Raw genomic sequence first — 115,343 nt, 5'->3', positions numbered from 1 at the left:
TGCTGCTCGCAGCGCCACTGCTGACCTCCTGCGGCACGCCGCACGCAGGTGCCGCGGCCGTCGTGGACGGCCGGCAGATCACCGTGGAGACGGTCCAGGCGAAGGTCGCCGCGGTGCGCGCCGCGCAGGAGAAGACCCCGCAGGCCGCCCAGCTCATCGAGGCCAGCAGCGACCTCCAGCGCAACGTCGTGCACCGGCTGGTGCAGAACGAGGTGATCGAGAAGGCGGCGCAGAACGTGGGCGTCTCCGTCACCCGCAACGAGCTCCAGGAAGCCCGCGGGGACACCGAGAAGCAGGCGGGCGGCAAGGCGGCGCTGGAGGCCCAGCTGCTGCAGACCTACGCGATGGTGCCCGCCGACATCGACGAGAGCATCCGTACCGACCTGCTGATGCAGAAGGTCGCCGCCCACTACGGCGCCGACGTGCAGACCCCCGAGGGCCAGACGGCGCTGATCAAGGTGCTGCGCGACACGTCGAAGAAGCTGAACATCGACGTCAACCCGCGCTACGGGAAATGGAACTCCGACAAGCTCGACCTGGACGCCACCAAGGACCCGTGGCTGACCGAGGTGAGCCGCCGCGCCGCCCAGGCCTGATGCACCGGAACCGGGGCCGGGTCCGACCTCGGACCCGGCCCCGGCGCCGTTGCGCGGCGAGGTAGTTTCGTCGGGTGGACCACTCCGATGACTCCGCCCGTCCGGGCCGCCTGGTACTGCTGACCACCACCCACCGGGTCGCCCCCGGCCTGCTCTCCTGGCCCGCCTGGGAGCTGCTGCGCGCCGCCGACCTGGTCCTCTGCCCCGACCCCGGGCACCCGCAGCTGCCGTACCTGCGCGAGGCCGGGGTCGCCGTCGAGGCGTCCGCGCCCACCGGGCGGGAGCTGGTCGACCTCACCGAGGGCGGCCGCACCGTGGTCTACCTGGCCGGCGGCGAGGGCGACCGCGGCGTCACCGACGAGCTCGCCCGGCTCGGCGGCTCCGGCCGGGTCCGCATGCCGGACCTGGAGCTGCTGCCCGGGTCCTACGACCTGCCGGGTGCGCGGCTGCTCGACCTGGTGCAGGTGATGGACCGGATCCGCCGCGAGTGCCCCTGGAGCAGCGTCCGTACCACGCAGGAACTGGTGAAGTACGGCATCGAGGAGGTCTACGAGCTCGCCGAGGCCGCCGAGGAGGGCGACCGGGAGGCCCTGCGCGAGGAACTCGGCGACGTGCTGCTGCAGGTCGTCTTCCACGCGCGGATCGCCCAGGACGACCCGGAGGAGCCGTTCTCGATCGACGACGTCGCCGCCACCATCGTGGAGAAGCTGATCCACCGGCACCCGCACGTCTTCGGCGACGAGGTCGCCGAGACGCCGGAGGACGTCCGCGAGCACTGGCTGCGCACGAAGGCGGAGGAGAAGCGGCGCGGCTCGGTCACCGAGGGCATCCCCCTCGGCCAGCCCGCGCTCGCGCTCGCCGCCAAGCTCGGCTCCCGGGCCCGCCAGGCGGGCCTGTCCGTGGCCGCACCCGGCCAGGACGCCGCCGACACCGGTGAGCGCCTGCTGGCGCTCGCGCTCGCCGCCCAGGAGGCCGGCATCGACCCTGAGTCCGCCCTGCGCGCCGCCGCGCGCCGCTACCGGGACGCGATCCTGGAGGCCGAGAAGGCGGAGGCCGAGAAGCAGGGCTGACCCTCCGTTCCGGGTCATCCCCGCCGTCCCGAGTGAGTTGGGACAGAGCGGGTAAATGGGTCATATGATGCGAGCACTGGAACAGATCCAGCTGGCCGTGCCGCACGACTACATCGTCGGCATCGCGCCGCTGGTAGTGGGCATTTTCCTGGTCGGGATCCTCGTCGGCGCGGTGTCGATCGGGATGTGGGCCCGGGGCAAGGAACCGCCCCCCGAGCAGAAACCGCAGCCCCGTGGCGGGGCGTGGCACACCCGCCAGGAGTACGGCCGGGAGACCCCGGCCGACCACGGCCCCGGCCACCAGGACGGTGAGCGGCACACGCTCACCGAATGGCGGGAGCCGGACGAATGGCCGCAGGACGGCGTCCGGCGCCTCCCGCACTCCCTGAAGGGCTTCGGCAACTGGGGCTCCCACGGCGTGCCCGGCCCCGAGGGCGCCACCCGCGGCCCCGCGGGCACCCGCAGCCCCGAAGGCGGCACCCGCAGTCCCGCGGGCACCGCGGGCGGGTCCCCGGGCGGCGCTCCCAGGGGCGCACCGACCCGTTCCGGGCCGGGACAGGAGGAAGGCGGCAAGGAGGAGCACTGAGCCGCGGGCACCGGGCCCGGCCGCGGCCGCTCTAGGCTGGCGGCCATGCGCATCGACGTAGGGCACGCGTGGCCGCGCGACGAGGCGGCGGCCCGGGCCCTGCAGGACCGGCTCCGTCCGCTGGCGGACCACCGCGGGCCCGGCCCGCAGCGACCGCGGTACGTGGCCGGACTGGACGTCGCCTACGGCGGCGGTCACGGTGTCGAGGGCGACACCGTCGCCGCCGCCGTCGTCGTGCTCGACACCGCGACGCTGGCCCCCGTCGAGCAGGTCACGGCGACCGCCCGGGCCACGTTCCCGTACGTCCCCGGGCTCTTCGCCTTCCGCGAGCTGCCCGTGCTGATCGACGCGCTGGAGAAGCTCTCCGTCACGCCCGACCTGCTGCTCTGCGACGGCCAGGGGCTGGCGCACCCGCGGCGCTTCGGGCTCGCCTGCCACTTGGGCGTGGTCACCGGCCTGCCGGCGGCGGGGGTGGCGAAGACGCCCTTCGTCGGCACCTGGGACCCCGCCGTGCTCGGCGACGCCCGGGGATCGACCGCACCGCTGGTGGAGGCGGGGGAGACGGTGGGCCGGGTGCTGCGGACCCAGGCCGGGGTGAAGCCGGTCTACGTCTCGACCGGCCACGGCGTCGACCTGGACACCGCCTGCCGTCATGTGCTCGCCCTGGCCCCCTCCTACCGCCTCCCGGAGACGACCAGGCTCGCCGACCGGCTCAGCCGCGACCGGCTAACGTCATGGGGTGCATGAGAGCGTGACCCCCGACCCCGGCATCCCGGCCGCCCCCGAGCTGTTCACCTGGCAGTTCGCGACCGATCCGTACCCCGCGTACGCGTGGCTGCGCGAGCACTCCCCGGTGCACCGCACGACCCTGCCCAGCGGGGTGGAGGCCTGGCTGGTCACCCGGTACGCGGACGCCAAGCAGGCGCTCGCCGACGCACGGCTCAGCAAGAACCCCGTCCACCACTCCGAACGCGCCCACGCCAAGGGCAAGGTGGGCATCCCGGGCGAGCGCAGCGCCGACCTGATGACGCACCTGCTCAACATCGATCCGCCCGACCACACCCGGCTGCGGCGGCTGGTCTCCAAGGCCTTCACCCCGCGCCGGGTGGCGGAGTTCGCGCCGCGGGTGCAGGAGCTGACCGACCGCCTGATCGACGGTTTCGCCGCCAAGGGCGAGGCGGATCTCATCCATGAGTTCGCGTTCCCGCTGCCGATCTACGCGATCTGCGACCTGCTGGGCGTCCCCGCCGAGGACCAGGACGACTTCCGCGACTGGGCGGGCATGATGATCCGGCACGGCGGCGGGCCGCGCGGGGGAGTGGCCCGCTCGGTGAAGAAGATGCGGGCCTACCTGCTGGAACTGATCCACCGCAAGCGCTCGGAGCTCGGCGACGACCTGATCTCCGGACTGATCCGGGCGAGCGACCACGGTGAGCACCTCACCGAGAACGAGGCCGCCGCGATGGCCTTCATCCTGCTCTTCGCGGGCTTCGAGACGACCGTCAACCTCATCGGCAACGGCACCTACACCCTGCTGCGCCACCCCGAGCAGCGGCGGCGGCTCCAGGACTCCCTCGCCCGTGGCGAGCGCGAGCCGCTCGCCACCGCCGTCGAGGAACTGCTGCGCTACGACGGGCCGGTGGAGCTGGCGACCTGGCGGTTCGCGACCGAACCCCTCACCGTCGGCGGGCAGTCCGTCGCCACCGGCGATCCGGTGCTGGTCGTCCTGGCGGCAGCCGACCGCGATCCGGAGCGCTTCGCCGACCCGGACACCCTGGACCTGTCGCGCCGCGACAACCAGCACCTGGGGTACGGCCACGGCATCCACTACTGCCTGGGCGCCCCCCTCGCGCGGCTGGAGGCGCAGTCCGCCCTGGCGACGCTCCTGACCCGGCTGCCGGACCTGCGACTGGCCGCCGAGCCGGCCGACCTGAGGTGGCGCGGCGGCCTGATCATGCGGGGCCTGCGGACCCTGCCGGTCGCCTTCTCACCGGAACGTGACTGACAGGACGTCAGAACGTGATCTTCGCGTGATCCGTGAGACACCGACTTGTGATGCATGGGCCAAGACCACTACCGTCGGGCGCCATCGCAGTATTCGAATGTGAAAGGCGATGCCGCAATGCTGAAGTCCGGGAACGGCCGACACCGCAAGCCGCGTCAGGCCCCGACCGCCATGGTCGCGGTGGCGGCGACCGGGGCGGGCCTCACGCTCCCCCTCTTCGCAGCGAGCGGCGCCAGCGCCGCCGACGCCAACAGCACCTGGAACGCTGTCGCCATGTGCGAGAGCGGCGGTCTGTGGAGCTCCAACACCGGAAACGGGTTCTTCGGCGGCCTGCAGATCACCGAGGAGACCTGGGAGCAGTACGGCGGCGCCCAGTACGCCGAGCGCCCGGACCTCGCCAGCCGCAACGAGCAGATATCCGTGGCCGAGAAGATGCTCGCTGAGCTCGGCCCGGACGCGTGGTCCGGCTGCGCCGACTCCTCCGGCCTCACCGACGCCCTCGACGGCCTGCTGCACGGCGGCCAGGACCAGGACGGCCAGGGAACGGGCGACTCCACCGGCTCCGGCGACCAGGACACCGACGGGGACGGCGCCACCTCCGGCGACGACAGCACGGGCACCACCTCCCCGGGCACCGACGAGGACACCACCGCCACCCCGGACGCCGACGCGACCGAGGGCCCCGACGCCTCCGCGACCGCCTCCGCCGACGACAAGGGCGAGGGCAAGGGCACCGGCAAGCACCGCAAGCCGGAGGCCGGCACCGCCACCGACGGCACCGGGAACACCACGGGTTCGACCGGTACCCGCAGCGGCGACCCCGCCGGCCTGCCGGCCCACTTCGTGGAGGGGGAGGCCGCCTGGGGCGTCGTCCCGCTCACCACCGACACGCGCGCGGAGACCAAGCAGGCCGACACCGGCCGGGACAGCGGCACCAGCGCCAAGACCACCACCGGCAGCCGCTACCTGGTGCAGGAGGGCGACTCGCTCTGCGAGATCGCGGTGGAGCAGCACGTCGGCGGCGGCTGGCGCGGCCTGTACGACGCGAACCGCGACGTCATCGGCGACGACCCGAACGTGATCAGCCCCGGCTCGTACCTGGACCTCGGCCGCTGAGGCCCCCGTGCGCCGCCGGGCCGGGAGTCCACCCCCGCCCGGCGGACACCGGCTGACATCGGGCTGAACTTTCTCCTCCGTTCCGCGCACGGGCGCGTCCATCCCCCGAGCGTGCCCGGCCGGGGCTTTTCGGGTCGGTTAGGCTCATGCCGAAACGAAGAGACATCCAGAAGGAGACCCACGTGCCGTCCATCGACGTCGTCGTAGCCCGGGAAATCCTCGACTCGCGAGGCAACCCCACCGTCGAGGTCGAGGTCGGCCTCGACGACGGCAGCACGGGCCGTGCAGCCGTCCCCTCCGGTGCGTCCACCGGTGCGTTCGAGGCCCTCGAGCTCCGCGACGGTGACAAGAGCCGTTACCAGGGCAAGGGCGTGGAGAAGGCCGTGCTGGCCGTCATCGAGCAGATCGGCCCGGAGCTGGTCGGCTACGACGCGACCGAGCAGCGGCTGATCGACCAGGCGATGTTCGACCTGGACGCCACCCCGGACAAGTCCTCCCTCGGCGCCAACGCCATCCTCGGTGTCTCGCTGGCCGTGGCCCACGCGGCCTCCGAGGCCTCCGACCTGCCGCTCTTCCGCTACCTGGGCGGCCCGAACGCCCACGTGCTGCCGGTCCCGATGATGAACATCCTGAACGGCGGCTCGCACGCCGACTCCAACGTGGACATCCAGGAGTTCATGATCGCGCCCGTGGGTGCGGAGTCCTTCTCCGAGGCCCTGCGCTGGGGCGCCGAGGTCTACCACACCCTCAAGGCGGTCCTGAAGGAGCGCGGCCTGTCCACCGGCCTCGGCGACGAGGGCGGCTTCGCGCCGAACCTGCCGAGCAACCGCGACGCCCTCGACCTGATCGTCGAGGCCATCAAGAAGGCCGGCTACCAGCCCGGCCAGGACATCGCGCTCGCGCTCGACGTGGCCGCCTCCGAGTTCTACAAGGACGGCAGCTACTCCTTCGAGGGCAAGTCCCTGTCGGCGGCCGAGATGACCGCGTACTACGCCGAGCTGGTCGCGGCGTACCCGCTGGTCTCCATCGAGGACCCGCTGAACGAGGAGGACTGGGAGGGCTGGAAGACCATCACCGAGGAGCTCGGTGACAAGGTCCAGCTGGTCGGCGACGACCTGTTCGTCACCAACCCCGAGCGTCTGCAGCGCGGCATCGACAGCGACACCGCCAACGCGCTCCTGGTCAAGGTCAACCAGATCGGCTCGCTGACCGAGACCCTCGACGCGGTCGAGCTGGCCCAGCGCAACGGCTACAAGTGCATGATGTCGCACCGCTCCGGCGAGACCGAGGACGTCACCATCGCCGACCTCGCCGTCGCCACCAACTGCGGCCAGATCAAGACCGGCGCCCCCGCGCGCAGCGAGCGCGTCGCCAAGTACAACCAGCTGCTGCGCATCGAGGAGATCCTCGACGACGCCGCGGTGTACGCCGGCCGTTCCGCGTTCCCCCGCTTCAAGGGCTGACCCCGTCCGGTGCCGCCCGCCGCGTCCGCGGCGGGCGGCACCGTGCGCCAGCAAGGGCCACCCGAACCCCACCGGAGGTGCACGTGCCGGATCGCTTCTCCACCGCGACACGCATCCGTGCCCTCGGGGCACAGGCGCAGGCCCGCGTCTATCGCGCGGCCGGCCGCCCGCGGCCGGTGCTGCCCCGTGGCCGCAACCGGCTGACCGGCCGGGCCGCGCTGCTGGCGCTGGTCGTCTGCGCCCTGGTCGTCGCCCTCGCCTACCCCATGCGCCAGTACGTGGCGCAGCGCTCGCAGATCGCCGACCAGCGCAAGCAGGCCGAGCAGGCGCGCAAGCGGGTGGACGAGCTGCGGGAGGAGAAGGCCCGCTGGCAGGACCCGGAGTACGTCAAGGCGCAGGCCCGGGCCCGGCTGCACTACGTACTGCCGGGCGAGACGGCGTATACGGTGGTGGAGCCCACCGGGGCCGCGGCTCCCGAGGACTCCGGCGCCCGCCGCAGCGACAGCGCGGCCCGCCGCCCCTGGTACGCGAACCTGTGGGACGGCGTCGACCACGCGGACGCCGCCGCCACCGCAGCACATCGTTGACGCAAGCCCCTGAGAGAGACACGCCCAGGCATGGAAAAGCCCCCGCCGCAGACCGAGCACGCCCCGCCCACCGAGGCGGACATCGCCGCCTTCAAGGAGCAGCTCGGCCGCCCGCCGCGCGGCCTGCGGGCCATCGCGCACCGCTGCCCCTGCGGCAACCCCGACGTGGTGGAGACGGCGCCGCGCCTGGAGGACGGGACGCCGTTCCCGACGCTGTACTACCTGACCTGCCCGCGCGCCGCCTCGGCGATCGGCACCCTAGAGGCCGAGGGCGTCATGAAGGAGATGACGGCCCGCCTCGCGCAGGACGAGGAGCTGGCCGCCGCCTACCGCGCCGCGCACGAGGACTACATCGCCCGCCGGGACGCCATCGAGGTCCTGCAGGGCTTCCCCAGCGCCGGCGGCATGCCGGACCGGGTGAAGTGCCTGCACGTCCTGGTGGGCCACTCCCTCGCGGCCGGCCCCGGGGTGAACCCGCTGGGCGACGAGACGATCGCGATGCTGCCCGAGTGGTGGCGCAAGGGCCCGTGCGTGAGCCCGTGCGGCACCGCCGGGCAGGAGGAGGGCGAGGACCGGTGACCCGGGTGGCCGCCATCGACTGCGGTACCAACTCCATCCGCCTGCTCGTCGCGGACGCGGACCCCGCGACCGGTGAGATCAAGGACCTGGACCGCCGGATGACCATCGTCCGGCTCGGCCAGGACGTGGACCGCACCGGCCGGCTCGCCCCCGAGGCCCTGGAGCGCACCTTCGCGGCCTGCCGCGAGTACGCGGGCGTGATCGAGGAACTGGGGGCGCGCAAGGTCCGGTTCGTGGCCACCTCCGCCTCCCGTGACGCCTCCAACCGGGACGACTTCGTGCGCGGCGTGGTGGACATCCTCGGCGTGGAGCCCGAGGTGATCACCGGCGACCAGGAGGCGGAGTTCTCCTTCACCGGCGCCACCAAGGAACTGACCGGACGTACGGACCTGGAACGGCCCTTCCTGGTCGTGGACATCGGCGGCGGCTCCACCGAGTTCGTCGTCGGCGACCGCCACGTCACGGCCGCGCGTTCGGTCGACGTCGGCTGCGTGCGGATGACCGAGCGCCACCTGGTCCGCGACGGCGTGGTCACCGATCCGCCCACCGCCGGGCAGATCGCCGCCATGACGCGGGACATCGACGCCGCCCTCGACCTCGCCGAGCGGACCGTCCCGCTGCGCGAGGCCCGCACCCTCGTCGGCCTGGCCGGGTCCGTCACCACGGTCGCCGCGATCGCGCTGGACCTGCCCGAGTACGACTGGGCCGCCATCCACCACTCCCGCGTCCCGGTCGGGACGGTGCGGGAGATCAGCGCACGCCTGCTGTCCGCCACGCACGCCGAACGCGCCGCGATCCCGGTGATGCACCCGGGACGGGTCGACGTGATCGGCGCGGGTGCCCTGGTGCTGCTGCGGATCATGGAGCGTACGGGCGCCCGGGAGGTCGTGGTCTCGGAACACGACATCCTCGACGGGATCGCCTGGAGCATCGCCTGAGCAGGGTCTTTTCCAACTGAGCGGGCTCTCGGGGCGGGCGTGACACGCCCGCCCCACAAAGTTCGTGAATTTCTTCACATGAAAGTTCCCGCCGGACGGCCCAACTTTCCGGGGCCGGGACCCCGCGAGCCCTCCAAAACCCTTGGGGCGCCCGTGTTTCGGGGGTGTTGCGGGACGGTGGCGGGGCGCCCCCGGATGCCGATCGCCGCTGGTCGGACGGGGCGCTCAACGCCCGCGCCACCCACCGGGTTCCCCCTGGGTGCTGTGGCCCTGGTCACGAAGCGGCGCAGTGTAGCAGAGGGCACCGCAAACCTTGTGAAGGGGCTCACGAGGTACCCCCTGGGGCGTGGTGAATACTCGAAGCATGAGCACCACGGAGCGTCCCAGGATCCTCGTAGTAGGCGGAGGGTACGTCGGCCTGTACGCGGCGCGGCGCATCCTCAAGAAGATGCGTTACGCGGAAGCGACGGTGACCGTCGTCGACCCGCGCTCGTATATGACGTACCAGCCGTTCCTGCCGGAGGCCGCCGCCGGCAGCATCTCCCCCCGCCACGTCGTGGTGCCGCTGCGCCGCGTGCTCCCCAAGGCGGAGGTCCTCACCGGCCGGGTCACCACCATCGACCAGGACCGCAAGGTCGCGGTCGTCGAGCCGCTCGTGGGCGAGACCTACGAACTGCCCTTCGACTACCTGGTGGTCGCGCTCGGCGCCGTCTCCCGCACCTTCCCGATCCCCGGCCTCGCCGAGCACGGCATCGGCATGAAGGGCGTCGAGGAGGCCATCGGCCTGCGCAACCACGTGCTGGAGCAGCTCGACAAGGCCGACTCCACCAACGACGAGGACGTCCGCCGCAAGGCGCTCACCTTCGTCTTCGTGGGCGGCGGCTTCGCCGGCGCCGAGACGATCGGCGAGGTCGAGGACATGGCCCGCGACGCGGCCAAGTACTACACCAACGTCAAGCGCGAGGACATGCGCTTCATCCTCGTCGACGCCGCCGACAAGATCCTCCCCGAGGTCGGCCCGGAGCTGGGCACCTGGGGCCTGGAGCACCTGCGCGAGCGTGGCATCGAGGTCTACCTCGGCACCTCCATGAGCTCCTGCGTCGACAAGCACGTGGTGCTCGCCAACGGCCTGGAGGTCGACGCCTCCACCATCGTGTGGACCGCGGGCGTCAAGCCCAACCCGGCGCTCGCCAGGTACGGCCTCCCGCTCGGCCCGCGCGGCCACGTGGACACCGCCCCGACGCTTCAGGTCCAGGGCACCGACTACATCTGGTCCGCCGGTGACAACGCCCAGGTCCCCGACCTGGCCTCCGGCCCCGGCGCCTGGTGCCCGCCGAACGCCCAGCACGCGCTGCGCCAGGCCAAGGTGCTCGGCGACAACGTGGTGTCCGGCATGCGGGGCTTCCCGCAGAAGGAGTACAAGCACGCCAACAAGGGCGCGGTGGCCGGCCTCGGCCTGCACAAGGGTGTCGCCCTGATCCGCTTCGGCAAGCTCAAGCTGAAGTTCAAGGGCCGCCTGGCCTGGTACATGCACCGTGGCTACCACGGCATGGCGGTCCCGACCTTCAACCGCAAGATCCGGGTCCTCGCGGACTGGACGCTGGCGATGTTCCTCAAGCGCGAGGTCGTCTCGCTCGGCGCCATCGAGAACCCGCGCGAGGAGTTCTACGAGGCCGCCAGGCCGGTCCCGGCCGCGGCGGCGGTCGCCGCCGAGGCCACCAAGGCCAAGGCCTGAGCAGGTAACGGTCCGGCCGAAGGGCGTCCGCCATCCGTGGGGCGGGCGCCCTTCGCCGTGCCCGTGTCCCTGGCCCCGGGGCACAGGACATGAGATGGGTAGAGGTAAAGAAGCGGTAGTGCGGGAATGTCGGTGTATCCCGCATCCGTTTCCCAGCCCAGTGGACCCGTCTTCATGGAGGCACGGAGGTACCCGCCATGGCCGATGCGGCCGGACGACTGACCGCTCTCGCCGAGCAGGCGCTCGGCGTTCCCCTCCCGCTGCGCATCCGCGCGTGGGACGGCAGCGAGACCGGACCGCCCGACGCCCCGACGCTGGTCGTGCGGCACCGCAGGGCGTTGCGCCGGCTGCTGTGGAAGCCCGGCGAGCTCGGCCTGGTCCGCGCCTGGGTGGCCGGTGAACTCGACGTCGAGGGCGACCTGTACGAGGCGCTGGACCGGCTCTCGGGGCTCGTCTGGGATCGCCCCACCGAGGACGACGGGGCGTCACCGCGCCGTCTGCTCGGTCTCGCGCGCGACCCCGAGACCTACCGGCTGGCCCGGGAGGCCCTCGCCCTCGCCGGACCCGGACTGCCGCCGCCCCCGCCGCCGGAGGAGGTACGCCGGCGCTCCGGGGTGCTGCACAGCCCGGTCCGCGACCGGCAGGCGATCAGCCATCACTACGACGTCGGCAACGACTTCTACGGGCTGGTGCTCGGCCCGTCCATGGTCTACTCGTGCGCCTACTGGGAGGGGCCCGACGCGACCCTGGAGGACGCCCAGCGGGCCAAGCTCGACCTCATCTGCCGCAAGCTGGAACTGCGGCCCGGGCAGCGGCTGCTGGACGTCGGCTGCGGCTGGGGCTCCATGGTGATGCACGCCGTCGAGCACTACGGCGTCCACGCCACCGGCGTCACGCTCTCCACCGAGCAGGCCTCCTCCGCGCGCAAGCGGGTCGCCGACGCCGGCCTCGCCGACCGGATCGACATCCGCGTGCAGGACTACCGGGCGGTCGACGACGGGCCGTACGACGCCATCTCCTCGATCGGCATGGCCGAGCACGTGGGCCGCGAGCGCTACCGGCAGTACGCCGGGGTGCTGTACGGGCTGCTGCGGCCCGGCGGGCGGCTGCTCAACCACCAGATCGGCCGCCGCCCCTGGACCGACGAAGAGGCCTACCACGTCGACGAGTTCATCGACCGGTACGTCTTCCCCGACGGAGAGCTGGCCCCGCTCGGCTCCACCGTCTCGCGGCTGGAGGAGGCCGGACTCGAGGTACGGGACGTGGAGGCGATCCGCGAGCACTACGCCCTGACCCTGCGGCAGTGGGTCGCCAACCTGGAGGCGCACTGGCCGGAGGCCGTCCGCCTCGCCGGAGCCGGCCGCGCCCGTGTCTGGCGGCTGTACATGGCGGCCTCCGCGCTCTCCTTCGAGCAGAACCGCATCGGCGTCAACCAGGTGCTCGCCGTCCGCCCGACCAAGGACGGCGGCTCCGGGATGCCCCGCACCCGGGCCGACTGGCTGGGCCCGGGCCGGCAGGACTGACATGCCGAGGGGCGGAGGCCGTCGTGGCCTCCGCCCCTCGGGCGCCTCCCGCCGTCCCGCTACTCGGCCTTGATGGCCTCCAGCATGTTCAGCCTGGACGCCCGCCGGGCCGGCCACAGCGCGGCCAGGACGCCCACCAGGGCGGCCATCGCCAGGAACACCCCGATCCTGTCCCAGGGCAGCGTCATCGCGTAGCTCGGCAGCTGTGGCTTGATCAGCCCGCCGACGGCCCAGGCGAGGAACACCCCGAGCCCGAGGCCCAGTACCGCGCCGAACAGCGAGATCACCAGGGACTCCAGCCGGATCATCCGCTTGACCGCGGTACGGTCCAGGCCGATCGCGCGCAGCATGCCGATCTCGTGCTTGCGCTCGAAGACCGACATCGCCAGCGTGTTGATCACACCCAGCACTGCGACCAGCACGGCCATCGCGAGCAGCCCGTAGAGGATGTTCAGCATCAGGTCGATCGTGGAACTGAGCTCGCGGGAGATGGCCGCCTTGTCCTGGACCTTGATCACCGGGTTCTCGCCGAGCGCCTTCACCAGCGCGTCCTGGTTGGCCTCTTCGGCACCGCCGGCCATCCTCACCAGCACCCGCATGTCCCCTGCTTCGGGGGTGTGCGGGGTGACCGTGGCGTTGTCCATGATCACGCCGTTGATGAGGTCGCCGCCCTCGTAGACGCCGCCGATCGTCAACCGCCCCTTGGTGCCGTCGTCGTAGCGCACCGGCAGGCTCTGCCCGGTGTGCCAGCCGCGCCGCTCGGCGGTGTCGGAGTCCACGACCATGGAGTCGCCGTGCACCGAGGCCAGGGAGCCGTGGGTGAAGTCCAGGGTAAGCAGCCGCCCGATCTGCGGCGCGTCGACGCCGCTGACCCACTCGTCCTCGCCGCCCAGTTCGGTGTGCGCGTCGCGCACCGCGCTGGAGTCGCTGACGCCGTCGATGCCGGCGACCCGCTCGGCCACCTCGGGCGAGAGGTTCCGGCCGGTGGCCATCGTGATCTGGTAGTCGGCCTTCAGGTGGGCGGCGGCCATTTCGTCCACGGTGGTCTTGACCGAGATGGCCACCACCGTGAGGGCGGTGATCAAGGTGAGACCGATCATCAGGGCCGACGCGGTCGCGGCGGTGCGCCGCGGGTTGCGCACCGAGTTCTGCCGGGCGAGCTTGCCCGTGACCCCGAAGGGGCGCAGCAGCGGCGCGGCCGCGGCGACCACCGGCCGGGACAGCAGCGGCGTGAGGACGAAGACGCCGATCAGCAGCAGCCCTGCGCCGCCGCCCAGGACCATGTTGCCGTTGTCCTTCATCCCCGAGCCGGCCAGCACCAGGACCACACCGGCCGCCGACAGCAGCGCGCCGAGGGTGTTGCGCAGGAGCAGGCCCTTGACGGTGGCCGGTGCGTGCACGCTGCTCATCGCCGCGACCGGCGGGATCTTGGCGGCCCGGCGGGCCGGCAGCCATGCGGCGAGCATGGTGACGCCCACACCGACGGCGAGCGCAGCCCCGGCCGTGCCGGGCTGTACGGACAGGGCGCCCTCGGGCAGTTCCGCGCCCGCCGAGCCGAGCACCGCCCGCATGACGGCCGCGATGCCGATGCCCAGCAGGAACCCGGTGGCACCGGCCACCACGCCCACCACGAGGGCCTCGGCCAGCACCGACCGCGTCACCTGCCGACGGCTGGCGCCGACCGCGCGCAGCAGCGCGAGTTCCTTGGTGCGCTGGGCGACGAGCATGGTGAAGGTGTTGGCGATGATGAAGATGCCGACGAAGAGCGCGATGCCGGCGAAGCTGAGCAGGGTGGTGTTGAAGGTGCTGAGGTCGGAGGCGATCTGCCGGGCCTCGTCGTCGGCCAGTTTCTGCCCGGTGGTCGCGGTGGCGTCCTTGGCGTAGCGCGGCAGCAGCTTTTCGATCTCGGCCCTGAGCGTGGCCTGCGCGGTGCCCGGCGCCGCCTTGACGTCGATCTCCTCGTACGTGCCCGGCTTGCCGAAGAGCTTCTGGGCCGTGGCCGTGTCGAAGAGCACCAGGCTGCCGCCCGCGGCGACGTTGCCGTCGTCGGTGGAGAAGACGCCGGTCACCTTCTGCCGCATCACCGGGCCGTCGATGGACATCCGGACGGTGTCGCCGACGGCGTAGCCCGTCCGCTCCGCGGTCTTGGAGTCCAGCGCGATCTCGGAGGAGGTCCGCGGGGCGCGTCCCTCGCGTATCGGATAGCGGTCCGCACCGGCGTAGTTGCCGCCGCGGGTGGACCAGCCGTCGCCGACCAGCCGGCCGTCCTTGCCGGCGACCGCGGTGAAGCCGGTGACGGTCGCGGTGGTGGACGCGGTGCCGGGCAGCCGGCCGATCTCGTCCACCAGCCGCTGGGGGAGCGGATGGTCGACGTCCCCGTAGGTGACGGCGACCGAGACGTCGGAGTAGCTCCTCGCGGAGGCCTTGCGGAGGGCATTGCCGATGGTGTCGGTGAACACCAGGGTGCCGGAGACGAAGGCGACGCCGAGCATCACGGCGAGCACGGTCATCAGCAGTCTGGCCTTGTGCGCCAGCACATTGCGCAGGGCGGTACGGAACATGTCAGGGCTTGTCTCTCGGTCGTGGCTCGTGGTCGGCGGCGCGGATCAGCTGGTACGGCCCTTGGCGTCGAAGCGCTTCATGCGCTCCAGCACCGTGTCCGCGGTCGGGCCGTGCAGCTCGTCGACGATCCGCCCGTCGGCGAGGAAGACCACGCGGTCGGCGTAGGAGGCGGCGACCGGGTCGTGGGTGACCATGACGACCGTCTGGCCGAGCTCCTTCACGGAGTTGCGGAGGAAGCCGAGGATCTCCGCGCCGGAACGGGAGTCGAGGTTGCCGGTCGGCTCGTCGGCGAAGATGATCTCGGGCCGGCTGGCCAGTGCCCGGGCGACGGCGACCCGCTGCTGCTGTCCGCCGGACAGCTGGGACGGCCGGTGCGACAGCCGCCCGGACAGTCCGACCGTCTCGACGACCCGGTCCAGCCACTGCTTGTCGGTCCTGCGGCCGGCGATGTCCATCGGGAGCGTGATGTTCTCCGCGGCGGTGAGCGTCGGCAGCAGGTTGAACGCCTGGAAGACGAAGCCGATCTTGTCCCGGCGGAGCTTGGTGAGCTGCTTGTCCTTCAGCGAGGACAGCTCGGTGTCGCCGATCCGCGCCGAGCCGGACGAGACGGTGTCCAGGCCCGCCATGCAGTGCATCAGCGTGGACTTGCCCGAGCCCGAGGGCCCCATGATCGCGGTGTACTCGCCGGCTCGGAACTCGACCGTCACCGCGTCGAGCGCGACGACCCGGGTCTCGCCCTCCCCGTAGACCTTGCTGAGGTCGGTGGCGCGGGCGGCCGTGGCCGTGGCGGTGGGGTGTGCGGTGGTGGTGGTCACGGCACGCTGCTCCTGTCGGGACGGGGGAGTCGATCGGACCCCTCCATCGTCCCGACGGGAGACGTCGCCGGGATCCGTCCACATCGTGGTTCTGCAGGCAGTCCCGAGAGGTACGCGCGGACCCTCGCGTCCTACTTGGGGATGACGGGGACCCCGACATCCCGCCCCCGGGTGGAAGCGATTTCGCGTCATATGCAGCGGGTGCGGTCCGCCGCCCGGACCGCCCCGGGCCTGTGCTTTCCTCCGGACGGCACATATCTGATGGCCCGTCAGTCAGCCTTAAAATCAGACAACATGACGAATCCTGGGCCCTGTTCCACCCGCCCCGCCGGATAGGCTCGTACTGCGCTCTCGTACCGCCACGCCCGGATGGTGGAATGCAGACACGGCGAGCTTAAACCTCGCTGCCCCTTGCGGGCGTACCGGTTCGAATCCGGTTCCGGGCACTCACTTCCTCACCGGCGTGGCACCACCGCCACGTTCTCAGCCCTGTTCCCGTTCCACCGGGAGCCACAGTTCGGCCTCCGCCTCGGTCCCGTCCGCGGACGGACGGGCGCGCAGGATCTCGGGGCCGGGGCGGCTGCGGTACGGGTTGGAGGGGAACCACTGGGTGAACACGTCCCGCCACAGCTCCTGGATGGCCTGCGGCGCCGGCCCTGAGGTGGTGAAGACCGCCCAGGTGCCCGCAGGCACGGGGAGGACCGTGGTGCCGTCGGGCGCGGCCGCCGACGTGATCACCCCCTGGTGGTAGTCGAGAAAGGTGCCTTCGGCGCGGCTCGGGTCCAGTTCGTCGCAGACCGCGACGACCCCTCGCGGTTCCTGGTCCGACAGCTCCTCCAGACGTGCCACGAGCCGCGGGTCGATCCCGCGGACGAAATCGACGATCGCCTGGTTCGGCCCCGAGTGCACCAGGGGGACCCGGGCCTTGAGGCCGACGACCCTGAAGTCCGGCCTGTCCACGACGCGGTAACGCATGCTGCTGCTCCCTTCGACGGTGAGGCGGAAGGCCAACCGGGGCTGGGAGACCAGCGCGGCGCCGGTGCGCCGGGCCTCGCCCGGCCCGACCCCGTGCACGGCGCGGAACGCCCGGGCGAAGGCCTCGCCCGATCCGTACCCGTAGCGCACCGCGACCTCCAGCAGCGTCGCGGGCCCCGCGAGCACCTCCGCGCCGGCGACGGTCAGCCGGCGGCGCCGTACGTACTCCGAGAGCGGCATGCCCGCGAGCGCGGAGAACATCCGGCGCAGGTGGTACTCCGAGGTGCCCGCGACGCGTGCCAGCGCGGCCACGTCGACCTGCCCGTCGAGATGGCGCTCGACGTGCTCCAGGGCCTGGTTGAGACGTTCCAGCACTCCCGTTCCCCTTCCTCTTCCACGACCCACGCTAGGCGTCGGGCACCCCGCCGGACCCGACATCCCGTGCCCGGTCGGGTCGGGTGGCCGCGACGTCCGCCGCCGCACGGGCGAACGCGCGGACCCGGGCCGTGGTGTTGCCGTGCCGCCACACCAGGCCGCGCTCGATGGGCGGTGCGTCGTGGAGGGGGACGTAGGCGAGGTCCGGCCGGGGGTAGTAGCGGCGGGCGTGCTCCCCGACGGGGAGGACGCCCCGGCCCAGCGCCACCAGGGTGAGCATCTCGGAGAACGACCCGCCGGCCGGCCCCTTCGGGACCGTACGGCCCGACGGGGTGCGCTCCGGGGTGCGGTCCCGCTTGAACGCCACCGAGGTCACCTCCGGGTACTGCACCACGGGGTGGTCCGCGAGCACCTCGAGCGACACCGACTCCCGGCCGGCCGCCGGGTGCCCCGCGGCCACCGCGAGCACCCGGCGCTCCCTGAGCAGCACCGGTCCGCGGACCATCCCGTCGAAGGGGAAGGAGGCGAGGAGCACGTCGACGGAACCGTCCAGCAGGCTCGCCCGGGAGGTGGCCAGCTGGACCTCGCGCACGTCCACCCGGCAGTCGGGGTGGCGCTCGGAGAACAGGCGGACCACCCTCAGCAGCGTGGGCGCCGTGCCCTCGCCGAGGAAGGCCACGCGCAGCGCGCCGGTGATGCCGCGGCCGGCGTCGGCGGCCCTGCGCAGCGCTTCCTCCAGCCCGGCGACGAGGGGGAGCAGATCGTCCGCGAGCCGCCTGCCGACCGGGGTGATCCGGACGCTGCGGCTGTTCCGTTCGAAGAGCGGGCAGCCGATGGTGCGTTCCAGCTTGCCCACCACCTGGCTGACCCGCCCGGTGGTGACGCCCAGGCGCTCGGCGGTCCGGCCGAAGTGCAGCTCCTCGGCGAGGGTGAGGAAGGCCTCGATCTCCACCCGCTCCAGCACGCTTCCCCCTCGGCGTTGAGTTCCGCTCAACGATCGTACGGCGATCATGCCTTGATGACGGCGGCCCCCCGGCGGATCGTGGAGGACGTCCACGGCACACCACCCCTGGAGGAGACATGACCGTGCTGCGCGTGAAGGCCTTCGACCACCTGGTCCTCAACGTCGCCGACGTCGAGCGGTCCCTGGCCTTCTACACCGGACCGCTCGGCCTGGAACCGGTGCGCGTCGACGAATGGCGCGCGGGGAAGGCCCCGTTCCCGTCGGTGCGGGTCACCCGGGAGACCATCATCGACCTGGTCGCCGGGCCCCGCGGCGAGTCCAACGTCGACCACATCTGCCTCACCGTCGAACCGCTGGACTGGGAAGAGGTCGTCGCGTCCGGGGTGTTCACGGTGCTGGAGGCCAACGTGCGGCGGTTCGGCGCGCGCGGCTCCGCCCTGTCGACCTACGTCGAGGACCCGGACGGCAACACGGTCGAACTGCGCTGGTACCCACAGGACGCGCAGGACTGAGCGCAGTTCCGGGCGCCGCCTTCGGCGCCCGGCCCGGTTGCTACAGTGCGCCCGTGTCCGACTCCTCGCGTGAATCCCTGTCCGGCGCCGGCTGGGAGAGCCAGCAGCCCGGCGCCTACCGGGAGTTGATGCCGGCCCGGGTGGTCAACCTGTCGTGGCTGGACCCGGTGACCCTGTGGAAGGCCCGCAACGGCCCGCTCGCCTCGCTGTTCGGCGACCCGACCGGCCGGGACCGGCAGCGCTGGGTGAACGGCCAACTGGAGCGAGGGGCGTCCGGTGCGGACCTGGTGATCGAGCGGGACGACCCCGACACCTTCTCCTTCCTCCTCCTCGGCGACACCGGCGAGGGCGACGACCCGCAGTACGCCGTCGTCCCCGGGATGCTCAAGGCGGGCGCCGGCACGCGCTACGCCGTGATCTGCAGCGACGTCCTCTACCCCGTCGGCAGCGCCAACGAGTACGACACGAAGTTCTTCCGGCCCTACCGGGACTACGACGCCCCCGTCTACGCCATCCCCGGGAACCACGACTGGTACGACGGGCTCAACGGCTTCATGCGGGTGTTCTGCCGCGCCCCCGCCCTGCCGCCCGCGCCGCGCCCCCGCCGGTTGACCCGGGCCTGGTGGCGCAGCCTGCTGTGGGCGAAGCCCGACGTGCCGGACGACGCCCGGCTCGACGAGGCCCGCCGGATGCGCTCAGCGCCCTCGCAGGCGGCCTCCCAGCCCGGCCCGTACTGGGCGATCGACTCGGGGCCGATACGGATCATAGGCATCGACACCGGGCTGCTCGGCGACATCGACAGGGAGCAGGGCGAGTGGCTGCGCCAGGTCTCCCTGGGGCCCCGCCCCAAGATCCTCGTCACCGGTTCCCCGATCTACGTGGACGGCGAGCACCACCCCTGCGCCATCGAGGGCGGCGGCACGGTCGACGAGGTCGTCCGCGACCCGGAGCACAACTTCGTCGCCGTGATCGGCGGGGACATCCACAACTACCAGCGCTACCCGGTGGACGTGGACGGCCGGAGGATCGAATACGTCGTCTCCGGCGGCGGGGGCGCCTTCATGCACGCCACCCACACGATCCCCCGGGTGGAGGTCGGCGGCGTCACCGAGGACCGCTTCCGCTGCTACCCGATGCGCGGCGACTCCCTCGCCTTCTACAGCCGGCTCTACGGCCGCCGGCTCCACCTGCGCCGCCTGTTCGACCTGACCCCGGACGAGGCGTCCGCGGTCCTCGCCCGGCGTCTCGGCATCCCGGCCACCCGGGCCACCGGCGCCCGCGTGACCTGGCGGACCCGCTTCGTCGCCGGCGTCCTGGGTGCTCCGCCCCGGCCGGACCGCAGGCGCCGGCTGCGCCTGCCCGTCCGCCGGGTGCTCACCCGTCTGCTCTCCCCGGGCTCGGCGACGTACAGCCCGCCGTTCTTCAAGAGCTTCCTGCGGCTGGACGTCAGCCCGGCCGCCGTCCGCGTGCGGTGCTTCGCCGCCACCGGCCTGCTGGCGCACGAACTGGACCCGCCGGTCGAGGACGACTTCACCGTCCCCTTGCCGTGGACGAACGGTATGTGAACGGCGCGCCCGTTCCCCCGGCCCTCCCCGCTGCGCGCATCACGATGCCCTGCGACGGCGGTGATCTGCACGAACGCGCCGGATGCGGCCGTGCGGGGCGGCCCGCGCGTGAGGCTGCCGCGACCACCTGTACGGACAAGTCCGGGCCTAGGCTTTTACCGTCACCTGAAGGTTCCGTCGCGTTCTGGACATCTGCGCTTAGTCAACCTTCCCCCTAAGGCTCCTAAGTTCACAGCCAAGCAATGGCAAGCAGTGAGCAACGGAGGTCGTTGTGTCCGAGGGTGTACGCAGGGCCCGGCGGTACGCCGCGCCCGTGGCGGCTGCGGCCGCCGCCGCGGTCGTGACCATGGTGGTCAGCCCGACGCTGGGTGCGTCGGCCACGGCCCCGCAGACCGCAAGCAAGGGCAAGGCCCCGGCTGCGAAGAACGTCATCTTCATCAACGGCGACGGCATGGGTGCCGCCGCCCGGCAGGCCGCGCGCCTGCACCTGACCGGTCTGAACGGTCAGCTCGCGATGGACAAGCTCCCCTACTCGGGTCAGCTGACCACCGAGCCGGACGACCCGAAGGCCGTCGTCACCGACTCCGCCGCGGCCGCGACCGCGTGGGCGACCGGTGAGAAGACCTACAACGGCGCGATCAGCGTCGACGTGGACGGCAACCCGCTGGCCACCCTGGGCCAGCAGGCCAAGGCCGCCGGCAAGGCCACCGGCCTGGTCACGACAGCGCAGGTCACCGACGCGTCGCCGGCCGCCTTCTTCTCCAGCACGGCCAACCGGTCGGCGCAGGACGAGATCGCGCGCCAGTACATCGAGGTCAGCAAGCCCGACGTCATCCTGGGCGGTGGCGAGGACTGGTGGCTGCCCGCGGGCAGCCCCGGCGCCTTCCAGGACAAGCCCGCCGAGGACACGTCCGAGGCGAGCAAGGGCACCAAGGGTGACCTGATCACGAAGGCCAAGAAGGCCGGCTATTCCTACGTCTCCAGCGCGGACCAGCTCAGCCGCGCCAAGGGCGGCAAGCTCCTCGGTCTCTTCGCCAACGAGGAGATGTTCCAGCAGCGTCCCGAGGGCCAGGGCGACGTGTACAACCCGGTGGTCGGCCTGTCCACCATGACCAGCAAGGCCCTCAGCACGCTGGACAAGAACAAGAAGGGCTTCTTCCTCATGGTCGAGGAGGAGGGCGTGGACGAGTTCGCGCACTCCAACAACGGCACCCGCGTCCTGCAGTCCATGCAGGAGCTGGAGAAGGCCGTCGCGGTGGCCCGCGCCTACGTGGCCACCCACCCCGACACCCTGCTGGTCGTCACCGGTGACCACGAGACCGGCGGCCTGGCCGTGGAGGAGGCCGACTCCGCCGACGAGTCCGGCGACGGCATCTCCGCCGAGGACGGTCCGTTCAGCATCCGCGGCAGCGACAAGTCGTTCTACATCGACTGGACCACCTCCGGTCACACCGGTGTGGACGTCCCCGTCACCGCGGCCGGCCCGCTCGCGAACCGCTTCACCGGCAAGCACGCCAACACCTACGTGCACGACGTGCTGAGCGAGATCCTGGCGACGCGTCGCTGAGCGAGGATCCACTTCCGGCGGTGTGGCGCCGCGGGGACGGGGAAAGGCGTGGTGGCAGGCATGGTGAGCGGGCCGCAAAAGATCCTCCTTGAGGCGTAGGCGACCCGCTTTGCCATACCATTACTCTTGGTGCGGAGCCGTATCGCGCGGCCATGGAGGAGTGACAGATGAGGAGCAGCAACCCGGTCTTCTCGCGGCGTGGGTTCTCCCGCGGGGAGGGCTACGCGGGCTTCGGCGGTCAGCCGCAGACGCAGGGCGTCCCCCAGACGGGCGGCAACCCCTACGCGGGCACGAACCCGTACGCGGGCAGCAACCCCTACGACACCACGTACCAGGCCCCGCCGGGCGCCCCCGTGCAGACCGGCCGGATGACGATGGACGACGTCGTCATGCGCACCGCCATGACCCTGGGCACCGTGGTGCTCGGCGCGCTCGTGGCGTGGTTCGTGCTGCCGGTCTCGGAGAAGAGCTACGGCCTGGCGATCGGCGCCTCGCTCGTGGCCCTGGTCCTGGGCCTGATCCAGTCGTTCAAGCGTGAGGCCTCGCCCGCGCTGATCCTCGGCTACGCGGTCTTCGAGGGTGTCTTCCTCGGCATCTGGAGCAAGATCCTCAACTTCATGTGGCCGGGCATCCCGCTGCAGGCCGTGCTGGGGACCATGGCGGTCTTCGTCGGCATGCTGGTGGCGTACCGCACCCGCCTCATCCGGGTCACCGCCCGCTACGCCCGCATCGGCATGGCGATCGCCATCGGCTTCGTCATCCTGACGTTCGTCAACCTGATCGCCGCGATGATCGGCGGCGGTGACGGCCTCGGCCTGCGCAGCGGTGGGCTCGGCATCGTGGTCGGCATCATCGGGATCGCGCTGGGCGCGTTCTTCCTGTCGCTGGACTTCAAGCAGATCGAGGACGGCATCCAGTACGGCGCTCCGCGCCAGGAGTCCTGGCTGGCGGCCTTCGGGCTCACGCTCTCCCTGGTCTGGATCTACCTGGAGATGCTGCGGCTGATCGCGATCCTGCGCGGCGACGACTGAGTGCGCTGACCCGCGAGGGACATTCAACGGGCCCCGGAGGCAATGCCTTTCGGGGCCCGTTCGCATGTGCGGGAGGGGAGGCGCGTCAGCCGAACCTCCGCGCGGCCCGCCTCAGGTCGTATTCGTGGACGATGGCCTTGGCGTGTCCGTAGGACAGGTCGTGCTCGCTGCGGAGCCAGCTGACTTTCTCCTCGAAGCGGAGGAAAGCGGGCCCGTCGTCGACCGTGCGAAGCCATTCGCCGATCTCGCGGCCGGTGCAGTGGGGGATGTGGGAGAGCAGGTTCCGGTGGGTCTCTTCCGAGAAGGTCTGTGACATCGGCGCCTCCGGTATGCGTTCCGGTCACCCCACCGTGCCTGAGCCGTCGACCGTTGGCAACAGTGCAACGCACTCGGTTGTGTGTACGCACCGGTAGGCTCGCGCCGTGCTGGACTGTACGACGCTCCGCGACGCCGCCGGACTCCTGGCGGCGCGTTACCGCTCCCTGCCGCAGAGCCGGCTCCGTGGCGAGGTGGCCCGGGCGGGCCTGGAACTCGCCCGTGAACTGGCCGCCCTGGCACAGCGGATCGAGTTCCCCGGGCGGGAACCGGTGCCGGTGCCGGACGAGGGGGTCTTCGTGATCGGCGACCAGATCTCCGTGGCCGCCCACGACCTGGCCGCCGCCCTGGAACCGCATCCGGAACTGGCGCACGTACGCGACGCGGCCGTGTCCCGGATCGGGGACACGGCCGCGCGGTGCGGTCTGTAGGACGGGCAGGACGGGCTACAGCGAGGCGACCACCCGGTCGGCGAGCACGTAGACGGACTCCTCGCCGTAGGTGAAGGTCAGCGCGTAGCCGCCCGCGACGGCGGAGCCGCCCAGCAGTATCGGGGACTCGCCCTGGTCCAGGGCGTCGCAGAGGCGGTCGGCGGTGTCCCGGTCGCCCGGGGTCATGCAGAGCGTGGTGCCGTCGGCGAAGACGTACACGTCGAGCGTGCCGAGCGGGCCGGGACGGACGTCGGCGAGCGGCATCCGCAGGTCCGCGAGTTCGGACAGGCGCTCGGCGGTCTGCTCCTGGTTGGCCACGACCGGTGCCGGGACGCCGAAGTCGGGGTCGGAGGGGTGCCGGAAGGGCGCCGGGCCACCGGGCTCCAGGCCCGCGAGGTCGGCCTGGCGGGGCAGGAACGGGCCGTACGGCAGCACCTCGTAGTCGGTGCCGGCGGCGCCCGGAACCGGGCCGGCCCCCTGGCCGCCGAAGAGCTGGGCGTCGAGCTGCGGGTCCACGAGGGCCTCGCCGGACTCGCCCGTCCCGTAGCCGAGGGGGGCTTCCTGAGCGGCCCAGAAGGCACGTGCCTCGGCCAGTTCGCGCTCCCGCTCGTCGGCGAGCGCGTCGGCGACGGCGGTGCGGATGGCCTCGGCGTCCGGAGTGGTGCGTGCGGCGGGAACCCCGGCCGCCCGCCCGGCACGGGCCTCGGCCAGGTCCGCGCGCAGGGCCGCGACGTCACGACGTACGCCGCGTGTGGCGAACAGCGCGGCGGAGCCGGCGGCCACGGCGGTTGCCGCGCCCGCCAGCAGGACGAGGAACATGGCGCTCACTGGCGTACTCCCGACTGTGCTTTCCCGAGCCTGGCCCCCTGTACACCACCACTCTGCACCGGAATCCATGGCCTCTGCAGTGCGGAACGTCACGAAATGGGAGGGTCCAAAGTCTCGCCCCGTACCAGTGGCACGCCTCTGACCTGCCTAAACGACCGCCCCCGGGATTAGGTCACATCCAGGGGGCGGTTCGATTGCGACTTGTGTCTCGAACGTTCGTCCGAGGGTTCGGGAAGGGCCGGCGGGGCCCGTTACGACAGGCGCTCGATGACCATGGCCATGCCCTGGCCGCCGCCGACGCACATGGTCTCCAGGCCGAACTGCTTGTCGTGCCACTGGAGCGAGTTGATCAGCGTGGTGGTGATGCGGGCGCCCGTCATGCCGAAGGGGTGACCGACGGCGATCGCGCCGCCGTTGACGTTGAGCCGGTCGATGTCGACGCCCAGGTCCCGGTAGGAGGGGATGACCTGCGCCGCGAAGGCCTCGTTGATCTCGACCAGGTCGATGTCGTCGATGGTCAGCCCGGCACGCTTCAGTGCCTGGCGGGACGCCTCGACCGGGCCGTGGCCCATGATCTCGGGGGAGAGGCCGGAGACGCCGGTGGAGACCACCCGGGCGAGCGGGGTGATGCCGAGCTCGCGCGCCTTGGTGTCGCTCATGACGACCAGCGCCGCGGCGCCGTCGTTCAGCGGGCAGCAGTTGCCGGCGGTCACGGTGCCGTCGGGGCGGAAGACCGGCTTCAGACCCTGCACGGCCTCCAGGGTGACCCCGGCGCGCGGGCCGTCGTCCTTGGCGACGACCGTGCCGTCGGGCAGCGTCACCGGGGTGATCTCGCGCTCCCAGAAGCCGTTCTTGATGGCCTCTTCGGCCAGGTTCTGCGAGCGGACGCCGAACTCGTCCTGGTCGGCGCGGGTGACGCCCTTGAGGGCCGCCAGGTTCTCGGCGGTCTGGCCCATCGCGATGTACGCGTCAGGGACCAGCCCGTCCTCGCGCGGATCGTGCCATTCCCCGCCGCCCTGCGCGGCGCGGGCCGCGGTGCGGGCCTCGGCCTCGGCGAAGAGCGGGTTGTGGGTGCCGGGCATGCCGTCGGAGCTGCCGTTGACGAAGCGGGACACGGTCTCGACGCCGGCGGAGATGAAGACGTCGCCCTCGCCCGCCTTGATGGCGTGCAGCGCCATCCGGGTCGTCTGCAGCGACGAGGAGCAATAACGCGTGACCGTGCAGCCCGGGAGGTGGTCCATGCCCATCTGCACGGCCACGATCCGGCCCAGGTTGTGACCCTGCTCGCCGCCGGGCAGGCCGCAGCCCAGCATCAGGTCGTCGATCTCGTGCGGGTCGAGCTGCGGCACCTTGGCGAGGGCCGCCTGGATGATCGTGGCGGTCAGGTCGTCGGGGCGCAGGTCCTTCAGGGACCCCTTGACGGCCCGGCCGATGGGGGAGCGGGCGGCAGAGACGATCACGGCTTCGGGCATCGCGACTCCTCGACGAGGCGGCGGGGTACGGCTGGGACTCTCTGGGAAGTTACCTGTACGTAGCGGAGGGAGTCACGGCCTGGGGGCTGTGACGCGGACCTCTTTCTGAGCGCTTGCTTAGTCCATGATGGCGCATCCTCGTGGCGAACGCGCCCCCCGTGCGATGCTGACGTGGTGAATCCGGACGACCTGGTACGGCTGCGGCGCGCCCGTGACGCGATGGACCGTGACTACGCGGAGCCCCTCGACGTCCCCGCACTGGCCCGCGCGGCGCTGATGTCCCCCGGCCACTTCTCGCGCAGTTTCCGGGCCGCGTTCGGCGAGTCCCCGTACAGCTACCTCATGACGCGCCGGATCGAGCGCGCCAAGGCCCTGCTGCGGCGCGGCGACCTCACGGTCACGGAGGTCTGCTTCGCGGTCGGCTGCACCTCGCTCGGCTCCTTCAGCTCGCGCTTCACCGAACTCGTGGGCGAGACCCCGAGCGCCTACCGCGCGCGCGACCACGGGCCGGGCGCGCCGATCCCGGCGTGCATCGCGAAGCGGTACACCAGGCCGGTCAGGAACAAGGAAGCGAAGACCGCGCCGCGGGCCTAGCGTGGTCCGCATGGACATCACGCTGTCACAGTGCTTCATCGCCGTCGACGACCACGACAAGGCGCTGCCCTTCTACCGCGACGTCCTCGGACTGGAGGTCCGCAACGACGTCGGCTTCGAGGGCATGCGCTGGGTGACGGTCGGCTCGCCCGACCAGCCGGGCGTGGAGATCGTGCTCGAACCGCCCCTGGCGGACCCGGGCGCCTCCGACGCGGACAAGCAGGCCATGAGCGAGCTGCTGGCCAAGGGCATGCTGCGCGGGGTCATCTTCGCCACCGGTGACGTCGACGCCACCTTCGAGCGCATCCGCGACGCGGGCGGCGAGGTGCTCCAGGAGCCCATGGACCAGCCCTACGGCGTCCGTGACTGCGCCTTCCGCGACCCCTCCGGCAACCTGCTCCGCTTCAACCAGCGCAAGGCCGGCTGACGCCGGTTCCGGGCGTCATGGCCGTTGGGGCGGACGGCGGCGGGTGAAGGCGCGGGGTTGCCGTGCGGCGCGCAACGCCGCCCCGGGGGCCGCACCGCGCGGGGGTCGACCCCCTGCGGCAAGCGGTGGGCGGCATCCGCGACGGGTGCCCTCGCGGGTGGATGGGAGACAGCTCCCGCCGCAGGCGCAGCGGACCCGCGGACGGCGGTGGCGGGTTGCCGTGCGGCGCGTCCCGCCGCCCGAAGGGCCGCACCGCGCGGGGGCGGCCCCTGCGCCTTCCGCAGCCACGGCGGCGGTCCGCGGCGGGGCCTGGTGGTCCGGAGTTCGGGCGGTGGGTGGGAGACAGCCCCCCGCCGCAGGCGCAGCGGTCCCGCGGACGGCGGTGGCGGGTTGCCGTGTGGCGCGTACCGCCGCCGGAAGGGCCGCACCGCGCGGGGGTGGCCCCTGTGGCTTCCGCAGCCACGGCGGCGGTCCGCGACGGGGCCTGGTGGTCCGGAGTTCGGGCGGGTGGGTGGGAGACAGCCCCCCGCCGCAGGCGCAGCGGTCCCGCGGACGGCGGTGGCGGGTTGCCGTGCGGCGCGTACCGCCGCCCGAAGGGCCGCACCGCGCGGGGGTGGCCCCTGCGCCTTCTGCGGACGGCGGCGGTCCGCGACGGGGCCTGGTGGTCCGGAGTTCGGGCGGGTGGGTGGGAGACAGCCCCCCGCCGCAGGCGCAGCGGACCCGCGGGCGGCGGCGGGTACCGCCGCCCGGAGGGCCCGCAACCTGCCGGAGGCGCTAGTTCTGGGCGGCCTCGGCCGCCGCCGTGGCGGCGGGTTCCGTCGCGTCGGGGAGGCGGCGACGGCGGCGGCGCTTGAGGAGGGCCCAGCGGCCGCGGGGGCCGGAGACCGTGCCGGCGGCCGCGGTGACCTCGGTGCCGGCCTCGCCCGCGGCTTCCGCGGCGGCCTGGGCCACCGGGAGGAAGCCCTCGCCGCGCCGGGCGTCGGGGCGCTCGTCCTCCTCGGGCCACAGCCCGACCGCGGAGCACAGCGTCGGCAGCATCGCCATGGCCGCGGTCGCGTAACCCTCGGCCGACGGGTGGTAGTTGTCCGGGCCGAACATCTCGCGGGGGCGGGACTCGAACTCGGGCCCGAGCAGGTCGCCCAGTGACACGGTGCGGCCGCCGAGGCCGACCACCGCGATGGTCTGCGCGGCCGCGAGCTGACGGCTCAGCCGCCGCGCGATCCAGCGCAGCGGCTGGTAGACTGGCTCGATCGTGCCCAGGTCGGGGCAGGTCCCGACGATCACCTCGCAGCCGGCCTCGCGCAGCCGCCGCACCGCGTCGGACAGCATCCGCACCGAGACGGCCAGCGGCATCCGCCGGGTCACGTCGTTCGCCCCGATCATGATCACGCACAGATCGGGCGCGGTACCGAGAGCGGGCCCCAGCAGAAGATCGACCTGGCGGGCCAGGTCGTCGGACTGTGCGCCGGGATTGGCCACGTTGACCAGCCGTACCGGCCGTTCCGCCACCGCCGCCACCCCGGAGGCCAGCAATGCGCCGGGGGTCTGGCTCGCCCGGTGCACCCCCTGCCCCGCCGCCGTGGAGTCGCCCACGAGGGCCAGCACGATCGGCCGCTCGTCGGTGCTCAGCGCGAAGGCGGCGCCGTAGACGCCGTCCGCGCGGGGCGGGACGGCGTCGGAGCCGCCCACGGTCCTGCGGGCGAGCGCGGCCTCGGTCAGCACCAGGCCGACCGCGGCGCCGCCCAGCAGCCCGATGCCGCCACCTCCGTACGCGGCGGCCGTCGCGATCCGCCGCGCCACCCTTGCCCTGGACAACGTCCACCTCCCGCGCCGGGTGTGCGGACCCTCGTGGCCCGACCCGTACAACGATTTGTTGCCCCGTCCGGTGCCCGCCGCAACCGCTGGGCGGCCCCGACTCAGGTCAGTCGCTGCTGCGCGACGAACCAGGCGAGCTGGGTGCGGTTGGCGGTTCCGGTGGACTCCATCAGGGACCGGATCCTGCGCTGCAGCGTGCGCAGGGATATCCCCAGCTGGGAAGCGATCGCCTTGTCGGGCAGCCCGGACATCAGCAGCGAGAGCAGCTGCTCGTCGAGCTCGGGGGAGCCGGGGAACTCCGGGTCCTCCTCCGTCTCGCCGAGCGAGGGCATGCGCAGCGGCGTGCCGCGCAGCCAGCGGTCCTCGAAGAGCTCCAGCAGCGCGTCGACCAGCACCGAGGGGTGGAGCAGCAGCAGGCCGGCGGAGGAGACCACGGACCGGTCGCGGCCGCCGGACAGCGGCAGCAGCGCCCGCTCGGCGTCGACGATCATCAGCTTCATCGGCACGGTCGGCGCCGCCCGGGCCAGCTCGCCCGGCTCGACGAAGCCCGGCATGTCGGCCGCCCCGGGGTACACCAGGGCCGTCGTCTCGTACAGGGAGCGGTACTCGACCCCGGCGGTCAGCCGCTCCTTCTGCACGACGTTGCCCGCCGCGGCGACGTACGGCGGCCGCACGAAGGTCAGCACCTCCTTGCGGGCCTCGCGCTGCAGCTGCTCGATCATGTGCTGCTGTTCCGTCTCGCCGTGGATCACCTCGGCGATCCCGCCCGGCATCACCGGCTCGGCCGGCCGGGACGGGCGCACGGCGGCGAGGGCCGTGAGCCGTTCCCGCACGGAGGCGAGGCCGGACTCCACGGCGGCCAGGCCGCTGAGGGCGGCGGCGTAGTCGGCGTTGCCCGTGCCCGCTTCGGTGGTGTCCGGGTGTTCCTGGTCAGGCATTGCCCACCCCCCGGTTGTATAAGCCCGGTGTCGTAACAGCGACGTGTCGTGATCGCGCCACGGTGTGACTCTACAACCGGACCTTCCGGGGCGTACGTAACACCAATGTGAAGCGTGCGACGCCCGGTGCCGGCGTGGGCGACCCCCCACCGGAAAACCGCTTACCCTGGCCTCACAATCACGGAGAACCCGGAGACAATGGTGCAGTTCCACGACTCGATGATCAGTCTCGTCGGCAACACCCCGCTGGTGAGGCTCAACAGCGTGACGGCAGGAATCCAGGCGACCGTCCTGGCCAAGGTCGAGTACTTCAACCCCGGCGGTTCGGTCAAGGACCGCATCGCGCTGCGGATGATCGAGGCCGCGGAGAAGAGCGGCGAACTCAAGCCCGGCGGCACGATCGTGGAGCCCACCTCGGGCAACACGGGCGTCGGCCTGGCGATCGTGGCCCAGCAGAAGGGCTACCACTGCATCTTCGTCTGCCCCGACAAGGTCTCCGCGGACAAGATCAACGTCATGCGGGCCTACGGCGCCGAGGTCGTGGTCTGCCCCACCGCCGTGGACCCCGAGCACCCGGACTCGTACTACAACGTCTCCGACCGGCTGGTGCGCGAGACCCCGAACGCCTGGAAGCCGGACCAGTACAGCAACCCCAACAACCCGGCCTCGCACTACCACTCCACCGGCCCGGAGCTGTGGGAGCAGACCGAGGGGAAGATCACGCACTTCGTGGCGGGCGTCGGCACCGGCGGCACCATCTCCGGCACCGGCCGCTACCTGAAGGACGCCTCGGACGGCAGGGTGAAGGTCATCGGCGCGGACCCGGAGGGCTCCGTCTACAGCGGCGGCTCCGGCCGGCCGTACCTCGTCGAGGGCGTCGGTGAGGACTTCTGGCCCACCGCCTACGACCGCACCGTCGCGGACGAGATCGTCGCGGTCTCGGACAAGGACTCCTTCCAGATGACCCGCCGCCTCGCCAAGGAGGAGGGCCTGCTCGTCGGCGGCTCCTGCGGCATGGCGGTCGTCGCGGCGCTGCGCGTGGCCGAGCGGCTCGGCCCGGACGACGTCGTGGTCGTCCTGCTGCCGGACTCCGGCCGCGGCTACCTCTCGAAGATCTTCAACGACGAGTGGATGGCCGACTACGGCTTCCTGGAGGAGGGCACCGGCCAGGCCCGCGTCTCCGACGTGCTGGATCGCAAGGACGGCGGCATCCCGCAGCTGGTGCACATGCACCCCGAGGAGACGGTCGGCCAGGCCATCGAGGTGCTGCGCGAGTACGGCGTCTCGCAGATGCCGATCGTGAAGCCGGGCGCCGGGCACCCCGACGTCATGGCCGCCGAGGTCATCGGCTCGGTCGTGGAGCGGGAACTGCTCGACGCGCTGTTCACCAAGCGCGCCACCCTGGACGACCCGCTGGAGCGGCACATGAGCGCGCCGCTGCCGCAGGTGGGCTCCGGCGAGCCGGTCGGCGACCTGATGGCCGTGCTGGGCTCCGCCGACGCGGCGATCGTGCTGGTCGAGGGCAAGCCGACAGGTGTGGTCAGCCGCCAGGACCTGCTCGCCTTCCTCGCCGAGGAGGCCAAGTAACGGCACCCGGGGACGTCCCCGGGACGTCCCACGGAGGTCCGCCACGGGTTCGCGGAAGTGGTACACCCACGTCACGTGGCCGCAGCACGCGCTTAACACGGGTCCGGCACATTGGTGGATGTCGGCGGACGGCACACCGGTCGCCCGGCCGACACCACGGATGTGGCGCCAAGGACCTCCGGAGCGGCTCCCGGACCTCCATGGTGACCCCAGGACGTGTGGCCCGGCCCTGATCCGGCCCACGTCCCTCGCGGGGACCGCCGTCGTCCCGCCCCCCGGGTGACCGGGGGTGCGGCGGTTCCCGCGCAATCTGTGGAAGAGCGGTCCGCGTCCCCGCGCGGGCCGCTCTTCTGGTTGAGTGGCCGCCGTGATCAGCGCACAGACGTTCGCAGCCGTCGAGGAGTCCATACGCACCGTGGCCGACGAGGAGGCGCTCGCCCGCTTCGGCCGCCTCGCCGAGGGCGACGTCGACGAGAAGAAGGGCCCGCTGGACCTCGTCACGGTCGCCGACCGCCGGGTCGAGGAACGCCTCACCCGTACGCTCACCCGCCTGCTGCCGGGCTCCGCCGTCATCGGCGAGGAGGCCGTGCACGCCGACCCCGCGCTGCTCGGGGCACTGCTGGGCGAGGCTCCGGTCTGGATCGTCGACCCGGTCGACGGCACCTCCAACTTCGTCCGCGGCGACTCCTCGTTCGTCACCCAGGTCGCCCTGGCCGCGCGCGGTGAGCTGCTCGCCTCCTGGACGTACCGGCCCGTCGACGGGGTCCTCGCCACCGCCCGGCGCGGCGAGGGCGCGCACCTGGGCGGCCGTCCGCTGCGGCTGGGCACCGGCGGCGCCCAGGACGCGGACGAGGTGCTCCTGGTGGCCGGCGCCCGGCCCGCGCACCTCACCGCCGACCAGCACCGGAGGCTGTACGAGTTGGGGGCCGCGCACGGCGTCAAGCCCTGGGCGAGCGGCTCCGCCGGCTGCGACTACCTCGACGTCGCGCTCGGGCGGCTCGACGCGGCCACGTACGCCTACGACAACCCCTGGGACCACTCCGCCGGCGTCCTGCTGGTCGCCGAGGCGGGCGGAACGGTGCTGGGCGCGGACGGGCTGCCGTTCCGCATGGCCGCCGGGCCGCTGCCCTTCGCCGCGGCACGCGACGAGACCGCGGCCCGCCGCGTCGTGGCACTGCTCACGGCGTAGCGCGGGAAGGCGGCGGCGCGGCGGCCCCCCCGGGGCCCGCCGTCGAAGGGCCTTCTCCCCGGCGCGGCGCCGGCTGCGGTCGCGGAGTCGGGCACCGGCCTGTCGGGCGATGCGTCCCCGACTCGTGCGGCGCCCCGCCGCGGACGCGTTCCGGCCCGCGCGGGGGCCGCCCGCCGCCTCAGGGCCGTCAGTCCTCCCAGGCGTCCGGGTCCTTGCCGCGGCGCGGCGCGCTGCCCCGCTCGTTGAACAGCCACCCCAGCGAATGGGCGGCGTTGACGGCGACGATGCCGACCCAGGCGACGAGGAGCCCGGGCAGGTCGCCCTTGTCGGCCGCGATGGCGGACAGCGGGATCGCCATGATCAAGGAGAACGCCCCGAAGCCGTAGCGGGCGCCGAAACGGCCGCCCCCATGGCCGCGCGCCTCCGGCCCGACCCGGCGCCCGGCACGGGCGAACGCCGTCTGGTGCTCGGCCAGTTCGCGGCGTACCCGCCGCTCGACCTGGGAGTCGATGCGCCGGTCCATCTTCTCCAGGAAGGAGTCGATGAGGGCCGACTCGTACTCCTCCCCCAAGTCCTTGCGCGCCTGGATGGTGGCGGCGAATTCCTTCTTGAGCTCTGGGTCAAGGGCGTCCATGACGCCACCGTACGGACCGGTCGGCCCGGTGGCACTGGGGGAAACCCCCGAACCTTCCCGGGGGTCGCCCCAGTAGGGTCGTGGGGTGACCGGACACGCGCCGCGCCTGCTGACCGCCCTGCACCACGCCCCGTCCGACCGCCCCGACGCGGTCACCGTCGACGGGCGCCCGAGCTCGCGCGAGGAACTGCTCGGTGCCGCGGGCGCCTTCGCGGCACGCGTCGCGGGTGCCCCGGCGGTCGCCGTGCACGCGGCGCCGTCCCTGGAGACGGTCGTGGCGGTCGTCGGCGGCCTCCTCGCGGGCGTCCCGGTCGTCCCGGTGCCGCCCGACGCGGGACCGGCCGAGCGCGACCACATCCTGCGCGACTCCGGGGCCGTGCAGGCGCCCCCGGTCGTGGTCACCGAGCGCAGGTCCTGGGACGGCCCCGAGCCGGACCCGGACACGGCGGCCCTCGTCCTGTACACCTCGGGCACCACCGGGGCGCCCAAGGGCGTGCTGGTCCCCCGCCGCGCGGTCGCGGCCGGACTCGACGCCCTCGCCGGGGCCTGGGAGTGGACGCCGGAGGACACCCTCGTCCACGGCCTGCCGCTGTTCCACGTGCACGGCCTCGTGCTCGGCGTGCTCGGCGCGCTGCGCACCGGGAGCCGTCTGGTCCACACCGGCCGCCCCACCCCGCAGGCGTACGCGGCGGCGGGCGGCAGCCTCTACTTCGGCGTGCCGACCGTCTGGGGCCGGGTCGCGGGGGACCCGGAGTCCGCCAGGGCGCTGAGCGGCGCCCGCTTGCTGGTCTCCGGCAGTGCGCCGCTGCCGGCGCCGGTCTTCCGCGAACTGGAGGCGCTGACCGGGCAGCGGCCGGTCGAGCGCTACGGCATGACGGAGACCCTGATCACGGTCAGCACCCGGGCGGCCGGTGAGCGGCGCCCCGGCTCCGTCGGGCTGCCGCTGCCGGGGATCCGCACCCGGATCGCGGCCGAGCCGGGCGCGGAGATCGGTGAGCTCCAGCTCACCGGGCCCACCCTCTTCGACGGCTACCTGGGACGGCCGGAGGCGACCGCGGCCTCGTACACCGAGGACGGCTGGTTCCGCACCGGGGACATCGCGGCGATCGAGCCGGACGGCATGCATCGGATCGTCGGCCGGGCCTCCACCGACCTGATCAAGTCCGGCGGCTACCGGATCGGCGCGGGCGAGGTGGAGAACGCCCTGCTGGACCACCCCGCGGTGCGGGAGGCGGCCGTGGTGGGCGCCCCGCACACCGACCTCGGCCAGGAGATCGTGGCCTACGTGGTGGCGGACGGGGTGGGCGAGCGCGAGCTGATCGACTTCGTGGCCGGTCACCTGTCGGTGCACAAGCGCCCGCGCAAGGTCCGCTTCCTGACCGAACTGCCGCGCAACGCGATGGGCAAGCCGCAGAAGAAGCTGCTGCCGCCCGTGTGAGCCGGGGCGCCTTGCCCTCCTGCATAGAATCATGCAGAGTCATCGGCACATGAATGGCCGACCGGAGAGGGCGTCATGGCCACCGAGAACGCCACCGGAGCCGACGGGACCGACACCGCGTCCGCGCGCCTGATGAAGCTGTTCGAGGCGCACCGGCTCACGCCCACCCAGCGCCGCATCGCGCACTGCCTGGTGCGGCGGGCCGCCGACGCGCCCTTCCTGTCCAGCGTCGAGGTCGCCGAACTGGCCGGGGTCAGCCAGCCCTCCGTGACCCGCTTCGCCGTCGCGCTCGGCTTCGACGGCTACCCCGCGCTCCGCCGCCACCTGCGCGACGTCGCCCCCGCCGTAGCGCCCCAGGGGCAGCCGGACGGCGACCGGTACAACGAGTACCAGGAGGCCGTGCAGGCCGAGATCGAGAACCTGCGGCACCTCGCCGCGCTGCTCGCCGACCCCGCCCCGGTCGCCCGCGCGGGCGCCCTGCTCGCCGCGTCCCGGCCGCTGCCCGTCCTGGGACTGCGGGCCGCGGCCGCCCAGGCCCGCGGCTTCGGCTACTTCGCGGCCAAGGTGCACCCCGACGTCCGTCTCCTCGACGAGGGCGGCAGCATGCTCGCCGACCGCGTCGACGCGGCCGTGCGCGCCGGGGCGAGCGCCCTGCTGTGCTTCGCGCTGCCCCGGCATCCCCGTGAGGTGGTCGAGGCCCTGGAGTACGCCCGCTCCGCCGGGCTGACCGTCGTCACCGTCGCCGACAGCGCCTTCGCGCCGGTCGCCGCCCACTCCGACGTCCTGCTCCCTGCGGCCGTCGGCACGGGACTCGCCTTCGACACCGCGTGCGCGCCGATGCTGCTCGGGCGGGTGCTTCTGGAGGCGATGTGCGACGGGCTGCCGGACGCGCAGGCGCGGCTGGAGGAGTTCGACGCCAAGGCCGCGGCGCAGGGCCTGTTTGTGGAGTGAGCCGCCCCGACGCACGGGGGCGGGCGGCGGGTTGGACGCCGGGTCAGGCGCCCACCCCGTCGTGCTCCACGACCAGATGGCGGGGACCGCGCAGCACCGGGCTTCGCCGGTACGGCGGCGGGTCCTCCGCCGGCCGGAGGCCGTCCAGGTCGCGCAGCAGCGCGGTGAGGGCGATCTGCGCCTCCAGCCGGGCGAGCGGCGCCCCGAAGCAGCTGTGCACACCGCTGCCGAAGCCCAGGTGCTGGTTGTCCGTGCGCTGCGGGTCGAAGCGGTCGGGGTCCCGGAAGCGCTGCGGATCACGGCTGCCGGAGGCGAGCACCAGGACCAAGGGCGCCCCCTTGGGCACGGTGACCCCCGCGACCTCGACGTCCACCAGCGGGGTGCGCTGGGGCAGCATCTGCACGGGCGGCTCGAACCGCAGCAGTTCCTCCACCGCCTGCGGCATCAGGGCCGGTTCGCGGCGCAGCAGGTCCAGCTGGTCGGGCCGGCGCAGCAGGGTGAGCATGCCGTTGGTGATCAGGTTGACGGTGGTCTCGTGCCCGGCGACGAGCAGCAGCACCGAGGTCACCATCAGCTCGATCTGGGTCAGCCCGCCGGCCGGGTCCTGGTCGTTGACGAACGCCGACAGCAGGTCGTCGGAGGGCTTGCCACGCCGCTGCTCGGCCAGCCCGCCCAGGTAGACCCCCATCGCCCTGCGGGCCTCGGTGGCGGCCTGCGTGCGCTGCGTGGGGTCCTCGTCGGGGTTGAGGTCGAGTCCGCCGACGATCTGGTCCGACCAGCCGCGGAACATCGGCTCGTCCTCCTGGGGCACGCCCAGCAGCCGGCAGATCACGGTGACCGGGAGCGGGTAGGCGAAGTCGTCGACGACGTCGATGCGCTGCTTGTCCCGGAGCCCGGCGACGAGGCCGTCGGCGATCCGGACGATCTCACCGTGCATGGCGTCGACCCGGCCCGGGGTGTGCGGCGGGCCGAAGGGCCGCATGGCGGTGCGGCGGAGCCGGTCGTGCTCGGGATCGTCCACGCCGATGAAGGAGGGCGCCAGTTCCCCGGCCAGCCGGGCCTCCTGCGGGTCGCTGCGGTGGCGCCGGTCGGAGCTGATGCGTGGGTCGTGGAGCAGGGCCGTGATCTCGTGGTAGGTGCCGACGAGGTAGCTGCCGTCGTCCTGCGGCGCCACCTTGCTCTCGCGGAGTTCGGCGTAGAGCGGGTAGGGATCGGGCCGGCTGGCGTAGTCGGTGATCCTTCGGAACAGCGTGTCCGCAGCCATGCGCGGGGGCTCCTCGTCGTCGTGGGCCGCGGCGTCCTGCCACGGCCCGTCCGCGGCGCCGGCGGCGGCGGCCTCAGCCGCCGTGCCGCACCAGGGTCAGGCGCCGGTCCGGCAGATGACCGGTGAGGGCGACCGTCGGGCCGTGCGAGAGCACCGCGGGGTCCGGTACGTCGGACGGCAGGGGGATCATCGGGACGGTCCGGTCGGCGGCCCCGGGCTCGGGTGGGAACGGCGCGGCCGTCTCGATCAGGTTCTGGTAGTAGTCCAGCCACTTGGCCCGGTTCACCGACACCGCCGCCGTGATGCGGCCCTTGTAGCCGTAGACGACGACCAGCCGGGCCTCGCGCAGCGAACCCTGGGCGACGACGACCTGGTCGGAGTAGGTCGGCACGCCCACCGACTTGATGTTGTGGCCGAACTGGCTGGACCAGAAGGCCGGCACGGCCAGGTGCGGCCGCCGGAACGGGCCCGCGCTGACCATGTTGTGCGCCGCCACCTCGGCCTGCGCGACCGCGTTGCCCCAGTGCTCCAGGGCGAGCAGTTGGTAGCCGAACAGGGGGTGCGGGAAGCGGGCCACGTCGCCGGCGACGAACACGTCGTCGGTGACGATGCCGTACATGTTGAAGGCACGGCAGCCGGCGTCGCAGGTCACGCCGCGCGGGCCGGCGGCCAGGCCGGACTCGGCCAGCCACTCGGTGTTGCGGACCGCGCCGAGGGCGACCACCGCCACGTCCGCCTCGACGGTGCTCCCGTCGGAGAGCCGGGCGCCGGTCAGCCGGCCGTCCCCCTCCAGGGAGGTGACCTGCACCCCGCAGCGGAGGTCCACCCCGTGCCTGCGGTGCATCTCGGCGGCGACCGCGGCGAGCGTCCCGCCGAGCGCGCCCACCAGGGGCGCGGGGCCGCGCTCCACCACGGTCACGGGGATGTCCCGCTCCCGGCAGGCGGAGGCGATCTCCGAGCCCGTGAAACCGGCGCCGATCACCAGCACCCGCCGGGGCCCGGCGTCCAGCCGTTCGGCGAGCCCGGCCGCGTCGTCGCTGGTCCGCAGCGCGAACACACCGTCCAGGGCGGCCTCGGCAGGGTTCGGCCAGGGCCGCGCGCGGGTGCCGGTGGCGATCAGCAAACGGTCGAAGGGCAGTTCCTCGCCGTTCGCGAGGAAGACGCGCCGGCCGATCCCGTCGACCCCCGTGGCGGCGATGCCCAGCTTCCACTGCGCGTCCACCTCCCGGCGGGCCGGCAGCCCGGTCGCCGTCGCGGGCACGCGCCCGAGCAGCACCTGCTTGGACAGCGGCGGCCGGTCGTACGGCGGGTGCGGCTCGTCGCCCACCAGCGTCAGCGACCCCGCGAAACCCTCGTCGCGCAGCGTCTCGGCGGCCCGCAGGCCGGCCAGGGACGCGCCGACGATGACGATGCGCCCGTCGCGCAGTTCACCGGACATCGGCACCCGCCGCCCCGCCCACGAGGATGGCCTGCACCGGGCACGCCACCGCGGCCCGGTGGACGCGCTCCTGCTGGTCCTCCGGGACGGCGGGGACGTACAGCAGGGCCTCCTCGCCATGCAGTTCGAAGACCTCGGGAGCGAGGAACGCGCACTGCGCGTAGGCCTGGCAGCGATTGAGGTCGACCACGATGTTCATACGCACCACTCCAGCCCCGAAGGCCCCCGCTCTCAGTGGTAGCACTGCCTCCGCGGCCCCGCATGCGGTGCCGTTCTCACGGAATTTTGATGTCCCGTGAGTAACCTCCCTCCCCAGCACTGACGGAACGAGCCGTGGAGGAAGGGAGACAGCGGTGGTGCGCGGAGCGTATGCGCTGGCGCGGGTGGCGGTCCTGGTACGGGTGCCGGCGCGGTGGCTGTGGTGGCTGGGGGTCGTGGCGGCGGTGGTCGGGGTCTTCGTGCCCGGACTGACCGGACGCCGCATCGGGGTGCTGGGTGGCGCCGCACTCTTCGTGGTCGCCGCGGTGGTGGCCTTCCTGGTGCGCCGGCGGCGGTACACGGCCCTCGCGGAGGCGGCCGGGCGCGCGCCCCGGGGCGTCTTCCTGCAGGACCGCCGGGTCACGGCGCGCGCCTGGACCCGGGCCCGGCGGTGGTGGCTGCTCGCCGCGTTCGTGGTGGCCCTCGCCTCCGGCGTGGCCGCGCCCGCCGCGGCGGGGATGCTGCTCGCGGGCGCCGGAGCGGGGCTGTGGGCCAAGGCGGTGCGCCTGGGGCGCTGGGAGCGGGCGCACGAGACGCTGCTGTGGGTCAGGCCCGAGTACGTGGGACGCGGCCCCGCCGCGGCGTCCGTCCCCGGCTACGAGGCCACCGGACCCGTGGCCGGCGACGCGGGCCCCGGCGGCTCGTCCCGCCGTCGCGCCGCGGCGGCCCGCTGACCCGTCCGGGTGAACGAGCCACGGCCGCGCGGCCGTGGCTCAGCCGCCGCTCTCCCGTACGAGGTCCTCGATCGTCTGGGCGCGGCGCAGGGTGCGGAAGTCCGGGCCGGGCCCGCAGTAGCCGTGGACGGCGGGGCGGGGCAGCGAGTTGTACGCGAAGTGCGTCGAGAAGTAGTACGCCCCCGTGTCGGGCAGCGCCACGAGGTCGCCCTCCGCGAGCAGCGGCAGCTCGCGCGCCGTGGCGACGAGGTCGCCCGCGAAGCAGCACGGCCCGGCGACGTCCTGGACGACCGGGGCGCCGTCCTTGGGGCGTCCCTCCGGGTCGAGCGCCAGGACCCGCAGCGGCCAGGCGCCGGGCGCGAAGACGGTGCGCGTGGCGACCTGGGCGCCGGCGTGCGTCACGGCGATCGCGCGGCCCCCGGCCGTCTTGGCGTACTCCACGCGCGCCAGGATCGTGCCCTGCTTGGCCACCAGTGACCGCCCGAACTCGGTGACCAGCGCGTACCGCCCGTCGAAGAGTCCGGGCACGGCCGCGCGGAGCGCGTCGGCGTAGGCGCGGAAGCCCGGCCGGACCTCGTCGGAGGCGAAGTTGACCGGCAGGCCGCCGCCGATGTCCAGCGTGGTGACCTGCCGACGCCCGGCCGCCGTGTTGATCTGCTCGGCGAGCTCGTACGCCGCGCGGACGCCGGCCGCCATCAGTTCCAGGGGTACGCCCTGCGAACCGGTGTGGGTGTGCAGCCGGGTGAGCCAGGGACGGTCGAGGTAGGCGCGGACCACCCACTGCGCCGCGCCCTCGTCGCGCAGGGCGACGCCGAACTTCGACGTGGCGGTGGCCGTGCTCATCGCACCGATGCTGCCCGCGCCGACCTGGGGATTGACCCGCAGGCCCAGCGGGGCTGCGGTGGTGCCGGGCGGCACGAGCCGGTCCAGGCGCGCCAGCTCCTGCGGGTTGTCGGCGTTGAGGGCGATGCCGAGGGCCAGCGCCTCCCGCAGTTCGTCCGGGGTCTTGGCGGGGGAGTCCAGCACGATCCTTCCGGCGGGTACGCCCGCGGCCCTGGCCAGGGCGAGCTCGCCGGGGCTGGCGACCTCCGCGCCGATGCCCTCCTCGGAGAGCAGCCGCAGCACCGGCACCAGGGACGCGGCCTTGACCGCGAAGGTGTGCGTGACCTCCACCCCGGGCGTGGCGAAGGCCGCCCGCAGATCGGCGGCGGCCGCCCGGACGCCGTCCAGGTCCAGCAGGCCCACCACCGGCCTGTCGGTGCCGATCAGTCCCTGCCCGACCGCCGCGCGAAGTGCCCGTTCCCGTCGTACCGCGGGTTCCTCCGTCATACCGCCATCGTGTCAGGCCGAGGTCGTCGGGGCGGGCCCGTGACGGACGGGCCCCCGGCGGGTACGACCTGCCCGTGGGGGACGTGACCCGGACACGGCCCCGCGGGACGCGCCGGAGGCACGTCGCCCCGGTTGACTAGTGCTATTCAGGAGGCAAGGATGTGAATGACTCAATCCAGTCGCGAGGAGGCAGGGGCATGACCGGAACCGGCGCCGGACCGAGGACCGTACGCGCACCGCGCGGAAGCGCGCTCACCGCACAGGGCTGGCAGCAGGAAGCCGCGCTGCGCATGCTGCAGAACAACCTCGACCCGGAGGTCGCCGAGCACCCCGAGAAGCTGGTCGTGTACGGCGGCACCGGCAAGGCCGCCCGCGACTGGCGCTCCTTCGACGCCATGGTCCGCACCCTGCAGGGGCTGAAGCAGGACGAGACGATGCTCGTCCAGTCCGGCCGCCCGGTCGGCGTGATGCAGACCCACGAGTGGGCGCCGCGTGTGCTCATCGCCAACTCCAACCTCGTCGGCGACTGGGCCACCTGGGAGGAGTTCCGCCGCCTGGAGGCGCTGGGCCTGACCATGTACGGCCAGATGACAGCCGGTTCGTGGATCTACATCGGCACCCAGGGCATCCTGCAGGGCACGTACGAGACCTTCGCCGCCGTCGCGGAGAAGAAGTTCGGCGGCAGCCTGGCCGGCACCATCACCCTCACCGCCGGTCTCGGCGGCATGGGCGGCGCCCAGCCGCTCGCCGTCACCATGAACGGCGGCGTCGCCATCTGCATCGACTGCGACCCGCGCGCCATCGAGCGCCGCATCGAGCACCGCTACCTGGACGTGCGCGCCGACTCCCTGGAGCACGCGCTCGCCCTCGCCACCGAGGCCCGCGACCAGCGCAAGCCGCTGAGCATCGGCGTCCTGGGCAACGCGGCCGAGCTGGTGCCGCAGCTGCTCGCCATGGACGCGCCCATCGACGTCGTCACCGACCAGACCTCCGCCCACGACCCGCTGGCGTACCTGCCGATCGGTGTCGACTTCGAGGACATGACCTCGTACGCGGCCGAGAAGCCCGCCGAGTTCACCCAGCGCGCCCGCGAGGCGATGGCCAAGCACGTCGAGGCCATGGTCGGCTTCATGGACGCGGGCGCCGAGGTCTTCGACTACGGCAACTCCATCCGCGGCGAGGCCCAGCTCGCGGGCTACGACCGGGCGTTCGCCTTCCCCGGCTTCGTCCCGGCCTACATCCGCCCGCTGTTCTGCGAGGGCAAGGGCCCCTTCCGGTGGGCGGCGCTGTCCGGCGACCCGGCCGACATCGCCAAGACCGACAAGGCGATCCTGGAGCTCTTCCCGGAGAACGAGTCGCTGGCCCGCTGGATCAAGATGGCCGGTGAGCGGGTCCACTTCCAGGGCCTGCCCGCGCGCATCTGCTGGCTCGGCTACGGCGAGCGCGACAAGGCCGGCGAGCGCTTCAACGAGATGGTCGCCGACGGCACGCTGGCCGCCCCGGTGGTCATCGGCCGCGACCACCTCGACGCGGGCTCCGTCGCCTCCCCGTACCGCGAGACCGAGGCCATGCTCGACGGCTCCGACGCGATCGCCGACTGGCCGCTGCTCAACGCCATGGTCAACGTCGCCTCCGGCGCCTCCTGGGTCTCCATCCACCACGGCGGCGGCGTCGGCATCGGCCGCTCCATCCACGCCGGCCAGGTCACCGTCGCCGACGGCACCAAGCTGGCGGGCGAGAAGATCCGCCGTGTGCTCACCAACGACCCGGGCATGGGCGTCATCCGGCACGTCGACGCCGGGTACGACCGCGCCGACGAGGTCGCCGCCGAGCGCGGTGTGCGCGTGCCCATGCGCGAGGGCGGCGAGGGCGTCGAAGGCGGGGAGGCGTGACCTCCTCGTTCCACGAGATGTGGACGGAGTTGCGGCCCATCGGCCGCGACTCCGGCTCCGGCGGCTACCGCCGCTACGCCTGGACCGGCGCGGACGCCGACTGCCGCGCCTGGTTCAAGGCGCAGGCCGAGGGCCGGGGCCTGGCGTACGAGCTCGACCGCAACGGCAACCAGTGGGCCTGGCTGGGTGATCCCACCGCCGGCGACGCCGTGGTGACCGGTTCGCACCTGGACTCGGTGCCGGACGGCGGTGCCTTCGACGGGCCGCTGGGCGTCGTGTCCTCCTTCGCGGCGCTGGACGAGCTGCGGGCCCGCGGCGCCGCGCCCGCCAAGCCGCTGGCGATCGTCAACTTCGGCGACGAGGAGGGCGCCCGCTTCGGGCTGGCCTGCGTGGGCTCCCGGCTGACCGCGGGACAGCTCACCGCCGAGAAGGCCCACGCGCTGCGCGACGGCGACGGAGTCACCCTGGCGCAGGCCATGGAGCGGGCCGGGCACGACCCCGAGGCGATCGGCCCGGACCCCGCACGCCTCGCCCGTATCGGCGCGTTCGTCGAGCTCCACGTCGAGCAGGGCCGCTTCCTGGCCGACACCCCGCACGCGGTGGGCGTCGCCTCCGCCATCTGGCCGCACGGCCGCTGGCGGTTCGACTTCCACGGCGAGGCCAACCACGCGGGCACCACCCGCCTGGAGGACCGCCGCGACCCGATGCTGACGTACGCCAACACGGTGCTCGCCGCCCGCAAGAAGGCCCGGCTCGCCGGCGCGCTGGCCACCTTCGGCAAGGTCGGCGTCGAGCCCAACGGCGTCAACGCCATCGCCTCCCTGGTACGCGGCTGGCTGGACTCGCGCGCCGCCGACGAGGCCACCCTCGCCGAGGTCGTCGGCGAGATCGAGCGCGCCGCGGTCGAGCGGGGCGAGCGCGACGGGGTCCGGGTGGAGGTCACCCGGGAGTCCTTCACCCCGGTCGTGGAGTTCGCGCACGGCCTGCGCGACGAACTCGCCAAGCTGCTGGGGAACGCCCCCGTGCTGCCGACCGGGGCGGGACACGACGCCGGCATCCTCTCCGAGGCCGTCCCGACCGCCATGCTGTTCGTACGGAACCCCACCGGGGTCTCGCACTCCCCGGCCGAGACGGCCACCGAGGACGACTGCCTGGCCGGGGTGACCGCACTCGCCGACGTACTGGAGGGCCTGGCGTGTCGCTGACGCCGCAGAGCTACTGGGCCGAGTACGCGTGGACCGGCGGCCGCGTCGAACGGGGCGTGGTCGTCGACACCACCGCCGACGGCCGGATCGCCGCCCTGCGCACCGGGGCCGCCGCGCCGCCCGTCGGCGCCGTGACGCTGCGCGGGCTCACCCTGCCGGGGCTGGCCAACGCCCACAGCCATGCCTTCCACCGGGCCCTGCGCGGCACGGTGCAGCAGGGCAGCGGCACCTTCTGGACCTGGCGCGAGGTCATGTACCGGGTCGCGGCCGCGTTGACCCCCGACACCTACTTCGACCTCGCCCGCGCCGCGTACGCGGAGATGGCCCTGGCGGGCATCACCTGCGTCGGCGAGTTCCACTACGTGCACCACCGGCCCGGCGGCGCCCCCTACGACGAGCCCAACGCCATGGGCGAGGCGCTGATCGCCGCCGCGGACGAGGCGGGCATCCGCATCACCCTCCTCGACACCGTCTACCTCTCCTCCGGCTTCGGCGCCGCCCCCGAACCGCACCAGCTGCGCTTCGGCGACGGCGACGCCGAGGGCTGGGCCGAGCGCGCGTCCGCCCTCGCCGACCGGCCCCACGCGCGGATCGGCGCGGCCGTGCACTCGGTGCGCGCGGTCCCGGCCGACCAGCTGGCCACCGTCGTCCGATGGGCCGAGGACCGCCAGGCGCCGCTCCACGTCCACCTGTCCGAACAGCCCGCCGAGAACGAGGCCTGCCTCGCCGCCCACGGCGTCACCCCCACCCGGCTCCTCGCCGACCACGGTGTGCTCGGCCCGCGCACCTCGGCCGTGCACGCCACCCACCTCACCGACGAGGACATCGCGCTGCTCGGCGGCTCCGGCACCACGATCTGCATGTGCCCCACCACCGAACGGGATCTCGCCGACGGGATCGGCCCGGCCAGGCGGCTGCAGGAGGCGGGCAGCCCGCTCAGCCTCGGCAGCGACAGCCACGCCGTGATCGACCTGTTCGAGGAGGCGCGGGCCATGGAGCTGGACGAGCGGCTGCGCACCCGCACCCGCGGCCACTGGACCGCCGCCGAGCTGCTGCGCGCCGCCACCACGGACGGTCACGCCGGCCTGGGCTGGGCCGACGCCGGGCGACTGGAGGCGGGGGCGCTCGCCGACTTCACCACGATCGCGCTGGACAGCGCGCGCACCGCGGGCCCCCCGGCCCGGCTCGGCGCCGAGACCGCCGTCTTCGCGGCCACCGGCGCCGACGTCCGCCACACGGTGGTCGGCGGCCGCCACGTCGTCCGCGACGGCGCGCACCAGCTCGTCCACGACGTGGGCGCGGCCCTGACCGCCGCGATCTCCGCCGTATCCGCCGCCGAAGGAAGCCCGTCATGAGCAGCAGCGTCATCACCAACATCGGCAGCCTGGTCACCAACGACCCGGCGCTCGGCGATGGCCCGCTGGGGCTGCTGGAGGACGCGGCGCTCGTCATCGACGGCGAGCACGTGGCCTGGGTCGGCCCCTCCGCGGCGGCGCCCGCAGCGGACGAGTCGTACGACGCGGCCGGCCGGGCCGTCATCCCCGGCTTCGTCGACTCCCATTCGCACCTGGTCTTCGCCGGCGACCGCACCCGCGAGTTCAACGCCCGCATGTCGGGCCAGGCGTACACCGCGGGCGGCATCCGCACCACCGTCGCCGCCACCCGGGCCGCGAGCGACGAGGAGCTGCACGCCAACGTCGCCCGCTACGTCGCCGAGGCGCTGCGCCAGGGCACCACGACCATCGAGACCAAGTCCGGCTACGGCCTCACCCCGCACGACGAGGCCCGCGCCCTGCGCATCGCCGGCGACCACGCCGACGAGGTCACCTTCCTCGGCGCGCACATCGTCGCCCCCGAGTACGCCGACGACCCGGCAGGCTACGTCGACCTGGTCACCGGCCCCATGCTCGACGCCTGCGCCCCGTACGCCCGTTGGGTCGACGTCTTCTGCGAGCGCGGCGCCTTCGACGGCGACCAGGCCCGCGCCGTCCTCACCGCCGGTGCCGCCCGCGGTCTGGTCCCGCGGGTGCACGCCAACCAGCTCGGCCACGGCCCGGGTGTGCAGCTCGCCGTGGAGCTGGACGCGGCCTCCGCCGACCACTGCACCCACCTCACCGACGCCGACGTCGACGCGCTCGCCGACAGCCGCACGGTCGCGACGCTGCTGCCCGGCGCCGAGTTCTCCACCCGCGCCGTCTACCCCGACGCGCGGCGGCTGATCGACGCGGGCGCCACCGTCGCGCTGTCCACGGACTGCAACCCCGGCTCCTCCTTCACCAGTTCCATGCCCTTCTGCGTGGCCGTCGCCGTACGGGACATGCGGATGACCCCCGACGAGGCGGTGCGGGCCGCGACCCTGGGCGGGGCGCTGGCGCTGCGCCGGGACGACGTCGGGCGGCTCGTGCCCGGCGCGCGGGCCGACGCGGTGCTGCTGGACGCCCCCTCGCACGTCCACCTCGCCTACCGGCCGGGGGTACCGCTGGTGTCCGCCGTGTGGCGGCGCGGGGTGCGCGCATCGATCTGATCCGCCCCGGTGCGGGCGGACGCGGCCGCTCCAGTGGTAGACGTTCGGGAATGAGACCTCGACGTGTGCTGACCGTGGCCCTGCTGTCCCTGGTGGCCGCGGCCCCGTTCGCCACGGCGGTACCGTCCCGCCCGGACGCCGACGAGGTCCGGCCGCTCGGGCAGGTCGTGCCCGCGCCGTCCTCGGTCGAGCCGGACGGGACGGCGTTCACCCTCGGGGACGCCGCCGGGATTCACGTCCCCGGCGGCTCCGCACAGGCCGGGGCGATCGCCGGCCAACTGGCCGCGCTGCTGCGGCCGTCGACCGGGTACGCCCTGCCCGTGACGGCGGACCGGGCCAGGGAAGGCATCGTGCTCGCGCTCGACACCGCCGCCCGCACCGGGGCGGAGGGCTACACCCTGCGGTCCACCGCCCGTTCCGTCGTCATCCGCGCGGCCACGCCCGCCGGGCTCTTCCACGGGGTGCAGACGCTGCGGCAGTTGCTGCCCGCCGACGTCGAGCGCCGGTACGTCGTCCGGCGGCCGTGGACCGTCCCGGGCGGCACGATCTCCGACGCCCCGCGCTACGGCTACCGCGGCGCGATGCTGGACGTGGCGCGCCACTTCTTCACCGTGGACGAGGTCGAGCGCTACGTCGACCAGCTCGCCCTCTACAAGATCAACCGACTGCACCTGCACCTGACCGACGACCAGGGCTGGCGCATCGCCGTCGACGGCCTGCCCCGGCTGACCGCCCACGGGGGCAGCACCGAGGTCGGCGGCGGTCCGGGCGGGTTCTACAGCAAGGCCGACTACCGCGAGATCGTGGCGTACGCGGCGAGCCGCTACATGACCGTCGTGCCCGAGATCGACATGCCGGGCCACACCAACGCCGCCCTCGCCGCCTACGCGGGGCTCAACTGCGACGGCGTCGCCCGCGAGCTCTACACGGGCACCAAGGTCGGCTTCAGCTCGCTCTGCGTGTCCAGGCCCGCCACCACCGCCTTCGTGGAGACCGTCCTGCGCGAGGTGGCCGCCCTCACCCCCGGCCCGTACCTGCACATCGGCGGCGACGAGGCGCGGGCCACGCCCCACGCCGACTACGTCGCCCTCATGGACCGTGCGCAGGCGGTGGTCGGCGGGCTCGGCAAGACGCCCGTCGGCTGGCACCAGCTGACCGGCGCCCACCCCGTCCCGGGCGCCGTCGCCCAGTACTGGGGGACCGGCGCCAAGGACCAGGCCGACGTCGCGGCCGCCGCCCGCGCGGGCACCCGGCTGATCCTGTCGCCGGCCGACCGCGCCTACCTCGACATGAAGTACGACGAGGACACCCCGCTCGGTACCTCCTGGGCGGGCCGGATCGACGTCCGGCGCGCCTACGACTGGGACCCCGCTGACCTCGTCGCGGGCGCCCCGGCCGACGCCGTCCTCGGTGTCGAGGCCCCGCTGTGGTCCGAGACGGTCACCAGCAGCGCCGACATCGAGTACATGGCCTTCCCCCGCCTGCCCGCCGTCGCCGAACGCGGCTGGACCCCCGCGGCGCGCACCGGCTGGGCGTCCTTCCGGGAGCGACTGGCGGCCCAGGGCCCGCGGTGGACGGCGATGGGGATGAACCACCACCGGGCTCCCGGCATCGACTGGCCGGCCGCCGCCACCGGCCCCGGCGACGTCGCCGGACTGTCCTGAGGGAAGGCCGGGCCCGGTGAGAGCAAACTCTCACCGGGCCCACCGCGCCGTGCCGGGGAAGGGGAACGGTCACTCCTCCACGAGCAGCCCCCGCCGCAGCCGCCCGAGGGTGCGGCTGAGCAGCCGCGAGACGTGCATCTGGGAGATGCCGAGCTCCTCACCGATCTCGGACTGTGTCATGTTGCCCACGAAGCGCAACGAGAGGATCTGCCGGTCGCGCGCCGGGAGCTCGGCGATCAGCGGCTTGAGGGACTCCACGTACTCGATCCCCTCCAGACCGTGGTCCTCGTAGCCGATGCGGTCGGCGAGGGCCCCCTCGGAGTCGTCCTCCTCGGGCTGGGCGTCCAGCGAGCTCGCGGTGTACGCGTTGCTGGCGCTCATGCCCTCGACGACCTCGGACTCGGTGATCTGCAGCCTGTCGGCCAGCTCGGCGACGGTCGGCGCGCGGTCCAGCTGCTGTGCGAGCTCGTCACCGGCCTTGGCCAGGTCCAGCCGCAGCTCCTGAAGCCGGCGCGGGACCCGCACGGACCAGGAGGTGTCACGGAAGAAGCGCTTGATCTCGCCGATGATCGTCGGCATCGCGAACGTGGGGAACTCGACCCCGCGGCTCAGCTCGAAGCGGTCGATGGCCTTGATCAGCCCGATCGTGCCCACCTGGACGATGTCCTCGACGGGTTCGCTGCGGGAGCGGAACCGGGAGGCGGCGAACTTCACCAGGGCGAGGTTGAGCTCGACCAGCGTGTTGCGTACGTAGCTGTACTCGGGCGTGCCCTCCTCCAGCGTCTCGAGCCGCTGGAAGAGCGTCTTGGACAGGGCCCGAGCGTCGACCGGACCCACCTCGTCGAAGGGCGGGATCTCCGGGAGGTCCTCCAGGCCCTCCGGTGTTCCGTGTTCCTCGTGGACGCTGGCCTCGGTGGTCGCCGACGCGTCGCGCGCGTCGAGCCGGGATGCCATGCTCTCCTCCTCGGTGCGGCGGCAGGGCAAGCGGAGCGTGAAATTCAGCCCACACTCAACGCCTACCCCGTTCGGCGTGGATATTGCAACCCGGCGGTCATCGATCTGCGGGCCGCCGCCGGAGCGACTACCGCCCTGATCAGGAAGCGCGTAGGGTGCGAGATGCGGATCGCCGAGTCGTCCGGGAGGAGTGTGCATGGACCGCGAGATGGTCGACACGGCCGGGCGGGACCGGCTGCACGTTTCCGTGCAGCGGTACGGCACGAAGGCGGTCGTGGCACCTGCCGGTGAGCTCGACCACCACACCGCCGACCTGCTGCGCGAGCCGCTCGACACACTGATCGAGGACGGCTTCGGCACCCTCGTGGTGGACTGCACGCATCTGGAGTTCTGCGACTCCACCGGACTCAACGTCCTGCTCGGCACCCGGCTGAAGGCCGAGGCCGCGGGCGGGGCGGTCCATCTGGCCGGGATGAAGCCGGCCGTGGCCAAGGTCTTCGCGATCACCGGGGCCGAGGCCGTGTTCACCGTCCACGACACCCTGGACGACGCCCTCAAGGAGTGACCCTCCGCAGTGCTCCCCACGGGGGGCGTTGTGGCACGCCCTGTTTCGTCCGCATCCGGAGGTGTTCACCGGAGCGGCCCGGGCAGGAGAGACCTCGGGATCACTTCGGACACTGGCGGACATCGGTGAGTGGAGGCGCTGATGAGCACCACCCGGCCCCCTACGGCCGACGACCGCGACCCGGATCCGGGCGATGCGGCACTGCCGCCGCGCGCCCAGGGCGCCCAGGACGCTGAGACACGGCGGCTTTCCCTTGCCGACGTGGCCGGCGTGGTGCCCAGCGCCCGTGACTTCACCCGCCAGGCCCTCTACGACTGGGGCTGGCTGCCGGCCGAGACCGCGGACCGCCGCGCGGCGGCCGAGGACGTCCTGCTGGTGGTGTCCGAGTTGGTCACCAACGCCTGCCTGCACGCGGGCGGTCCCGAGGAGCTGCGGCTGTTCCGCCACTCCAAGGCGCTGCGCCTGGAGGTCGCCGACGGCGGCACCGGCAGTCCCGCCCCGCGGACCCCGCACCGGGCCGGACGGCCTGGCGGGCACGGGATGTTCATAGTGCAGCGGCTCTGCCTGGACTGGGGGGTCGTACGCCACGCCGACGGCCGGCCGGGCAAGACGGTCTGGGCCGAGGTCGCCGCCCCGGCCTGAGCCGGATCTCTTCCCCTCTTTCCCTCACGGGCGTACTGTCGCGCCACATCTGATGGATCGTCAGTAACTTCTGGGGGAAGGGAGACATCCGGTGTCGCTCCCCAAGCGCAAGGTGGCCGCGGTGTCCACCGTCGGCGCCGTCATGGCGGCGGCCGTCCTCGGCAGCGCCCCGGCCGCGTACGCGAAGGTCGTGGACGTCAAATACGACTGCAAGACCCCGATCGGCGACAAGAGCGCCGTCTCGCCCATCGACATCACCGCCACCACATCGGGGTCGGGCTACAGGATCGTGATGTCGTTCCGCAAGGGCGTCTCCTCCAGTCCCGTCGACCTGGGGAAGGGCGCCATGAATCCGAGTGCCCTCATCACCCTCGGTGGGGCCGACAGCGGGTCGCTCAAGGTGTCGGGTCCCGCGAACGCCGCGACCGTGCCCGCGAACACCCCGATCAAGATCAACGACTTGTCGGGCACCTACGTCCCGCGTGGGAGCGGCAAGGTCACCTTCACCGCGGGGGTGCTCACCATCAAGGCCCTCGGTACGACGACGACCTGCACCCCGGGGAACGGCCCGGGGCCCTCGCTGACCCTCGATGTCACCGCGGCGGCCGGGTCCAAGGGCGGCTCCGCCTCCGGCGGTTCGGGCGGGTCCGGCGGCGAGTCCCTGCCGCGGACCGGGCCCGAGGACGGCGCCGTCGCCCTGGGCACCCTCGGTGGCACCGTCCTGCTCCTGGGCGCCGCCGGCGTGCTCTGGCTGACCCGCCGTCCAGGACACCGTATCTGACGGCCCGTCAAATTCGGTCAGGCTTTCGCATTGACTTCTCTTGATCGCCGGACGTCAATGACCGTCGGCGGTACAGAAAGGGACTCTGTACCAGAAAAGTGATCAAGAGGTGCAAAATGATCGCGTTTCCTCGCAATGGCGCCTTATGGAGACGGAGGTCCGCCGCCGTGCTCGGGGCGTTCGCCCTCGCACTGGGCGGCGGGACCCTCCTCGCCGGGCCCGTCGCCGCGGCGGCCTCCGCCTTCCAGGTGCACTGCATTCCGCCGGGCATCTCCGGCATCCCGCCGTTCGACGGGCCGACCGTCGCCGACATCTCGGTGAGCGACACGACCCCGCAGGTCGGCGACACGGTCACCGTCACCTACGTGCTGGACGGCCCCATGGCCAACACCAGCAGCTTCAACCTCCCCATCCCCGAGGACCAGATCACCCCGACCGTCAAGGTGCGGCTCGGCGGCGCGCAGACGCAGGAGCTCACCCTCGTCGGCCCCAAGGAGAACCCGGTCATCCCGGCCGGTGCCGACTTCCCGAACTTCACCATCACCGGCACCTTCACGGTCACCGCGCCCGGTCAGATCACCCTCACCCCGGGCGACTACAACGTCCACTCCGACTACGGCATCTCGGCCGACACCCCCTGCACCGTGCTCAACCCGCCCGCCCCCGTCGCCGAGACCATCACCGTGGCCGCGCCCAACGGCCGACACATCGCGCTCGGTTCCTCCTCCGGCCCGATCGGGGCGCAGGTCACGGTCACGGGCACCGGCTTCACCGCGGGCGCCGCCGTGACCGTCGCGGGCGTCCAGGGCGCCACCGCCACCGGTGAGTCCACCTCCGCCACGGCCGACGGCTCCGGTGCCTTCAGCGCGACGCTGGCCGTCGGCGACCTCGACACCACCGGCATCGTCGCGTTCGAGGGCGGCGGGTACGACCCGGCGACCGCCGCCGGGCCGGTGGCCTACACCGTCATCGACACCACCCCGCCGCCGCCGGGCAGTCAGAAGCTCACCACCTCGGTGAAGGCGGGCACCCTGTCGATGACCCAGGCCGGGGACACCGTCGAGATGGCCCCCGTCGACTTCGGCGAGGGCGGCCCCTCCACGGGCGCACTGCAGACCGTGACCGTCAAGGACTTCCGCGGCGGGAGCACGGGCTGGTCGCTCACCGGCAAGGTCACCGACTTCAAGGGGCCCGGCGGCGCGCTCATCGGCGCCGACCGGCTCAGCTGGCAGCCCGCGTGCGTCGCGGCGTCCGGCAGTCCCAGCACCTGCGCCGCGGGCTCCGCCGGCACCGTGGGCAGCGCGGGCGCGACGCTGGCCCAGGCGTCCGACGGGACCCTGACCGGCGGCGAGTTCACCGTGGACGCGGGGCTGTCGCTGGACGTGCCCGCGTTCTCCGCCACGGGAAGCTACTCCGGAGTCTTGACCCTCACGCTTACCTGACGCACAGTCAGATAGCTCGGGTGGGCCGGCCGCCACGACCGGCCCACCACCGGACCGCGAGGGAGCGCCGTCATGACCAGAGCCAGTGCCGGAGCCAGGGCGTCCGGCGCGCTCCCGACCGTCCTCCTCGTCCTCCTCGTCCTGCTCGGTCTCCTCGGCCTCGGCACGGCATCCGCACCCGCCGCCCTCGCCGCGGACAACGGCCGCTGGTCGGTCTTCCCGGCCCCGGCCGCCGGGGCGAAGGACCGCAGCCCCACCGCCCAGGAACGGCCCTTCTTCACCCTGGAGGCCGACCCCGGAACCACGATCGCGGACAAGGTCTCCGTCTCCAACCTCTCGGGCGGGCCGATGACCTTCCGGCTCTACGGCGCCGACGCCTACAACACCCCGCGCGACGGCGGCTTCGCCGTGCGCGGTGCCGACGAGGAGAACACCGACCTCGGCTCCTGGGTACGGCTGGCCCGGAGCAGCATCACCATCCCCGCCCGCACCCGCGCCGACATCCCCTTCACCGTCACCGTCCCCACCGACGCCTCGCCCGGCGACCACCCCGGTGCGATCGTCGCCCTCGACACCCGCGTCGGCGCCGCCCCGGGCGACGTACGGGTGGGCGTGCGCAGGGCCGTCGGGGCCCGCGTCTACCTGCGCGTCGCAGGACCAGGCCTCGCCGCCCTGTCCGTGGAGCACGTCACCGTCGGCCACGGCGGACCGCTGTTCCCCGGCACCGGCGACAGCCACGCCACCATCCGCTACACCCTCGTGAACCGGGGCAACGTCTCGCTCACCCCGCGGCTCGCCGTCACCGCGCGGGGCCTGTTCGGCCGCACGCTGCTGGACCGCCCGGCACGCACCCTGCCCCTGGAACTGCTGCCCGGCCAGCGCGTCGAGCTCACCGAGCCCTGGGCGGGCGCCCCGCAGTTCGACCGGGTCGGCGTGCGGCTGCGCGTCACCGCGGTACGCGCCGACGTCGACGAGACCGCCGGCGCCTCGTTCCTCGCGGTGCCCTGGGCGGCCGTGGGCCTCGCCCTGGCCCTCCTCGGGGGCCTGGTCATCCTGCTGGTGCGGGTCCGCGCGCGGCGCCGGGCGGCGCCGGCGGACCCGGCGGTGGGGGAGGAGCCGTGCGAGGCCGGCGGCACCGACCTCGCGGCCCGCGCGGGCGGCGGACCCGACGACCCCGGCGCCACCGGCGCGACCGTCGGCGGCAGGACGGCGTGAGGCCCATGCGACGGCGCACCCACCGGATTCCCGCGGCAGCCCTCTGCCTCCTCGCGCTGCTCCTCCTGAGCGCCCCCGCCCCTTCCGCGGCGGCTCCCGGCCCGGCCGTGACCGTCAGCCCCGAGCAGGCCGGCGCCGGCGGCGACATCACCGTACGGGGCACCGGCTGGCGGCCGCACACCCTGCTCACGCTGCTGATCTGCGGCCAGAACGCGATCGGCGGCACCAACTCCTGTGCCAACGCGTACGGCCGGGCCGTCACCACCGACGCCCACGGCGCCTTCCGCCGCGCGATGGCGGTCGCGGAGCCGCCCGAGCCCTGCCCGTGCGTCGTCCACGTCGCCACCGTCACCGGTGAGCACACGGTGGTGGACGCGCCCTTCGTCGTCGCCGGCCACCCGACCGCCCCGCTGCCCGAGCGCACCGGCGATGGCCGGCTCGCCGTGCTCAGCGCCCGGCTCGACGGCTCGAACGGCCTGCTCACCTGGTTCGGCGCCCCGCCCGGCCGGCGCCTGGTGCTCACCGTCGGCAACCTCGGCACGGGCCCGGCCAAGGACCCCGTCTTCCGGGTCGGCACCTCCCACGGGCTCTTCGGGCCCCAGTGGGAGGAGCGCACCTGGCGCGGCACCGTCCAGCCGGGCAGGAAGGCCCGGGTCGAGTTGCCCGTCGAGCTGGCGGCCGGCGCCCACGGCGACTACACCGTGACCCTGGAACACGGGGGCAAGGTGCTGGTCACCGAGCCCTGGGACGTCCCGCGCCCCTGGGGCGTGACCCTCTTCTGGCTCCTGCTCTGCGTCGTCGTGCCCGCCGCGCTCTTCCGGCTCTGCATGGCCGTCGTCAACTGGGTCCGCCCGCGTGCCCCGGGACCTGCGGGCCCGCCCCCCGGCCCGCCGGCCGGCCCGGCGCCCACCCTGCCGTGGTTCAGCCACGACCACCAGCCGCAGCACCGCACCGCTGAGGCCACCTCATGGACGGACGGCACCGCCCACCGCCACGAAAGGAACCACACGTGACCCACCGACGATCCCGGGCCGCCACCGCCGTCGGCCTCGCCCTGATGCTCAGCGGTGCGGGCGTCCTCGCCGCGGCCCTCCCGGCCGCTGCCGCCGAAGTGGCGTACGCCACCGAGTGCACCCCGCCCGCGGCGTCCGGCCTGCCCAAGGTCAACGGGACCACCAAGGCGGACATCAGCGCGCCCGCCACGGCCGCGGTGGGCGACGAGATCGAGGTGGTCTGGAAGTTCACCCAGGCCGCCTCCAAGAACCCGGACCTCATCGACCTCCCCGCGAACAGCGTCAAGCCGTCCGGTGAGATCACCGTCGCCGGCGCCCAGAGCGGCGGCCTGGCCGTCGAGGGACCGCGCGAGAACCCGGCGATCCCCAAGAACAGCGAAATGAAGCTCTCCGACATGAAGGGCACGCTGAAGCTCACCGCACCCGGCGACGTGACGCTCACCCCCGGCGGTTACGCCATCAACGCCTTCTCCACGGACACCACGTGCGTGCCCACCGGCACCGTCCCGGTCGCCGCGACGATCAAGGTGACGGCGGACGGCGGCGGCACCGGCACGCCGACGACCACCCCGACCACGACCCCCACCACCACGCCGAGCACCACCCCCACGACGAGGCCGAGCACCACGCCCAGCGGCACCGCCACCGGCGGAACCTCCCACACCGGCAAGGAGGTCGACGTCTCCTACGCCTGCAAGACCCCGATCGGCGACAAGAGCGCGGTCTCGCCCGTGCGGATCGACGCCGAGGAGAAGGGCGGCGCCTACGACCTCACCGTCCGCTTCGGCGAGTCCGTGATGGACAGCCCCGCCGACATACCCGCCGACTCCGTCAAACCCTCCATGAAGGTCGAGGTCGGCGGCGTGGACCAGGGCGAGGTTGCCGTCGAGGGCCCCACCAACAAGGACCCCATCAAGGCGGGCGACCCCATCGAGATCCCCGACCTCACCGGCAGGTACACACCCGCCCACGACGGGCAGGCCACCCTCACCCCGGGCGTGCTGACCGTCGAGGCCCTCGGCACCACCACGACCTGCACCCCCACCAAGGACCCCGGAGTCTCCCTGACCCTGGACGTCACCGGCCAGGAGGGCGGCATCACCGGCGGTTCCGGCGGGTCGTCCGGCACGTCGGGCGGCACGACCGGCACCTCCGGCGGCCTCGCCGACACCGGTTCCTCCGACCGGGCCGCCCTGCACGCCCTCGCCCTCGTCGCGGGGACCGTGCTCCTCCTCGGCGGCGCGGTCTTCACCTTCACCCCGTGGAGCCGCCTGCGGCGCTGACCCGGGGCGCGCACCGGCTACCGCGCGGTGGGGCCGTCCAGCTCCTCGATCGAGGCGTTGGACGGCCCGCGCTCGCCCCGCAGACCCTCCGCCACCGACCCGGCGTCGCGCAGCACCCGGACCGCGTTGCGCCACGCCAGCTTCGCGAGGTCGTCCTCGGACCAGCCGCGGCGCAGGAGTTCGGCGAACAGCCGCGGGTAGCCCGAGACGTCGCCGAGGCCCTCGGGGAGGTGGGCGACGCCGTCGTAGTCGCCGCCGAGGCCGAGGTGGTCGACGCCGGCGACCTCGCGCATGTGGTCGAGGTGGTCGGCGACGGTGCCGATGTCCGCGACCGGCCGGGGATGGTCGGCCGCGTAGGCCTCCTGGACGGCCTGGGCCTCGGCGGACTGGTCGAGCGGGTGCAGGCCGTGGGCCTTCATGTTCTCGTTCGCGCCGACGATCCACTCGGCTGCCGCCGGCAGGATGAACTGCGGCACGAAGGTGGCCATCGCGACACCGCCGTTGCGGGGCAGCTGCTCCAGGACGTCGTCCGGGACGTTGCGGACGTGGTCGCAGACGGCGCGCGAGGAGGAGTGCGAGAAGAGCACCGGGGCCTGGCTGACCCGCAGCGCCGCCCGCATGGTGCCGGGGGAGACGTGGGAGAGGTCGACGAGCATGCCGAGGCGGTTCATCTCGCGGACGACCTCCTCGCCGAAGGCGGTCAGGCCGCCGTGCCGCGCCTCGTCCGTGGCAGAGTCGGCCCAGTCGATGGTGTCGTTGTGGGTGAGCGTCATGTAGCGCACGCCCAGCGTGTACAGCATCCGCAGCACACCCAGAGAGTTGGCGATGCTGTGCCCGCCCTCGGCGCCCATCAGGGAGGCGATGCGGCCCTCGGCGCGGGCGGCCTCCATCTCGTCCGCGGTCACCGCGAGGCGCAGGGCGTCCGGGTGACGGCTGACCAGGCGCAGCACGCAGTCGATCTGCTCCAGCACGGCGACGACCGCGTCGCCCCCGGTGAGGTCGCTGCGGACGTACACCGACCAGAACTGCGCCCCGACGCCGCCCGCCCGCAGCCGGGGGATGTCGGTGTGCAGGTGGGCGGACTGGTCACCGGCGATGTCCCGCCGGTCGAGGTCGTAGCGGACCTGCTCGCGCAACCGCCACGGGAGGTCGTTGTGGCCGTCCACCACGGGGTGGGCGGTGAGCAGCTCCTGTGCGTGTGCGAGCAGGTCCATGGACTACTTCTTCCCTCCGAAACCGAAGCCGGCCGACCCCTCCACCTTGGCACGCAGGCGCTTGCCCTTCTCGGTGGCCTGCTGGTTCAGCTCGTCCTGGAAGTGCCGCATGCGCTCCAGCAGTTCGGCGTCGTGTGCGGCGAGCATGCGCACCGCCAGCAGGCCCGCGTTGCGCGCGCCGGCCACCGAGACCGTGGCGACCGGGACACCGGCGGGCATCTGCACGATGGACAGCAGCGAGTCCATGCCGTCCAGGTACTTCAGCGGTACGGGCACGCCGATCACCGGCAGCGGCGTCACCGACGCCAGCATCCCGGGCAGGTGCGCCGCGCCGCCGGCGCCCGCGATGATCGCCTTGAGGCCGCGCTCGGCGGCCTGCTCGCCGTACGCGACCATCTCGCGCGGCATGCGGTGCGCGGAGACGACGTCGACCTCGTACGGCACCTCGAACTCGTCCAGCGCCTGCGCGGCGGCCTCCATGACCGGCCAGTCGGAGTCGGAACCCATCACGATGCCGACCAGCGGCCCAGCGGGATTGCTCACTCTTGGATCGTCCCTCGCAGGTAGTCGGCGGCGTGCCGGGCGCGTTCGCGCACCTCGGCCAGGTCGTCGCCGTAGGTGTTGACATGGCCCACCTTGCGGCCGGGCTTCACGTCCTTGCCGTACATGTGGATCTTCAACTGCGGGTCCCGGGCCATGCAGTGCAGGTACGCCGCGTACATGTCGGGGTAGTCGCCGCCGAGCACGTTGGCCATCACCGTCCACGGCTGGCGCGGGCGCGGATCGCCCAGCGGCAGGTCCAGCACCGCGCGCAGGTGATTGGCGAACTGCGAGGTTATGGCGCCGTCCTGGGTCCAGTGGCCGCTGTTGTGCGGGCGCATGGCCAGCTCGTTGACGAGGATCCGGCCGTCCCGGGTCTCGAAGAGCTCGACCGCCAGGTGCCCGACGACACCGAGTTCCTTGGCGATGGTCAGCGCGAGCCGCTGGGCCTCCACCGACCGCGCCTCCGGCAGCTCGGGCGCCGGCGCGATCACCGTGTCGCACACGCCGTCGACCTGGATGGACTCCACCACCGGGTAGGCGACCGCCTGCCCGTGCGGGGAGCGCACGACGTTGGCCGCCAGCTCCCGCACGAAGTCGACCTTCTCCTCGGCCAGCACCGGCACGCCCGCCCGGAACGGCTCGGCGGCACCGGCCTCGTCGCGGACGACCCACACGCCCTTGCCGTCGTAGCCGCCGCGCACCGTCTTGAGCACGACGGGGTATCCCTCGCCCTCCTCGGCGAAGCGCGTCACGTCCGCGGGGCCGGAGACGATGCGGTGCCGCGGGCACGGCACGCCGATCGAGTCGAGCTTCGCGCGCATCACGCCCTTGTCCTGGGCGTGCACCAGCGCGTCGGGCCCGGGGCGGACGGCGATGCCGTCGGCCTCCAGCGCCCGCAGGTGCTCGGTGGGGACGTGCTCGTGGTCGAAGGTGATCACGTCGCAGCCGGCGGCGAACGCGCGCAACGTGTCGAGGTCGCGGTAGTCGCCCACCACGACTTCCCCGGCGACCAGGGCCGCGGAGTCCACGGGCGTGTCGCTGAGGAGCTTGAACCTGATGCCGAGGGGGATGCCCGCCTCGTGGGTCATACGGGCGAGCTGGCCGCCGCCGATCATGCCGACTACCGGGAATGTCACAGTCACCAGGATATCGGGGCACGAATGTCGCACCGACCGCCGTCCCGCGGGGGCCCCGGATAGCATGAAGGTCACTGACCAGACACAGACGGGGCCGAACGATCACATGGACGGTGCGACCGGGTCCAGCACCCGCGCAGGACTGCGGAACGGGCTGACCGCGATGACCCGCGAGATCGCCAAGTTCGGGGCGGTCGGCGGGGCGGGGGTCCTGGTCAACATCGGGGTCTTCAACTTCGTCCGGCACGTCACCGACCTCCAGGTCGTACGGGCCAGCATCATCGCGACCGTCGTCGCGATCGTCTTCAATTACGTGGGCTTCCGCTACTTCACCTACCGTGACCGCGACAAGTCGGGCCGTACCCGCGAGCTGACCCTCTTCCTGGCGTTCAGCGCGGTGGGCCTGGTGATCGAGAACGGGGTGCTCTACACGGCGACCTACGCCTTCGGCTGGGACAGCCCGCTGCAGAGCAACGTCTTCAAGTTCATCGGCATCGGCGTGGCGACCCTGTTCCGCTTCTGGTCCTACCGCTCCTGGGTGTTCAAGGCGCTGCCCGTCCGCGAGACGGTGCAGCAGGCAGAATCGTTCCTGGTCGCTAAGGGCACCGAGACCCCCGGCGCCAGGACCGGAACCCACGGCGCCCGGTCCTCCGCGCGCTGAAGGCCGGCTAGCGCTTCTCCGTGCCCCTCCCGCGGGTGGCCCGGTCCTCCCCTGCCAGGAAGAGCGCGAAGACCGGAGGACGCTGCTGCAGCAGCTCCAGCCGGCCTCCGTCGGCCTCGGCCAGGTCGCGCGCGACTGCGAGGCCGATGCCGGTGGAGTTGCGGCCGCTGACCGTGCGCTCGAAGACCCGGGCCCCCAGCTCCGGCGGCACGCCCTGCCCCTCGTCCGTGACCTCGACCACGACCTGCGTCCCGGTGACCCGGGTGGAGATCGCGACCGTGCCGGAGCCGTGCATCAGCCCGTTCTCGATCAGCGTCGCCAGCACCTGGGCCACCGCCCCGGGGGTGCCGACCGCGCGCAGCCGCTTCTTGCCCGCGGAGGTGATGGCCCGGCCCGCGCTGCGGTACGCCGGGCGCCACTCCTCCACCTGCTGCTTGATCACGTCGTCGATGTCGAAGACGACCGCCGAGCCGGTCCGCGGGTCCCGCGCGTTGGTGAGCAGCCGCTGCACGACGTCCGTGAGCCGTTCCACCTGACCGAGTGCGATCGTCGCCTCCTCCTTGACGGCGTCCTCGTCCTCGGCCGTGGCGATGATCTCCTCCAGCCGCATCGACAGCGCCGTCAACGGCGTCCGCAGCTGGTGGGAGGCGTCGGCCGCCAGGCGCCGCTCGGCGGTCAGCATCCGGGCGATCCGCTCGGCGCTGCGGTCCAGCACGTCGGCGACCCGGTCCAGCTCCGGCACCCCGTAGCGCCGGTGGCGCGGTCTCGGGTCGCCCGAGCCCAGGCGCTCCGCGGTCTCCGCCAGGTCGGTCAGCGGGCTGCCGAGCCGGCGCGCCTGGCGCACCGCGAGCACGACGGCGGCCAGCACCGCCAGCAGCGCCACCGCCAGGATGATCAGCAGGGTGCGGCCGATCTCCTGGCTGACCTTGCTGCGGGACTCCTCGACGGTGACGATCTCGCCCTGCTCGCCGGTCTGCCGGGAGGAGATCACCTGGCCCGTGGGCCTGGTGCCGATGGTGATCGGGTCCGCCCCGGGGATCTGCACCAGCGCGTACCGCCCGGGAGCGATCTGCTGGGCCAGCACCTCGCGGCTGATCCGCTCCTCGCCGATCATCCTGCTCTCGACGATGCCGACCAGCCGGACCGCCTCCGAGTCCACGCTCTCCTTGGCGCTGTTCTCGATCGTCCGGGCCTCCACCAGGACGAGGGAGACACCGAAGACGGCGATGACGACGAGCACCACGGCGAGCGTGGACTGGATGAGACGGCGGCGCATGAGTGAAGCGTCTCAGACCGTGAGGGCCCCGGGCGTGCTAGTTCTTCTCGAACCGGAAGCCGACACCGCGCACCGTGGAGATGTAGCGGGGGGCCGCCGCGTCGTCGCCGAGCTTCTTGCGCAGCCACGAGATGTGCATGTCCAGGGTCTTGGTGGAGGACCACCACGTGGTGTCCCAGACCTCGCGCATCAGCTGCTCCCGGGTGACCACCCGGCCGGCGTCGCGCACCAGCACCCGTAGGAGGTCGAACTCCTTCGCGGTGAGCTGCAGTTCCTCGTCGCCCATCCACGCGCGGTGCGACTCGACGTCGATCCGCACGCCCTGGGTGGAGGGATGCTGGGCCTCGGCGGTGCCGCGCCGCAGCAGCGCCCGCACCCGGGCCAGCAGCTCGGCCAGCCGGAAGGGCTTGGTCACGTAGTCGTCGGCGCCGGCGTCCAGGCCGACCACCGTGTCCACTTCGTCGGCGCGGGCGGTGAGCACCAGCACCGGGAAGCCATGGCCTTCGGTGCGCAGCCTCCTGCACACCTCCAGCCCGTCCATTCCGGGCAGCCCCAGGTCGAGCACCAGAAGATCGAAGGAGCCGAGCAGGGCGGCTTCGAGCGCCGCGGGTCCGTCCTCGCGCACCTCGACCTCGTACCCTTCGCGGCGCAGCGCGCGTGCGAGCGGTTCCGAGATGGATGCGTCGTCCTCGGCGAGCAGTACGCGGGTCATGGGCTGATGGTAGTCCGCCCGGAGAAACCGCACGCCGGGCGGGCCGTCACTGTTGTGAGGTACATCTCAAGTCATCCCATATAGCACATCTCGCGCTGCCATAAGGTAACGAAAGGCCCGAAACAGCCCATGGGACCTCTGGCGCGCCCCACGCGTCGAAGGACCCTTCTGCGACGGGACCGGTCCCCACCAGTATTTCAGTCAACGACCTGTAGGCCGGGGCCGCGCCTGTGAAGGCGTCGGCCGTGGATCCCGGTGCGCCTTGGTGCGCCCCGGTGCCGGTCACCCCCCACCCGGGCGCGCACCGCTCTCGCAGCGCGTCCCGAGAAGCAAGGAAAGTCCATGGCGTCCAGCCTGACTGAGGGCCTTGCCGCGCCGAACTCCGGATTCAGCGGCAGGAACTTCCTCGGCCACCCCCGCGGCCTGGTCACTCTCTTCCTGACCGAGACGTGGGAGCGTTTCAGCTACTACGGCATGAGGGCGCTGCTCGTCCTCTACCTGACGGCCTCGGTCGCGGACGGCGGCCTCGGCATGAAGGCCGCCACCGCCTTTGCCATCTACAGCGTCTACACCGCCACGGTGTACCTGCTGGCGATGCCGGGCGGCTGGTTCGCCGACCGCCTGTGGGGCCCGCGCCGTACGGTCGCCATCGGCGGCGCGATCATCATGATCGGCCACTTCCTGCTGGCCGTGCCGGTGAAGGCCTCCTTCTTCGTCGGCCTGGTCTTCATCGCCGTGGGCTCCGGCCTGCTGAAGTCGAACATCTCGACGATGGTCGGCCAGCTCTACCCGGACCGCAACGACCCGCGCCGCGACGGCGGCTTCACGATCTTCTACATCGGCATCAACCTCGGCGCCTTCCTCGCCCCGCTGGTCATCGGCACCGTCGGCCAGCAGGTCAACTGGCACCTGGGCTTCGCCCTCGCCGGTGTCGGCATGGCGCTCGGCCTCGCCCAGTTCCTCATCGGCACCAAGCACCTCGCGCCGGTCTCCAGCGTGGTCCCCACGCCGCTGGACGTCGCCGAGCGCGCCGGCCTGATGAAGAAGGCGCTGCTGTGGCTGGTCGCCGCCGTCGTCTTCTACGGCGTGGTCACTTTCACCGGCCACTTCACGATCAACTGGGTGCTGTGGCCCCTCTCCCTGCTGGGCCTGGCCGTGCCGAGCTTCTACTTCTGGCGCATCCGACGCGACCAGGAGCTCACCTCGGACGAGAAGACCAAGGTCACCGGCTACATCTGGTTCTTCATCGTGGCCGCCCTGTTCTGGATGATCTACGACCAGTCGGGTTCCACGCTGACGGTCTTCGCCTCCGAGCACACCGCGTCCACGCTGTGGGGCTTCGACTTCCCCGAGAGCTGGTTCCAGTCGCTGAACCCGCTGTTCGTGATGGCCCTGGCCCCGGTCTTCGCCGCGCTGTGGATACAGCTGCGCCGGAAGAACCCGAGCACGACCGTGAAGTTCGCCCTCGGTCTCATCGGCATCGGCGCCTCCTTCGTCGTGATGATGCTGGCGCAGGCCGCCGCCTCGGGCGACGCCAAGGTCACCCCGCTGTGGCTGGCCGTGGTCTACCTGATCCAGACCACCGCCGAGCTGTGCCTGTCCCCGGTGGGCCTGTCGGTCACCACCAAGCTGGCCCCGGCCAAGTACGCCAGCCAGATGATGGGCCTGTGGTTCCTCGCCGTGACGGCGGGCGACTGCGTGGCGGCCATCCTCCAGCTGGTCATCGGCGACGGCTTCCTGTCGGAGACCTCCTTCGCGGTCCAGGGCTTCGTGGCGCTCGCCGCGGGCGCGGCCTTCATCGCGTACCGCAAGCGCGTCATCCGGCTCATGGGCGACGTCCACTGACGTCTGTGCCCGCGCACGCGCCGAGGGCCCGGAGCGGCACGCTCCGGGCCCTCGGCGCCTCTATGTGCGGCGCCGCGGTTGTTGCTGTTGCGGTTTCTCCCCCACCCGCCCGCCCGATTGCCCGCACTGACCGCGCCGGGCCATCGGGCGGGCGGCGGGAAAACCGCCCGCCGCAGGCGCAAACAACCCGCACACGACAACGGGCCGCAAGGGGCACCCCGGGCCGGAACCACACCGCACCCCGGAGGGCTACGCGTGGGGGCGGCCCATCGCCCGGAACGTCCAGCCCGCCGCACGCCACACCGCCGGCTCCAGTGCGTTCCGCCCGTCGATGACGTGCCGGTGCCGGGCCACCGCCCCGAGCACCGCCGGGTCGAGCTCGCGGAACTCCCGCCACTCCGTGAGGTGCAGTACGACGTCGGCCCCGCGGACCGCCTCCAGCGCCGTCGCGGCGTACCCGAGCGTCGGGAAGAGCCGCCGCGCGTTGTCCATGGCCTTGGGGTCGTACACGGTGACCTGGCCGCCCTGGAGGTGGATCTGCCCGGCGACGTTGAGCGCGGGGGAGTCCCGCACGTCGTCGGAGTCGGGCTTGAAGGCCGCGCCGAGCACCGCGATGCGCTTGCCGAGGAAGCCGCTGCCGCCGCAGGCCTCGCGGGCGAGCTCGACCATGTGGCTGCGGCGGCGCATGTTGATGGAGTCGACCTCGCGCAGGAAGGTCAGCGCCTGGTCGGCGCCGAGCTCACCGGCGCGGGCCATGAAGGCGCGGATGTCCTTGGGCAGGCAGCCGCCGCCGAAGCCGATGCCGGCGCGCAGGAACTTGTCGCCGATCCGCTCGTCGTGGCCGATGGCCTCGGCGAGCTTCACCACGTCGCCGCCGGCCGCCTCGCTGACCTCGGCCATGGCGTTGATGAAGGAGATCTTGGTGGCGAGGAAGGCGTTGGCCGCCGTCTTGACCAGTTCCGCGGTCGGGTAGTCGGCGACGACGAAGGGGGTGCCCTCGCCGACGGGGGCCGCGTAGACCTCGCGCAGCAGCTTCTCGGCGTGCCCGGAGGCGACGCCGACCACGATCCGGTCCGGGTGGAGGGTGTCCTGGACCGCGAAGCCCTCGCGCAGGAACTCGGGGTTCCACGCCAGTTCCGCCCCGTCCCCTGCGGGGGCGAGCTCGGCCAGGCGGGCCGCCAGCCGTGCCGCGCTGCCGACCGGGACGGTCGACTTGCCGACGACCAGTGCGGGCCGCTGCAGGTGCGGGGCGAGCAGCTCGAAGGCGCTGTCGACGTAGCTCATGTCGCAGGCGTACTCGCCCTGCTTCTGCGGGGTGTTCACGCAGACGAAGTGGATGTCGCCGAAGGCGGCGACCTCCTCCCAGGAGGTGGTGAAGCGCAGCCGCCCGCTGGAGTCCGGCAGGCCGGCGACGTGGCGGCGCAGCAGTTCCTCCAGGCCCGGTTCGTACATGGGCACGCGGCCCGCCGCGAGGGTCTCGATCTTGGCGGGGTCGATGTCCAGGCCCAGCACTTCGAAGCCCAGCTCGGCCATCGCCGCGGCGTGCGTGGCGCCGAGGTAGCCGGTGCCGATCACGGTGAGCTTGAGCGCCATGCGGACGGTCCCTCCCAGGTCGTGGCCTGATTGCGAGGTTGAGCATAGCCCCGGGCGGTGACCGGGCTTTCCCCGGCGCGTGCACCGAAGGGGGCCGGGGCATGGGCATGGCACCGTCCCAGGCGCCACAATGCCCCCTACGCACGCGTGGGGAGCGGGTGCACAGGGTGGGGGTGGATCATGACGACGACGGATCCGGTGGGCCACGAGGAGACGGCGGTCCCGGAAACGGAGCGGGAAGCGGCGCCGGGGAGGACGGCGGAGCCGGCCCGCAGGAGGCGCAGTCGCACCCGGAGGGTGCTGCTGGGCGCGCTGGTCCTGCTGGCCGCGGGGGTGCTGGGGGTGGCCGGGACGCTGTGGTGGACGGTGGACCACTACACCGGCAAGGTGGCCCGCATTCCCAACGTGTTCCCGACGAAGGTGCCCGAGAGCGAGCAGCCGCAGGCCGCCAAGGGCGGTGAAACTTTCCTCCTCGTCGGTGTGGACACCCGCTCCGAGCTGCCGACCACCGGCCGGGACGCCAAGGCCCCGGAGTGGAAGCGCGGTGCCCAGCGCAGCGACACGATGATGCTGGTGCACCTGCCGGCCGACCGCGAGCACGCGTACGTGGTCTCGCTGCCCCGCGACAGCTGGGTCCCGATCCCGGGGAACGGCAAGGCCAAGCTGAACGCCGCCTTCTCCTGGGGTGGCCCGCCGCTGCTGATCGACACCGTGCAGCGGCTCACCGACGTGAAGGTCGACCACCTCGCCGTCATCGACTGGAGCGGCTTCAAGACCCTCACCGACGACATCGGCGGCGTGGACCTGGACGGGAAGCACATGAACGGCGAGGAGGCCCTCGCGTACGTCCGCTGGCGCTACGACCTGCCGCGCGGTGACCTGGACCGCACCCACCGCCAGCAGGCCTTCCTGCGCGCGGTGATCGCCAAGACGCTGACCAAGGACTCCATGAGCAACCCGCTGAAGGCGAAGGAGCTGCTGGACCGGGTCACCGGTGTGGTCAGCGTCGACGACCGGCTCTCCGACGGGGACCTGCGCGACCTGATGTGGAGCATGCGCGGGGTGCGCGAGGGCGACATGGTCTTCATGAACGCCCCGGTCGGCGGGCTCGACATGATCAAGGGCCAGTCGGTGGTGCTGCTCGACGAGAGCGGCACCGCGCGGCTGTGGGAGGCCATGCGCAACGACACCATGGCCGAGTACGTGGCGAACCACTCCCTCGACCGCCTGGGCTCCTCCACCCCGTGAGCCCCGCGGGCGAGCGGGAAGAACGGAGGGGCCGGCCGGGCGCGGTGTGCGCGCCCGGCCGGCCCCTCGGCCGTCCCACGGGGTCAGGAGTCGGGCGTGACCGTGACCTTGTCGTCGTTCTTCAGCTCCGAGACGAGCTGCTTGACCTTCGGCATGTCCCACTTGAGGGCGCTGCCCACGTTGGTGCTGATGGAGCCCGAGGTCGGCATGTTCATCGAGACGCCCTCACCGCCGGAGACGCTCTTCATCGCCCAGAACATCGACACCAGGTCCCACAGGCTCATGTCCTTGTCGACGATCAGCGTGTCCAGGCCCGCGCCCATGGTCGGGTAGAGCTTGAAGGGGTTCAGGACCGTGCTCGGCGTGGCCGTCTGGCCCGCGAGCGCGGCGAGGAACTTCTGCTGGTTCTTGGTGCGGCCCAGGTCGCCCTCGGCCTCCTGGTAGCGCTGGCGGACGAAGGCCAGGGCCTCGTCGCCGTTGAGGGTCTGCTTGCCCTTCTTGATGTGCAGGCCCGAGTTCTTGTCGTCGATGTCGCGGGGGATGTCCAGCTCGACACCGCCGACCGCGTCGACGAGGCCCGCGAAGCCGGCGAAGCCGATCTCCGCGTAGTGGTCGATGTGCAGGCCCGTGTTGTACTCGACCGTGCGCACCAGCAGCGTCGGTCCGTCTATCGAGTAGGCGGCGTTGAGCTTGTTCTGGCCGCGCGAGGCGAACGTCTTGCCGGACTCGGAACCCTTGAATTCGGGGATCGTGACGTAGGAGTCACGGGGGAGCGAGATCAGCGAGTTCCCGTTGTCACCGACGTGCAGGATCATCATCGAGTCGGTCCGCTTGCCCTCGGCGGAGCCGGTGTGCAGCTGCTTCTTCTGCTCGCCGGACAGGCCCTCACGGCTGTCGGAGCCGACGATGAGGTAGTTGGTGCCCTCGCCGGTCTCCGGGCGGTCTATGACCGTGCCGAGGTCCACCTCGCGGCGCACCTTGCCGTCCGCCCAGAAGTAGGTGCCGATCGACCAGGCGGCGACCACGACGACCAGACCGATCAGGACGGCCTTCACCCGCCGCTTGCGGCTGCCGGGCGGTGAGGTGCGGCCGCCGGTGGACGGCGGGCCGTACGAGCCGCCGCCGTGACCGTCGTGGCCCGCGCCCGGGCCTGCGTGACCGGGGACGCCGCTGCCGTACGCCTGCTGGCGCGGCACGCTGCCGGGAGCCGCCGCCGCACGGCGCGGGGACAGCTCGGGGGGCAGCGGCGGCTCGGAGATCTGCTGCTGCCGCTGGTTCCTGTTGTCGGACCAACCGTCGGGCCATGCGTTCATGTACCGCAGTGTGCCCTGCCGCCCTGCCCGGCAGTGCCTCCGTGGCGCTTCTGAAGCAGAGCTGATGCAAAGGTCACAGGACCGCGGTGATGCGGTGACCGGTTGTGTCCGGGTGCTCTCAGCCGGTGAGGTGCGTCGGGGCGTTGGTGTGGGTCTCGATCATTCCGGCGGCCTGTTCCAGCAGTTCGTGCGCCAGGTTGGAGCAGGCCCGGGAGGCGGCCACGTCCTCCCCTATGCGCATGTCCGGCTCGTCGTTCGGATTGCGCCGCGAATAGCCGTGGCCCACCACGCCCGGGGCGCCGTCCCCGGAGAGCGAGGCGGTGCAGGCGGTGCGGCTGCCGTCCTCCTCCAGCGACAGCTTGATCGTCCACGTCTTCTCCATGGCGGATCACCTCTTGGACTTAGGGACGTCGGCCCCTTTCTCAGCATCCGCCCGGCCCCGCCGCCGGGCAAGGTGTGCCCGGCGGGAGCACGGCACGGCAGTGCTTAGGGTGGAGCCATGTTCGAGGAGCCACCCCCGCACCCTGTCCCGTTCAAGCCCACGTCCGCCTCGCGGATCACGCTGGCGCACATCATGACCCACCACGACACGAACCTGCTGGGCACCGTGCACGGCGGCGTGGTCATGAAGCTCGTGGACGACGCGGCGGGCGCCGTCGCCGGACGGCACTCCGAGGGGCCCGCGGTGACCGGCGCCATGGACGAGATGGCCTTCCTGGAACCGGTGCGGGTCGGCGACCTGCTCAAGGTGCAGGCCCAGGTCAACTGGACCGGGCGGAGCTCCATGGAGGTCGGCGTGCGCGTGCTGGCCGAACGCTGGAACGAGTCCGGCCCGGCGACCCAGGTCGCCAGCGCCTACCTGGTCTTCGTGGCCGTGGACGCCGAGGGCGCGCCGCGTCCGGTGCCCCAGATCGAGCCCGAGACCGACCGGGACCGGCGCCGGCTGCAGGAGGCGCAGATCCGCCGCACGCACCGGCTGGCCCGCCGCCGGGCGATCATGGAGCTGCGCGAGAAGCGCGCCGCCGAGGGCTTCGAGGACTGACGGCGCCCGGCGCCCGGCCCTCAGCCGCACGCGACGCGGTCGCCGCGCGCGGGCGGGAGCTCCACCGGCGGCGCCGCGGGCGGGTCCGGCTCACCGGCCCGCACCGGGGTCACGCCGTCGTAGTCCGCGCCCACGGTGATCCGCAGCGTCGACCCCAGCCCGGAGACCGCCCGCAGCTCGGCGTACGGCAGGGCCGTCCCCAGGGCCTTGGCGGAGCGGTCCCAGCCCGGGTCGTAGTGGATGACCGTGTACTCCGCGTCGTGCCGGACGGTGTTGCCGGGCGTACCGGTGGTGCGGAAGCCCAGGCGGCGCAGTTCCTTGTCCACGCGCGCCCCCAGTCCGTTGACCGTCGTCCCGTTGTTGACCTGGACGCGGATCGACTTGGGCGGCACGTCGACCTGTTCCGGCTCGGGCGCCGAGGGGCTGGGCGTGGCCAGGGGGCCGCCGTCCGGGCCGGTCAGCGGGCGGTCCTCGCGCAGCGCGTCGAAGATCCGCCCGGCGCCCTTCACGTCCCAGCGCAGGGTCGTGCCCACGCCCTGCACCCGGAACGGCGTGGCGTCCACCGGCACCGACGCGAACTCCACCGAGCTCGCCCCGAAGCCGCCCCGCAGCCCCGTGGCGAGCGCGATCAGGTCGTCCGGCTTGGTCTGCCGGTCCGCGCGCACCGAGCCCAGCGCGGCCCTGGCCACCTGGTCGAGCTTGACGGGGTTCTGCAGCAGCCCGATGTCGGTGACCCGGCGGACCAGGGCGGCCAGGAACCGTTGCTGGTTCTGCATCCGCGGGAGGTCGGGGCTCCCGGGGTAGTGACCGGAGCGCACGTACCGCAGCGCCGTGCCGCCGTCCGCGCGGACCGTGCCGGCGGGCAGGTCGAGGCCGGTCAGGGGGTCCCGCAGCGGCTGGGCGAAGCACAAGTCGACGCCGCCGATCTTGTCGACGGTCTTCATGAAGGAGCCGAAGTCGAACTCGGCGTAGTGGTCGACCTTGATCCCGGTCATCTTCTCGACCGTGCTGACGGCGAGCGAGGGGCCGCCCACCCCCCAGGCCCACTTCAGCTTGCCGGGGCGGGGCAGCTCCGCGTACGAGTCCCGCGGCAGGGCGACCACGCTGACCCGCCTGCCGTCCCGCGACAGGTGCGCCAGCATCATCGTGTCGGTGCAGTCGCAGGGCTCCCCGCCCAGGCGCAGCGCGGTGCGCTGCGCCGCGGTCAGCCCGCGGCGCACGTCGGTGCCGACCAGCAGGAAGTTGGTGCCCTTGGTGGGGTTGGGCCGGTTCTTCATCCCGGCGAAGGCGTCCACCCGCGCCAGGCGGTCGTCCATGTGCCCCAGGACGGCGTGCCCGATCCCGCTGGAGGTCAGGATGCCCAGCGAGACGGCGCCGAGGACGCGCATCCCGCGGCGCACGGGCGACCGCTTCCGGGCCCGGCGGGCGGCTGCGATGGGCTGCTGACGGCGACGAGCGACGGTCATGGAGTCACGCTAAGGAGTCATACCGTCGTACGGGATGAGCCCCGCCCGCCTGCACGTGTTCGTATCATCCGTTCGCGGTAACGTGTCCGGCTGTGAACGCTGCGACCCCCCACGTGCTGCCCGCCGTCTCCGTGATCATGCCGGTGCTCGACGAGGAGCGGCACCTGCGCAACTCCGTCCGCCACATCCTCGAACAGGACTACGCGGGCGAGCTCGAGGTCGTCATCGCCCTCGGCCCCTCCACCGACCGCACGGACGAGATCGCGGCGGAGCTGGTGCGGGAGGATCCCCGCGTCCACACGGTGCCCAATCCCACCGGCCGCACCCCCGCCGCCCTGAACGCCGCCATCAAGGCCTCCCGGCACCCCGTCGTGGTGCGGGTCGACGGCCACGGCATGCTCTCGCCCGACTACATCGACACCGCGGTGCGGCTGCTGGAGGAGACCGGCGCCGCCAACGTCGGCGGCATCATGCACGCCGAGGGCGAGAACGACTGGGAGCGCGCCGTCGCCGCCGCCATGACCTCGAAGATCGGCGTCGGCAACGCGGCCTTCCACACCGGCGGCGCCGCCGCCCCCGCCGACACCGTCTACCTCGGGGTCTTCCGCCGTGAGGTGCTGGAGCAGCAGGGCGGCTACAACGAGGAGTTCATCCGCGCCCAGGACTGGGAGCTGAACTACCGCATCCGCGAGGCCGGCGGCCTGATCTGGTTCTCGCCCGAGCTGCGCGTCTCGTACCGTCCGCGGCCCAGCGTGCGCGCGCTGGCCAAGCAGTACAAGGACTACGGACGCTGGCGCCGCGTGGTCACCCGTTACCACCAGGGCTCGGTCAACCTGCGCTACCTGGCCGCCCCGGCCGCCGTCGTGGCCATCGCGGCGGGTGTGGTGGTCGGCGCAGCGGTCACCCCGCTCGGCTTCGTCGTCCCCGGCGGCTACCTCGCGGCCATCGCACTGGGCTCGCTCCCGGCCGGCAAGGGCCTGTCCGCCCGCGCGCGGCTGCAGATCCCGGTGGCGCTCGCCACGATGCACATGGCGTGGGGCTACGGCTTCCTGACCAGCCCGCGCTCGCTCGCCCGGCGGGTCATCGCCAGCCGCCGCCCGGCGGTCCGGGCGGCGGCCGACGCGTGATGCGGCGGGTGGACCCCTACCAGCTGTAGTAGGAGTTCACCTTCATGCACGCCGAGTCGTCGGAAGCGTTGAGCGCGCTCGCGCTGTCCAGCACTTCCTTGGTGTCGGAGCTGCTGGCCGCGGGGTAGGTCGACCCGGCGGTCCAGTCGGCGCCGATCACCAGCGTGATGCCCTCGGCGGACGAGGACTTCTTCACCGCGCCGGTGGGCAGCTTCAGCGCCTTCGCCACGGCCAGGGCGTCGGCCTGGTCGTCGTCGCTCGCGTAGGTGATCGTGCTGCCGGACTGCGACTGCGGCGTGGAGTCGGACTCGGCCTGGGTGAAGCCCAGGGTCTTCAGCTTCTCCGTGACCGTGCTCGCCCGGCCGGGGGTGGCGGGCACCGAGGTGCTGCCGGTGCCGTTCTGGACCGTCACCGCGATCTCGCCCTTGGGCGAGGCCTTCGCGGTGGCCGTGGCCGTGCCGGTCTTCTTTTTCTTCTTCGAGGCCTTGCCGTCCACGGCCTGGTCGTTGCGGAGCAGCGTGAAGAGCTTGGTCGCCGCGGAGGTCGGCACGACGTGCGCGGTCGGGTTCTGCGGGTCGGCGCCCCAGGGCATCGTCGTCATGGTGATGCGGTCGGTGGGAACGCCCTTGAGGTCGTTGCCCAGGTCGTAGAGCTTCTTGACCGTGCCGAGGCCGGTGTCGACGGTCAGCGCCTTGGTGGCGGCCTCCGCCAGGCCCGTCAGCTTGCCCGGGTCGTTGAGCTTCGCGCTGGACTTCAGCTGGCGCACCATCGCGTTCATGTACATGTGCTGGGCGTGGGTGCGGCCGATGTCGCTGCCGTCCTCGAAGCCGTGCCGGGTGCGGAGCCACTGGAGGGCCTGCTTGCCCTTGATGACGTGGTCGCCCTTGGTGAGCTTGAGCCCGGACTTGCGGTCCCAGACGTTCCCCTTGACGCAGACCGGGACGCCGCCGACCGCGTCGGCCATGGACACCACGCCGGCGAAGTCGATCATCATGAAGTGGTCGATGGATATGTCGGTGAGCTTCTCCCAGGTGGCCACGGTGCAGCCGGGGCCGCCGTGCTGGAGGCTCGTGTTGATCGTCTCCGACGTGGTCTCGGGGTAGACCCGCCCGTCGTCCGGGTCGGTGCACTTGGGGATGGTGACCCGGGTGTCGCGCGGAATGCTGACCACGGTCATGTTGCTGCGGTCCGCGGAGACGTGCAGCAGCATCTGGACGTCGGCGAGCGGCTTGCGGTCGGCGTCGGCCCTGGCGCCGCCGAGCTTCTGGTTCGCCTTGGACGCACGGCTGTCGGAGCCCAGCAGCAGGATGTTCAGCGGGGTCTGGCCGGCGGCGTTGGCCTTGCTCTTGGCGGCCTGGCTGTCGCCGAGGTTCAGCGCGTCCTTCTTGATGTTCGCGTTGAGGTGCTGGTAGTACGCGTAGGCGGCGCCGGCCGAGCCGAGTATCGCCACCGACGTGACGATCGCCACCCAGCGCAGGGCGCGCCTCTTGCCCTTCTTGCGGCGGCGGTTGCCGCGGCGGCCGCCGCCGTCGTGGCCGTCGTCGTCCGCCCCGTCGCCCTGCGTCGCGGTCAGGGTGCCGGTGGACGCCCCGTCGCCCCCGTCGTCCTCGTAGGCGCCGTGGCCGGCCCGGTGGCCGTCGTCGCCGTAGCCCCCGGTGTCGTAGCCCCCGGTGTCGTAGCCCGCCGGCTGGTAGGGCGCGTACGGCTCCTGGGGCGGGTACCCGCCGCGCTGCGGCTCCTGCGGGCGGTAGCCGCCGCGCTGGGGCTGCTGCGGGACCGTCGGGTGCGGGGTGGGCTGCTGCGGGACGTACGGCTGCCCGTGACCGTTCCCGTACGGAGAGTCGTCCCATCCGGGTTCGTGAGGATCGTAGGGGGCGTTCCGCCCTCCGGGGATGCTGCCGTGGCGCATGTGTGCCCTCCCATGACGCGCTGGTCACTACGGTCACCGGTTGCGCCGCAGCGCGCGGATCGTGGGTGATTCTCAGCTGTGCGACTGTCAAGGTCCTGTGGAACCGGAACAGCCCTGCTCGCGGATGGTTGGAGGTCACGATACATAAACCGCGACGGGGTCAAGGCACTCGCTTCTTATCGCCTGTGTAAAACGATCGTGCGCATTACCCCAAACCGGGATCCCAGCGATATGGCCTGTACACGTCCATGCAGGCCGAATCATTCGCTCCGTTCAGTGCCCCGGCGCTCGTGGGCAGCGATCCGTCGTCGTCGGCGGCACCCTGGAAGACCGTCCCGTCCCGCCAGTCCGCGCCCACGACGAGTGTGACGGAGGCGACATGTGAGGATTCCTTCACAACACTGGCGGGGAGCTTGAACACCTTCGCCACGGCGAGCGCGTCCGAGCGGCCCTGCGCGCCCTCGGCGGCCGGGTACTCGATCACGGTGGCCGCCGACGGCTGCGGTGCGGTGGCCGCAGCCGCCTTCCCGAACCCGCCTTGACCCAACGCCGTCGCCAGGGCGCGCGCCCTGCCGTTCACGGGAGTGCCCGTGGCGTCGCCCGCGGTGCCGTTGACGACCGAGACCGGGATGTCCGCGGCGGGCCGCGCCGCCGGGCCGGTGGGCTCCTTCTTCGCCTTCTTCTTCCCCTTGTCGTCGAAGGGGAGGTCGTGGACGAGCCGCGACCACACCTTGGGGGCGGCCACCGGGTCCGGCATGTAGTGCTGGTCGTTCTCGGTGTCCGTGACCGGCGGCATGGTCAGCATCGTGATCCGGTTCGACGGGACGCTCTTGAGCTGCATGCCGAGGTCGAAGAGCTTCTTCGGGGTGCCGATCTCCTCCGACACCTGCAGCGCGTTGGTGGCGGCCTCGGCGAGGCCCCGCAGCCGCCCGCCGTCGGTGAAGACGTTCTGCGAGCGCAGCTCCCGCACCATCGAGTTCATGTACATGTGCTGCGCCTTGGCGCGCCCGAGGTCGCTCTCGAAGGCGTGCCGGGTGCGCAGCCACTGCAGGGCCTTCTTGCCGGTGATCTTCTGCGTGCCCGCCTTGAGCTTCAGCCCGGAGCCGCCCGGCTGCTGCGGGGTCGGGTGGTCCCACACCGGTTGCTCCACGCAGACCTCGACGCCGCCGACTGCGTCGGCCATCTTCACCACACCCGCGAAGTCGATCATCATCCAGTGGTCGATGTAGACCTTGGTGAGGTTCTGCACGGTGGCGAGCGTGCAGCCGGGGCCGCCGCGCGCCAGGCTCTCGTTGATGATCGCGTGCGTGGTGGCGGCGAACTTCTTGCCCGTCTGCGGGTCGGTGCACTTCGGGATCGGCACCCGGGTGTCGCGCGGGATGCTCACCACGGACATGTTGCTGCGGTCGGCGGAGACGTGCAGCAGCATGATCACGTCCGCGCGGGGCGGTTCGCCCTTGGTGTACCTGGCGCCGCCGAGCTTGAGGTTCTCCGCGGAGTTACGGCCGTCGGCGCCCAGCAGCAGGATGTTCAGCGCGTTCGTCGGCGCCTTGGCCACGTCGCTGTCGCCGCTGTTCCGCTTCCCCTTGCGGAGGTTGTGGCTGAGGTGCTCGTAGTACGCGTAACCGGCCCCCGCCGTCCCGAGTATGAGCACCGCGAGGGTGACCGCGATCCACCGGACGACCCGGCGTCTGCGGCGCTGCGGCGGCCGTGCGCCCGGCTGTCCGCCGCCGCGCCCAGGGTCCGTGTGCGCGGCGCGCGCCGCGTCCGTGCCCCGCTGCGCGGCCCCGTCCCGCGGGTGGTCGTCGTAGAGGCTGTCGTCCCAGCCGAGATCGCGCACACGACTGTCCGTCATCGTCCGGTTCCCACCCCTGATACCCCTGTCGACCCTGGTGCCCGTGCCGGGCGGCTACTTTGCGCACACGCTCTTGTCGTCCGCCTCGACCTTCTGGATGCCCTCGGGTGCCTTCGTCGGCGGGGCGATCGGCGTGCCCGCCCGGGTGAAGTCCTTGCCGAGGGTGAGCGTCATGTTGGCGCGCGGGGCGGCGTCCTCGGTGCCCTGCTTGAGCGCGGAGGCCGGCAGCCCCATCATGTCGGCCAGCCGGCGCGCCTGGTCGGCCTGGTTGGGGGCGTACTCCAGCGTCGTCTTCTGCAGTTCGGTGGGCGCGTTGCCGCCGTTGGTGGAGCGGCTGACGCCCTCGTCGTTCTGTAGCCAGTTGACGGTGTCCTGGGCGGCGCCGAAGACCCCGCTGCCGTTCAGCACCTCGACCCGCACGTTGATCGCGTCGGCCTTGGGGCCCTTCAGCTTGGCCGCATCGGACGCCTTCTGCTTCTTCTTCACCTCGGTGAGCGAGACGTCGTTGCGCACCATGGTGAACAGCTGCGGCGCCTTGGTCTCGTCCAGCACCACGGTGGCGTGCACCTTCTCGGCCGGGTTGTCTATCACCGGCACGGTCGCGAAGGTGATGTTCTTGGTGTCGACCCGGCTCAGGTCCTTGGCGAGTTGGCTGAGCTTGGGCACGCTGCCGATGCCGGTGTCGACGGTGAGCGCCTTCGTCGCCGTGTTCGCCAGCTTGAGCAGCTTCGTCGGACTGGTCAGCGTGTCGCCCGACTTCATCGTGCGCATCATCGAGCTGAGGAACTGCTGCTGCAGCTGGATGCGGCTGAGGTCGCCGCCGAAGCCGACGCTGTGCCGGGTGCGGACGAAGGCCAGCGCCTGCTCGCCCGCGACGACGTGCCGGCCCTTGTCCAGCTTCAGGTGCGAGTCCGGGTCGTCGATGTCCTTGGCCAGGCACACCTCGACGCCCCCGACCGCCGTCGACAGGTCCTTCACCGCGTCGAAGTTGGCCATCATGAAGTGGTCCGGGGTGATGCCCGTCAACGCCTTGACGGTGCGCATCGTGCAGCCCGGGTCGCGGCCGTACTGGCCCAGGCTGGTGTTGAAGCGGACGTCGCTCTCACCCGGGATGATCTTCGTGGAGCCGTCGGACTGCTTCGTCGGGCAGTCCGGGATGTCGGTGATGATGTCCCGGGGGATGCTCAGCGCCGTCGCGTTGGAGCGGTCCTTGGAGACGTGGAAGAGGATCGTGGTGTCGGCGTGGCCGACGTTGGCCGCGTCGCCGTACTTGCCCTTCAGGCCCTGCCGGCTGTCGGTGCCGATGACCAGGATGTTGACCGGTCCGGTGGAGGTGGCGTTCTTGGAGCCGATGCCCGGGTCGATCGTGTGGATGTTGCCGTTGAGCTGCTGGTACAGCGCGTAGACGCCCACGCACGCCGCGATGACCACGACCCCGAGCGTTCCGGCGGTCCAGATCAGGGCCCGCTTCTTGGTGGACTTCCGGGACTTGGGCCGGCGCCGGCTGTTGCGCGCGGCCGCCCGGCCGCCGGCCTCGCCCCTGGTGCCGCCTGCCCGGTTGCCGCCCGCCGCCCTGCCGGTGCCCGCCGCGCGGCCGTCCGTCGTGGCGCGGCCCTCGCCCTCGGCGCCGGAACGGCCCTGCCGCGCGCGGCTCCCGCCCTGCGGCTGGACGCGCGGTGTCCGCCGGCCCGTCCCCTGCGCGGGGACGCCGGGTTCCTGCTGCTGCGGGGGGTCCAGCCGCAACTGGTAGCTGCCCGTCTCGGGATCGAAAACCCACTGATCCGCCGGGTCGACGTGCTGCCTACGGCCTTGCGTGTCCACGGTCGATCGAGTCCTCCGTCTCGGCCGCTGCAACAGGCCGGATCGCTCACACTAACCCCACAGTTCAGCGTGTACGCCCGTCGCTGACAAATTCCGCTCTCCTACACCTGGACAAACTGTTCAATCCCCACTGCCGCCGCACACGTCGCGGTCGGCGGTGGTGCCGTGGTACGAGGGGGAGGCGCTCGCCGACCCCGACGGTGTGGGAGTTGCGGGAGAGGCGGTGGAGGTTCCGCCGGCCGTCGGGCGGGCGGAGCCGGTGCCCTCGTCGCCCTCGACGGTCACCTGCCCGTCCTCGCGCAGGGTCGTGAACAGTTCGTCCGCGGCGGGTTGCACCAGTTCGTCACGGTTGGGGTCCGCCGTGTACGGACGCCGCGGCACGGTCAGGAAACGCACCTGGTCCGTCGGCGTCTTGCGCAGGCTCTGGGCCAGCTCGTACAGCTCGGCCAGCGAGTCGAGACCCTCGTCCGCGGTGAGCGAGGAGGTCGCGGCGTCCAGCAGCGGGTAGAGCTTGGCGGGGTTGAGCAACACGCCCGTGGAGTCGACCTTCTGCACCAGGGAGGCGAGGAACTGCTGCTGGCGGTCCATGCGCTGGGTGTCGCTGCCGTCGCCGATGCCCTTGCGAGCCCGGACGTAGCCGAGTGCCTGCTCGCCGTGCAGCTCCTGGCGGCCGGCCTCCAGGTCCAGGTGCGCGTCCTCGTCGTGCACGGCGTGCGGCACGCAGACCTCGACGCCGTCGACCGCGTCGACCATCTTCTTGAAGCCGTTGAAGTCCACCACGAGGTGGTGGTCGACGCGGATCCCGGTGAGCTTCTCCACCGTACGGATCGTGCAGGCGGCGCCGCCGAACTCGAACGCCCAGTTGAACTGGGCGAACTGGGGATTGGTCATGCTGCCGTCGGACCGCCGGCAGGAGGGGATGTGGACCATGAGGTCGCGCGGGAGGCTGACCGCCGTCGCGCTCTTCCGGTCCGCGGCCAGGTGCAGCAGTATCGCGGTGTCCGACCGCTGGGTGCCGGTGTCCTGGCCGTACTTGCCGTTCCCGTCGCCACGGTTGTCCGAACCCAGGAGCAGGATGTTCTCGGCGGTGGTCGCCTCGGGCAGCACCTTGGGCCGCTCGGACTGGACCCGCATCAGCTCGTGGGCGGTGTCCGTGTCCGTGTGGATGTTCCCGTCGAGCTGCTTGTACAGGTACCAGGAGACCCCGGCCCCTGCCAGCAGCACCAGGGAGACGACGACGGCGAGGACGCGCAGCCAGGTGCGGCGGCGCTTCCTCGGCGCGGTGTCGGCGGGAGGGGGGTCGGCGGGAGGGGCGTCCTCGGCTTCCGGCGAATCGGCTGGCGTGGTCACGTCCGGGCCCGTCCTTACAGGTGCTGCTGATGATCAGGTCACCTATAGAGACCGTCCAAACCCGTCCTCGGTTGTGCGGAGTTGTTCAGTTCCGTCCGAGGGCTTCAGGGACGGTGGGCCGGTGTGAGCTCAGGCCGTGTGGGTCACCCGCTCGCTCTCCCGGCGTTTGTCCAGGTCGGCGGGGGGAAGCCGGTCCAGGTTGCGGCAGAGCACGACGGAGGCGCCCGCCGCCAGCGGTGCCAGCAGCCCGGCGGCCAGACCGTCCCAGTCGTCGTACGGCCGGCCCGAGAGCAGCCGCGCCCCGGCCGTCAGTCCCAGGGCCGCGGCGGACGCGCGGGCCCGTTCGACCACCTGCGCGCCGGTGAGCTCCTCCCCGCCCGGCAGCTCCAGCGCGGGCGCCTCAGCGTCCACCGGCGCGTACGGGACGAAGCGGTCGCCCTGGGAGGGGACCTCGACCGCGTAGTCGAGGAAGCCCTCCGGCGGCTGCGGGAAGCGGCCGCCCAGCGGGCGCAGCGCCAGCGCGACCCGCTCGCCGGAGCAGGCGCGGGCCTCCTCCAGGGCGTCCGGGCCGGAGACCACGAGGTCGGCCTCGCCCGGGTCGCCGCCCGGCACCACGACCACGCCGGTGGAGAAGCAGGCGAGCACCCATACCGCGGTCTGCCAGTGCGCCGGCAGCAGCAGTGCCGCACGGTCACCCGGCTGGGCGCCCAGTTCGTCCTGGATGAGGTTGGCGGTCTTGGCCACCCAGTTGCCGAAGGTGGCCACCGACAGTTCGACGCGTTCGCCGGTGGCGTCGTCGTAGAAGGTGACCAGGGGCCGGGCGGGGTCCGCCGCGAGCGCGGAACGCAGCAGGTCGGCGGGTGTACGGGCAGTCGATGTCACGCGGCCCAGGCTACGTCAGGCGGGACCGTCCCGGGTGCCTCTGATGGGCCGGCAGAACAGGACGGCCCGTCAGATCCCGGCTGCGCGTTCTGGGGCGTTATGTAACTGTTCTTCCCATGCGTGCACTTCTTGCGACGTCGATCTCCGCGGCGTGCATGGCTGCCCTCGCCCTGCCGCTCGCCTTCCCCTCCGGTGCCACCGCCACCATCCACGCGCCGGTGCGGGCGGCCGCCCCCGACACGCCCCCCGGCGACACCCACACTCTGCCGCTGGCCCCGCTCGCCACCTCCGGCCGCGCCATCGGCACCCCGCTCGCCCAGGGGCTGCCCGCCCGTGCCGTGCGACCGTTCTCCCTGATCGGCATCACCTGGGACGACGTCGGCACCGACCTGCGGGGCACCGTCCAGGTCCGGACCCGCGCCACCGGCACCGGCATCTGGTCCGGCTGGCGCACCGTCGAGGCGCACAACGACGACGCCCCCGACGCCGGCTCGCCCGAAGGCTCGGCCTCACCGGTGCGCGGCGCGACCGCCCCGCTGTGGGTCGGCCGTTCCGACGGGGTCGAGGTGCGGGTCGTGCCCGAGGCCCCCACCGGCAGGCGCGGAGTGCGGCCCGGCCTGCCCAGGGGACTGCGACTGGAGATGGTCGACCCCGGGGACGAACCGGGTGACGGGTCCGGCGACGGCCCAGGCGACGACCTGGGCGGCAGCTACCTCGACCCCGACGCCGCGCTGGACCCCGGGCCCGCCGGTCCGGGGGTCGGCGGCCCGGACGGCGGTGGCCCGGACGGCGGTGGCACCACGGGCGGCCCCTACAACGGCGGCGACCCCTTCGACGGCGTCGGCCCCAGCGAGGCCGGCGACCCGCTCGAAGGCGTCGGGCCCAGCGAGGGGGGCGACCCGCTCGGCGGCCGCCGCCCGCAGGACGGCACCACCACCGACACCGCCGCGGACCCGAGCGACACCTCGGGCACCCCGGTCGAGTCCCCCTTCGTCCCCGCGCTCACCCGGTCCCAGACCGAGGCCCTCACCGGGCATCGCTTCACCGGCGCGCGCCCCCGCATCGTCACCCGGTTCGGCTGGGGCGCCGACGAGCAACTGCGCAGCGAGGAGTCGGAGTTCACCGACGACGTCAGCGCGATCTTCGTCCACCACACCGCCACCGGCAACGACTACGAGTGCTCCGACTCCCCCTCGGTCATCCGCGGTATCTACCGCTACCACGTCAAGAGCAGCGGCTGGCGCGACATCGGCTACAACTTCCTCGTCGACAAGTGCGGAGACATCTACGAGGGCCGCAGCGGCGGCGTCTCCAAGGCCGTCTTCGGCGCGCACACCCTCGGTTTCAACGAGCACACCATGGGCATCGCCGTGCTCGGCGACTACTCCGAGGAGCAGCCCACCCGTGAGGCCCTGTCGGCCGTCGCCCGGCTCGCCGCGTGGAAACTCGGAATTTACGGCCGTGATCCGGAGGGCATGACATACCTGGTGTCCGGAGGGAGCAACAAGTACCCGAAGGGTACGCGGGTCCGCATGAACGTCATCTCGGGCCACCGGGACGGATTCGCCACGCAATGCCCAGGAACGGAGTTGTACGACGATCTCGGCATCATCCGCCGCACCGCGGCGGGGCTCCAGGGCCGCTGATCGCACCCTGCATAGGATTGGCCGCTCATGCGTTCGGCCCGCCAGGAAGCGGAGACAAACACAGGTGACTGAAGCGATCCTCTTGGTCGGCGGCAAGGGCACCAGACTGCGCCCCCTGACGGTGCACACGCCCAAGCCCATGGTCCCCGCGGCCGGCGTCCCGTTCCTCACCCACCAACTGGCCCGGGCGCGCGCGGCGGGTGTCGAGCACATCGTCCTGGCGACCTCCTACCTCGCCGAGGTCTTCGAGCCGCACTTCGGCGACGGGTCCGCCCTCGGGCTGCGCCTGGAGTACGTCACCGAGGACGAGCCGCTCGGCACCGGCGGGGCCATCCGCAACGTCGCCGACCGCCTGGACTGCGCCCCCGGCGACCCGGTCCTCGTCTTCAACGGGGACATCCTCACCGGCCTCGACATCGCCGGCCTGGTCGCCACCCACCGCGACTCAGGCGCCGACGTCTCCCTCCACCTGACCCGGGTCGAGGACCCGCGCGCCTTCGGGCTCGTGCCGACCGACACCACCGGCCGCGTCACCGCGTTCCTGGAGAAGCCGGAGACGCCCGAGGAGATCGTCACCGACCAGATCAACGCCGGTGCCTACGTCTTCCAGCGCTCCGTCATCGACTCCATCCCCACCGGCCGCGCGGTCTCCGTCGAGCGCGAGACCTTCCCCGGCCTGCTGGCCGACGGTGCCCACCTGCAGGGCATGGTCGACTCCACCTACTGGCTCGACCTCGGCACCCCGCACGCCTTCGTCCGCGGCTCCGCCGACCTCGTCCTCGGCCACGCGCCCTCCCCGGCCGTCCCCGGCCGCTGCGGGGAACGCCTCGTCCTGGAGGGCGCCCGGGTCGCCGACGACGCCAAGCTCACCGGCGGCACCGCCGTGTCCGCGGGCGCCGTCATCGGCTCCGGGGCGGTCGTCGAGGGCAGCCTGGTCCTGGCGGGCGCCGTCGTCCACCCCGGAGCGACCGTCGTCGACTCCCTCATCGGCGCGGGGGCGGTCATCGGCGAGCGCACCGTCGTCCACGGCTCCGTCATCGGCGACTCCGCGCACATCGGTGCCGACAACGAACTGCGGCACGGGGTGCGCATCTGGTGCGGCGCGGTCATCCCGGATGGCGCGGTCCGCTTCTCGTCCGACCAGTAGGCGACCGGCTGCAGGCCGGTGACCGCCCAGGACCCCGGCCGGCGGGCGCACCCCGCCCACCGGCCGGAAACCCGGAAGCCGCAGGGCCCACGCCGTACCCTCAGAGGGTGCACCCCGAGCAGAGCCGACTCCTCCGCGCCGCGACCGGCCGCGTCCCCGGCCCCCGCACGCCCGGCCGCACCCGCCGCTGGACCCCCCGCGGCCCTCTGGACCTCGGCCTCACGCTCGGCCCCCTGCGCCGCGGCCCCGGCGACCCTGCGTTCCGCGTCGGCGCCGACCGCGCGGTCTACCGGGCCTCGCGCACCCCCGAGGGCCCCGGCACCCTGCGCATCGCCCGCCCCTCCGGCGGCGAGGTCGAGGCCGAGGCGTGGGGCCCCGGCGCCGACTGGCTCCTGGACCGCCTCCCCGGCCTGCTCGGCGACGCCGACGACCCCGCCGCCTTCACCGCCCGCCACCGCGTCGTCCACGAGGCCCACCGGCGCAACCCCGGGCTGCGGCTGACCCGTACGGGCCTGGTGCTGGAGTCCCTCATCCCCGCGATCCTCGAGCAGAAGGTCACCTCCGACGAGGCCTACCGCTCTTGGCGGGTCCTGCTGTGGCGCTTCGGCGAGCCCGCCCCCGGCCCCGGCGAGGAACTGCGCATGCGCGTGATGCCCGACGCCCGCGGCTGGGCCATGATCCCCTCCTGGGAGTGGCACCGCGCCAACGTCGACGGCAAGCGCTCCGCCGCCGCGGTCCGGGCCGCCCGCGCCGCCGCCCGCATGGAGCAGGCCACCACCCTCGCCCCCGCCGACGCCCTCGCCCGCCTCCAGGCCGTTCCCGGTATCGGCCCCTGGACCGCGGCCGAGACCCTGCAGCGCAGCAACGGCGACCCCGACGCGATCACGGTCGGCGACCTCCACCTGCCGCACACCGTCGGCTACGCCCTCACCGGCGCCCACCGCTGCGACGACGCGACCATGCTCGAACTCCTCGAGCCCTACGCCGGCCAGCGCCACCGCGCCGCCCGCATCATCCTCCTCACCGGCCGCCGCCCCCCACGTCGCGCCCCGCGCATGGCCCCGGGGAACATCGTGGCCCTCTGACCGGTGCGGAAACGGGTCAGAGGGCCGGGGAGGCCGTGGGCCGGCCGACGGGTCAGCCCATGGTCATCTTGGTCTTCCAGCCCACCCCGTCGGTGTTAGTGATGACGACGGTGCCGGCGCCGCTGAGCGCGGTCCTGCTGCCCGCGTAGAAGCGCACCGTTCCGTCGACCCGGAGCGTCCAGATGTCCGGGATGGCGTCGCCGTTCGCGTCCGGGGTCCCGTAGAAGACCCGGATGCTGGAACTGCTCCAGCCGGACGCCCCGTACTCGGTGTCGACGCCGCCTTCCGAGTTCACCGCCGCGGCCAGCGAGTCGAGCTTCACCCCGCCCGTCGCCGGGTCCTTGATGCCGGTGCGCAGCAGGAGCCGGGCACTGACGTCCGTCCGGTAGACCAGGTCGGTCACCCCGTCGCCGGTGACGTCCTGCACGGTGACGATGTCGCGTTCCGTCCACGGCGAGCTGGAGAGCCGGACGGCCTGGTCCACGGTGGCGCCGTTGTAGCCGACGAAGGCCCAGATCGCGTCACCGACGGTGAGGAAGAAGTCGGGCTTGCCGTCCCCCGTGGCGTCCCCGGCGGAGACAATCTGGGTGATGGTGTTCGGAGCCGGTGCGTTCGAGGGCAGCAGGATCTCCCGACGCTTGTCGATGTTCACCGCGCCGTAGCCGTCGCCGGGGTAGACCCACAGCTTGCCGTCCTTGATCGCGACCAGGTCCTGCAGTCCGTCGCCTCCGTAGACGTCCCCGAGGTGGGTGATCTGCGTGTTCTTCCAGTAGCCCGAGGGCGGGGCGATGTAGAGCGGGACGCCGTCGTCACCGCCGTTGGGATCCTTGGCCGGGTTCTCCCGGTAGGCCCCGGACATCGAGTAGCCCAGCGTGCCGGTGCCCTTGGTCAGGTCGGCCGGGTTGCCCTTGCTGGGGTACAGGCGCAGGTTGCCGTTGGCGTCCACGACCATCAGGTCGGGGAATCCGTCGCCGGTGAAGTCGCCCGCCTTGTCGGCCTCGTCACGCGGGGTGACGTAGAAGAAGTACTTGCGCGGATCCGACGCGTTCCCGGCGCCGTCGACGGCCCGGACGTACAGCACATTGGGGCCGGCCAGCGGCGGCTTCGCGCCCGACCAGGTCGTCAGCGTCGATGTCGGCGCCCCGTTGGTGCGCGTGACCGATCCGGTGTACGAGGCCGAGTTGAAGCCGTACTCGAACTTCACCACGTCGGTCTGCGCCGCCTTGAAGGTGAAGGCGCCCGCGGTGCCGAACTTGACGGTGCTCCACTTAGAGTCCTCGACGCCATTCTTGAAGCCGTCGTCGCTCGCGTCGGCGTCCGGGTACTGCGTCGAGGTCACGGTGGGCGGGGTGGGCCGGGCGCTGTCGAAGACGAACCGGCACGGTGTCGAGGTGGGGGTGTAGGCCGAGGTGGTGCCCTGCTTGTCCAGCGACTTGGCCCGCCAGGAGTAGGTGGTGCCGTTCTTCAGGCCACTGGTCGAGAAGGGATCGGTGTGCACCCGCGCCGACGAGGTCTGGCTGCCGGCCGAGACCTTGGCCTTGCTGCCCAGCAGGTTGCCGGAGCCGCCGGTCGGCCAGAGCTCGAAGGTGACGGACGCCAGGTTGCCGTCCTTGTCGCTGCTGCTCGCCCAGAAGGTGATCGACGAGGCACCGACGTTGATGTAAGGGGACGTGGTGTCGCAGGAGAGCTCGGGGTCGAGGTCCAGGCGTGAGGGCGCGGCCGGCGGGCGGTTGTAGACGAGCTCGACGTACGGGGAGAAGTCGCCGTCGGCCTGGAACTTCTTCCAGGAGTAGGCGGATCCCTCGTCACCCGCACGCAGGCCGATGGTGAGCGTGCTCCAGCCGCCGGCGACGGCCTTCTGGGCGGCGGGCTTGACGTCGAAGGCCTCCCAGTCGTCCGGGCAGGAGGACCGGTAGCCGTGCGAGAAGCTCCTGTTGCCCAGCTTGTTGCCGCTGGTCATCGACGGCGCGTTCTTCCACGTCGTCTTGTTGCTGATCGGACCGGTCAGGTACACGTTCATCGTCCGTGCGCTGCACGACCACGCGTAGGTCTCCAGCAGCCTCAGCTTGGCGCTGATGACGGTGGCGCCCTTCAGGTCCGGGTTCCAGTCGATGCTGAAGAACGAACGCGAGGTGCCCCAGGTGTCGGACTCGAAGCCGACCCGGGCCTCGTGGGTGCCCTTGTTGAAGTTGCGGCCGTTGTAGAAGTTCGCGTTGGGGTGCCGGCTGTACGCGGTCGTCCAGTCGTTGGTGTGCTTGCTGACGGACGGGTCCACGAAGACCGGGTAGACGGTGTCCGGATCGGCGAGGAACTCCTGGTCCGGGGTGAGCGTCCACGTCGTCCCGTTCAGGTCCGTCCCGACGAGCGTGCCGTGGGAATCGGGCTGCGGGCCGGAGAGTGACGGCAGGTCCAGCGTCGCCGCCCCACCGCTGTGCGTCGGCTCCGGCAGGGCCTCGGGCGGGACTGTGGGGTCCGGCCCCGCACCCTCGGTGGCCGAGGGATCCGCCGCCTCGTCGGTTGCGTCCGGCAGCACCTCGTGGAAGGTGTCGCCGTTGTCGTCGTCGGCGACGCTGTCGCTCGGCTCGGGAGAGGCATCGGACGGCGACTCCGTGTCGTCCGGTGCCCCCGTCCCGTCGGACGAGAGGCTCTCCGCCGCGGTGGGTGCGGCGGTGCTGCCCGCCTGCCCGTCGGTGAGCGCCGGGGTGCCCGCGCTGTCCCACATCAGCGGGGTGGGGGAGAGCGCCACCTCCTCACCGGCGGGGTCGTCGGCGCTGACGATGCCCGTCACCGGGTCGAGCGCGAAGCTCAGGTCCGGCGAGGACAGGCCGTACGACAGCTGCGCCACCCGCGGGTCGGCGGCGGCCTGCCGGTTCTTCACCACGAGCACCTGCCCGAAGCCCCCGTCCTCCGCGGTCAGCACCAGGTCGGCCCCGGGGAGGATCTCCGGATACAGCGCCCGCGAGCCGTCGATGATGGGGGTGGGGACGGCATCCGGCCAGGTCAGGACAATCTGGTGGCCGCCGGTGTCCAGGGTCACCAGAGCGTTCCCGGCGGGCGGCTGCCCGACCGCGGGAGCCAGGAGCGGCACCCGGCGGACACCGGCGCTGCCCCGGTCCGAGCGCTTGCCGGGCTTGCGAGCCCCGGCCGAGAACGTCATCCGCACGTTCGTCGCCCGGGGGGCCCAGCCGTCGCGGGTGCGGGCCAGCGTGGTGTCGATGGGCCGCCAGTGACCGTCCACCTCGGCCCGGACCGGGGTCGCGTGGACGCGCCGGCGCATGGTCCCGTCGGGCAGCGCCCAGGTGGTCTCGTAAGCGGTGCGCAACCCCGTCGCCTCGACCGGCTTCCCGGTCCGCGCGGCCCGGCCCACCGCGGCCGCCTCGCTCAGCGGTGCCGCGGCAGCGGGCCGGTGCGCACCGGCGTCGCCGTGCTCGTTCCCGGCGCCGCTCAGTCCCGCGTACGTCAGGCCGCAGGCCGCGACGGCGGTCACGACGGCCGCCGCGACGGCCCGACGGCCGGGTACGCGGCCCCACTTGCTCGTCATGGGCGAGTTTCCCTTCCCCCCGTGGACAACGGGTCCAGATGATGTCCGAAGGAGGGGCCGCCGTCACGCGTGGGTCGCGGCCCCGGGCCCGGTGAAGGGGGCCCGACGGGGCGTACGGTCCTGCTTTGGTGGCGCTTGACCGGTACATGACGTGATCATTGCCACACGCTCACGGATAGCCCTGGCTTTCCTCACAGCCAACGCACAAAATCAGCACGATCTTTGACGTGGCTTCACCTGTGCTCTGTCCAGGCGTCGCCTTGTTTGTCGGGTTGACCCGGGGGGAATTCCGTCGTGCCCTTCTTCCTGTCCGCGCGCCGTCGGCGTCGCCGCTCCGCCCTGCTCTCGGGCACGGTGTTCGCGCTGTCGCTGGCGTTGTTGCCCACACAGGCCTACGCCTCGCCGCCCGATCCGAGCAGCGCGGAGGTGCCCCGCGAGGACGTGGCGCTGCTGCCGCTGTCCGAGGAACGGCTCGTCGGCGGCACGACACGGAACGCGGCGCTGGACAGCATCGCCGTCGAGGCCCCGGCCGACCAGACCGAGGCCCCGGCCGGCACCACGACGCCCGCCACGTCCGGGAGTGCCCCGGTCTCCTTCGGCGGAACCCCCCAGCAGCCCACGGCGCTACGCACGGGCGTGGGTACGAGCGCAGCCACGGCCACCCCCGCCGGGTTGGAGCCCGCGGGCGATCTGCCGGTCAAGCTCGGCCAGGCCCCCGACGCCCCGGCCCCGACCGGCACCTGGCAGGTCGCCGTCTCCGACCGCACCGCCCCCGCCTCCGACGGCGTCGACGGCGCCGTGGTCACCGTGACCGCGCCCACCACCGGGTCGGTGCCCGTCTCCGTCCAGCTCAGCTACAAGACGTACGAGAACATGTACGGCGCCGACTGGGCCTCCCGCCTGCAGTTCGTCCAGTTCCCCGAGTGCTACCTGACCACCCCCGAGGTGGAGGAGTGCCGGCAGTACACGGAGCTGGAGACGGCCAACGACCCCGACGCGAAGACCGTCACGGCCACGGTGGACACCGCCGCGGACGGCACGACAGCCCCCGCCTCCGCCTCCGTGCAGGCCCACTCCTCCTCCGGCATCCTCCAGGCCTCCTACGTCCGGCCGATCGCCGCCACCGGGGACAGGGCCGTCATCGGCGCCGTCGACTCCGGCGGCGGCCCGGGTGGTTCGTTCAAGGCGACACCGCTGGCCTCCGACGGCAAGTGGGCGGCGGGTGGGTCCTCCGGCGCCTTCTCCTGGTCGTACCCCTTGGATGTGCCACCTGCCCCCGCGGGGCCGAAGCCGGTCATCTCGTTCGAGTACAACTCACAGTCCGTGGACGGCAGGACGGCCGTCTCCTCCGCGCAGGCTTCGTGGGTCGGCGAGGGCTGGAACTACGACCCGGGGCACATCGAGCGCCGCTACCGCACGTGCAAGGACGACCGCGACCGCCTCGACAAGGACGATCCGTCGACGGCGCCCAACAACACGGCCAAGAAGGACAAGACCTCGGACCTGTGCTGGGTCTCCTACAACGCCGTCATGTCCCTGGGCGGCAGGACGGTCGAGCTCGTCCGCGTCGGCAGCACGGACGTCTACCGCCCGCAGCAGGACGACGGCACCCGCGTCGAGCGGAAGACCGGCGGTGACAACGGCGACAACGACGGCGAGTACTGGGTCGTCACCACCACCGACGGGACCACGTACTACTACGGTCTGAACAAGGTCGGCGGCGGCCATGCCGACACCGACTCCGTCTTCACCGTCCCCGTCTTCGGCAACCACCCCGGCGAGCCCTGCCACAAGGACGCCTTCGCCGATTCACGCTGCACCGACGACAACGGTGGCAAGCTCCAGCAGGCCTGGCACTGGGGCCTGGACAAGGTCGTCGACGTCCACGGCAACGCCATGGTCGTCACGTGGCACAAGTCGACGAACTACTACGCGGTGAACAAGAAGTTCAAGACGCCCGAGAAGTACGTCCGTGGCGGCTACCCGGAGACCATCGAGTACGGTCTGCGCGCCGGCGCCCTCACCTCGCCGTCCGCCAGGGTCGTCTTCGACGCGGTGCAGCGCTGCGTGGAGACCGACGGATCCTGCGCGGCGGACAAGTTCGACGACACCAAGAACCCGGCCTCCTACCGGCCGTGGTGGGACAGCCCCGGCAATCTCAACTGCAAGTCCGACTCCAAGCTGTGCCCGGCCTTCCCGTCCTTCTGGATCCGGATGCGCCTCGGTACCGTGACCACCTACGCCGCCCGCCCCGGAGTCGCCGGGCTCGGCAAGGTGGACGAGTACACGCTCCACCACTCCTTCCCGCGCGACTGGTACAACACGTCGCCCGGCCTCTGGCTCAACTCCGTCACGCGCCGCGGCTTCGCCCCCGGCGACGGCACCGGCACCCTGCTGACCTCGGCAGGCGTGAGTTTCGGCCCCTACGTGGTGTCCCAGGACGACCCGCTCGGCAGCTACCTGAAGGATCAGCAACTCCCCAACCTCGTCCCCAGGTCCAGGAACGATCCCCGCCCCGGATTCACCCGCCCGCGGATCGGCACGGTGTCGACCGAGCACGGCGGCGACATCGAGGTCGTCTACCAGGGCGGCTGCAGAACCGAGCCGTCGGTGGCTCCCGAGGGCAACCGCGGAACCTGCTACCCGGTGCGCTGGTCCCCGGACGGCGACGTGGACAAGCCCGCGCTCGCCTGGTTCAACAAGTACGTGGTCGCCTCGGTCACCGAGACCGACAAGGTGACCGGGGTCTCCGACCGCGTGACCACCCGCTACACCTACTCCGACGCCGCCTGGGGCATGGACGACGACGAGTTCTCCAAGCCGTCCCTGCGCACCTACAGCGTGTGGCGGGGCTTCCAGCGGGTGGCCACGGTCAAGGGCGCCAAGAACAGCGCGACCGTGGGTGTCCCGCAGACGCAGTCGTACTCGGTCAACAGGTACTTCAGGGGCGCGGGCGGTGCCGTCAAGGATTCCACCGGTGCCGTCACGCTCGTCGGCGACGACCGGACCCAGTACGCCGGCATGGTGGCGGAGACCATCACCTACGACGGCGGAGGCGGCCGCGTCGTCAGGCGCACCGTCAACTTCCCGTGGTCGCAGGAGACCGCCTCACGCACTCGCGGCGGGGGGTTGGACCCTCTGACGGCCTACCGCTCGGGCGTCAGGCGTACGGACGACATACAGACGGTCGACTCCAGCTGGCAGGCCGTCCGCACCGAGACGACGGTCGAGCCCGACCACGGGCTCCCCGTCCAGGTGGAGACCGCGGTCGTCAAACCCGACGGCACCGGGGAGAAACTCAGTGACCACTCCTGCGCCAAGGCCGCATACGTCAACAACGAGGCCGCCAACCTCATCGGTCTGACCAAGCAGGTCCGCAAGACGGCCACCTCCTGCGCGGACTACGACTCCGCGGATCCGGCGACCCAGCTCCTGACCGCCACGCGAACCAGCTACGACGACGGCGCCTGGGGCGACACCCCTGTCCGGGGCCTGGCCACCAGTGTCGCCACGACCAACGGTGCCGGTACCGCGTACTCGGTGGTCACCGGCACGACCTACGACCCGCTGGGCCGGGTCCGCAAGGTGACCGACGCCCGCAAGAAGCCCACGGAGACCCAGTACACCCCGGGTGACACGGGTGGCCCGGTCACCTCGATCAAGACCATCAACGCCGCGGGGCACGCCACCGTCACCACGATGGACCCCGGCCGCGGGCTCCCGCTCACCGTGACGGATCCCAACGGTCGCGTGACCCGCAGCGAGTACGACGGCCTCGGCCGCCTGGTCAGGGGCTGGTCGCCCGCGCGTTCCTCGGGGAACCAGACCCCGGACGTGGTGATCGGGTACCAGATGGCGACCGCCACCTCGACCGTGACCAAGCCGACCGCGGTGACCGTCCAGAGCATCAAGGACGACGGTACCTACGCCCGGCAGGTCACGATCTACGACGGCCTCATGCGGCCGGTCCAGACCCAGAACGAGGCCCATGGCCCCGGTCGCGTCATCGCCGACACCCGCTACGACGACCACGGCCTCGTCCGTGAGCAGACCGGCTCCTACCTGGCCAAGGGAGAGCCCGAGGCGGCGCAGTTCAAGCGGCAGAGCGACAGCGTCGTGCCCAGTCTGACGCGCACCGTCTACGACGGCCTGGAACGTCCGGTCAAGGCGACCACCGTCCGTCTGGGCCAGGCGGTGTATTCCAACCCGACCACCTACGGGGACGACTGGACGCTCAGCCGTCCGCCCGGTGGCGGCGCCCCGGCGGTCAAGAGCACGACGGACGCTCTCGGGCGTGTCACCCGCATCCAGCACTACACCAATGTCGACCTCAGCGACTGGCGCAGCACCTGGTACTCCTATGACGCCCGGGGCAACCGCACCCAGGTCAAGGACCACGCCGGCAACCTGTGGACGTTCACGTACGACGCGCGAGGCCGCCTTGCCGCCTCCACCGACCCGGACACCGGCGAGACCCGGTTCGGTTACGACGAGCTGGACCGGCAGACCAGCCTGACCGACTCCAAGCTGAAGACGGTCTACACCTCGTACGACGACATCGGCCGCGTGACCGCCGTACGGGAGGGCTCGGAGACCGCCGCGCCGGCCAAGGAGTTCACCTATGACCCGGACGGTGCGCTGGGCCAGCTGGCCTCCTCAGTGCGTCACGACGCCACCGGTGACTACGTCAACCGCATCACGGCCTACGACGTGGGTTACCGGCCGACGGCGCGCGAGGTCGTCATCCCGGCCCACGCCGACACGGCGGGTGTCTCCGGCACCTACCGGTACAGCTACACCTACACCCCCACCGGCAAGCCGCTGACCACCACGATGCCCGCGATCGGGGGGCTCGCCGAGGAGAAGGTCGTCACCCGGTACGACAGCGACGGACTGGCCGAATCCACCTCCGGGCTCAGCTGGTACACCACGGACGTCACCTACTCCCCGTACGGCGAGCCACTGCGCACGGTCAGCGGACCGCAGCCCTACCGGGTATGGACCACCAACTTCGTCGACGAACCCACAGGACGCCTGCAGCGCACGGTGTGGGACCGGGAGACGGCCAACTCGCACCGGATGGCGGACACGTACTACTCGTACGACCGCGCGGGCAACCTCACCTCCAGCGCGCGGAAGCAGACGGACGCGTCCGGCTCCGCATGGGACAACCAGTGCTTCACCTACGACTACTACGGTGAACTCGTCCAGGCCTGGACCTCGAACATCGTGCCCGGTACGGCCGGTACCGGCTGCAAGTCCGTCTCCGGCACCGCATGGGGATACCGGCAGGACGGGCAGACCTCGGCAGGCCCCATCGCCGAAGCGCCCGACTCGGCGACCGATGCCGCTTCCCCGGACGGCGACCTGGCGGCCTCGCTCGGCGCGGCCGCGCCCGCGTCGGGGACCGTCGCCACGGACGCCACGTCCTACTGGCAGTCCTTCACGTACGACGTGGTGGGCAACCGTGCGTCGCTGACCGAGCACAGCGCCGCCAATCCCGCGCAGGACGTGAAGAGCACCTACGCGTACGGCAAGACGGTCACCGGCAACGGCACCAGCGCTCCCTCGCTGACCCAGCCGCACACGCTCACGGGCGTCACCCCGTCGGTGGGTGCCGCGTCGAGCTACACCTTCGACGCCGAAGGAAACAACGAGACCAGGTCGCTGCCCGGTGGCTCCCAGACGCTCAAGTGGAACGCCGAGAACAAGGTGAGCGAGGTCGCGGGCTTCGCGGAGGGCGCCGGGCCGATCGTGGGGATGTCCGGCAAGTGCCTGGACAACGCGGGTGGCTCCACGGCCGACGGCAACCCCGTCCAGCTCTACACGTGCAACAACACCATCGCGCAGCAGTGGAGGCTGACCGGCGACACCCTGCGGGTACAGGGCAAGTGCGCGAGCGTCAACGGCACGGCCAACGGGACGAAGGTGCTGCTCGCCACCTGCAACGGGGGCGAATCCCAGAAGTTCGTCGTCCGCCCCTCGGACAAGAGCCTGTACAACCCGGTGTCCGGCAAGTGCGTCGACGTCCCCGGCTCGAATGACGCCGACAGCACCGACCTGCAGCTCTACACCTGCAACACGTCCGCCGCCCAGCAGTGGACGCCCGCCGACCGTGTCACCTACGTCTACGACGCCGAGGGCACCCGCGTCCTGGAGCACACCGCGGCCGGCAACACCCTCCACCTCGGCGAGACCGACCTCGAGACGGACGTCAACGGCAAGCCCATCCGGGCCACCCGCTCCTACAGCCACCCCGGAGCCCCCACGGTCGTCCGGGTCGCCGGCAAGGGCAGCGCGACGGGCCACAAGCTCAGCGTCCTGCTGAGCGACCCCCTGGGGACGGCTACGGCCTCCGTCGACGAGGCCTCGGGTCAGACCGTCACCAAACGCTCCTTCAAGCCCTTCGGTGAGATCCGCGGGACAAAGCCAAGCACCTGGCCCAACACGCACAGTTACCTCGGTTCGGGGCTCGACGACACCACGACCGCGCTCACCCACCTCGGGGCGCGCGAATACGACCAGTCCACGGGCCGGTTCCTCTCCGCCGACCCGGTGCTGGACATGGGCGACCCCCTCCAGATGAACGGGTACGCCTACAGCCACAACAACCCGACCACGCACAGCGATCCCTCGGGCCTGTACGACCCGGACCTCATGGAGTGGAAGCGCCAGGAGGAGCGGAAGAAGCAGGCGGAGTTCAACTGGCGCAAGATGTGGACCGACCGTCACGACACGGCGGTCATGCTCAGGGCGGTGGCGCTCCGGGTCTGGGACTGGCTGCACAACAAGGGCCAGGGCAGGGTCACCACGAGCAGGACCGACAACTACATCAAGGGCGGTTCCTACAAGAACCCCAAGAAGGAGCCCGGTTACGCCGACCTGATCTACTGGACCGACAAGACCGTCTACGTCTGGGAGATCAAGCACAAGGGCGGCGATGCGGAGGCGCAGGGGCCCGGGCAGCTCGCCAATTACATCAGGCAACTGACCAAGCAGCTCCGCGCCAAGGGCGACACGCGGGACGTCGTCACCGGCTTCAAGTTCCCCGTGTCGCAGACCGGCACAAACCAGGGGAACGTCAAGGAACTGATCACGGTTTCTTCCTCGACGACGGACGCCGGTATCGAGGTGTACACCCACCAGAAGGCGAAGGACCCGAAGGACGACTGGAAACCGATACCCCATCCGGTGCCCGAAAAGGTGAATGAGCCCTCTTACAAGAGGGCCTGGCACGGATTCCAGGACTGGTGGCACGAAAACATCGAGAACCATGACTGGTCGCAAAATCCGCTTACTCCGGAATCCGGTGGCGGCCCGATCTTCGTCCCGCCCCTGGCGCCCGTGTTCTGAGCCTGTGATATATTCCGCGCATGGCTGAGGGATTTCGAGTGAATTCCAGTATCCGGGCGGAACTCGACTTCGCGCTCCCGGAGGGCGGCACCGCCCTCCGGGAGCTGGTCGAGCCTTGGTTCGCCGACGCGGTCCGGGAGTTGGCCGGAAGCGCCATGGATCCGTTCGCCGGTGCGCTGGACCTGACGGGCCGGGAATCCGCGCTCACGACGGCGGGCGCCCCCTACGGCCGCCCCGGAGAATTGTGGGGATCGCTCTGGATCGCGCGAGTTCTGAAAAGCGGCCGCAAGCGTTCCGGACGGGTCTTTTCCCCGAAGAATTGGGAGAAATTCCTGCGGGATGTGGAGTCCGTGCCGCTCGAGGCGGAGCTGAGACTGGCCGTCCTCGGTCCTGACGGCTATCCGGGCAGCACCTGGATCACCATCGGCGCCAGGCGGGACTACGAGGCACCCGAGTGGGTGGCCCTGACGGTGGACAGGTCGAGCGAGGAATTCGAGAAGGCCCAGTCCGCCTGGCACGACCTCATCATCCGGCACGCGGATTCCGGAAGGGGTACGGCGCTTTTCGGCTGCATCGCCGACGACATGGACAGCACCACCGGCCGGAGCTCCCTGGAAGCGGCACTCGGCCTCTTCCAGGACGAGACGTTCCCCGTCCTCGACCGGAATGTGCGGGGCTATTCGTGGATCACCGTGTGCTCGCCCGGTGTCGCGGAGCTGCTCGGCGGCGCGGAAGCAGTCCGTAGGGACGGAACCTTCGCGCAGGTTCGTCGGATGGCCGGAGGGTCACTGTTCCTCAAAGCCACCGAGGACGTCCGTGAGTACGGGGACGACAGGGTCCTGGCCGTGTTCGAGTCCCTGCGCGCCGTACTCCCCGCAGGGACGCCCTCCTCGTTCATCTCGGACAGGAAAGTCCGTCTCGTCTTCCGCGACGCACGGTGAGGCGGACGATCGCCCTCGCAGGGGCCGCGATGCTGCTGGGGTCCCTCATGGGGTGCGGTACGCGACAGGCCGGCGACCCGGGGGCCGGTACGAGCGCGCCCCGGCCGGCCGACGCGAACAGTGTCGCCGCCGACGTGAGTGGTGCGGCGGAATCCGCTGGACTCAAGGCCGCGGCCTCGGCGTCGCCCGAGGACCACGGCTGTGTCGTCGGTCTCATGGCGCAACCGATCGGGAAGGAGCCCGCCCGGACGATCGATGCGGCACTCGACCGGCTCCACGAGAACGGGTGGAGCGGTGAGGAGCGATCGCATCCGGGGGGCATCCCTCAGGTTCGCCTGACGCGCCAGGGCTGGACACTCCTGATCCGGGACTACTCGCAACCCTCCGACGCGGTACGCGACATCACGGGTCTTGTCGCTCTCAAGGCCACCAGGGACGACTGTGGGGCCACTTCGGAGCCGCACCGGTCACCGCGTTCGCCACGGTGACCGGCCCCGGCCCGCGGCCCGGGAGGCGTGTGCGGCCCGAACGGCCCGTCACCGCACCGCGATGAACGCCTCCGCGCTCCGTCCCGGCCGCTCCTTCGGCGGCGCCGCGGGGCGGCCGACGGCGACGGCTCCCATCGGGTCCCAGTCCCCCGGCAGGTCCAGCACCTCGCGCACCACGTCGCGGCAGAACATCGTGGAGGACACCCACGCCGACCCCAACTGCTCGCCGGCCAGCGCCACCAGGAAGTTCTCCACGGCCGCGCCCATGGCGACCACGAACATCTCGCGCTCCGCCGCCGACCGTCGCGGGTCCGGGTAGTCGTGCGCCCCGTCCGCGACCAGGCAGGGCACCACCAGGTACGGCGCCTTGCGCAGGACGTCGCCGCGGCGCACCCGCTTGGCGATGGACTCCTCGCTGCGGCCGTCGCGGCGCAGGTCCGCGATCCACGCGTCGCGCATGGCGTCCAGCAGCCGGACCCGTGCCGGTTCCGACTCCAGCAGCACGAAGCGCCACGGCGTCGTGTGGTGCGGTGCCGGAGCGGTGACCGCGAGGGCGACGGCGCGCCGTACGGCCGCCCCGTCGACGGGCTCGTCGGTGAACTCGCGGATCGTGCGCCGCAGGGAGACCGCCTCGCGGACGGCCTCCGAAGTGCCCAGCCGGAACATGTCGTTGGCGGCGACCCGGACGAGGGCGCGGCCGCCCTCGCCGTCCTCCTCCGAGGGCAGCACCAGGCGGTCCAGACCCCGTACGAGGGCGACGGGCGCCCCGGTGGACTTGCCCTTCACCAGGTCACCGGCCGCGGCGAGCTCGTCGGCCAGGGCCGTGACCGTGACCGCCAGTTCGTTGCCGTGGGAGTCGGTGGCGCCCCGCAGGTCGTCCAGCACGCGCAGCCCGGCCGCGCCGATCGCCACGTCGGTCAGGCCCTCGCGCCAGGGCCGCCCGAAGGTGTCGGTGACGACCACGCCGACGTTGACGCCGAGCGCGTCCCGCAGCCCCGCCCGGATGGCGCGGGCGGAGGCGTCCGGGTCATCGGGCAGCAGCAGCACGGTGCCGGGGGCCGTGTTGGAGGCGTCCACGCCGGCCGCGGCCATGACGAAGCCGTGCCGGGTCTCCACGATCCGGGTCGGCCCGCGCCGTGCGACGAGCCGCACCGTCTCGGCGTCGATCGCGGCCTCGCGGTCGGTGGCGCGCACCACGCGCCCCTCCGCCTTGCTGACGATCTTCGAGGTGACGACGAGGACGTCGCCGTCGGCCAGTTCCGGCGTGCTCGCCGCGATGAGCTTGGCCAGGTCGGCGCCGGGCTCGACCTCGGGCATGCCCGTGACGGCCCACACGCGGTAGGAGGCGATCACGCCCGCACCTCCCCGGCCAGCGTCAGCGCCTCGCGGGCCATCGCGGCCGTCGCGTCCAGGTCCGTCATCATCAGCGGGACGGCCCGGCACCGGATGCCGGCGGCCTCGACCTCGTCCACCGCCCCGGCGTCGACGGTGTCGACCAGCCAGCCGTCCAGGAGGCCGGAGCCGTAGTGCGCGGCGACCGCCGCCGCCGTGGACTCCACGCCGACCGCCGCCAGCACCTTGTCCGCCATGCCCCGCACCGGCGCGTTCCCGACGATGGGGGAGAGGCCCACCACCGGTACGCCCGCCTCGGCGATGGCCTCGCGGATGCCGGGGACGGCCAGGATCGTCCCGACCGACACCACGGGGTTGGACGGCGGGAAGAGGATGACGTCCGCCTCGCCGATCGCCTCCAGCACGCCGGGCGCGGGCTTGGCGCCCTCCGCGCCGACCGGCAGCACCGCGTACGCCGGGACGGAGGCCCGCAGCCGCACCCAGTACTCCTGGAAGTGGACCGCCTTGCGCCCGCCACCGGGGCCCGCGTCCGGGTCGTCGACGACGACGTGCGTCTCGATCCGGTCGTCGGTCATCGGGATCAGCCGCACTCCCGGCTTCCAGCGAGCGCACAGCGCCTCGGTGACCGCGCTGAGCGGATAGCCCGCGCCGATCATCTGGGTGCGCACGATGTGGGTCGCGAAGTCGCGGTCGCCGAGGCCGAACCACTCGGGCCCGACGCCGTAGGCGGCCAGTTCCTCCTTGACCGTGAACGTCTCGTCGGCGCGGCCCCAGCCCTGTGCCTCGTGGATCCCGCCACCGAGGGTGTACATGACGGTGTCGAGGTCGGGGCAGACCTTGAGGCCGAACAGGTGGATGTCGTCGCCGGTGTTGCCGATGACGGTGATGTCCGCCTCCGGCGCCGCCGCCTTCAGGCCGCGCAGGAAACGGGCTCCCCCGATGCCGCCGGCCAGTACCACGATTCGCATGCGGACAGTCTGTCAGCCCGCCGCGTCAGCTTGCGAACGTCCCCTCGGTCGCGGGCTCCCCGGAGGTGCAGGCGTACGGGGTCATCTCCGTGAGGCCCGGGAAGTAGACGTGCAGGCTGACCGCGCCGTCCAGCGAGTCGTTGACCACCTCGTGGACGTAGCCGGGGGCGAACACCCGCTGATGCCCCGGCAGGAGTGAACGGCGGGTCCCGCCGTTGCCGCCGAGGGCGTGCTCGGTCAGTTCGCCCTCGAGGACGGTCAGCACGCCCGAGGAGCGGCCGTGGTCGTGCAGCCCGCTGCCCTGCCCCGGCACCCAGCTGAGCAGCCAGACCTCGTAGCCGGGTCCGGTCTCCAGGCGGTCGTACCAGCGCGTGGTGGCGTCGTAGCGGACGCGCGGCGCCCAGCGGCCGCGGTCGGCCGCGATCCTGCGGGCCAGCCCGGCGAATTCCGCGACGGTGGCGGGGTGGGCGGGAGCGGGCGGGAGGAGGTGGGGGATGGCGAGGGGGTCGCCGGCGATCGAGACGTCGCTGTTCATGGGTGCGGGAGTTCCTACGGGAAGTGAGGAGCGTCAGGCATGCATGAGGCTGTGCGGGCTGGGAAGAGTCCTTCAGCGGCAACAGCTGGAACAGCGACAGTGAGCTTCCACGGCGCGACGGAACTCGCCGAGGCGGCGGGTCCGGGCAGGCGCGTGGGTCACTGACATGCGCCCTAGCACACCGGGTCCTCGGCGGCCTGTCAACTTGATGTCGGGTTTGTCGTAAATCTTTCACCTGATCCGGCTATTCGACATGGCGAAAGGTTTGTGCGCCGAAGAGCCAGGAAAAGTGCCGACGCAACCACACGGCTACGCAGGAACGTCTCCTCGTGAAACGTCGTTGTGTTTTCGTGATCGCATCGTGATCGCCGCCCCCAGGGGCGTCGACCGTGGTTGACGTATGCGGGCGTTTGGGCTGATTTGAACACTTTCTGTCAGGCCTTGGTTCCGCAGGGTGAATAACGGGCCCAATAGCAGATCTCGGCTTGACTGGCCCGTATCGGCACACTTGTAATTTCACTCGTGTCGTTCGACCGTCGCAGGTAACGGCAACATCACGGGGACGCGAAAACAGACGAGGGGCGCGCATGACCGAGCTGTTCCAGCTGTTGCTGGCCGAAGAGGCCGACGAAGAGCTCGGGTGGCAGGAGCGCGCGCTGTGCGCGCAGACCGATCCCGAGTCCTTCTTCCCCGAGAAGGGCGGCTCCACCCGCGAGGCCAAGAAGGTCTGCCTCGCCTGCGAGGTCCGTTCCGACTGCCTCGACTACGCCCTCGCCAACGACGAGCGCTTCGGCATCTGGGGCGGCCTGTCCGAGCGCGAGCGCCGGCGACTGAAGAAGGGCGTCGTCTAGAGCCCTCCCCGGGCTCCCGCCCGGCACATCGGGGTTCGTACGTATATGTGCCCCGGACCCGGAAGGGCCGGCTCCCGCAACCGTTAGTGTGGGGGCCCGTCCGAGACGCCCAAGGCGTCGTCCGAAGTCCAGCGAACCGGGGCCCGAACCTCGATGTCCGTGAACAGTTCAGCCGGGACTCAATACGCCGCCCAGGCACCGGAGTTCCCGCGCCACGTCGTCACCGCCGTGCTCGTCGCCCACGACGGTGCCCGCTGGCTGCCCAACGCGCTCTCGGGTCTGGTCTCCCAGGACCGCCCGGTCCAGGACGTCATCGCCGCCGACACCGGCAGCGCCGACGACTCCGCCCGCCTGCTCGCCGAGAGCCTCGGCGACCACCGCGTCCTGCACCTCGCCCGGCGCAGTGGCTTCGGCGCCGCCGTCGACGAGTGCGTGCGCGCCGCCGAGCCCCTGACCGTGGAGCAACTGCCCTACCTGGGGCGGCCCAGCAGCTGGGACCCGGTCTCCCGCACCTGGAACGACGACGCCTACGACGAGCCCGAGGAGCCGCACGGCGAACCCGTGCAGTGGCTGTGGCTCCTGCACGACGACTGCGAGCCCGCCCCGGACGCCCTCCTCAACCTCCTGAGGGTCGCCGACGCCTCGCCGTCCGCCGCGGTCATCGGCCCCAAGCTGCGCAGCTGGTACGACCGGCGCCAGCTGCTGGAGGTCGGCGTCTCCATCGCCCGCAGCGGCCGCCGCTGGACCGGCCTGGAGCGCCGCGAGCAGGACCAGGGCCAGCACGACCAGGTCCGCCAGGTGCTCTCGGTCTCCAGCGCGGGCATGCTGGTGCGCCGCGACGTGTGGGAGGACCTCGGCGGGTTCGACCGCCGGCTGCCGCTCATGCGCGACGACGTCGACTTCTGCTGGCGCGCCCAGTCCGCCGGCCACACCGTCCTCGTCGCCCCCGACGCCGTCCTGCGGCACGCCGAGGCGGCCTCCCGCGAGCGCCGTCCCGTCGACTGCGCCGGCCGCTCCGTCGTCAACCCGCACCGCGTCGACAAGGCGGGCGCCGTCTACACGCTGCTGGCCAACACCCGTGGCGCCCTCCTCCCGTACGTCTTCGCGCGCATCGTGCTCGGCACGGTGCTGCGCACCCTCGCCTACCTCGTCGGCAAGGTCCCCGGACAGGCCGTCGACGAGATCACCGGCCTGCTGTCGGTCCTGCTGCGCCCCGGCCGCCTCCTCGGCGCCCGCCACCGGCGTTCCCGGCCCGCCGTCCCGGCCTCCGAACTGCGGACGCTCTTCCCGCCGCCCGGCGCGACCGTACGGGCCACCGTCGAGCAGGTCGTCAGCAACGTCTCCGGCCGCGCGGCCGCCGACGCCTCCTCCGCCGGACGCCACGGCGGGCTGGACTCCGGGCCCAGCGGCGGCGACGACGACGGCGAGTACCTGGAGGTCGAGCAGTTCGCGCTGCTGAAGCGCGTCGCGCGGCAACCCGCCCCGATGCTCTTCGCCGTCCTGCTGCTCTTCTCCCTCATCGCCTGCCGCGCGCTCCTCGGCGGCGGCGCCCTGTCCGGCGGCGCACTGCTGCCCGCCCCCGCCGACGCCTCCGACCTGTGGGGCTCCTACCTCGGCGCCTGGCACGCCCTGGGCGCCGGCAGCACCGAGACCGCGCCGCCCTACCTGGCGATCGTGGCCACCCTGGCGAGCGCCCTGCTCGGCAGCACCGGCCTCGCCCTGACCGTGCTCCTCGTCGCCTCGGTACCGCTCGCGGGCCTCAGCGCCTACTTCGTGTCGCGGCCCCTGGTCGAGTCCCGGCTGCTGCGCGCCTGGGGCGCCGTCGCGTACGCCTTCCTGCCCGCCGCCACCGGCGCCCTCGCCGGCGGCCGGCTCGGCACCGCCGTCCTGGCCATCCTGCTGCCGCTCATGGCCCGCGCCGCCGTCTCCGCGGCGGGCCTGCGGATGTCCGCCGACGCCGTCGAGCGGGGGCTGCGGCCCGGCTGGCGCGCCGCCTGGGCCGTCGCGCTGCTGCTGACGATCACCACCGCGTTCACCCCCATCACCTGGCTCGTCACCCTGGTGCTCGCCGGCGTCGCCATCGCCACGCGCGTCGTGCGCGGGCAGGGCCGGCTCCTCGTCCCGCTGGCCATGCGCGCCGTGGCCGTCCTCGGCGCCCCCGTGGTGGTGCTCGCGCCCTGGTCGATCGGGCTGCTCACGCACCCCAAGCGCTTCCTGGACGAGGCCGGTCTGCCGTTCGGCGCCAAGTCCGCCACCGCCACCGACCTCCTCCTGATCAACCCCGGCGGCCCCGGCGCCGCCGGCGGCTACCTGCTCGCGGGCATCGTCCTGGCCGCGCTGGCCGCACTGGTGCGCGGCGAGCGCCGCTCGGCCATCGTCACCGCCTGGGCGGGCGCCCTGACCGGCCTGGTCTTGGCTGTCCTCGCCAACAGCACCTCCTGGGCCGGCCCCGCCACGCTGGTGTACGGCCTCGCCCTGCTCGCCGCCGCCGCGGTGGGCGCGGAGGGTGCCAAGGAACGGCTCGCCGCCTCCGGCTTCGGCTGGCGCCAGCCCGTCGCCGCGCTCGTCGCGCTGGCCGCCGTGCTCGCCCCGCTGTCCGCCGCCGTCGGCTGGATGGCCGGCGGCGCCGACGGCCCGCTGGAGCGCCGCGACCCGACCCAGGTGCCCGCCTTCGTCGCCGAGGAGAGCACCACCCGCGACCAGGCCCGCACCCTTGTCCTTTCGGGCACGCCCGCCCACGTCTCGTACGCCCTGGTCCGGGGCGCCGGCGCCCGCCTCGGCGACGCCGAGATCGCCGCCGCGGCCGGCAGCGACGCCCGGCTCGCCAAGATCGTCGGAAATCTCGTGGCCGGCTCCGGCGCCGACCAGGCCAGCCAGCTCGGCGGCTACGCCGTGCGCTACGTCCTCGTCCAGAGCGGCGCCCCGCGCGAGATGAGCCGCACCCTCGACAGCACCCCGGGCCTGTCCCGGCTCAGCCAGGCCGACGGCAGCGCCCTGTGGCGGGTGGACGACGACGTCGCCCGCATCACGATCGTCGAGCCCTCCGGCAGCGGCGACGACAGCGGCTCCGGCGACGCCGACGGCACCGGCTCCGGTGAGGACGCCGACGCCCCCGCCGCCGTCGTCACCGTCGCCTCCGGCAAGGTGGAGGCCCACACCACCGTCCCGGCCGGCGCCGACGGCCGCGTCCTGCGCATCGCCGACCGCGCCGCCCCCGGCTGGACCGCCACCCTCGACGGCAAGGAGCTCACCGCCACCACCGTCGACGGCTGGGCCCAGGGCTTCCGGCTCCCCAGCAGCGGCGGCCGGCTCGACCTCGTCTACGACGACCCGTTCACGCACACCGTGTGGGTGTGGGTCCAGGGCTTCCTCGGCCTGGTGCTCGTGGTCATGGCCCTGCCGGGCCGGCGCCGCGAGGTCGACGACGACCTGCCCGACGCGGAGGCCGCGCCCGTGGCCGCAGCCGCGGCCGCCGGCATCCCGGCACAGGGCGGCGGCGACGGCCGTCGCGCCCGCCGGCTGCGCGCCGCCGCCGAGGCCGAGGGGGAGGCGGACGACGCCCCCGCGGAGCCCGAGGCCGCCGGGCCCGCGCACCAGGAGCAGGCCGAGTACGCGCAGTACGCCGAGTACGACCCCTACGCCGCCGGCCCCCAGCAGGACGACCCGTACGGCCAGGAGCAGTGGGCCGCGGAGTACACCAGCACCTACGGCTACGAGCAGCCCGCCCAGCCGCAGGAGCAGGTCTACGACCCGTACGGCTACGGCCAGGAGTCCCAGCAGCCCGGCTACGACCGGCAGGGCTACGAGCAGCAGTCCCAGCAGCCGCAGGGGTACGAGGAGCAGCCCCGGCAGCAGGGCTACGACGCTTCGTACGCCCCCTACGGCACCTACGACACGGACGCTTACGACACGGACGGCTACCGCCGCGACGGGAGCAACCAGCAGTGAACCGCAGCACCCTCTCCCTGATCGGCGTGACCGCCGCCCTGGCCGCGGTCGCCGGCGTCGCCACCGTCTCCGGCGCGGGCACCCCGGACGCGGCGCCCGCCGTGAGCGCGGCGCGGCTGCCCGTCGAGCGGTCCACGCTGGCCTGCCCGGCCCCGTCGGACTCGGACTTCGCCACGACCACGTACACCGCCTTCACGCCCAAGGGCGACTCCGCCGGCTCGGGCGGCGCCGCCGCCCTGCTGGCCGCCGCCGACCAGGACGGCAAGGCCGCGGCCAAGCGCAAGCCGGTCGCACCGCTGAAGGAGGCCGGCCAGCCGGTCACCGCGGTCACCGAGGCCTCCGACGCCCCCGCGCTCATCGGAACCGCCGACGGGGCGCTCGCCCCCGGCTGGACCGTGCAGCAGACCACGGTCGTCGACGCGGGCCCGGCCCGGGCGGTGCTGGGCGCCTCCTGTGCCGTGCCGGACAGCGAGTTCTGGTTCCCCGGGGTCAGCACCGGCGCGGGCCGGCAGGACTACGTCCACCTGACCAACCCGGACGACACCTCCGCCGTCATCGACCTCGCGCTCTACGGCGACAAGGGCGAGGTCAAGACCAGCACGACCGACGGCATCACGGTGCCGCCGGGCGCGACCGTACCCGTCCTGCTCTCCACGCTCACCACGGAGAAGTCCGACGCCCTCACCCTGCACGTCAGTGCCCGCAGCGGCCGGGTCGGCGCCACCGTGGAGGCCGAGGACGCCAAGGCCGGCGGCGACTGGCTGCCCGCCTCCACCGACCCCGCCGCCGAGGCCGTCATGCCCGGCATCCCCGGCGACGCCTCCGATGTGCGCCTGGTGGTCTTCGCGACCGGCGACAGCGACGCCGACCTCAAGCTGCGGCTCGCCTCCTCGGGCGGCGAGATCACCCCCGCCGGGCACGAGACCGTGCACGTCAAGAGCGGCATGACCACCGCCGTCGACCTCGGCGACGTCACCAAGGGCGAGGCCGGCTCGCTGATCCTCAGCCCCACCGACCCCTCCGACGAGGCACCCGTGGTCGCCGCCCTGCGGATCACCCGCGGCAAGGGCGCCGACCAGGAGACCGCCTTCCTGCCCGCCACCGCCCCCATCGGCGACCGCGCCAGCGCCGCCGACAACCGCACCAAGGGCTCGACGCTCGCCCTGACCGCGCCGGAGGGCGACGCCACCGTGCGGGTCGTCACCTCCGCCTCGACCAAGGGCGGCGAACCCGTCACCAAGAACGTCCCGGTCAAGCGCGGCACGACGGTCGTCCTGTCACCGCCCGCCCCCTCCACGGGGAAGGGCTCCTTCGCCGTCACGGTGGAACCCGCCTCGGGCGGCCCCGTCTACGCCTCCCGGATGCTCGCCCTGCCGGAGGGCGGCGTCCCGATGTTCACCATCCAGACCATGCCGGACGACCGGGGTCTGGTCGCCGTGCCGAAGTCGGAAGAGGACCTGTCCATCCTCAACCGCTGACGATCCGCGACCGGCACGGGCCCGCGGGCCCGTGCCGGTACCGGGATCAGCCCTCCCCGTACCGGGGGTCGACGTTCTCCGGTGACAGCCCGAGCAGTTCGGCCACCTGCTCCACGACCACGTCGTGCACCAGCAGGGCCCGTTCCTCGCGGCTCTTGGCCCGGATCTCCACCGGCCGCCGGTACACCACGATGCGGTGCGGGTTGCCCTTCTGCCCGCCGAGGAGCCGCCCCAGCGGCACCCCGTCGTCGAACCGGCCGTCGACCGCGGCGCCGTCGGCACCGTCCGCCGGCCAGGGCACCTCCTGTACCGCGAACTCCACCTCCGCCAGCTGCGGCCAGCGCCGCTCGAGCCGGTCCGCCGCGTCGCGCACCAGGTCGTCGAAGGCGTCGGCGCGGGTGCGTGCCAGGGGCACCTGCGGGGGCGCGATGGGGCCGCGCATGCCGCGGCCGTGTCGGTCGCGGTGGCGCTGGCGCGGTGCGGGCGAAGGGGTGTCCATCACCTCTGAGAGTAGCCGTCGGGAGCCCCGGTTATGCGGCTCCGTGACCGCTGCCACCACCACGGGGGACGAGGACTGGACATCCCCGTCGATGTCGCAGAATGTACGGTCGTTCGCCCCTGGCGCCCACGTGATTCCCCTGCCCTGACCGCTTCACCGATCGCAATTGGCATCATTTGCAGCGTTTGGTGATCGGTGTCCTCGGAGGGGCACCCGCACATTTCCGGCCCTTTGCAGGTCAGGTGTGTTGACCCCAGGTCGGACCTTCCTGGCCAACCCGGACGACACGACGGGGTGAGCTCCTGGGGAGTCGTCGCGGCCCGCTCAAGAGTGCGGTACCGTCCAACGTCGTGAGCCTTGTACGTCGCTGTTCGCGCACCGCGTGTGGCCGTCCCGCCGTCGCGACGCTGACGTACGTCTACGCGGACTCCACCGCCGTCCTCGGACCGCTCGCCACCTACGCCGAGCCCCACTGTTACGACCTGTGCTCGGAGCACTCCGAGCGCCTCACCGCCCCCCGCGGCTGGGAAGTCGTACGGCTCGCCACGGACACCGGCCCCACCCGCCCCAGCGGTGACGACCTCGAAGCGCTCGCCAACGCCGTGCGCGAGGCCGCCCGCCCCCAGGAGCGCGAGGGCAACGGCACCAACGGCCGCGGCGGCGACCCCATGGAGATCGCCCGGCGCGGGCACCTGCGCGTCCTGCGCTCGCCCGACTCCTGAACCGGCACCCCGCCATACCCCGCCCCGGGTCCGCACGTGCACCCGGGCTCCTCGTCGGCGCGTTCGGATCCGCCCGGTAGGTTGGCTCTTGCCACGATCCATCCACCGGCAACCGGATTCCAGAGCGGAGCACATGCGGTGACCGACCTCTCCCAGCTCGTGAAGGCGTACGACGTCCGCGGAGTCGTCCCCGACCAATGGGGCGAGCCGCTCGCCGAACTCTTCGGCGCGGCCTTCGTCACCGTGACCGGTGCCGACGCGATCGTGACGGGCCACGACATGCGGCCCTCCTCGCCCGGCCTGTCCCGGGCCTTCGCCCGCGGCGCGGCCTCGCGCGGCGCCAAGGTCACCGAGATCGGCCTCTGCTCCACCGACCAGCTGTACTTCGCCAGCGGCAAGCTCGACCTGCCCGGCGCGATGTTCACCGCCAGCCACAACCCGGCGCAGTACAACGGCATCAAGATGTGCCGCGCCGGCGCCGCCCCCGTCGGACAGAACACCGGCCTCGCCGAGATCCGCGAACTGGTCGAGCAGTGGTCCGAGACCGGCCTCCCGGCGAGCGACGCCACCCCCGGCGAGGTCACCCAGCGGGACATGCTCGCCGACTACGCCGCCCACCTGCGCACCCTGGTCGACCTGAGCTCCATCCGGCACCTCAAGGTCGTCGTCGACGCCGGCAACGGCATGGGCGGGCACACCGTCCCCACCGTCTTCGACGGGCTGCCCCTCGACCTCGTCCCGATGTACTTCGAGCTCGACGGCACCTTCCCCAACCACGAGGCCAACCCCCTCGACCCCAAGAACATCGTCGACCTGCAGGAGAAGGTGCGCGAGACCGGCGCCGACATCGGCATCGCCTTCGACGGCGACGCCGACCGCTGCTTCGTCGTCGACGAGCGCGGCGAGCCCGTCTCCCCGTCCGCGATCACCGCCCTGGTCGCCGCCCGCGAACTGGCCAAGCACCCCGGCTCCACCGTCATCCACAACCTGATCACCTCGTGGACCGTGCCCGAGGTCGTCAAGGAGCACGGCGGGACGCCCGTCCGCACCCGCGTCGGCCACTCCTTCATCAAGCAGGAGATGGCCCGTACCGGCGCCGTCTTCGGCGGCGAGCACTCCGCGCACTACTACTTCCGCGACTTCTGGAACGCCGACACCGGCATGCTCGCCGCGCTCCACGTCCTCGCCGCCCTCGGCGGCCAGGACGGCACGCTGTCCGCGCTCGTCGCCGAGTACGACCGCTACGCCGCCTCCGGCGAGATCAACACCGCCGTCGACGACCAGGCCGGCCGCACCGCCGCCGTCCGCGCGGCCTACGCCGACCGCCCGGGTACCGGCCTCGACGAGCTCGACGGCCTCACGGTCAAGGGCGACGGCTGGTGGTTCAACCTGCGCCCCTCCAACACCGAGCCGCTGCTGCGCCTCAACGTGGAGGCGCGCGACACCGAGCTCATGGCCGGCGTCCGCGACGAGGTCCTCGCCATCGTCCGCGCCTGACGGCCGCCCCGCCGGAGGAGGCACCGCACCGCACCGCCTCCTCCGGCGGGGGACCGGGGCCCCGACACGGTCACGCGGCCCCGGCCGCCCGGCGATAGGCTGAATCGGCCGGTCCGGACGCGTACGCCCGCACACGGCGGACGCCCGGGAACCACGACCACGACACGACCACACGGGAGAAGCCACCCATGCCGCTCGTCGAAGCCAGCCTCCTGGAGATCCTCGCCTGCCCCGCCTGCCACGCGCCGCTGCGCGAGGACGTCGAGGCCACCGAGCTCACCTGCACCTCCGCCGACTGCGGCCTGGCCTACCCCGTGCGCGACGACATCCCCGTACTCCTCGTCGACGAGGCCCGCCGCCCCGCCTGACGCGACCCGGCTGCCCGGCACCACACACCCGCCCGGCAGCCCGCGCCGTACGCACCACCGGCGCCGGCACGGGCACCCGCACCGCACGGCGCCCCGCGACACCCGACACAACCGGACCGGACCGGAGGTCACCCCCGATGCTGGACGAGACGCTGCTCGACGACCCCGACGCCCTCGCCCGCGCCGACACCCGCGGCCTCCTCCTCGGCGTTGCCGCCGCAGGCGCCCGCGTCCGCACCGCCGCCCGCCTCGCCCAGGAGGCAGGCGTCGGCGAACTCAAGCCCGACGGCCGCCCCCGCAGCGTCCTGGTCGCCGGCCCCGGCGCGGTCGCCGTCGCCGCCGTCGCCGAACTGCTGGCCGCCCTCGGCAACGGCAGCGGGCCCGTACTGCCCCTGCACCCCACCGGCCCCGCCCCGTACGACCTGCGGTGGGCCCTTCCCGGCTGGGCCGGCCCGCTGGACCTGCTGCTCATCGCCAGCCCCGCAGGCACCGAGGCGGGCCTGGCCGACCTCATCGAGCAGGCCTACCGCCGCGGCTGCACCGCCGCCGCCGTCGTCCCCGCCGGCTCACCCATCGCCGAGGCGATCCAGCAGGTGCGGGGCATGGTCCTGCCGTACGCCCCCGCGCCCGACCCGGCGTCCGTCGCGGGGGTCCTCGGCGAGGCCGCCGAGCCCGCCGAGGACCTCGGCGCCTTCTGGGCGCTGCTCACCCCGCTGCTCGCCCTCGGTGACCGCATCGGCCTGCTCGCCGCCCCGCCCGACGCCATCGAGCGCGTCGCCGACCGCCTCGACGAGGTCGCCGCCCGCTGCGGCCCCGCCACCGCCACCTACAGCAACCCCGCCAAGGCACTCGCCTCCGAACTCGCCGAATCCCTGCCGGTGATGTGGAGCGAGGGACCGGTCGCCTCCGTCGCCGCCCGGCGCTTCGCCGCGGCCATCGCCGCCCGCGCCGGACGCCCCGCCCTGCACGGCGAACTCCCCGAGGCACTCGACACCCACGGCGCGCTGCTCGCCGGCTCCCTGGCCGGCGCCCTCGACCCCGAGGACTTCTTCCGCGACCGCGTCGACGAGCCCGAGGACCTGCGCCTGCGCGTCGTGCTCCTGCACCGCCCCGGCAACGCCGCATCGAGCTCCGCCCCGCTCGCCCGCGAGCTCGCCACCACCCACGACACCCCGCTGAGCGAGCTCGCCCCCGCCGAGGGAGGCGACCTGGAATCCGCCGTCGAACTCCTCGCCGTCACGGATTTCGCCTCCGTTTACCTCGCCATCACATCCACCGGGAGATCATGACCGCATGGACCGCCTGACCAACACCATCCGCCCGTACGCCTGGGGTTCCACCAGCGCGATCCCCGAACTGCTCGGCACCACCCCCACGGGCGAGCCGCAGGCCGAACTGTGGATGGGCGCCCACCCCGGCGCCCCCTCCCGCATCGACCGCGGCAACGGTCCGGTCCCGCTCGACCAGGTCATCGCCGCCGACCCGGACGGTGAACTCGGCGCCCCCGCCGTCGAACGCTTCGGTCCCCGGCTGCCGTTCCTGCTCAAGCTCCTCGCCGCCGGCTCCCCCCTCTCCCTGCAGGTGCACCCCGACCTCGCCCAGGCCGCTGCCGGCTTCGCCGACGAGGAGGCCCGCGGCGTCCCCGTCGACGCCCCGCACCGCAACTACAAGGACGCCAACCACAAGCCGGAGATGATCGTCGCGCTCACCCCCTTCGAGGGACTGTGCGGCTTCCGCCACCCCGAGGAGACCGCGGCCCTCCTCTCCGGCCTCGGCGTCGACTCCCTCAAGCCGTACGTCGACCTGCTGCGCGCCCACCCCGAGGAGGCCGCCCTCCGCGAGGTCCTCACCGCCGTGCTCGGAGCCGAACGCGACGCCATGGCCGGCACCGTGGACGAAGCCGCCGAAGCCGCCGGCCGGCTCGCCACCGAGGGCGGACCGAACGCCGACGCCTACGCCGCCTACGCAGCCATCGCCCACGCCTACCCCGGCGACCCCGGCGTCATCGCCGCCATGCTGCTCAACCACGTCCGGCTCCAGCCCGGCGAGGCGCTCTTCCTCGGCGCCGGCATACCGCACGCCTACCTCAGCGGCCTCGGCGTCGAGATCATGGCCAACTCCGACAACGTCCTGCGCTGCGGCCTCACCCCCAAGCACGTCGACATCCCCGAACTGCTGCGCATCGTCCGCTTCCACGCGGGTGACGCCGGTGTCCTGCGCCCCGAGGCGTCCCCCGACGGCGAGGAGCTCTACGGCACCCCCATCGACGAGTTCCGGCTCTCCCGGTACTCGCTCGCCGCCGGCGCCGCCCCCCGCACCCCCCACGACCGCACCGCCCAGATCCTGCTCTGCACCGAGGGCACCGCCACGCTGCGCACACCCGCCGACCCGGCGGCCCCGGAACTCACCCTCGACCGCGGCCAGTCCGCCTACGTTCCCGCAGGCGAACAGGTCGAACTCACCGGCGAGGGGACCGTCTTCCGGGCCACCGTGGTGGCCTGACGCACCACGCGAAGCACGGCCCTGCAAGAATGTCCCGCCGTAACGCCGTAAAGACCGGGCAAAGACCAGGGCCGACGGAAGGGACCACCAGCACCTATGAGCGCGTCAGGCGGAACCAAGGCGATCGTCGCCGCATTGGGCGCCAACCTCGCCATCGCGGTGAGCAAGTTCGTGGCGTTCGCCTTCAGCGGCTCCTCGTCCATGCTCGCCGAAGGCGTGCACTCGGTGGCCGACTCGGGCAACCAGGCGCTGCTCCTGCTCGGCGGCAAGAAGGCCCAGAAGAAGGCCACCGAGGAACACCCCTTCGGCTACGGCCGTGAGCGGTACATCTACGGCTTCCTCGTCTCCATCGTGCTGTTCACCATCGGTGGCGTCTTCGCCCTCTACGAGGGCTACGAGAAGGTCCAGCACCCGCACGAGATCGAGCACTGGTACTGGCCCATCGGCGTCCTGGTCTTCGCGATCGTCGCCGAGGGCTTCTCCTTCCGCACCGCCATCAAGGAATCCAACGTGGTGCGCGGCAAGCAGACCTGGAGCCAGTTCATCCGCACCGCCAAGGCCCCCGAGCTCCCCGTCGTCCTCCTCGAGGACTTCGGCGCGCTCGTCGGCCTCGTGCTCGCCCTCGGCGGCGTCGGCCTGTCCCTGCTCACCGGCGACGGCATCTGGGACGGCATCGGCACCCTCTGCATCGGCGTCCTCCTCGTCGCCATCGCGCTCGTCCTCGCCTCCGAGACCAAGTCGCTGCTCCTCGGCGAGGCCGCCGGACCCGAGGTCGTCGCCCGCATCCGCGCGGCCATCGTCGACGGCGACACCGTCACCCGCCTGATCCACATGCGCACGCTCCACCTCGGCCCCGACGAGCTCCTCGTCGCCGCCAAGATCGCCGTCGAGCACGACGACACCGCCACCGAGGTCGCCCGCGCCATCGACGCCGCCGAGGCGCGCATCCGCGAGGCCGAGCCCATCGCCCGCGTCATCTACCTCGAACCGGACATCTACCGCGAGCAGTCGGCCGCCCCCACCGCCCCCACGGCGGACTGACCCCCTCCACACGACCTCCACGCACCTTCCGGACGCGCCCGGCCACTCGGTGTAGATTCGTCCCTAGCCAGACGTCGCTGCTGATGGCGGTCGGGCGGTCCGGAGACGGACCGGCCGAGGGAGAGAGGGCCTCCGACGGGCTGAGCTGCGGTCGAGGGAGACGTATGTCCGCATGCCTCCCCCCGCCCCGCAGCGGAAAGCCGATGTCCGTTCTGGAAGCACCCCACGAGGAGACTGCATGTCCCCCGTCACCAACGACTTCAAGGTCGCCGACCTCTCCCTGGCCGCCTTCGGCCGCAAGGAGATCACCCTCGCCGAGCACGAGATGCCCGGCCTGATGGCCATCCGCGAGGAGTTCGCCGCCTCCCAGCCGCTGGCCGGCGCCCGCATCACCGGCTCCCTGCACATGACCGTGCAGACCGCGGTCCTCATCGAGACCCTCGCCGCCCTCGGCGCCCAGGTCCGCTGGGCCTCCTGCAACATCTTCTCCACGCAGGACCACGCCGCCGCGGCCATCGCCGTCGGCCCGAACGGCACCCCCGAGAACCCGCAGGGCATCCCCGTCTTCGCCTGGAAGGGCGAGACCCTCGCCGAGTACTGGTGGTGCACCGAGCAGGCCCTCACCTGGCCCGACTCGCCCACCGGCGGCCCGAACATGATCCTCGACGACGGCGGCGACGCCACCCTGCTGGTCCACAAGGGCGTCGAGTTCGAGAAGGCCGGCCAGGCCCCCGACCCCTCCACCGCCGACAGCGAGGAGTACGAGCAGATCCTGCTGCTCCTCAACCGCACCCTCGGCGAGAACCCCCAGAAGTGGACCCAGCTCTCCTCCGAGATCCGCGGCGTCACCGAGGAGACCACCACCGGCGTCCACCGCCTGTACGAGATGCAGCGCGACGGCACCCTGCTGTTCCCGGCGATCAACGTCAACGACGCCGTCACCAAGTCGAAGTTCGACAACAAGTACGGCTGCCGCCACTCCCTCATCGACGGCATCAACCGCGCAACCGACGTCCTCATCGGCGGCAAGGTCGCCGTCGTCTGCGGCTACGGCGACGTCGGCAAGGGCTGCGCCGAGTCGCTGCGCGGCCAGGGCGCTCGCGTCATCATCACCGAGATCGACCCCATCAACGCCCTCCAGGCCGCGATGGACGGCTACCAGGTCACCACGCTCGAGGACGTCGTCGAGACCGCCGACATCTTCGTCACCACCACCGGCAACCGCGACATCATCCTCGCCGAGCACATGCAGCGCATGAAGCACCAGGCGATCGTCGGCAACATCGGCCACTTCGACAACGAGATCGACATGGCCGGCCTCGCCAAGATCCCCGGCATCGTCAAGGACGAGGTCAAGCCCCAGGTCCACACCTGGACCTTCTCCGACGGCAAGGTCCTGATCGTGCTGTCCGAGGGCCGCCTGCTCAACCTGGGCAACGCCACCGGCCACCCCTCGTTCGTGATGTCCAACTCCTTCTCGGACCAGACCCTGGCCCAGATCGAGCTGTTCACCAAGCCCGAGGAGTACCCGATCGGCGTCTACGTCCTGCCCAAGCACCTCGACGAGAAGGTCGCCCGGCTCCACCTCGACGCCCTCGGCGTCAAGCTCACCACCCTGCGCCCCGAGCAGGCCGCCTACATCGGCGTCCCGGTCGAGGGCCCCTACAAGCCGGACCACTACCGCTACTGACGCCGCCCGGGCCGCCCGCACGACAGCGCGCCACCGGCCCCGACGGCACCACAGGAGCCACCCCGCAGGCCCCCGCCCCCGGCGGGGGCCTGCCCCGTCGGGCCCCCGCCCGCTTTGTAAGGTCGAACCATGCCCCGCGGCCGCTACTCGTTCCACGACACCCACGACCACACCCCCCTCGGCGAAGAACACTTCCACTGCGCCACCGGCCCCGCCGGCTGGCGCTACACCGCACAGAACACCCACCCCGACGGCGGCCACGCCGGCTCCGTCGACCTCACCATCGACGAACTCGGCCGCCCCATCCGCCTGGAACTGCACGCCGCGAGCTGGCAGGTCCGCGGCGCCGCCCTCGACGGCCTCACCTGGGTCCGTACCGACCCCTCCGGCGAACACGCTCAGGAGGGCAACGTCCCCGCCCACGCCTTCACCGGCGCGTCACCCGCGTTCTACGTCGCCACCGCGCGCCTGCTCCGCCTGCGGCCCGGCTCCCCGGCCACCCGCGTACGCCTCGTCGCATTCCAACCCCCCGTGCTCGCACCCCGCACCCTCGACCAGTCGTGGGCCCTGATCACGAGCGAAGCACACACCACCGACAACGACCCCCTGCTCGTGGACGAATACCAGGTCAACGACCTGGAGACCGGTGAACAGCACACCGTCCACATCGCCGGCGACGTCGTCCTCTCCGCCCCGGGCATCGAACTCGAGGACCTCGAGTCACCCCCGTCCCGGTTCCCGACGGACTGACCCCGCCGACGCAGCGGCGACCCCTCACGCCGGAGGCGCGAAGCCCGTCGACGAGGACGAGGAGGAGGGCGACGTCGAGGACGAAGGCACCGGCGCCTGAGGGGCCTGCCCCCCGCGCCCCGGCGGCACCGCGTCCCCCCGTACTCCGCCGTCCGTACCGGGCGCCACCCAGCCCACCGCAGGCGGCACCGGCGCCCAGCCCTTCCCCGGCTCTTCGACCCCGAAGCCCCCCGGCTCGGCGACCCCGTCGGCCGGAGCACCGACCGGAGCGCCGAAGACCCGGCGCGCGTCCCGCGCCTGCCGCTCCGCCACCACAGCCGCCAGGAACCCCGCCGGCGGCGTCCCCTCCGGCACCGTGGCCCCCGTGCACGCCACGACGTCCCCCGCGAGCCGTTCCGCCATCGACCAGCCCACCCGCGGATCCAGCTGATGCATCCGCGACAGGTACTGCCGCACTGCCAGCCACAGCCCCTCCGGCACCGCCGACAGGTCGACCCCCGCCAACTGCCCCGCCAGCCACGGCGGCGCGGGTGGCATCGGCCGCGGCGACCGCGGCACCGGAATCCGTTCCCGCACCACCAGCGTCCCCGCGAAGACGTCCCCGATCCGCCGACCGCGCGCCGACACCAGCGAGGCGATGCAGGCGATCACCCCGAGGAACATCTGGATCTCGACCACCCCGACCGCCCCGCGCACCAGCGCGTGCCGGAACCGGATCGGCCCCCCGTCGTCCCGCACCACCCGCAACCCGCAGGCCAGCTTCCCCAGCGACCGCCCCCGGGTCAGCGTCTCCACCGCGATCGGCACCCCGAACAGCACCAGCACCAGCGAGGTCACGTACACCGCCGCCACCGCCGCCCCGTCCATCGACGCCGTCGCCACCATCAGCACGATCGACACGACCAGATAACCGCCGATGTACACGACGCCGTCCAGCGCCGCCGCCAGCGCCCGGCTCGGCAGCTTCGCCGGGTGCAAACCCAGTTCGACCGCCTCACCCGTCACCAGCCGGCCGGCACCGCCCGCCGCGCTCGCCTCACCCATGCGGGAACCCTCCTCCTGCCCACCCCGGACCCGGAGCGACCAGTCTGCCCCGTCTGCCAAGCTGGGACCTCCCCGGCCAGCCAGGAGCAGCGCCCATGGACCTCGACGTCTTCGCAGCCGCCCACCGCCACGAGTGGGACCGGCTCGACACGCTGCTGCGCCGGCGTCGGCGCCTGTCCGGGGAGGAAGCCGACGAACTCGTCACCCTCTACCAACGCGCCGCCACCCACCTGTCCCTCGTCCAGTCCAGCGCCCCCGACCCCGCACTCGTCGGACGGCTCACCACGCTCGTCGCCCGCGCGCGCAGCGCCGTCACCGGCGCCCGCACCCCCGGCTGGCGCGACGCGGTTCTCTTCTTCACCCGCGCCTTCCCCGCCGCGATATACCGCTCGCGCCACTGGTGGGTCCCCACCGCGCTCGTCTCCACCGCGGTCGCCGCCCTCATCGGCTGGTGGGTCGCCACCCACCCCGAGGTCCAGTCCGCCATCGCCGCCCCCGACGAACTGCGCGCCCTGACCCGCCCCGGCGGCGAGTACGAGGCGTACTACTCCAGCCACCCCGCCGCCTCCTTCGCGGCCCAGGTCTGGACGAACAACGCCATGGCAGCCGGCTACTGCCTGGTCCTCGGCGTCTTCCTCGGGCTCCCCGTCCTCTACGTACTGTTCGAGAACATGCTCAACCTGGGTCTCGGGCTCGGCCTCATGGGCTCCGCGGGCCGCCTCGACACCTTCCTCGGACTGCTCCTCCCGCACGGCCTCCTCGAACTGACCGCCGTCTTCGTCGCCGCCGGCACAGGACTCCGCCTCGGCTGGACCGTCGTCGACCCCGGCCCGCGCCCCCGCCGTACGGCCCTCGCCGAAGAAGGCCGGGCCGCGATCGGCATGGCCATCGGCCTCGCCGCGGTCCTCTTCGTCTCCGGCGCCCTCGAAGCCTTCGTCACCCCCTCCGGCCTGCCCACCTGGGCCCGCATCGGCATCGGCGTCACCGCCGAGCTGCTCTTCCTCGTCTACGTCTTCGTCATCGGGCGCCGCGCGGCCCTCGCCGGCGAGACGGGCGACCTGGAACGGGCGGACCGCAGCGACGTCCTGCCCACCGCGGCGTGACCCGGACGGCCGGCGCCGACGATGTGCATCCGGCGTTGCTGACCTGCTAGTCTCCTCTTCGCCCCAAGACACCTGTTGACACGGGTGGCACGGGGAGGTAGATTTGAGCAGTTGCCTCGAACTGGACATGTTCGAGGGCCAGCGGCTAGGATCTAGCCCGCTTCGAAAGACTATCGATCGCATCGCACCTCTCAGAAAGAACTTTCTGAGTGGTCTTTTGTGTCGCTATTCATAGAGGCAAAACCTCGGCGGTAATCGGACGCGAAAGAGTCTGATAAAGTCGGAGACGTCGAAAGGCGAAAGCCGGAAGACAAACCCCGCTCCAATAGGGGGCCGGAAACGAAGAGCGGAAACGCGAAACGGATCTGGTAAGGTTGGAGACAACGAAGGGAAAGCCCGGAGGGGCCGGTGAAACGGTCTCGAAGGAAGCTTCCGTTCCTTGAGAACTCAACAGCGTGCCAAAAGTCAACGCCA

At 72.5% G+C, this 115,343-nt stretch carries 92 protein-coding genes, 1 tRNA gene and 1 pseudogene (1 of these 94 running past the window's edge); 59 read left to right on the top strand and 35 right to left on the bottom strand.

Annotation, left to right across the window (positions count from 1 at the left end):
• The 12 genes from PV410_RS28790 to PV410_RS28735 all read left to right on the top strand — a co-directional run.
• A protein-coding gene (locus tag PV410_RS28790; RefSeq protein ID WP_500328676.1) for a SurA N-terminal domain-containing protein crosses the window boundary here: on the top strand, positions 1-596 show its 3' portion. Its footprint begins 46 nt before the window's first position; the window shows 596 of its 642 coding nt (coding positions 47-642); its start codon lies off the left edge, out of view; the stop codon is at positions 594-596.
• 74 nt (positions 597-670) lie between these two features.
• Positions 671-1,666 carry a nucleoside triphosphate pyrophosphohydrolase gene (locus tag PV410_RS28785; protein ID WP_500328675.1) on the top strand — a complete coding sequence of 332 codons (996 nt, stop codon included), beginning with the start codon at positions 671-673 and terminating at the stop codon, positions 1,664-1,666.
• 64 nt (positions 1,667-1,730) lie between these two features.
• Positions 1,731-2,252: a DUF6479 family protein gene (locus PV410_RS28780; RefSeq protein ID WP_500328674.1), complete on the top strand. Its 522-nt coding sequence runs from the start codon at positions 1,731-1,733 to the stop codon at positions 2,250-2,252.
• 45 nt (positions 2,253-2,297) lie between these two features.
• Positions 2,298-2,999, top strand: a complete 702-nt coding sequence (locus tag PV410_RS28775; protein WP_500328673.1) for an endonuclease V — start codon at positions 2,298-2,300, stop codon at positions 2,997-2,999.
• Positions 2,992-4,257, top strand: coding sequence for a cytochrome P450 family protein (locus PV410_RS28770; protein WP_500328672.1), 1,266 nt, complete (start codon positions 2,992-2,994; stop codon positions 4,255-4,257). Before PV410_RS28775 ends, PV410_RS28770 begins: the two co-directional genes overlap by 8 nt.
• A gap of 117 nt (positions 4,258-4,374) precedes the next feature.
• Positions 4,375-5,373, top strand: coding sequence for a transglycosylase family protein (locus PV410_RS28765; RefSeq protein ID WP_500328671.1), 999 nt, complete (start codon positions 4,375-4,377; stop codon positions 5,371-5,373).
• A 182-nt stretch (positions 5,374-5,555) separates the two neighbouring features.
• Positions 5,556-6,836, top strand: a complete 1,281-nt coding sequence (gene eno / locus PV410_RS28760) for a phosphopyruvate hydratase (RefSeq protein ID WP_500328705.1) — start codon at positions 5,556-5,558, stop codon at positions 6,834-6,836.
• A gap of 83 nt (positions 6,837-6,919) precedes the next feature.
• Positions 6,920-7,423 (top strand): FtsB family cell division protein, encoded by a 504-nt coding sequence (locus PV410_RS28755; RefSeq protein ID WP_500328670.1) that lies wholly within the window; start codon positions 6,920-6,922, stop codon positions 7,421-7,423.
• Between the two features lie 30 nt (positions 7,424-7,453).
• Entirely contained in the window at positions 7,454-8,002 is a 549-nt protein-coding gene (locus PV410_RS28750; protein ID WP_500328669.1) for a DUF501 domain-containing protein, read from the top strand.
• A complete protein-coding gene (locus PV410_RS28745; RefSeq protein ID WP_500328668.1) occupies positions 7,999-8,940 on the top strand; it encodes a Ppx/GppA phosphatase family protein in 942 nt (313 codons plus the stop codon). The genes PV410_RS28750 and PV410_RS28745 overlap by 4 nt, the downstream gene beginning before the upstream one ends.
• A gap of 364 nt (positions 8,941-9,304) precedes the next feature.
• Positions 9,305-10,675, top strand: coding sequence for an NAD(P)/FAD-dependent oxidoreductase (locus PV410_RS28740; protein WP_500328667.1), 1,371 nt, complete (start codon positions 9,305-9,307; stop codon positions 10,673-10,675).
• Positions 10,676-10,872: 197 nt separating this feature from the next.
• Positions 10,873-12,198, top strand: coding sequence for a class I SAM-dependent methyltransferase (locus PV410_RS28735; protein ID WP_500328666.1), 1,326 nt, complete (start codon positions 10,873-10,875; stop codon positions 12,196-12,198).
• 59 nt (positions 12,199-12,257) lie between these two features.
• Here PV410_RS28735 and PV410_RS28730 read toward each other — a convergent pair whose 3' ends face one another.
• Positions 12,258-14,759, bottom strand: a complete 2,502-nt coding sequence (locus PV410_RS28730) for an ABC transporter permease (protein WP_500328665.1) — start codon at positions 14,757-14,759, stop codon at positions 12,258-12,260.
• 45 nt (positions 14,760-14,804) lie between these two features.
• A complete protein-coding gene (locus tag PV410_RS28725; RefSeq protein WP_500328664.1) occupies positions 14,805-15,575 on the bottom strand; it encodes an ABC transporter ATP-binding protein in 771 nt (256 codons plus the stop codon).
• A 363-nt stretch (positions 15,576-15,938) separates the two neighbouring features.
• Between PV410_RS28725 and PV410_RS28720 the strand changes: the two genes are divergently transcribed.
• A tRNA-Leu gene (locus PV410_RS28720) sits at positions 15,939-16,021 on the top strand.
• Positions 16,022-16,058: 37 nt separating this feature from the next.
• On the opposite strand, the gene PV410_RS28715 is transcribed toward PV410_RS28720, so the two are convergent.
• Together PV410_RS28715 and PV410_RS28710 are read right to left on the bottom strand one after the other, a co-directional pair.
• The gene (locus tag PV410_RS28715; protein ID WP_500328663.1) at positions 16,059-16,925 is read right to left on the bottom strand and encodes an AraC family transcriptional regulator; all 867 of its coding nucleotides are present in this window, start codon (positions 16,923-16,925) and stop codon (positions 16,059-16,061) included.
• Between the two features lie 31 nt (positions 16,926-16,956).
• On the bottom strand, positions 16,957-17,889 hold the full coding sequence (locus PV410_RS28710) for a LysR family transcriptional regulator (RefSeq protein WP_500328662.1): 933 nt from the start codon (positions 17,887-17,889) through the stop codon (positions 16,957-16,959).
• A gap of 116 nt (positions 17,890-18,005) precedes the next feature.
• Between PV410_RS28710 and PV410_RS28705 the strand changes: the two genes are divergently transcribed.
• The 4 genes from PV410_RS28705 to PV410_RS28690 all read left to right on the top strand — a co-directional run bounded on the left by PV410_RS28705 (position 18,006) and on the right by PV410_RS28690 (position 22,564).
• Entirely contained in the window at positions 18,006-18,401 is a 396-nt protein-coding gene (locus PV410_RS28705) for a VOC family protein (protein WP_500328661.1), read from the top strand.
• A gap of 53 nt (positions 18,402-18,454) precedes the next feature.
• On the top strand, positions 18,455-19,966 hold the full coding sequence (locus tag PV410_RS28700; RefSeq protein ID WP_500328660.1) for a metallophosphoesterase family protein: 1,512 nt from the start codon (positions 18,455-18,457) through the stop codon (positions 19,964-19,966).
• Positions 19,967-20,237: 271 nt separating this feature from the next.
• Positions 20,238-21,533, top strand: coding sequence for an alkaline phosphatase (locus PV410_RS28695; RefSeq protein WP_500328659.1), 1,296 nt, complete (start codon positions 20,238-20,240; stop codon positions 21,531-21,533).
• A gap of 167 nt (positions 21,534-21,700) precedes the next feature.
• On the top strand, positions 21,701-22,564 hold the full coding sequence (locus PV410_RS28690; protein ID WP_500328658.1) for a Bax inhibitor-1/YccA family protein: 864 nt from the start codon (positions 21,701-21,703) through the stop codon (positions 22,562-22,564).
• An 85-nt stretch (positions 22,565-22,649) separates the two neighbouring features.
• On the opposite strand, the gene PV410_RS28685 is transcribed toward PV410_RS28690, so the two are convergent.
• Entirely contained in the window at positions 22,650-22,880 is a 231-nt protein-coding gene (locus PV410_RS28685) for a DUF4287 domain-containing protein (protein ID WP_319161564.1), read from the bottom strand.
• Between the two features lie 106 nt (positions 22,881-22,986).
• On the opposite strand from PV410_RS28685, the gene PV410_RS28680 reads away from it, so the two are divergent.
• Positions 22,987-23,310 (top strand): hypothetical protein, encoded by a 324-nt coding sequence (locus PV410_RS28680; protein WP_500328657.1) that lies wholly within the window; start codon positions 22,987-22,989, stop codon positions 23,308-23,310.
• Positions 23,311-23,325: 15 nt separating this feature from the next.
• On the opposite strand, the gene PV410_RS28675 is transcribed toward PV410_RS28680, so the two are convergent.
• On the bottom strand, positions 23,326-24,138 hold the full coding sequence (locus tag PV410_RS28675; protein ID WP_500328656.1) for a hypothetical protein: 813 nt from the start codon (positions 24,136-24,138) through the stop codon (positions 23,326-23,328).
• Positions 24,139-24,389: 251 nt separating this feature from the next.
• Positions 24,390-25,610, bottom strand: coding sequence for an acetyl-CoA C-acetyltransferase (locus PV410_RS28670; RefSeq protein WP_500328655.1), 1,221 nt, complete (start codon positions 25,608-25,610; stop codon positions 24,390-24,392).
• A 174-nt stretch (positions 25,611-25,784) separates the two neighbouring features.
• On the opposite strand from PV410_RS28670, the gene PV410_RS28665 reads away from it, so the two are divergent.
• Positions 25,785-26,204, top strand: coding sequence for a helix-turn-helix domain-containing protein (locus PV410_RS28665; RefSeq protein ID WP_500328704.1), 420 nt, complete (start codon positions 25,785-25,787; stop codon positions 26,202-26,204).
• A 10-nt stretch (positions 26,205-26,214) separates the two neighbouring features.
• On the top strand, positions 26,215-26,631 hold the full coding sequence (locus tag PV410_RS28660; RefSeq protein ID WP_500328654.1) for a VOC family protein: 417 nt from the start codon (positions 26,215-26,217) through the stop codon (positions 26,629-26,631).
• 774 nt (positions 26,632-27,405) lie between these two features.
• Here the strand turns inward: PV410_RS28660 and PV410_RS28655 are convergent.
• On the bottom strand, positions 27,406-28,431 hold the full coding sequence (locus tag PV410_RS28655) for an SGNH/GDSL hydrolase family protein (RefSeq protein ID WP_500328703.1): 1,026 nt from the start codon (positions 28,429-28,431) through the stop codon (positions 27,406-27,408).
• Between the two features lie 116 nt (positions 28,432-28,547).
• Positions 28,548-29,384: a helix-turn-helix transcriptional regulator gene (locus tag PV410_RS28650; RefSeq protein WP_500328653.1), complete on the bottom strand. Its 837-nt coding sequence runs from the start codon at positions 29,382-29,384 to the stop codon at positions 28,548-28,550.
• Between the two features lie 201 nt (positions 29,385-29,585).
• On the opposite strand from PV410_RS28650, the gene PV410_RS28645 reads away from it, so the two are divergent.
• Both PV410_RS28645 and PV410_RS28640 read left to right on the top strand, forming a co-directional pair.
• Positions 29,586-30,971, top strand: coding sequence for a cystathionine beta-synthase (locus PV410_RS28645; RefSeq protein ID WP_500328702.1), 1,386 nt, complete (start codon positions 29,586-29,588; stop codon positions 30,969-30,971).
• 367 nt (positions 30,972-31,338) lie between these two features.
• The gene (locus PV410_RS28640; RefSeq protein WP_500328652.1) at positions 31,339-32,160 is read left to right on the top strand and encodes an inositol monophosphatase family protein; all 822 of its coding nucleotides are present in this window, start codon (positions 31,339-31,341) and stop codon (positions 32,158-32,160) included.
• Between the two features lie 187 nt (positions 32,161-32,347).
• Here PV410_RS28640 and PV410_RS28635 read toward each other — a convergent pair whose 3' ends face one another.
• Positions 32,348-32,794: a hypothetical protein gene (locus tag PV410_RS28635; protein WP_499512204.1), complete on the bottom strand. Its 447-nt coding sequence runs from the start codon at positions 32,792-32,794 to the stop codon at positions 32,348-32,350.
• Between the two features lie 85 nt (positions 32,795-32,879).
• On the opposite strand from PV410_RS28635, the gene PV410_RS28630 reads away from it, so the two are divergent.
• Both PV410_RS28630 and PV410_RS28625 read left to right on the top strand, forming a co-directional pair.
• Positions 32,880-34,232 (top strand): acyl-CoA synthetase, encoded by a 1,353-nt coding sequence (locus PV410_RS28630; protein WP_500328651.1) that lies wholly within the window; start codon positions 32,880-32,882, stop codon positions 34,230-34,232.
• Between the two features lie 75 nt (positions 34,233-34,307).
• The gene (locus PV410_RS28625) at positions 34,308-35,183 is read left to right on the top strand and encodes a MurR/RpiR family transcriptional regulator (protein WP_500328650.1); all 876 of its coding nucleotides are present in this window, start codon (positions 34,308-34,310) and stop codon (positions 35,181-35,183) included.
• Positions 35,184-35,226: 43 nt separating this feature from the next.
• On the opposite strand, the gene PV410_RS28620 is transcribed toward PV410_RS28625, so the two are convergent.
• The 3 genes from PV410_RS28620 to PV410_RS28610 all read right to left on the bottom strand — a co-directional run bounded on the left by PV410_RS28620 (position 35,227) and on the right by PV410_RS28610 (position 38,084).
• Positions 35,227-36,447, bottom strand: a complete 1,221-nt coding sequence (locus tag PV410_RS28620; protein WP_500328649.1) for a cytochrome P450 — start codon at positions 36,445-36,447, stop codon at positions 35,227-35,229.
• 73 nt (positions 36,448-36,520) lie between these two features.
• Positions 36,521-37,885, bottom strand: a complete 1,365-nt coding sequence (locus PV410_RS28615) for an NAD(P)/FAD-dependent oxidoreductase (RefSeq protein WP_500328648.1) — start codon at positions 37,883-37,885, stop codon at positions 36,521-36,523.
• Positions 37,875-38,084: a ferredoxin gene (locus tag PV410_RS28610; RefSeq protein ID WP_089222253.1), complete on the bottom strand. Its 210-nt coding sequence runs from the start codon at positions 38,082-38,084 to the stop codon at positions 37,875-37,877. The genes PV410_RS28615 and PV410_RS28610 overlap by 11 nt, the downstream gene beginning before the upstream one ends.
• Before the next feature lie 154 nt (positions 38,085-38,238).
• Between PV410_RS28610 and PV410_RS28605 the strand changes: the two genes are divergently transcribed.
• Positions 38,239-38,817, top strand: coding sequence for a hypothetical protein (locus PV410_RS28605; RefSeq protein ID WP_500328647.1), 579 nt, complete (start codon positions 38,239-38,241; stop codon positions 38,815-38,817).
• Between the two features lie 39 nt (positions 38,818-38,856).
• Here PV410_RS28605 and PV410_RS28600 read toward each other — a convergent pair whose 3' ends face one another.
• The gene (locus tag PV410_RS28600; RefSeq protein WP_500328646.1) at positions 38,857-40,146 is read right to left on the bottom strand and encodes a type III PLP-dependent enzyme domain-containing protein; all 1,290 of its coding nucleotides are present in this window, start codon (positions 40,144-40,146) and stop codon (positions 38,857-38,859) included.
• Positions 40,147-40,343: 197 nt separating this feature from the next.
• On the opposite strand from PV410_RS28600, the gene hutU reads away from it, so the two are divergent.
• The 5 genes from hutU to PV410_RS28575 are packed head-to-tail and all read left to right on the top strand — an operon-like array spanning position 40,344 to position 47,431.
• Positions 40,344-42,038, top strand: coding sequence for a urocanate hydratase (hutU, locus tag PV410_RS28595; protein WP_500328645.1), 1,695 nt, complete (start codon positions 40,344-40,346; stop codon positions 42,036-42,038).
• Entirely contained in the window at positions 42,035-43,243 is a 1,209-nt protein-coding gene (locus PV410_RS28590; protein WP_500328644.1) for an allantoate amidohydrolase, read from the top strand. The genes hutU and PV410_RS28590 overlap by 4 nt, the downstream gene beginning before the upstream one ends.
• A complete protein-coding gene (locus PV410_RS28585; protein ID WP_500328701.1) occupies positions 43,240-44,598 on the top strand; it encodes a formimidoylglutamate deiminase in 1,359 nt (452 codons plus the stop codon). Before PV410_RS28590 ends, PV410_RS28585 begins: the two co-directional genes overlap by 4 nt.
• On the top strand, positions 44,595-45,767 hold the full coding sequence (gene hutI / locus PV410_RS28580) for an imidazolonepropionase (protein ID WP_500328643.1): 1,173 nt from the start codon (positions 44,595-44,597) through the stop codon (positions 45,765-45,767). Before PV410_RS28585 ends, hutI begins: the two co-directional genes overlap by 4 nt.
• Before the next feature lie 50 nt (positions 45,768-45,817).
• Positions 45,818-47,431, top strand: a complete 1,614-nt coding sequence (locus PV410_RS28575) for a beta-N-acetylhexosaminidase (RefSeq protein ID WP_500328642.1) — start codon at positions 45,818-45,820, stop codon at positions 47,429-47,431.
• A gap of 69 nt (positions 47,432-47,500) precedes the next feature.
• Here the strand turns inward: PV410_RS28575 and PV410_RS28570 are convergent, their stop codons facing one another.
• A complete protein-coding gene (locus tag PV410_RS28570) occupies positions 47,501-48,385 on the bottom strand; it encodes an RNA polymerase sigma factor SigF (RefSeq protein WP_500328641.1) in 885 nt (294 codons plus the stop codon).
• A gap of 196 nt (positions 48,386-48,581) precedes the next feature.
• Here PV410_RS28570 and PV410_RS28565 point away from each other — a divergent pair, with 196 nt between their 5' ends.
• The 7 genes from PV410_RS28565 (at position 48,582) to PV410_RS28535 (ending at position 55,326) form a co-directional block, all read left to right on the top strand.
• On the top strand, positions 48,582-48,950 hold the full coding sequence (locus PV410_RS28565; RefSeq protein WP_499512192.1) for an STAS domain-containing protein: 369 nt from the start codon (positions 48,582-48,584) through the stop codon (positions 48,948-48,950).
• Positions 48,951-49,091: 141 nt separating this feature from the next.
• Positions 49,092-49,592, top strand: coding sequence for an ATP-binding protein (locus PV410_RS28560; protein ID WP_500328640.1), 501 nt, complete (start codon positions 49,092-49,094; stop codon positions 49,590-49,592).
• A 142-nt stretch (positions 49,593-49,734) separates the two neighbouring features.
• On the top strand, positions 49,735-50,373 hold the full coding sequence (locus tag PV410_RS28555) for an LPXTG cell wall anchor domain-containing protein (RefSeq protein WP_500328700.1): 639 nt from the start codon (positions 49,735-49,737) through the stop codon (positions 50,371-50,373).
• Positions 50,374-50,489: 116 nt separating this feature from the next.
• On the top strand, positions 50,490-51,815 hold the full coding sequence (locus tag PV410_RS28550) for a beta-xylosidase (protein ID WP_500328639.1): 1,326 nt from the start codon (positions 50,490-50,492) through the stop codon (positions 51,813-51,815).
• A 72-nt stretch (positions 51,816-51,887) separates the two neighbouring features.
• The gene (locus PV410_RS28545) at positions 51,888-53,030 is read left to right on the top strand and encodes a DUF916 domain-containing protein (RefSeq protein ID WP_500328638.1); all 1,143 of its coding nucleotides are present in this window, start codon (positions 51,888-51,890) and stop codon (positions 53,028-53,030) included.
• Positions 53,031-53,035: 5 nt separating this feature from the next.
• Entirely contained in the window at positions 53,036-54,043 is a 1,008-nt protein-coding gene (locus PV410_RS28540; protein ID WP_500328637.1) for a hypothetical protein, read from the top strand.
• A gap of 44 nt (positions 54,044-54,087) precedes the next feature.
• On the top strand, positions 54,088-55,326 hold the full coding sequence (locus tag PV410_RS28535) for a hypothetical protein (protein ID WP_500328699.1): 1,239 nt from the start codon (positions 54,088-54,090) through the stop codon (positions 55,324-55,326).
• A gap of 17 nt (positions 55,327-55,343) precedes the next feature.
• Here the strand turns inward: PV410_RS28535 and PV410_RS28530 are convergent, their stop codons facing one another.
• Genes PV410_RS28530 through PV410_RS28520 form a run of 3 tightly spaced genes read right to left on the bottom strand, consistent with a single transcriptional unit; the run spans position 55,344 to position 58,219 of the window.
• Entirely contained in the window at positions 55,344-56,540 is a 1,197-nt protein-coding gene (locus PV410_RS28530) for a dipeptidase (protein WP_500328636.1), read from the bottom strand.
• Positions 56,541-56,543: 3 nt separating this feature from the next.
• Entirely contained in the window at positions 56,544-57,047 is a 504-nt protein-coding gene (gene purE, locus PV410_RS28525; protein ID WP_361797940.1) for a 5-(carboxyamino)imidazole ribonucleotide mutase, read from the bottom strand.
• A 32-nt stretch (positions 57,048-57,079) separates the two neighbouring features.
• Positions 57,080-58,219 (bottom strand): 5-(carboxyamino)imidazole ribonucleotide synthase, encoded by a 1,140-nt coding sequence (locus PV410_RS28520; RefSeq protein WP_500328635.1) that lies wholly within the window; start codon positions 58,217-58,219, stop codon positions 57,080-57,082.
• A 163-nt stretch (positions 58,220-58,382) separates the two neighbouring features.
• Here PV410_RS28520 and PV410_RS28515 point away from each other — a divergent pair, with 163 nt between their 5' ends.
• Complete coding sequence (locus tag PV410_RS28515) at positions 58,383-58,880, top strand: GtrA family protein (protein WP_500328698.1); 498 nt, start codon at positions 58,383-58,385, stop codon at positions 58,878-58,880.
• A 7-nt stretch (positions 58,881-58,887) separates the two neighbouring features.
• Here PV410_RS28515 and PV410_RS28510 read toward each other — a convergent pair whose 3' ends face one another.
• Together PV410_RS28510 and PV410_RS28505 are read right to left on the bottom strand one after the other, a co-directional pair.
• Entirely contained in the window at positions 58,888-60,156 is a 1,269-nt protein-coding gene (locus PV410_RS28510) for a sensor histidine kinase (protein ID WP_500328634.1), read from the bottom strand.
• Positions 60,157-60,193: 37 nt separating this feature from the next.
• A complete protein-coding gene (locus PV410_RS28505; RefSeq protein ID WP_018559726.1) occupies positions 60,194-60,868 on the bottom strand; it encodes a response regulator transcription factor in 675 nt (224 codons plus the stop codon).
• A gap of 342 nt (positions 60,869-61,210) precedes the next feature.
• On the opposite strand from PV410_RS28505, the gene PV410_RS28500 reads away from it, so the two are divergent.
• Entirely contained in the window at positions 61,211-62,713 is a 1,503-nt protein-coding gene (locus PV410_RS28500; protein WP_500328633.1) for a peptide MFS transporter, read from the top strand.
• Between the two features lie 249 nt (positions 62,714-62,962).
• On the opposite strand, the gene PV410_RS28495 is transcribed toward PV410_RS28500, so the two are convergent.
• Entirely contained in the window at positions 62,963-64,306 is a 1,344-nt protein-coding gene (locus PV410_RS28495) for a UDP-glucose dehydrogenase family protein (protein ID WP_500328632.1), read from the bottom strand.
• 180 nt (positions 64,307-64,486) lie between these two features.
• Here PV410_RS28495 and PV410_RS28490 point away from each other — a divergent pair, with 180 nt between their 5' ends.
• The gene (locus PV410_RS28490) at positions 64,487-65,554 is read left to right on the top strand and encodes an LCP family protein (RefSeq protein WP_500328631.1); all 1,068 of its coding nucleotides are present in this window, start codon (positions 64,487-64,489) and stop codon (positions 65,552-65,554) included.
• An 83-nt stretch (positions 65,555-65,637) separates the two neighbouring features.
• On the opposite strand, the gene PV410_RS28485 is transcribed toward PV410_RS28490, so the two are convergent.
• Together PV410_RS28485 and PV410_RS28480 are read right to left on the bottom strand one after the other, a co-directional pair.
• The gene (locus tag PV410_RS28485) at positions 65,638-66,867 is read right to left on the bottom strand and encodes an LCP family protein (protein ID WP_500328630.1); all 1,230 of its coding nucleotides are present in this window, start codon (positions 66,865-66,867) and stop codon (positions 65,638-65,640) included.
• A 118-nt stretch (positions 66,868-66,985) separates the two neighbouring features.
• Positions 66,986-67,249, bottom strand: coding sequence for a DUF1876 domain-containing protein (locus tag PV410_RS28480; protein WP_499512179.1), 264 nt, complete (start codon positions 67,247-67,249; stop codon positions 66,986-66,988).
• A 117-nt stretch (positions 67,250-67,366) separates the two neighbouring features.
• Between PV410_RS28480 and PV410_RS28475 the strand changes: the two genes are divergently transcribed.
• Positions 67,367-67,909 (top strand): acyl-CoA thioesterase, encoded by a 543-nt coding sequence (locus tag PV410_RS28475; protein ID WP_018559720.1) that lies wholly within the window; start codon positions 67,367-67,369, stop codon positions 67,907-67,909.
• A 20-nt stretch (positions 67,910-67,929) separates the two neighbouring features.
• On the opposite strand, the gene PV410_RS28470 is transcribed toward PV410_RS28475, so the two are convergent.
• Positions 67,930-69,375, bottom strand: coding sequence for an LCP family protein (locus PV410_RS28470; RefSeq protein WP_500328629.1), 1,446 nt, complete (start codon positions 69,373-69,375; stop codon positions 67,930-67,932).
• Between the two features lie 74 nt (positions 69,376-69,449).
• On the opposite strand from PV410_RS28470, the pseudogene PV410_RS28465 reads away from it, so the two are divergent.
• A pseudogene (locus tag PV410_RS28465) lies at positions 69,450-70,502 on the top strand (glycosyltransferase family 2 protein); the annotation flags it as partial.
• 16 nt (positions 70,503-70,518) lie between these two features.
• On the opposite strand, the gene PV410_RS28460 reads toward PV410_RS28465, so the two are convergent.
• The 5 genes from PV410_RS28460 to PV410_RS28440 form a co-directional block, all read right to left on the bottom strand.
• Complete coding sequence (locus PV410_RS28460) at positions 70,519-72,411, bottom strand: LCP family protein (protein ID WP_500328628.1); 1,893 nt, start codon at positions 72,409-72,411, stop codon at positions 70,519-70,521.
• Positions 72,412-72,616: 205 nt separating this feature from the next.
• The gene (locus PV410_RS28455) at positions 72,617-74,266 is read right to left on the bottom strand and encodes an LCP family protein (protein ID WP_500328627.1); all 1,650 of its coding nucleotides are present in this window, start codon (positions 74,264-74,266) and stop codon (positions 72,617-72,619) included.
• A gap of 54 nt (positions 74,267-74,320) precedes the next feature.
• Positions 74,321-76,087 (bottom strand): LCP family protein, encoded by a 1,767-nt coding sequence (locus PV410_RS28450; protein WP_500328626.1) that lies wholly within the window; start codon positions 76,085-76,087, stop codon positions 74,321-74,323.
• Between the two features lie 120 nt (positions 76,088-76,207).
• Positions 76,208-77,437, bottom strand: coding sequence for an LCP family protein (locus tag PV410_RS28445; protein WP_500328625.1), 1,230 nt, complete (start codon positions 77,435-77,437; stop codon positions 76,208-76,210).
• Positions 77,438-77,566: 129 nt separating this feature from the next.
• Positions 77,567-78,319, bottom strand: a complete 753-nt coding sequence (locus PV410_RS28440; protein WP_500328624.1) for a TIGR03089 family protein — start codon at positions 78,317-78,319, stop codon at positions 77,567-77,569.
• 116 nt (positions 78,320-78,435) lie between these two features.
• Here PV410_RS28440 and PV410_RS28435 point away from each other — a divergent pair, with 116 nt between their 5' ends.
• From PV410_RS28435 to PV410_RS28425, 3 genes are all read left to right on the top strand, one after another.
• Positions 78,436-79,965, top strand: a complete 1,530-nt coding sequence (locus tag PV410_RS28435; protein ID WP_500328623.1) for a peptidoglycan recognition protein family protein — start codon at positions 78,436-78,438, stop codon at positions 79,963-79,965.
• Positions 79,966-80,029: 64 nt separating this feature from the next.
• Complete coding sequence (manB, locus tag PV410_RS28430) at positions 80,030-81,112, top strand: mannose-1-phosphate guanylyltransferase (RefSeq protein ID WP_500328622.1); 1,083 nt, start codon at positions 80,030-80,032, stop codon at positions 81,110-81,112.
• 107 nt (positions 81,113-81,219) lie between these two features.
• Positions 81,220-82,197 carry a DNA-3-methyladenine glycosylase family protein gene (locus tag PV410_RS28425; protein WP_500328621.1) on the top strand — a complete coding sequence of 326 codons (978 nt, stop codon included), beginning with the start codon at positions 81,220-81,222 and terminating at the stop codon, positions 82,195-82,197.
• Positions 82,198-82,249: 52 nt separating this feature from the next.
• On the opposite strand, the gene PV410_RS28420 is transcribed toward PV410_RS28425, so the two are convergent.
• Positions 82,250-85,738, bottom strand: a complete 3,489-nt coding sequence (locus tag PV410_RS28420) for a DNRLRE domain-containing protein (protein ID WP_500328620.1) — start codon at positions 85,736-85,738, stop codon at positions 82,250-82,252.
• 294 nt (positions 85,739-86,032) lie between these two features.
• Here PV410_RS28420 and PV410_RS28415 point away from each other — a divergent pair, with 294 nt between their 5' ends.
• Together PV410_RS28415 and PV410_RS28410 are read left to right on the top strand one after the other, a co-directional pair.
• On the top strand, positions 86,033-93,091 hold the full coding sequence (locus tag PV410_RS28415; protein WP_500328619.1) for a ricin-type beta-trefoil lectin domain protein: 7,059 nt from the start codon (positions 86,033-86,035) through the stop codon (positions 93,089-93,091).
• Positions 93,092-93,129: 38 nt separating this feature from the next.
• Positions 93,130-94,032: a hypothetical protein gene (locus PV410_RS28410; RefSeq protein ID WP_500328618.1), complete on the top strand. Its 903-nt coding sequence runs from the start codon at positions 93,130-93,132 to the stop codon at positions 94,030-94,032.
• Positions 94,033-94,568: 536 nt separating this feature from the next.
• Here PV410_RS28410 and PV410_RS28405 read toward each other — a convergent pair.
• From PV410_RS28405 to PV410_RS28395, 3 genes are read right to left on the bottom strand one after another with little or no spacing between them, the layout of a single operon-like run.
• The gene (locus PV410_RS28405; RefSeq protein WP_500328697.1) at positions 94,569-95,837 is read right to left on the bottom strand and encodes a coenzyme F420-0:L-glutamate ligase; all 1,269 of its coding nucleotides are present in this window, start codon (positions 95,835-95,837) and stop codon (positions 94,569-94,571) included.
• A 32-nt stretch (positions 95,838-95,869) separates the two neighbouring features.
• On the bottom strand, positions 95,870-96,841 hold the full coding sequence (gene cofD, locus PV410_RS28400) for a 2-phospho-L-lactate transferase (protein ID WP_500328617.1): 972 nt from the start codon (positions 96,839-96,841) through the stop codon (positions 95,870-95,872).
• A gap of 25 nt (positions 96,842-96,866) precedes the next feature.
• Positions 96,867-97,376, bottom strand: coding sequence for a cysteine dioxygenase (locus PV410_RS28395; RefSeq protein WP_500328616.1), 510 nt, complete (start codon positions 97,374-97,376; stop codon positions 96,867-96,869).
• Positions 97,377-97,963: 587 nt separating this feature from the next.
• Between PV410_RS28395 and PV410_RS28390 the strand changes: the two genes are divergently transcribed.
• The 3 genes from PV410_RS28390 to PV410_RS28380 all read left to right on the top strand — a co-directional run bounded on the left by PV410_RS28390 (position 97,964) and on the right by PV410_RS28380 (position 103,653).
• Positions 97,964-98,227 (top strand): WhiB family transcriptional regulator, encoded by a 264-nt coding sequence (locus PV410_RS28390; protein WP_018559705.1) that lies wholly within the window; start codon positions 97,964-97,966, stop codon positions 98,225-98,227.
• A gap of 153 nt (positions 98,228-98,380) precedes the next feature.
• Positions 98,381-102,175 carry a glycosyltransferase gene (locus PV410_RS28385; RefSeq protein WP_500328615.1) on the top strand — a complete coding sequence of 1,265 codons (3,795 nt, stop codon included), beginning with the start codon at positions 98,381-98,383 and terminating at the stop codon, positions 102,173-102,175.
• On the top strand, positions 102,172-103,653 hold the full coding sequence (locus PV410_RS28380) for a DUF5719 family protein (protein WP_500328614.1): 1,482 nt from the start codon (positions 102,172-102,174) through the stop codon (positions 103,651-103,653). Before PV410_RS28385 ends, PV410_RS28380 begins: the two co-directional genes overlap by 4 nt.
• Positions 103,654-103,699: 46 nt before the next feature.
• Here the strand turns inward: PV410_RS28380 and PV410_RS28375 are convergent, their stop codons facing one another.
• A complete protein-coding gene (locus PV410_RS28375) occupies positions 103,700-104,152 on the bottom strand; it encodes a metallopeptidase family protein (protein ID WP_500328613.1) in 453 nt (150 codons plus the stop codon).
• Between the two features lie 302 nt (positions 104,153-104,454).
• On the opposite strand from PV410_RS28375, the gene PV410_RS28370 reads away from it, so the two are divergent.
• The 8 genes from PV410_RS28370 to PV410_RS28335 all read left to right on the top strand — a co-directional run bounded on the left by PV410_RS28370 (position 104,455) and on the right by PV410_RS28335 (position 112,722).
• Positions 104,455-104,874 (top strand): DUF3499 domain-containing protein, encoded by a 420-nt coding sequence (locus tag PV410_RS28370; RefSeq protein ID WP_078619945.1) that lies wholly within the window; start codon positions 104,455-104,457, stop codon positions 104,872-104,874.
• A gap of 138 nt (positions 104,875-105,012) precedes the next feature.
• Positions 105,013-106,371 (top strand): phosphomannomutase/phosphoglucomutase, encoded by a 1,359-nt coding sequence (locus PV410_RS28365; protein WP_500328612.1) that lies wholly within the window; start codon positions 105,013-105,015, stop codon positions 106,369-106,371.
• 188 nt (positions 106,372-106,559) lie between these two features.
• A complete protein-coding gene (locus PV410_RS28360; RefSeq protein ID WP_431967699.1) occupies positions 106,560-106,739 on the top strand; it encodes a Trm112 family protein in 180 nt (59 codons plus the stop codon).
• Between the two features lie 137 nt (positions 106,740-106,876).
• The gene (locus PV410_RS28355) at positions 106,877-108,028 is read left to right on the top strand and encodes an SIS domain-containing protein (RefSeq protein WP_500328611.1); all 1,152 of its coding nucleotides are present in this window, start codon (positions 106,877-106,879) and stop codon (positions 108,026-108,028) included.
• 4 nt (positions 108,029-108,032) lie between these two features.
• Positions 108,033-109,241: a mannose-6-phosphate isomerase, class I gene (manA, locus tag PV410_RS28350; RefSeq protein WP_500328610.1), complete on the top strand. Its 1,209-nt coding sequence runs from the start codon at positions 108,033-108,035 to the stop codon at positions 109,239-109,241.
• Positions 109,242-109,337: 96 nt separating this feature from the next.
• Positions 109,338-110,282: a cation diffusion facilitator family transporter gene (locus PV410_RS28345; RefSeq protein ID WP_500328609.1), complete on the top strand. Its 945-nt coding sequence runs from the start codon at positions 109,338-109,340 to the stop codon at positions 110,280-110,282.
• Between the two features lie 238 nt (positions 110,283-110,520).
• Positions 110,521-111,972, top strand: coding sequence for an adenosylhomocysteinase (gene ahcY / locus PV410_RS28340; RefSeq protein WP_500328608.1), 1,452 nt, complete (start codon positions 110,521-110,523; stop codon positions 111,970-111,972).
• 129 nt (positions 111,973-112,101) lie between these two features.
• Positions 112,102-112,722, top strand: coding sequence for a hypothetical protein (locus PV410_RS28335; protein WP_500328607.1), 621 nt, complete (start codon positions 112,102-112,104; stop codon positions 112,720-112,722).
• A gap of 24 nt (positions 112,723-112,746) precedes the next feature.
• Here the strand turns inward: PV410_RS28335 and PV410_RS28330 are convergent, their stop codons facing one another.
• Positions 112,747-113,766 (bottom strand): RDD family protein, encoded by a 1,020-nt coding sequence (locus tag PV410_RS28330; protein WP_500328606.1) that lies wholly within the window; start codon positions 113,764-113,766, stop codon positions 112,747-112,749.
• A gap of 95 nt (positions 113,767-113,861) precedes the next feature.
• Between PV410_RS28330 and PV410_RS28325 the strand changes: the two genes are divergently transcribed.
• A complete protein-coding gene (locus PV410_RS28325; RefSeq protein WP_500328605.1) occupies positions 113,862-114,869 on the top strand; it encodes a stage II sporulation protein M in 1,008 nt (335 codons plus the stop codon).
• The last annotated feature ends 474 nt before the right edge of the window (positions 114,870-115,343 follow it).

The organism is Streptomyces sp. PA03-5A, from assembly GCF_033792725.1.
Classification (GTDB): domain Bacteria; phylum Actinomycetota; class Actinomycetes; order Streptomycetales; family Streptomycetaceae; genus Actinacidiphila.
The sequence above is the reverse complement of the archived record's forward strand: the minus strand, read 5'-3'. Positions and strand labels throughout refer to the sequence as shown.

Bases quoted from the DNA above. Each gene is read 5' to 3' on its own strand.
- cofD (WP_500328617.1), bottom strand. From the start codon at position 96,841: ATGCGAATCGTGGTACTGGCCGGCGGCATCGGGGGAGCCCGTTTCCTG.
- PV410_RS28335 (WP_500328607.1), top strand. From the start codon at position 112,102: ATGCCCCGCGGCCGCTACTCGTTCCACGACACCCACGACCACACCCCC.
- PV410_RS28600 (WP_500328646.1), bottom strand. From the start codon at position 40,146: ATGACGGAGGAACCCGCGGTACGACGGGAACGGGCACTTCGCGCGGCG.
- PV410_RS28510 (WP_500328634.1), bottom strand. From the start codon at position 60,156: ATGCGCCGCCGTCTCATCCAGTCCACGCTCGCCGTGGTGCTCGTCGTC.
- PV410_RS28620 (WP_500328649.1), bottom strand. From the start codon at position 36,447: ATGGCTGCGGACACGCTGTTCCGAAGGATCACCGACTACGCCAGCCGG.
- PV410_RS28385 (WP_500328615.1), top strand. From the start codon at position 98,381: ATGTCCGTGAACAGTTCAGCCGGGACTCAATACGCCGCCCAGGCACCG.
- PV410_RS28615 (WP_500328648.1), bottom strand. From the start codon at position 37,885: ATGTCCGGTGAACTGCGCGACGGGCGCATCGTCATCGTCGGCGCGTCC.
- hutI (WP_500328643.1), top strand. From the start codon at position 44,595: ATGAGCAGCAGCGTCATCACCAACATCGGCAGCCTGGTCACCAACGAC.
- PV410_RS28565 (WP_499512192.1), top strand. From the start codon at position 48,582: ATGGACCGCGAGATGGTCGACACGGCCGGGCGGGACCGGCTGCACGTT.
- PV410_RS28735 (WP_500328666.1), top strand. From the start codon at position 10,873: ATGGCCGATGCGGCCGGACGACTGACCGCTCTCGCCGAGCAGGCGCTC.
- PV410_RS28530 (WP_500328636.1), bottom strand. From the start codon at position 56,540: ATGGACCTGCTCGCACACGCACAGGAGCTGCTCACCGCCCACCCCGTG.
- PV410_RS28535 (WP_500328699.1), top strand. From the start codon at position 54,088: ATGCTCAGCGGTGCGGGCGTCCTCGCCGCGGCCCTCCCGGCCGCTGCC.
- PV410_RS28515 (WP_500328698.1), top strand. From the start codon at position 58,383: ATGACCCGCGAGATCGCCAAGTTCGGGGCGGTCGGCGGGGCGGGGGTC.
- PV410_RS28505 (WP_018559726.1), bottom strand. From the start codon at position 60,868: ATGACCCGCGTACTGCTCGCCGAGGACGACGCATCCATCTCGGAACCG.
- PV410_RS28670 (WP_500328655.1), bottom strand. From the start codon at position 25,610: ATGCCCGAAGCCGTGATCGTCTCTGCCGCCCGCTCCCCCATCGGCCGG.
- PV410_RS28560 (WP_500328640.1), top strand. From the start codon at position 49,092: ATGAGCACCACCCGGCCCCCTACGGCCGACGACCGCGACCCGGATCCG.
- PV410_RS28780 (WP_500328674.1), top strand. From the start codon at position 1,731: ATGATGCGAGCACTGGAACAGATCCAGCTGGCCGTGCCGCACGACTAC.
- PV410_RS28555 (WP_500328700.1), top strand. From the start codon at position 49,735: ATGGCGGCGGCCGTCCTCGGCAGCGCCCCGGCCGCGTACGCGAAGGTC.
- PV410_RS28500 (WP_500328633.1), top strand. From the start codon at position 61,211: ATGGCGTCCAGCCTGACTGAGGGCCTTGCCGCGCCGAACTCCGGATTC.
- PV410_RS28740 (WP_500328667.1), top strand. From the start codon at position 9,305: ATGAGCACCACGGAGCGTCCCAGGATCCTCGTAGTAGGCGGAGGGTAC.
- PV410_RS28460 (WP_500328628.1), bottom strand. From the start codon at position 72,411: ATGCGCCACGGCAGCATCCCCGGAGGGCGGAACGCCCCCTACGATCCT.
- PV410_RS28750 (WP_500328669.1), top strand. From the start codon at position 7,454: ATGGAAAAGCCCCCGCCGCAGACCGAGCACGCCCCGCCCACCGAGGCG.
- PV410_RS28405 (WP_500328697.1), bottom strand. From the start codon at position 95,837: ATGCCCGAGGTCGAGCCCGGCGCCGACCTGGCCAAGCTCATCGCGGCG.
- PV410_RS28490 (WP_500328631.1), top strand. From the start codon at position 64,487: ATGACGACGACGGATCCGGTGGGCCACGAGGAGACGGCGGTCCCGGAA.
- PV410_RS28730 (WP_500328665.1), bottom strand. From the start codon at position 14,759: ATGTTCCGTACCGCCCTGCGCAATGTGCTGGCGCACAAGGCCAGACTG.
- PV410_RS28625 (WP_500328650.1), top strand. From the start codon at position 34,308: ATGGCCACCGAGAACGCCACCGGAGCCGACGGGACCGACACCGCGTCC.
- PV410_RS28545 (WP_500328638.1), top strand. From the start codon at position 51,888: ATGACCAGAGCCAGTGCCGGAGCCAGGGCGTCCGGCGCGCTCCCGACC.
- PV410_RS28455 (WP_500328627.1), bottom strand. From the start codon at position 74,266: ATGACGGACAGTCGTGTGCGCGATCTCGGCTGGGACGACAGCCTCTAC.
- manA (WP_500328610.1), top strand. From the start codon at position 108,033: ATGGACCGCCTGACCAACACCATCCGCCCGTACGCCTGGGGTTCCACC.
- PV410_RS28550 (WP_500328639.1), top strand. From the start codon at position 50,490: ATGATCGCGTTTCCTCGCAATGGCGCCTTATGGAGACGGAGGTCCGCC.
- PV410_RS28325 (WP_500328605.1), top strand. From the start codon at position 113,862: ATGGACCTCGACGTCTTCGCAGCCGCCCACCGCCACGAGTGGGACCGG.
- PV410_RS28345 (WP_500328609.1), top strand. From the start codon at position 109,338: ATGAGCGCGTCAGGCGGAACCAAGGCGATCGTCGCCGCATTGGGCGCC.
- PV410_RS28485 (WP_500328630.1), bottom strand. From the start codon at position 66,867: ATGAACGCATGGCCCGACGGTTGGTCCGACAACAGGAACCAGCGGCAG.
- PV410_RS28610 (WP_089222253.1), bottom strand. From the start codon at position 38,084: ATGAACATCGTGGTCGACCTCAATCGCTGCCAGGCCTACGCGCAGTGC.
- PV410_RS28650 (WP_500328653.1), bottom strand. From the start codon at position 29,384: ATGCCTGACCAGGAACACCCGGACACCACCGAAGCGGGCACGGGCAAC.
- PV410_RS28685 (WP_319161564.1), bottom strand. From the start codon at position 22,880: ATGTCACAGACCTTCTCGGAAGAGACCCACCGGAACCTGCTCTCCCAC.
- ahcY (WP_500328608.1), top strand. From the start codon at position 110,521: ATGTCCCCCGTCACCAACGACTTCAAGGTCGCCGACCTCTCCCTGGCC.
- PV410_RS28355 (WP_500328611.1), top strand. From the start codon at position 106,877: ATGCTGGACGAGACGCTGCTCGACGACCCCGACGCCCTCGCCCGCGCC.
- PV410_RS28480 (WP_499512179.1), bottom strand. From the start codon at position 67,249: ATGGAGAAGACGTGGACGATCAAGCTGTCGCTGGAGGAGGACGGCAGC.
- PV410_RS28470 (WP_500328629.1), bottom strand. From the start codon at position 69,375: ATGACCGTCGCTCGTCGCCGTCAGCAGCCCATCGCAGCCGCCCGCCGG.
- PV410_RS28375 (WP_500328613.1), bottom strand. From the start codon at position 104,152: ATGGACACCCCTTCGCCCGCACCGCGCCAGCGCCACCGCGACCGACAC.
- PV410_RS28330 (WP_500328606.1), bottom strand. From the start codon at position 113,766: ATGGGTGAGGCGAGCGCGGCGGGCGGTGCCGGCCGGCTGGTGACGGGT.
- PV410_RS28435 (WP_500328623.1), top strand. From the start codon at position 78,436: ATGCGTGCACTTCTTGCGACGTCGATCTCCGCGGCGTGCATGGCTGCC.
- PV410_RS28570 (WP_500328641.1), bottom strand. From the start codon at position 48,385: ATGGCATCCCGGCTCGACGCGCGCGACGCGTCGGCGACCACCGAGGCC.
- PV410_RS28575 (WP_500328642.1), top strand. From the start codon at position 45,818: ATGAGACCTCGACGTGTGCTGACCGTGGCCCTGCTGTCCCTGGTGGCC.
- purE (WP_361797940.1), bottom strand. From the start codon at position 57,047: ATGGGTTCCGACTCCGACTGGCCGGTCATGGAGGCCGCCGCGCAGGCG.
- PV410_RS28765 (WP_500328671.1), top strand. From the start codon at position 4,375: ATGCTGAAGTCCGGGAACGGCCGACACCGCAAGCCGCGTCAGGCCCCG.
- PV410_RS28420 (WP_500328620.1), bottom strand. From the start codon at position 85,738: ATGACGAGCAAGTGGGGCCGCGTACCCGGCCGTCGGGCCGTCGCGGCG.
- PV410_RS28660 (WP_500328654.1), top strand. From the start codon at position 26,215: ATGGACATCACGCTGTCACAGTGCTTCATCGCCGTCGACGACCACGAC.
- PV410_RS28540 (WP_500328637.1), top strand. From the start codon at position 53,036: ATGCGACGGCGCACCCACCGGATTCCCGCGGCAGCCCTCTGCCTCCTC.
- PV410_RS28395 (WP_500328616.1), bottom strand. From the start codon at position 97,376: ATGAACAGCGACGTCTCGATCGCCGGCGACCCCCTCGCCATCCCCCAC.
- PV410_RS28775 (WP_500328673.1), top strand. From the start codon at position 2,298: ATGCGCATCGACGTAGGGCACGCGTGGCCGCGCGACGAGGCGGCGGCC.
- PV410_RS28635 (WP_499512204.1), bottom strand. From the start codon at position 32,794: ATGGACGCCCTTGACCCAGAGCTCAAGAAGGAATTCGCCGCCACCATC.
- hutU (WP_500328645.1), top strand. From the start codon at position 40,344: ATGACCGGAACCGGCGCCGGACCGAGGACCGTACGCGCACCGCGCGGA.
- PV410_RS28360 (WP_431967699.1), top strand. From the start codon at position 106,560: ATGCCGCTCGTCGAAGCCAGCCTCCTGGAGATCCTCGCCTGCCCCGCC.
- PV410_RS28690 (WP_500328658.1), top strand. From the start codon at position 21,701: ATGAGGAGCAGCAACCCGGTCTTCTCGCGGCGTGGGTTCTCCCGCGGG.
- PV410_RS28705 (WP_500328661.1), top strand. From the start codon at position 18,006: ATGACCGTGCTGCGCGTGAAGGCCTTCGACCACCTGGTCCTCAACGTC.
- PV410_RS28495 (WP_500328632.1), bottom strand. From the start codon at position 64,306: ATGGCGCTCAAGCTCACCGTGATCGGCACCGGCTACCTCGGCGCCACG.
- PV410_RS28475 (WP_018559720.1), top strand. From the start codon at position 67,367: ATGTTCGAGGAGCCACCCCCGCACCCTGTCCCGTTCAAGCCCACGTCC.
- PV410_RS28390 (WP_018559705.1), top strand. From the start codon at position 97,964: ATGACCGAGCTGTTCCAGCTGTTGCTGGCCGAAGAGGCCGACGAAGAG.